This window comes from Caproicibacterium amylolyticum (assembly GCF_014467055.1).
Classification (GTDB): Bacteria; Bacillota; Clostridia; order Oscillospirales; family Acutalibacteraceae; genus Caproicibacterium; species Caproicibacterium amylolyticum.
Map to the genome: position 1 here is coordinate 1,144,820 of NZ_CP060696.1, position 115,343 is coordinate 1,260,162.

The 115,343-nt window shown below is 47.9% G+C and carries 100 protein-coding genes and 3 tRNA genes (2 of these 103 running past the window's edge); 75 read left to right on the forward strand and 28 right to left on the reverse strand.

What is annotated here, in order from left to right; genetic code table 11:
• The 23 genes from thrB to H6X83_RS05610 form a co-directional block, all read left to right on the forward strand.
• Positions 1-868 carry the 3' portion of a homoserine kinase gene (gene thrB, locus H6X83_RS05500; protein WP_212508139.1) on the forward strand. 29 nt of this gene lie to the left of the window's left edge, so 868 of the gene's 897 nt are visible here — the last part of the coding sequence; its start codon lies off the left edge, out of view; the stop codon is at positions 866-868.
• Between the two features lie 46 nt (positions 869-914).
• Positions 915-2,126: an aspartate kinase gene (locus H6X83_RS05505; RefSeq protein ID WP_212508140.1), complete on the forward strand. Its 1,212-nt coding sequence runs from the start codon at positions 915-917 to the stop codon at positions 2,124-2,126.
• Between the two features lie 180 nt (positions 2,127-2,306).
• The gene (gene miaB, locus H6X83_RS05510) at positions 2,307-3,719 is read left to right on the forward strand and encodes a tRNA (N6-isopentenyl adenosine(37)-C2)-methylthiotransferase MiaB (protein WP_246419520.1); all 1,413 of its coding nucleotides are present in this window, start codon (positions 2,307-2,309) and stop codon (positions 3,717-3,719) included.
• 57 nt (positions 3,720-3,776) lie between these two features.
• A complete protein-coding gene (locus H6X83_RS05515) occupies positions 3,777-4,178 on the forward strand; it encodes a YlbF/YmcA family competence regulator (protein ID WP_212508141.1) in 402 nt (133 codons plus the stop codon).
• A 38-nt stretch (positions 4,179-4,216) separates the two neighbouring features.
• Positions 4,217-6,832: a DNA mismatch repair protein MutS gene (gene mutS / locus H6X83_RS05520; protein WP_212508142.1), complete on the forward strand. Its 2,616-nt coding sequence runs from the start codon at positions 4,217-4,219 to the stop codon at positions 6,830-6,832.
• A 1-nt stretch (position 6,833) separates the two neighbouring features.
• Entirely contained in the window at positions 6,834-7,316 is a 483-nt protein-coding gene (locus H6X83_RS05525) for a GNAT family N-acetyltransferase (RefSeq protein WP_212508143.1), read from the forward strand.
• Positions 7,317-7,934, forward strand: a complete 618-nt coding sequence (locus H6X83_RS05530) for an HD domain-containing protein (protein ID WP_212508144.1) — start codon at positions 7,317-7,319, stop codon at positions 7,932-7,934.
• A gap of 20 nt (positions 7,935-7,954) precedes the next feature.
• Positions 7,955-9,931 (forward strand): DNA mismatch repair endonuclease MutL, encoded by a 1,977-nt coding sequence (gene mutL, locus H6X83_RS05535; RefSeq protein WP_212508145.1) that lies wholly within the window; start codon positions 7,955-7,957, stop codon positions 9,929-9,931.
• A gap of 178 nt (positions 9,932-10,109) precedes the next feature.
• Positions 10,110-11,057: a tRNA (adenosine(37)-N6)-dimethylallyltransferase MiaA gene (miaA, locus tag H6X83_RS05540; protein WP_212508146.1), complete on the forward strand. Its 948-nt coding sequence runs from the start codon at positions 10,110-10,112 to the stop codon at positions 11,055-11,057.
• Positions 11,054-12,340 (forward strand): biotin/lipoyl attachment domain-containing protein, encoded by a 1,287-nt coding sequence (locus tag H6X83_RS05545; RefSeq protein WP_212508147.1) that lies wholly within the window; start codon positions 11,054-11,056, stop codon positions 12,338-12,340. Before miaA ends, H6X83_RS05545 begins: the two co-directional genes overlap by 4 nt.
• A complete protein-coding gene (locus H6X83_RS05550; RefSeq protein WP_246419528.1) occupies positions 12,321-13,064 on the forward strand; it encodes a YggS family pyridoxal phosphate-dependent enzyme in 744 nt (247 codons plus the stop codon). The genes H6X83_RS05545 and H6X83_RS05550 overlap by 20 nt, the downstream gene beginning before the upstream one ends.
• Positions 13,065-13,094: 30 nt before the next feature.
• Positions 13,095-13,586: a cell division protein SepF gene (locus tag H6X83_RS05555; RefSeq protein WP_212508148.1), complete on the forward strand. Its 492-nt coding sequence runs from the start codon at positions 13,095-13,097 to the stop codon at positions 13,584-13,586.
• The gene (locus H6X83_RS05560; RefSeq protein WP_212508149.1) at positions 13,586-14,335 is read left to right on the forward strand and encodes a YlmH family RNA-binding protein; all 750 of its coding nucleotides are present in this window, start codon (positions 13,586-13,588) and stop codon (positions 14,333-14,335) included. Before H6X83_RS05555 ends, H6X83_RS05560 begins: the two co-directional genes overlap by 1 nt.
• An 18-nt stretch (positions 14,336-14,353) precedes the next feature.
• The gene (locus H6X83_RS05565) at positions 14,354-15,145 is read left to right on the forward strand and encodes a DivIVA domain-containing protein (RefSeq protein WP_212508150.1); all 792 of its coding nucleotides are present in this window, start codon (positions 14,354-14,356) and stop codon (positions 15,143-15,145) included.
• A gap of 55 nt (positions 15,146-15,200) precedes the next feature.
• Positions 15,201-17,993, forward strand: a complete 2,793-nt coding sequence (gene ileS / locus H6X83_RS05570; RefSeq protein ID WP_212508151.1) for an isoleucine--tRNA ligase — start codon at positions 15,201-15,203, stop codon at positions 17,991-17,993.
• 59 nt (positions 17,994-18,052) lie between these two features.
• A complete protein-coding gene (lspA, locus tag H6X83_RS05575) occupies positions 18,053-18,562 on the forward strand; it encodes a signal peptidase II (RefSeq protein WP_212508152.1) in 510 nt (169 codons plus the stop codon).
• Positions 18,555-19,475, forward strand: a complete 921-nt coding sequence (locus tag H6X83_RS05580) for an RluA family pseudouridine synthase (RefSeq protein WP_212508153.1) — start codon at positions 18,555-18,557, stop codon at positions 19,473-19,475. The genes lspA and H6X83_RS05580 overlap by 8 nt, the downstream gene beginning before the upstream one ends.
• 9 nt (positions 19,476-19,484) lie before the next feature.
• The gene (locus H6X83_RS05585) at positions 19,485-20,294 is read left to right on the forward strand and encodes an HAD family hydrolase (protein WP_212508154.1); all 810 of its coding nucleotides are present in this window, start codon (positions 19,485-19,487) and stop codon (positions 20,292-20,294) included.
• Positions 20,287-20,640 (forward strand): ComEA family DNA-binding protein, encoded by a 354-nt coding sequence (locus H6X83_RS05590; RefSeq protein ID WP_212508155.1) that lies wholly within the window; start codon positions 20,287-20,289, stop codon positions 20,638-20,640. The genes H6X83_RS05585 and H6X83_RS05590 overlap by 8 nt, the downstream gene beginning before the upstream one ends.
• 178 nt (positions 20,641-20,818) lie before the next feature.
• Positions 20,819-21,505 (forward strand): flavodoxin family protein, encoded by a 687-nt coding sequence (locus H6X83_RS05595; protein ID WP_212508156.1) that lies wholly within the window; start codon positions 20,819-20,821, stop codon positions 21,503-21,505.
• An 11-nt stretch (positions 21,506-21,516) separates the two neighbouring features.
• Complete coding sequence (locus H6X83_RS05600) at positions 21,517-21,978, forward strand: AraC family transcriptional regulator (protein WP_212508157.1); 462 nt, start codon at positions 21,517-21,519, stop codon at positions 21,976-21,978.
• 17 nt (positions 21,979-21,995) lie between these two features.
• Positions 21,996-22,343: a TIGR04076 family protein gene (locus H6X83_RS05605; protein WP_212508158.1), complete on the forward strand. Its 348-nt coding sequence runs from the start codon at positions 21,996-21,998 to the stop codon at positions 22,341-22,343.
• Between the two features lie 72 nt (positions 22,344-22,415).
• Entirely contained in the window at positions 22,416-23,027 is a 612-nt protein-coding gene (locus tag H6X83_RS05610) for a type 1 glutamine amidotransferase family protein (RefSeq protein WP_212508159.1), read from the forward strand.
• Between the two features lie 54 nt (positions 23,028-23,081).
• Here the strand turns inward: H6X83_RS05610 and H6X83_RS05615 are convergent, their stop codons facing one another.
• The 4 genes from H6X83_RS05615 to H6X83_RS05630 all read right to left on the reverse strand — a co-directional run bounded on the left by H6X83_RS05615 (position 23,082) and on the right by H6X83_RS05630 (position 28,237).
• A complete protein-coding gene (locus H6X83_RS05615) occupies positions 23,082-23,327 on the reverse strand; it encodes a hypothetical protein (protein ID WP_212508160.1) in 246 nt (81 codons plus the stop codon).
• 15 nt (positions 23,328-23,342) lie between these two features.
• Positions 23,343-24,419 (reverse strand): 6-phosphofructokinase, encoded by a 1,077-nt coding sequence (locus H6X83_RS05620; RefSeq protein WP_212508161.1) that lies wholly within the window; start codon positions 24,417-24,419, stop codon positions 23,343-23,345.
• A 100-nt stretch (positions 24,420-24,519) separates the two neighbouring features.
• Positions 24,520-26,655, reverse strand: coding sequence for an RNA degradosome polyphosphate kinase (locus H6X83_RS05625; RefSeq protein ID WP_212508162.1), 2,136 nt, complete (start codon positions 26,653-26,655; stop codon positions 24,520-24,522).
• 34 nt (positions 26,656-26,689) lie between these two features.
• A complete protein-coding gene (locus tag H6X83_RS05630; RefSeq protein WP_212508163.1) occupies positions 26,690-28,237 on the reverse strand; it encodes a Ppx/GppA phosphatase family protein in 1,548 nt (515 codons plus the stop codon).
• A 155-nt stretch (positions 28,238-28,392) separates the two neighbouring features.
• On the opposite strand from H6X83_RS05630, the gene H6X83_RS05635 reads away from it, so the two are divergent.
• The gene (locus H6X83_RS05635; RefSeq protein WP_343063137.1) at positions 28,393-29,214 is read left to right on the forward strand and encodes a carbon-nitrogen hydrolase family protein; all 822 of its coding nucleotides are present in this window, start codon (positions 28,393-28,395) and stop codon (positions 29,212-29,214) included.
• Between the two features lie 118 nt (positions 29,215-29,332).
• Here H6X83_RS05635 and H6X83_RS05640 read toward each other — a convergent pair.
• A tRNA-Ser gene (locus H6X83_RS05640) sits at positions 29,333-29,419 on the reverse strand.
• 262 nt (positions 29,420-29,681) lie between these two features.
• Here H6X83_RS05640 and asnS point away from each other — a divergent pair.
• The 5 genes from asnS to secF all read left to right on the forward strand — a co-directional run bounded on the left by asnS (position 29,682) and on the right by secF (position 36,809).
• Entirely contained in the window at positions 29,682-31,076 is a 1,395-nt protein-coding gene (gene asnS / locus H6X83_RS05645) for an asparagine--tRNA ligase (protein WP_212508164.1), read from the forward strand.
• 428 nt (positions 31,077-31,504) lie between these two features.
• On the forward strand, positions 31,505-32,785 hold the full coding sequence (locus H6X83_RS05650) for an aspartate aminotransferase type Ic (RefSeq protein ID WP_484484216.1): 1,281 nt from the start codon (positions 31,505-31,507) through the stop codon (positions 32,783-32,785).
• A 482-nt stretch (positions 32,786-33,267) separates the two neighbouring features.
• Positions 33,268-33,798: a BUD32 family EKC/KEOPS complex subunit gene (locus H6X83_RS05655; RefSeq protein ID WP_212508166.1), complete on the forward strand. Its 531-nt coding sequence runs from the start codon at positions 33,268-33,270 to the stop codon at positions 33,796-33,798.
• A 586-nt stretch (positions 33,799-34,384) separates the two neighbouring features.
• Positions 34,385-35,830 carry a preprotein translocase subunit SecD gene (locus H6X83_RS05660; RefSeq protein ID WP_212508167.1) on the forward strand — a complete coding sequence of 482 codons (1,446 nt, stop codon included), beginning with the start codon at positions 34,385-34,387 and terminating at the stop codon, positions 35,828-35,830.
• Positions 35,817-36,809: a protein translocase subunit SecF gene (gene secF, locus H6X83_RS05665; RefSeq protein WP_212508168.1), complete on the forward strand. Its 993-nt coding sequence runs from the start codon at positions 35,817-35,819 to the stop codon at positions 36,807-36,809. The genes H6X83_RS05660 and secF overlap by 14 nt, the downstream gene beginning before the upstream one ends.
• A gap of 120 nt (positions 36,810-36,929) precedes the next feature.
• Here secF and H6X83_RS05670 read toward each other — a convergent pair whose 3' ends face one another.
• Both H6X83_RS05670 and H6X83_RS05675 read right to left on the reverse strand, forming a co-directional pair.
• Positions 36,930-37,988 (reverse strand): aldose epimerase family protein, encoded by a 1,059-nt coding sequence (locus H6X83_RS05670; protein ID WP_212508169.1) that lies wholly within the window; start codon positions 37,986-37,988, stop codon positions 36,930-36,932.
• Positions 37,989-38,018: 30 nt separating this feature from the next.
• A complete protein-coding gene (locus H6X83_RS05675) occupies positions 38,019-38,975 on the reverse strand; it encodes an ROK family protein (RefSeq protein ID WP_212508170.1) in 957 nt (318 codons plus the stop codon).
• A 230-nt stretch (positions 38,976-39,205) separates the two neighbouring features.
• Between H6X83_RS05675 and H6X83_RS05680 the strand changes: the two genes are divergently transcribed.
• On the forward strand, positions 39,206-39,883 hold the full coding sequence (locus tag H6X83_RS05680; protein ID WP_425489204.1) for a sugar transferase: 678 nt from the start codon (positions 39,206-39,208) through the stop codon (positions 39,881-39,883).
• Positions 39,884-39,940: 57 nt separating this feature from the next.
• Entirely contained in the window at positions 39,941-40,744 is an 804-nt protein-coding gene (locus H6X83_RS05685) for a polysaccharide deacetylase family protein (protein WP_343063138.1), read from the forward strand.
• Positions 40,745-40,835: 91 nt separating this feature from the next.
• On the opposite strand, the gene H6X83_RS05690 is transcribed toward H6X83_RS05685, so the two are convergent.
• The 5 genes from H6X83_RS05690 to H6X83_RS05710 form a co-directional block, all read right to left on the reverse strand.
• Positions 40,836-42,515 (reverse strand): glycosyltransferase family protein, encoded by a 1,680-nt coding sequence (locus H6X83_RS05690; protein ID WP_212508172.1) that lies wholly within the window; start codon positions 42,513-42,515, stop codon positions 40,836-40,838.
• 202 nt (positions 42,516-42,717) lie between these two features.
• Positions 42,718-42,804, reverse strand: a tRNA-Leu gene (locus H6X83_RS05695).
• A gap of 190 nt (positions 42,805-42,994) precedes the next feature.
• Positions 42,995-44,470 carry a radical SAM protein gene (locus H6X83_RS05700; protein ID WP_212508173.1) on the reverse strand — a complete coding sequence of 492 codons (1,476 nt, stop codon included), beginning with the start codon at positions 44,468-44,470 and terminating at the stop codon, positions 42,995-42,997.
• A gap of 208 nt (positions 44,471-44,678) precedes the next feature.
• Positions 44,679-45,299: a DUF1836 domain-containing protein gene (locus H6X83_RS05705; RefSeq protein WP_212508174.1), complete on the reverse strand. Its 621-nt coding sequence runs from the start codon at positions 45,297-45,299 to the stop codon at positions 44,679-44,681.
• The gene (locus H6X83_RS05710) at positions 45,286-46,140 is read right to left on the reverse strand and encodes an AraC family transcriptional regulator (protein ID WP_212508175.1); all 855 of its coding nucleotides are present in this window, start codon (positions 46,138-46,140) and stop codon (positions 45,286-45,288) included. The genes H6X83_RS05705 and H6X83_RS05710 overlap by 14 nt, the downstream gene beginning before the upstream one ends.
• Before the next feature lie 238 nt (positions 46,141-46,378).
• Here H6X83_RS05710 and H6X83_RS05715 point away from each other — a divergent pair, with 238 nt between their 5' ends.
• The 3 genes from H6X83_RS05715 to H6X83_RS05725 all read left to right on the forward strand — a co-directional run bounded on the left by H6X83_RS05715 (position 46,379) and on the right by H6X83_RS05725 (position 50,418).
• Positions 46,379-46,759 (forward strand): OadG family protein, encoded by a 381-nt coding sequence (locus H6X83_RS05715; protein WP_212508176.1) that lies wholly within the window; start codon positions 46,379-46,381, stop codon positions 46,757-46,759.
• 44 nt (positions 46,760-46,803) lie between these two features.
• Positions 46,804-47,949: a sodium ion-translocating decarboxylase subunit beta gene (locus H6X83_RS05720; RefSeq protein WP_212508500.1), complete on the forward strand. Its 1,146-nt coding sequence runs from the start codon at positions 46,804-46,806 to the stop codon at positions 47,947-47,949.
• Between the two features lie 153 nt (positions 47,950-48,102).
• Positions 48,103-50,418 (forward strand): ATP-dependent helicase, encoded by a 2,316-nt coding sequence (locus H6X83_RS05725; RefSeq protein WP_212508501.1) that lies wholly within the window; start codon positions 48,103-48,105, stop codon positions 50,416-50,418.
• A 49-nt stretch (positions 50,419-50,467) separates the two neighbouring features.
• On the opposite strand, the gene H6X83_RS05730 is transcribed toward H6X83_RS05725, so the two are convergent.
• Positions 50,468-51,280, reverse strand: coding sequence for a hypothetical protein (locus tag H6X83_RS05730; protein ID WP_246419531.1), 813 nt, complete (start codon positions 51,278-51,280; stop codon positions 50,468-50,470).
• A 193-nt stretch (positions 51,281-51,473) separates the two neighbouring features.
• On the opposite strand from H6X83_RS05730, the gene thyX reads away from it, so the two are divergent.
• The 13 genes from thyX (at position 51,474) to H6X83_RS05795 (ending at position 66,438) form a co-directional block, all read left to right on the forward strand.
• Positions 51,474-52,250: an FAD-dependent thymidylate synthase gene (thyX, locus tag H6X83_RS05735; protein ID WP_212508177.1), complete on the forward strand. Its 777-nt coding sequence runs from the start codon at positions 51,474-51,476 to the stop codon at positions 52,248-52,250.
• A complete protein-coding gene (locus H6X83_RS05740; protein WP_343063140.1) occupies positions 52,250-52,942 on the forward strand; it encodes a dTMP kinase in 693 nt (230 codons plus the stop codon). Before thyX ends, H6X83_RS05740 begins: the two co-directional genes overlap by 1 nt.
• A gap of 14 nt (positions 52,943-52,956) precedes the next feature.
• On the forward strand, positions 52,957-53,499 hold the full coding sequence (locus tag H6X83_RS05745; RefSeq protein ID WP_212508178.1) for a DJ-1 family glyoxalase III: 543 nt from the start codon (positions 52,957-52,959) through the stop codon (positions 53,497-53,499).
• Positions 53,490-54,113 carry a 5-formyltetrahydrofolate cyclo-ligase gene (locus H6X83_RS05750; RefSeq protein WP_212508179.1) on the forward strand — a complete coding sequence of 208 codons (624 nt, stop codon included), beginning with the start codon at positions 53,490-53,492 and terminating at the stop codon, positions 54,111-54,113. Before H6X83_RS05745 ends, H6X83_RS05750 begins: the two co-directional genes overlap by 10 nt.
• Complete coding sequence (gene mltG / locus H6X83_RS05755; RefSeq protein ID WP_212508180.1) at positions 54,106-55,389, forward strand: endolytic transglycosylase MltG; 1,284 nt, start codon at positions 54,106-54,108, stop codon at positions 55,387-55,389. The genes H6X83_RS05750 and mltG overlap by 8 nt, the downstream gene beginning before the upstream one ends.
• Positions 55,386-56,618 (forward strand): peptidase U32 family protein, encoded by a 1,233-nt coding sequence (locus H6X83_RS05760; protein WP_212508181.1) that lies wholly within the window; start codon positions 55,386-55,388, stop codon positions 56,616-56,618. Before mltG ends, H6X83_RS05760 begins: the two co-directional genes overlap by 4 nt.
• 48 nt (positions 56,619-56,666) lie before the next feature.
• Positions 56,667-58,289: a peptidoglycan D,D-transpeptidase FtsI family protein gene (locus tag H6X83_RS05765; RefSeq protein ID WP_212508182.1), complete on the forward strand. Its 1,623-nt coding sequence runs from the start codon at positions 56,667-56,669 to the stop codon at positions 58,287-58,289.
• Positions 58,290-58,566: 277 nt separating this feature from the next.
• Positions 58,567-61,197 carry an alanine--tRNA ligase gene (gene alaS / locus H6X83_RS05770; protein WP_212508183.1) on the forward strand — a complete coding sequence of 877 codons (2,631 nt, stop codon included), beginning with the start codon at positions 58,567-58,569 and terminating at the stop codon, positions 61,195-61,197.
• 345 nt (positions 61,198-61,542) lie between these two features.
• Positions 61,543-61,881, forward strand: a complete 339-nt coding sequence (locus H6X83_RS05775; protein WP_212508184.1) for a histidine triad nucleotide-binding protein — start codon at positions 61,543-61,545, stop codon at positions 61,879-61,881.
• 126 nt (positions 61,882-62,007) lie between these two features.
• Entirely contained in the window at positions 62,008-62,532 is a 525-nt protein-coding gene (locus H6X83_RS05780; protein WP_246419618.1) for a phosphoribosyltransferase family protein, read from the forward strand.
• A gap of 23 nt (positions 62,533-62,555) precedes the next feature.
• Positions 62,556-64,784, forward strand: coding sequence for a ComEC/Rec2 family competence protein (locus H6X83_RS05785; RefSeq protein ID WP_212508186.1), 2,229 nt, complete (start codon positions 62,556-62,558; stop codon positions 64,782-64,784).
• Positions 64,784-65,836 carry a DNA polymerase III subunit delta gene (gene holA / locus H6X83_RS05790; protein ID WP_212508187.1) on the forward strand — a complete coding sequence of 351 codons (1,053 nt, stop codon included), beginning with the start codon at positions 64,784-64,786 and terminating at the stop codon, positions 65,834-65,836. The genes H6X83_RS05785 and holA overlap by 1 nt, the downstream gene beginning before the upstream one ends.
• Positions 65,833-66,438: a ribonuclease M5 gene (locus H6X83_RS05795; protein ID WP_212508188.1), complete on the forward strand. Its 606-nt coding sequence runs from the start codon at positions 65,833-65,835 to the stop codon at positions 66,436-66,438. The genes holA and H6X83_RS05795 overlap by 4 nt, the downstream gene beginning before the upstream one ends.
• A gap of 96 nt (positions 66,439-66,534) precedes the next feature.
• Here H6X83_RS05795 and H6X83_RS05800 read toward each other — a convergent pair.
• The 8 genes from H6X83_RS05800 to H6X83_RS14570 form a co-directional block, all read right to left on the reverse strand.
• Positions 66,535-66,619, reverse strand: a tRNA-Leu gene (locus H6X83_RS05800).
• 81 nt (positions 66,620-66,700) lie between these two features.
• A complete protein-coding gene (locus tag H6X83_RS05805) occupies positions 66,701-67,945 on the reverse strand; it encodes a type II secretion system F family protein (RefSeq protein ID WP_212508189.1) in 1,245 nt (414 codons plus the stop codon).
• A 14-nt stretch (positions 67,946-67,959) separates the two neighbouring features.
• Entirely contained in the window at positions 67,960-68,994 is a 1,035-nt protein-coding gene (locus tag H6X83_RS05810) for a type IV pilus twitching motility protein PilT (protein WP_212508190.1), read from the reverse strand.
• A 24-nt stretch (positions 68,995-69,018) separates the two neighbouring features.
• Positions 69,019-70,689, reverse strand: a complete 1,671-nt coding sequence (locus H6X83_RS05815) for a GspE/PulE family protein (RefSeq protein ID WP_212508191.1) — start codon at positions 70,687-70,689, stop codon at positions 69,019-69,021.
• Between the two features lie 13 nt (positions 70,690-70,702).
• Positions 70,703-71,437 (reverse strand): prepilin peptidase, encoded by a 735-nt coding sequence (locus H6X83_RS05820; protein ID WP_212508192.1) that lies wholly within the window; start codon positions 71,435-71,437, stop codon positions 70,703-70,705.
• The gene (locus H6X83_RS05825) at positions 71,434-72,030 is read right to left on the reverse strand and encodes a hypothetical protein (RefSeq protein WP_212508193.1); all 597 of its coding nucleotides are present in this window, start codon (positions 72,028-72,030) and stop codon (positions 71,434-71,436) included. Before H6X83_RS05825 ends, H6X83_RS05820 begins: the two co-directional genes overlap by 4 nt.
• On the reverse strand, positions 72,030-73,643 hold the full coding sequence (locus H6X83_RS05830; protein ID WP_212508194.1) for a hypothetical protein: 1,614 nt from the start codon (positions 73,641-73,643) through the stop codon (positions 72,030-72,032). The genes H6X83_RS05825 and H6X83_RS05830 overlap by 1 nt, the downstream gene beginning before the upstream one ends.
• 132 nt (positions 73,644-73,775) lie before the next feature.
• A complete protein-coding gene (locus tag H6X83_RS14570; protein ID WP_246419534.1) occupies positions 73,776-74,264 on the reverse strand; it encodes a prepilin-type N-terminal cleavage/methylation domain-containing protein in 489 nt (162 codons plus the stop codon).
• Between the two features lie 418 nt (positions 74,265-74,682).
• Between H6X83_RS14570 and H6X83_RS05840 the strand changes: the two genes are divergently transcribed.
• From H6X83_RS05840 to H6X83_RS05860, 5 genes are all read left to right on the forward strand, one after another.
• Positions 74,683-76,659 carry a hypothetical protein gene (locus H6X83_RS05840; RefSeq protein ID WP_212508195.1) on the forward strand — a complete coding sequence of 659 codons (1,977 nt, stop codon included), beginning with the start codon at positions 74,683-74,685 and terminating at the stop codon, positions 76,657-76,659.
• Positions 76,660-76,672: 13 nt separating this feature from the next.
• Entirely contained in the window at positions 76,673-77,176 is a 504-nt protein-coding gene (locus tag H6X83_RS05845) for a prepilin-type N-terminal cleavage/methylation domain-containing protein (RefSeq protein WP_212508196.1), read from the forward strand.
• A gap of 111 nt (positions 77,177-77,287) precedes the next feature.
• Complete coding sequence (locus H6X83_RS05850) at positions 77,288-77,851, forward strand: type II secretion system protein (protein WP_212508197.1); 564 nt, start codon at positions 77,288-77,290, stop codon at positions 77,849-77,851.
• Between the two features lie 72 nt (positions 77,852-77,923).
• Positions 77,924-78,682, forward strand: a complete 759-nt coding sequence (locus H6X83_RS05855; RefSeq protein ID WP_212508198.1) for an exodeoxyribonuclease III — start codon at positions 77,924-77,926, stop codon at positions 78,680-78,682.
• Between the two features lie 27 nt (positions 78,683-78,709).
• On the forward strand, positions 78,710-80,320 hold the full coding sequence (locus H6X83_RS05860) for an MBL fold metallo-hydrolase RNA specificity domain-containing protein (RefSeq protein ID WP_212508199.1): 1,611 nt from the start codon (positions 78,710-78,712) through the stop codon (positions 80,318-80,320).
• Positions 80,321-80,513: 193 nt separating this feature from the next.
• On the opposite strand, the gene H6X83_RS05865 is transcribed toward H6X83_RS05860, so the two are convergent.
• Positions 80,514-81,788 carry a 2-hydroxyacyl-CoA dehydratase gene (locus H6X83_RS05865; RefSeq protein ID WP_212508200.1) on the reverse strand — a complete coding sequence of 425 codons (1,275 nt, stop codon included), beginning with the start codon at positions 81,786-81,788 and terminating at the stop codon, positions 80,514-80,516.
• A gap of 12 nt (positions 81,789-81,800) precedes the next feature.
• The gene (locus H6X83_RS05870) at positions 81,801-84,716 is read right to left on the reverse strand and encodes an acyl-CoA dehydratase activase (RefSeq protein WP_212508201.1); all 2,916 of its coding nucleotides are present in this window, start codon (positions 84,714-84,716) and stop codon (positions 81,801-81,803) included.
• Positions 84,717-85,026: 310 nt separating this feature from the next.
• Here H6X83_RS05870 and H6X83_RS05875 point away from each other — a divergent pair, with 310 nt between their 5' ends.
• From H6X83_RS05875 to H6X83_RS05900, 6 genes are all read left to right on the forward strand, one after another.
• Positions 85,027-85,542 (forward strand): peptidylprolyl isomerase, encoded by a 516-nt coding sequence (locus tag H6X83_RS05875; protein WP_212508202.1) that lies wholly within the window; start codon positions 85,027-85,029, stop codon positions 85,540-85,542.
• A 109-nt stretch (positions 85,543-85,651) separates the two neighbouring features.
• Positions 85,652-86,395 carry a YebC/PmpR family DNA-binding transcriptional regulator gene (locus H6X83_RS05880; RefSeq protein WP_212508203.1) on the forward strand — a complete coding sequence of 248 codons (744 nt, stop codon included), beginning with the start codon at positions 85,652-85,654 and terminating at the stop codon, positions 86,393-86,395.
• Positions 86,396-86,523: 128 nt separating this feature from the next.
• Positions 86,524-87,441 carry a tyrosine-type recombinase/integrase gene (locus H6X83_RS05885; protein WP_246419537.1) on the forward strand — a complete coding sequence of 306 codons (918 nt, stop codon included), beginning with the start codon at positions 86,524-86,526 and terminating at the stop codon, positions 87,439-87,441.
• A gap of 983 nt (positions 87,442-88,424) precedes the next feature.
• The gene (locus tag H6X83_RS05890) at positions 88,425-89,417 is read left to right on the forward strand and encodes a hypothetical protein (protein ID WP_212508204.1); all 993 of its coding nucleotides are present in this window, start codon (positions 88,425-88,427) and stop codon (positions 89,415-89,417) included.
• Between the two features lie 287 nt (positions 89,418-89,704).
• Positions 89,705-90,055 carry a hypothetical protein gene (locus tag H6X83_RS05895; protein WP_246419540.1) on the forward strand — a complete coding sequence of 117 codons (351 nt, stop codon included), beginning with the start codon at positions 89,705-89,707 and terminating at the stop codon, positions 90,053-90,055.
• An 11-nt stretch (positions 90,056-90,066) separates the two neighbouring features.
• Positions 90,067-91,404: an Ig-like domain-containing protein gene (locus H6X83_RS05900; RefSeq protein ID WP_212508205.1), complete on the forward strand. Its 1,338-nt coding sequence runs from the start codon at positions 90,067-90,069 to the stop codon at positions 91,402-91,404.
• A gap of 55 nt (positions 91,405-91,459) precedes the next feature.
• On the opposite strand, the gene H6X83_RS05905 is transcribed toward H6X83_RS05900, so the two are convergent.
• A protein-coding gene (locus tag H6X83_RS05905; RefSeq protein ID WP_246419068.1) for an IS3 family transposase occupies positions 91,460-92,610 on the reverse strand; the annotation gives its coding sequence in 2 pieces (ribosomal slippage) (positions 91,460-92,352 and positions 92,352-92,610; 1,152 coding nt in all).
• A gap of 162 nt (positions 92,611-92,772) precedes the next feature.
• Here H6X83_RS05905 and H6X83_RS05910 point away from each other — a divergent pair.
• The 9 genes from H6X83_RS05910 (at position 92,773) to H6X83_RS05950 (ending at position 103,498) form a co-directional block, all read left to right on the forward strand.
• Entirely contained in the window at positions 92,773-94,065 is a 1,293-nt protein-coding gene (locus H6X83_RS05910; RefSeq protein WP_212508206.1) for a phage portal protein, read from the forward strand.
• Positions 94,066-94,500: 435 nt separating this feature from the next.
• Positions 94,501-94,797, forward strand: coding sequence for a hypothetical protein (locus H6X83_RS05915; protein WP_212508207.1), 297 nt, complete (start codon positions 94,501-94,503; stop codon positions 94,795-94,797).
• Positions 94,798-94,824: 27 nt separating this feature from the next.
• Positions 94,825-95,643 (forward strand): sugar nucleotide-binding protein, encoded by an 819-nt coding sequence (locus H6X83_RS05920; RefSeq protein WP_212508208.1) that lies wholly within the window; start codon positions 94,825-94,827, stop codon positions 95,641-95,643.
• 202 nt (positions 95,644-95,845) lie between these two features.
• Complete coding sequence (locus tag H6X83_RS05925; RefSeq protein ID WP_212508506.1) at positions 95,846-96,433, forward strand: LemA family protein; 588 nt, start codon at positions 95,846-95,848, stop codon at positions 96,431-96,433.
• A gap of 24 nt (positions 96,434-96,457) precedes the next feature.
• Positions 96,458-97,252, forward strand: a complete 795-nt coding sequence (locus tag H6X83_RS05930) for a TPM domain-containing protein (RefSeq protein ID WP_212508209.1) — start codon at positions 96,458-96,460, stop codon at positions 97,250-97,252.
• Between the two features lie 193 nt (positions 97,253-97,445).
• Positions 97,446-98,474 (forward strand): M42 family metallopeptidase, encoded by a 1,029-nt coding sequence (locus tag H6X83_RS05935; protein WP_343063141.1) that lies wholly within the window; start codon positions 97,446-97,448, stop codon positions 98,472-98,474.
• A gap of 549 nt (positions 98,475-99,023) precedes the next feature.
• On the forward strand, positions 99,024-100,712 hold the full coding sequence (locus H6X83_RS05940) for a methyl-accepting chemotaxis protein (RefSeq protein WP_212508211.1): 1,689 nt from the start codon (positions 99,024-99,026) through the stop codon (positions 100,710-100,712).
• Between the two features lie 161 nt (positions 100,713-100,873).
• Positions 100,874-102,670: an oligoendopeptidase F gene (gene pepF / locus H6X83_RS05945; RefSeq protein ID WP_212508212.1), complete on the forward strand. Its 1,797-nt coding sequence runs from the start codon at positions 100,874-100,876 to the stop codon at positions 102,668-102,670.
• Between the two features lie 213 nt (positions 102,671-102,883).
• Entirely contained in the window at positions 102,884-103,498 is a 615-nt protein-coding gene (locus H6X83_RS05950; RefSeq protein ID WP_212508213.1) for a thymidine kinase, read from the forward strand.
• Positions 103,499-103,538: 40 nt separating this feature from the next.
• On the opposite strand, the gene H6X83_RS05955 is transcribed toward H6X83_RS05950, so the two are convergent.
• Positions 103,539-104,498 (reverse strand): L-rhamnose/proton symporter RhaT, encoded by a 960-nt coding sequence (locus tag H6X83_RS05955; protein ID WP_212508214.1) that lies wholly within the window; start codon positions 104,496-104,498, stop codon positions 103,539-103,541.
• A gap of 163 nt (positions 104,499-104,661) precedes the next feature.
• On the opposite strand from H6X83_RS05955, the gene H6X83_RS05960 reads away from it, so the two are divergent.
• Positions 104,662-105,504, forward strand: coding sequence for a helix-turn-helix domain-containing protein (locus H6X83_RS05960; protein WP_212508215.1), 843 nt, complete (start codon positions 104,662-104,664; stop codon positions 105,502-105,504).
• A gap of 234 nt (positions 105,505-105,738) precedes the next feature.
• Here H6X83_RS05960 and H6X83_RS05965 read toward each other — a convergent pair whose 3' ends face one another.
• Positions 105,739-106,290: a DUF4854 domain-containing protein gene (locus H6X83_RS05965; RefSeq protein ID WP_212508216.1), complete on the reverse strand. Its 552-nt coding sequence runs from the start codon at positions 106,288-106,290 to the stop codon at positions 105,739-105,741.
• Positions 106,291-106,811: 521 nt separating this feature from the next.
• Between H6X83_RS05965 and H6X83_RS05970 the strand changes: the two genes are divergently transcribed.
• Together H6X83_RS05970 and H6X83_RS05975 are read left to right on the forward strand one after the other, a co-directional pair.
• Positions 106,812-107,582 carry a heparan-alpha-glucosaminide N-acetyltransferase gene (locus H6X83_RS05970; RefSeq protein ID WP_246419543.1) on the forward strand — a complete coding sequence of 257 codons (771 nt, stop codon included), beginning with the start codon at positions 106,812-106,814 and terminating at the stop codon, positions 107,580-107,582.
• 169 nt (positions 107,583-107,751) lie between these two features.
• Positions 107,752-107,937 (forward strand): hypothetical protein, encoded by a 186-nt coding sequence (locus tag H6X83_RS05975; protein WP_212508217.1) that lies wholly within the window; start codon positions 107,752-107,754, stop codon positions 107,935-107,937.
• Positions 107,938-108,024: 87 nt separating this feature from the next.
• Here the strand turns inward: H6X83_RS05975 and H6X83_RS05980 are convergent, their stop codons facing one another.
• A complete protein-coding gene (locus H6X83_RS05980; protein ID WP_212508218.1) occupies positions 108,025-108,885 on the reverse strand; it encodes an AraC family transcriptional regulator in 861 nt (286 codons plus the stop codon).
• A 169-nt stretch (positions 108,886-109,054) separates the two neighbouring features.
• Here H6X83_RS05980 and kduI point away from each other — a divergent pair, with 169 nt between their 5' ends.
• The 5 genes from kduI to H6X83_RS06005 all read left to right on the forward strand — a co-directional run bounded on the left by kduI (position 109,055) and on the right by H6X83_RS06005 (position 114,496).
• The gene (gene kduI, locus H6X83_RS05985) at positions 109,055-109,897 is read left to right on the forward strand and encodes a 5-dehydro-4-deoxy-D-glucuronate isomerase (RefSeq protein ID WP_212508219.1); all 843 of its coding nucleotides are present in this window, start codon (positions 109,055-109,057) and stop codon (positions 109,895-109,897) included.
• Positions 109,898-109,914: 17 nt separating this feature from the next.
• Complete coding sequence (locus tag H6X83_RS05990; protein ID WP_246419545.1) at positions 109,915-110,712, forward strand: carbohydrate-binding protein; 798 nt, start codon at positions 109,915-109,917, stop codon at positions 110,710-110,712.
• Positions 110,713-110,747: 35 nt separating this feature from the next.
• A complete protein-coding gene (locus tag H6X83_RS05995; RefSeq protein ID WP_212508220.1) occupies positions 110,748-112,478 on the forward strand; it encodes a DUF2264 domain-containing protein in 1,731 nt (576 codons plus the stop codon).
• A gap of 5 nt (positions 112,479-112,483) precedes the next feature.
• Positions 112,484-113,617: a glycoside hydrolase family 88 protein gene (locus tag H6X83_RS06000; protein ID WP_212508221.1), complete on the forward strand. Its 1,134-nt coding sequence runs from the start codon at positions 112,484-112,486 to the stop codon at positions 113,615-113,617.
• Positions 113,618-113,695: 78 nt separating this feature from the next.
• On the forward strand, positions 113,696-114,496 hold the full coding sequence (locus H6X83_RS06005; protein WP_212508509.1) for a gluconate 5-dehydrogenase: 801 nt from the start codon (positions 113,696-113,698) through the stop codon (positions 114,494-114,496).
• Positions 114,497-114,588: 92 nt separating this feature from the next.
• Here H6X83_RS06005 and H6X83_RS06010 read toward each other — a convergent pair whose 3' ends face one another.
• Positions 114,589-115,343: the 3' portion of an energy-coupling factor transporter transmembrane component T family protein gene (locus tag H6X83_RS06010; RefSeq protein WP_212508222.1), read on the reverse strand. The gene runs 79 nt beyond the window's last position; 755 of the gene's 834 nt are visible here — the last part of the coding sequence; the start codon falls outside the window, past its right edge; the stop codon is at positions 114,589-114,591.

The window sequence follows — 115,343 nt, forward strand, 5'->3', positions numbered from 1 at the left end:
CGCCAATCTGGGTTCCGGCTTTGATTCACTCGGCATTGCACTGAATCTGTACAATCAGGTTTGGATGGAAGAATCGGACTCGATTGATATTTCCTGTAAAGACGATGTACAGGTGCCGCTGGATGAACATAATCTGATTTACTGGGCTGCAAAACAGCTGTATGAGCAGTGCGGCCGCAAGCTGCCGGGCATGAAAATCGTACAGCTGAACAATATCCCGATGGCGCGCGGGTTAGGCAGCAGTTCCGCCTGCATCGTTGCGGGTATTCTGGGTGCGAACCGCCTGCTTGGCAGTCCACTGGATACGAAGGAACTGGTGACCCTCGCAACGAAAATCGAGGGCCATCCGGACAATGTTGCCCCGGCACTGGAAGGCGGCCTGGTTGCTTCCGCGATTGAAGGCGGCAAGGTTTACAGTGTAAGTGTGCCGGTTTCCGACAAAATCAGCTTTGTAGTCTTTATTCCGCCGTTTGAGCTAAAAACAGAAAAGGCGCGTTCTGTGCTGCCGGACAGCTACAGCCGCGCGGATGCAGTGTATAATCTTTCCCGCTCCGCGCTGATGACAGCTTCGCTCTTTTCCGGCAATCTGGAAAACCTGCGCGTGGCTGTGCAGGATAAGATTCATCAGCCGTACCGTTCCGGCCTGATTGAAAATTACGACGATGTCTGCCGGATGAGCTACGAGCTTGGTACACTGGGAACCTGCATCAGCGGCGCTGGCCCGACCATTATTTCCATGGTAAAGGCGGAGGAAGCACAGAACTTTGAAAGAACGGCGCGGGCACATTTGGAAGATAAGGGCATGGGGGATTGGCAGGTAAAGCTGCTGATGACGGAATCCTGCGGTGCAAAGATTTTTATTGAGTAATTCTTGTGCTGTTTGATTGATTATAAGAAGATGGAGGATGAACTGTATGAGTCTTATTGTACAGAAGTTTGGCGGCAGTTCTGTGGCAAATGCAGAGAGGGTCTTTCATGTAGCAGAAATTGTCACGAACACCTACAAGCAGGGAAACGACGTGGTGGTGGTCGTTTCCGCGCAGGGCGATACAACGGATGACCTGATTGCCAAGGCAAATGAGATCAATCCGCACGCCAGCAAGCGTGAAATGGATATGCTGCTGACCGCAGGCGAGCAGATGAGTGCTTCGCTGATGGCAATGGCGATTGAAAAGCTGGGTTTCCCGGTGGTTTCCCTGCTGGGCTGGCAGGCGGGATTTGTTACCAGTACCGCGTATGGCAGCGCCCGTATTCACCGCGTGGAGCCGGACCGTATCCGCAAGGAACTGGACAAAAAGAACATTGTGGTTGTCACCGGCTTCCAGGGTGTTAACCGCTACGATGACATGACCACGCTGGGCCGCGGCGGCAGTGACACCAGTGCAGTTGCCATTGCAGCAACCATGCATGCGGACTTGTGCCAAATCTTTACGGATGTAGAGGGTGTGTTTACCGCAGACCCACGTAAAGTTAAGAATGCCAAAAAGCTCAGCTGTATTTCTTATGACGAAATGCTGGAGCTTGCCACACTGGGTGCGCAGGTTCTGAACAACCGCTCTGTTGAGATGGCAAAAAAATACGGCATTGAGCTGGAAGTACTCTCCAGCATGACCAACAAACCGGGTACAATCGTAAGGGAGGCTAATAAAGTGGAAGAGATGCTTATCAGCGGTGTTGCGAAGGATAATGACGTGGCCCGCATTTCAATTATCGGTGTGCCGGACCGTCCGGGCCTTGCATTCAAGATTTTCACAAAGCTTGCGGCAAAAAATGTGAACGTCGATATTATTCTGCAGTCTGTTGGCCGCAACGGAACCAAGGACATCAGCTTTACGGTTGGCCGCGATAACCTGCAGGACACCATGGACCTGCTCGGACCTTATGTGGAAATGATTGGTGCCACCAGTGTCGTGTATGACGACCATGTGGCAAAGGTCAGCATCGTCGGCGCCGGTATGGAATCTCACCCGGGTGTTGCTTCCACTATGTTTGAATCCCTGTTTGATGCCAACATCAACATTCAGATGATTTCCACAAGTGAAATTAAGATTTCTGTTCTGATTGATCAGGACGATGCCGATAAGGCAGTTTCTGTCATTCACAGAAAGTTTTATGGTGACAAGTAAGCGAAAAATTCACTTTTGCAAAGCTGCCGCGGCAAAGCATCCGCGGCGGCTTTTTGTTTTTTCGCAGGCGGAAAGCCTCCTTTTCTTGCCCTTTTCGGCGGAATATGCTATACTAAATTGCCAACCGCAAAATAATAATTTTGCAAAAGATTTTTGATATAAAATGGGGAGGGCTTGTTTTTGGCAGAACAGCTTGATACACAGACTGCCGCAGGGCAGCACTATACAGAGCAGCTGCGGGAAATTATGCAGGTGCGAAAGCGCGGGGAAGTGCCGCTTGCTTTTGTGCATACCTACGGCTGCCAGCAAAACGTGGCAGACAGTGAAAAAATCAAGGGCATGCTGGAAAAGATGGGCTTTGCCTTTACGGATACGCCGGAAAATGCCGATTTTATTCTGTTTAACACCTGCGCCGTACGAGAGCACGCAGAAGATCGTGTTTTCGGCAACGTCGGTGCGCTCAAAAACATCAAACGGCGGTTTCCCGGCGTCATCATTGCCCTGTGCGGCTGCATGATGGAGCAGGAACACGTTGCTCAGCGGATTCATGACAGTTATCCGTTTGTCAACCTGCTGTTTGGCACACATCAGATATGCAATTTTCCGCAACTGCTGTTCACCTGTATTACGGACAGCACACGTGTTTTTGCGCGCGGCGGAGAAGAACAAGATAAAGAAATTGCAGAAAACTTGCCGATTCACCGCGACGGCAAAACAAAGGCGTGGCTGACGGTTATGTACGGCTGTGACAATTTCTGCTCTTACTGTGTAGTGCCGTATGTGCGCGGGCGCGAACGTTCCCGCACACCGAAAGCGGTGCAGGCGGAGTTTGAAGGACTGGTGCGGCAGGGTTACAAGGACATTACCCTGCTGGGGCAGAACGTCAATTCCTATGGCAAAAAGCCGGACTGCGGTGTGAACTTTGCGCAGCTTTTAAAGCGTCTGGACGCAGTACCGGGGGACTACCGCATCCGCTTCATGACCAGCCACCCGAAGGACTGTACTCATGAACTGCTGGACGTTATGGCGGCGGGCAAACACATTGCACACCACCTGCATCTGCCGTTTCAGTCCGGCAATGACCGCGTGCTGAAAGAAATGAACCGGCACTATGACCGTGCAAAGTATTTGGAACTGATTGCGTACGCCAGAAGTGTGATGCCGGATTTGAGTTTGACCAGCGATGTAATTGTCGGTTTCCCCGGCGAAACCTACGAAGAATTCAAGGACACGGTTTCGCTGATTGAAAAAGTTGGCTTTACCAGCCTGTTTACGTTTATTTTCTCGCCGCGTGAAGGGACTCGCGCTGAAAAAATGCCGGATCCGATTCCAGCGGAAGAAAAGTCCCGTTGGTTTCAGGAACTGTGCGCAGCGCAGGAACAGATTGCGGCAAAGCGCTGTGCGTCTGCGGTCGGCACAGTGCAGCGGGTACTGGTGGAAGAAAAGAACCCCAAAACCGGTTTGCTCACCGGGCGCACCGGCGGCAACGTGGTAGTTGATTTTCCGGGTGAAGAGTCGCTGTGCGGTACTTTCCAGATGGTGAAAATCACCGCCGCACGCAACTGGATTTTAACCGGCGAACTCTGCGGGTAATTTCATTTTGTTTATCCATACTATTACTATAAAAAATCATTTTTAAGGAGAACTCACATGGACGTTATTGAAGCAACCAGAGAACTTGGCAAGGCACTGCAGGCAGACCCCCGTTTCACAAGAATGCAGGAAGTTGGCGCACAGTGCGACAAAGATAAGGAACTGCAGGAAATGGTCGGCGAGTTTAACCTCAAGCGTATGAACCTGAACAACGAAATGCAGAAAAAGCCGCAGGACGAAGAAAAGGTAAACAAGCTCAATGCGGAACTGCAGGAAGTTTACAAAAAGGTTATGGCGAACCCGAACATGATTATCTACAACGCGGCGCAGCAGGAAATGGATACACTGCTCAAGCGTGTTTACGGCATTATCTCCAAATGTGCGGACGGCGAAGACCCGGCTACTGCAGATTATGACGCCTGCACCCATGACTGCACCAGCTGTGGTGGCTGCCACTAATTTATATCCTGAAAACTGTTTGAGGAGGAACCCGGCACATGGCAAATCTTTCGCCAATGATGAAGCAGTACTTTGACATTAAAAAGCAGTATCCGGACACGATCCTGTTCTTTCGTCTAGGCGATTTTTATGAAATGTTCTATGACGACGCAAAGCTGGCGTCCCGTGAGCTGGACCTCACTCTGACCGGGCGCGACTGCGGGCAGGAGGAACGCGCACCCATGTGCGGTGTACCGTTCCACAGCTATGAAACGTATCTTGCGAAGCTGGTGGCAAAGGGCTACAAAGTCGCTATTTGTGAGCAGATGGAGGACCCGGCACTTGCCAAAGGTCTGGTGAAGCGCGACATTATCCGCGTAGTAACCCCCGGTACCGTTTTGGAAAGCAGTATGCTCGACGAATCCCGAAACAACTATATTTGCTCTGTCTACGTCCGCGGGAATACCGCGGGCGTCTGTTTTGCGGACATTTCTACGGGCGAACTTTATGCAACGGTACTGACGGCGGAACTTGCAGAGCAGCTGAAAAATGAGCTTTCCCGCTACTCTCCAAGTGAAATTCTGGTCAACAGCGCGGTGCTGGACTTTACCCAACTGCCTGACTTTATCCGCAACCGGCTGTCAGCCAGTCTGGAACTGCTGGAAGACGGCGAGTATGAGCAGCAAAAGACTACAGAGGAAGTGCAGAAACAATTCGGAGGCAAAACGCTGGAGGATTTAGAGCTGGCGGACAAGCCGGAACTGACAGCAGCATTAGGTGCGCTGTTTTCCTATCTGCACCGCACCCAGCGTACGGGAATTGAGCGAATTGCTTCTGTGCAGCTGTACAGCGGTGCGCAGTACATGAAGCTGGACCTCAGCGCGCGGCGCAATCTGGAACTGATTGAAACCATGCGCAGCAAGGAAAAGCGCGGTTCTCTGCTTTGGGTGCTTGACAAGACCCATACGCCTATGGGCAAGCGTTTGATTCGCACATGGATGGAACAGCCGCTGTTAAGCCCTGCTGCCATTAGCCGCCGCCTGAACGCGGTGGAGGAATTGACCGGTGACGCGGTGCTGCGGGATGAGATTGCCGAGGAACTCTCCGGCATCCATGACTTGGAGCGCGTGATGTCCCGCGTGGTATATGGCAGCGCAAATGGACGGGAGCTGCGTTCCCTGGAAAGTACTGCACGCCGCCTGCCGCCGCTGCGCTCTGCCATCAAAGGGGTACAGTCCCAGCTGCTTTGTTCAATTCTGGAGAACATTGACCCGCTTTCTGACATTGCAGATTTGGTCGACCGCGCGATTGTGGAGGAGCCGCCGTTTTCCCTGCGTGAGGGCGGCATCATCAGATCCGGCTTCAGTGAGGAACTGGACCTGCTCAAGGGCGATATGAGCAGCGGACGCGGGATTTTGGCGGATATTGAAGCAAAAGAGCGCGAGCGCACCGGAATACCAAAGCTGAAAGTCGGCTACAACCGCGTGTTTGGGTACTACATAGAAGTATCGAATGCCTACAAAGAACAAGTGCCGCCGGAGTATATCCGCAAGCAGACTCTGACAAACTGTGAGCGCTTTATTACGCCGGAACTGAAAGATCTGGAGGGCCGTATTCTTGGCGCACACGATAAAAGCGTGCAGCTGGAGCATTCGCTTTTTGAGCAGGTGCGCAAGGAAATCGCGGGGCAGATGGAGCGTGTGCAGCATACGGCTGTTGCAATTGCGCAGCTGGACGTGCTGCTCTCCTTTGCGCAGGTCAGTGTGGATAATCAGTATACCCGTCCAATCGTAGATATGAGTGGAAAACTGGAACTGCGTGAAAGCCGCCATCCGGTCGTAGAAGCGCTGCTGAACGCGCCTTTTGTACCGAATGATGTAACACTGGACAAAGACGAAAACCGCGTTGCCATCATTACAGGGCCGAATATGGCGGGTAAATCCACCTACATGCGGCAGGTGGCGCTGATTACGATTATGGCGCAGATTGGCTGTTTTGTGCCGGCGGCCTCTGCGCGGGTCGGTATTGCGGACGCAATTTTTACCCGTGTGGGTGCATCGGATGACCTTGCGGCGGGGCAGTCTACTTTCATGGTGGAAATGGCAGAGGTCGCGGACATTTTGAAGAATGCAACCTCCAACAGTCTGGTGATTCTGGACGAAATCGGCCGCGGTACTTCCACTTACGATGGCATGAGCATTGCGCGTGCGGTGGTGGAGTTTGTTGCAAACAAGCGGACGCTGGGTGCAAAAACGCTTTTTGCGACCCATTACCACGAACTGACCGTTTTGGAGGATTTGCTGGATGGCGTAAAAAATTATAATATTGCCTGCAAAAAGCACGGCGACGACATTACATTTTTGCGGCGAATTGTGCGCGGCGGTGCGGACGAAAGCTACGGCATTGAAGTGGCGAAGCTTGCCGGTGTGCCGAATAAAGTGGTAAAGCGCGCTAAGCAGATTCTGGCGGAACTGACCAGCGCGGCACCGGCGGTTCCGCAGAGCCGGAAGCTCGCAAAGCAGGAGGAAGCGGTGCCTTTACAAATGACGCTGACACCGCCAGGTGAAGCGGAAGCGTTGGAGCGTCTGCGTCAGATAGATGTAAACACCCTGACACCGATTGAATGTATGAATGAACTGTTTGAACTTGCCAAGATGGTCAAAGGAGGAAGCTGAAATGTCTGTAACAGTACGGTTAATGACGGCAAAAGATTACGAGGCGGCGGCACCGATGCTTTGCGGAATTCAAAATGTGCACGCAAAGGCGCGGCCCGACCAGTTTGTAATATGTAACGAATTTTCCCGTGAAAAATTCGAAAAAACTTTGGCGGAATCCTATGCCTTTTTAGCGGAAGCGGACGGAAAACCGGCGGGCTACTGTATTATGACCGAAAAACACTTTGACGGCAAGGAAGGTATAACAGTACCGCACTCCCTTGCGTTTGTGGAAGATTTGTTTGTCAAATCAGAATTTCGCAGGCAGGGCATCGGCGAACTGCTGATGAAAACCATGCAGGATAAAGCAAAAGAACGCAAATTGGGACACTTTGAATTGAAGGTTTGGTGTTTTAATGAAGGTGCGATTCATTTGTACGAAAAGCTCGGTTTCCGGCCGAAATACCTCTGCATGGAATTGCCGGACGGTTTGGCGGAGGAATAAATGCAACTCGATAAAGAAAGACTGCAGGTAATTTTGCGAAACGAATTGGAAGGGCAGCAGGACAGTGCCGGCCGCGGTGTTTGGACGGTTGACCACTGCATTCGCTCAGCGGAACTGGCACTTCAGCTTCGGCAGGCTGCCGGACTGCCCGAAACTTTGGACGAGCTGGTTTACACAGCGGCACTGTTCCATGATGTTTCGCATGACAGTGCAGAGCACAATGGCCATGCCGCCGCAGGCGCAAAACGGATGCGGAAGCTTTTGACCGGTGTGGTGGGGGATATGCTGCTGGAGCAGGCGGTGCAGATTGTCCACATACACGACGACCGCAAACCGGAGGACGGCCGCAGCGACGCGGCACATTTGGTGCAGGACGCGGACATGATTGACCACTTTGGTACGCTCTGTATCTGGGCAACCTTTGGCTATTCTGCCCTGCACGGCAGAAATTTACAGGACTCGCTGGAACATTTGCAGCGTGACCGTGAGAAATGCATAGGTTACATAAAACTTATGCACTTTGAGGTTTCCAGAGCGGAGCTTTCGCGCCGTCTGAACGCACAGCAGGCCTTTTTTGAGCTTGCACAGAAAGAGTCCAGCGGAATGCTGACAAATTAACAGAAAGTGTGGTGTAAGAAATGCCAAAAATTAATGTATTGGATAAGCACGTTGCGGAGCTGATTGCAGCGGGCGAGGTTGTGGAGCGGCCTGCCTCTGTGATTAAGGAACTGACAGAAAATACGATTGATGCAGGTGCTACGGCGGTGACAGTGGAAATTAAACATGGCGGGATTACCTTTATGCGTGTAACGGACAACGGCTGCGGAATTGCCCGCGAAGACGTGCCGCTGGCATTTCTGCGCCACGCAACCAGCAAGGTGAGCAGTCAGGAGGATCTGTCACATATCGGTACGCTGGGCTTCCGCGGGGAAGCGCTGGCTTCGATTGCGGCGGTTGCGCATGTAGAACTGCTTACCCGCACAGAAGGGGAACTTGCCGGCACACGCTACTTGATTTCCGGTGGGGAAGAGGAAGCCTGTGAGGATGCCGGCTGTGCGCAGGGTACTACCTTTGTAATGCGAGACCTCTTTTACAATACACCCGCGCGCATGAAATTCCTGAAAAAAGATGTGACCGAGGGCAACGCTTCCGCGGCGGTAGTAGACCACGCGGCCCTGTCACACCCGGAGGTCGCTTTTCGCTTTCTGCGCGACGGCAAAGAAACCCTGCATACGCCCGGTGACGGTAAACTGAAAAATTCTGTTTTTGCAGTTTTCGGCAGGGAGTTTACGCAGGGGCTGATTCCGGTCAAATACGAGCTGAACGGCGTAAAAGTTTGGGGCTATATCAGCAAACCCGTTGCATCCCGCCCGAACCGCAGTATGCAGAATTTCTTTTTGAACGGCCGATATGTGAAGTCCAAAACCGCAATGGTCGCCATGGAGGAGGCCTTTAAGGGCAGTCTGATGGTTGGGCGTTTCCCCGCGTGCGTACTGCACCTGCAGGTGGACTTTTCCGCGGTGGATGTCAATGTACACCCAAGCAAAATAGAAATTCGCTTCATGAATGAAAAGCCTATCTTTGAAGCGGTATATCACGGTGTGAAAACCGCCCTACAGCAGGAGGACGCACCGAGCGTACTCAAGCTGAATCCGGCGCAGACACAGACCAAACCTGTACTGCTCAATGCGCCGGTTTCTCCGGTGCAGCAAGTGCCACTGATGCCTGTAAAGGGCGGTGTTCCTGCAGTACATGACAGTGCGACGTTTGAACGGCGTGAGGCACTGAAAACGCCTGAAAATACTGACGAATTTCCTGTGAAGCTAGAAACTTTACAGACTGAAAATTTGTTTGAAAAAGCACGCCAGTCGGATGAGCAGATTTTTGCCGAGAAAGGGAATCGCTTTACAGACAGAATTGAGTCAATGCCGCCACAGCTGCAGCCGGATGCGGTAACAGATTCCAAGCCACAGTTGGCGCAGAAATCTTTAAAAACGGATACGGAGGAAGCAGCAGACCCCGAACCATATTCCGCTCAGAATACAGACGAAGTACCGCTAAAGCTGGTGGGCGAAGCATTCAGCACGTACATCCTTGTTCAACAGGGGGACGATGAACTGCGCGTAATTGACAAGCACGCAGCGCACGAACGGATGCTTTATGAAAAACTAAAAGCAGAGGCGAGTGAGCCGGAGCAGCAGCTGCTGCTTGCGCCGGTAGCCGTTACCCTTTCCAAAGAAGAATATTCGGCGATATTGCAGAATCTGGAGGTGCTCGCAAAAGCTGGCTTTGAAGTTGAGGACTTTGGTTCCGGTACAGTGCTGGTTCGCAGCGTGCCGGTCATGCTGCAGGAGGATTTGCAGGCAGCGGTGGAGGAGATTGCCGGTTACCTTGCGGAGAGCCGCACCAGTATTTTAACGGAAAAGCTAGACTGGCTGTATCACAATATTGCCTGCCGCGCGGCTATCAAGGCGGGGGATGAGAGCACACCAATGGAACTTGCACAGTTGGTAACCCGTCTGGAAAAAGAGGATATTCGTTACTGCCCACACGGTCGTCCGGTGTCTATTGTGCTGAAGCGCAGGGACTTGGAGCATCAGTTCGGCAGAATCTAAAATCGCATTTTCCATAAAATTACCAATTTATTTCTAACAAATTTGTTATGAATTCATTTGATTTTTTGCCTGTATTCGTTTAAAATGTTATGTGAGTTTACATAATCATGAAACACGGCAGGCCGCGCTGCTTTGCAGAAAGGCAGAACAAAAACAGTTCAGAGGTGCATTTGCGAAAATGAAAAGAATCCCCGTGGCAGTTGTTGCCGGGCCAACCGCATCCGGAAAAACAAAGCTTGCCGTTTCCTTGTGCAAAGCGCTTGACGGTGAGGTCATTTCTGCGGATTCCATGCAGATTTATCAGGGCATGCAGATTGCCAGTGCAAAACCTACCCTGGAAGAAATGGATGGCGTGCCGCACCATCTGTTGGATTTTCAGCCGCTGGGGAAGCCGTTCAGCGTTGCGGATTATGTGGAACTTGCAGGCAAAACGGTGCAGAACATTCACGATGCCGGAAAGCTGCCGGTAATCGCGGGCGGAACGGGTCTTTATATTCGCAGTCTGCTGCAGGGAATTGACTTTGCGCCGCAGAACGCCGATCCGGCAGTTCGCGCGGAACTTGAGGCAGCGGAACAGCGTGAAGGGATAGAGCCGCTTTATGAAGAGTTGGGGCGTGTTGACCCGCAGGCGGCGCAGGCAATTCATCCGAACAATAAAAAACGGGTTATCCGCGCATTGGAAATGTACCGTACAACCGGCCGCACTATGGCAGAGAATGCAGCACTTTCCCGCCGAAAAGAAAGTCCCTATGAAGCCTGCTTCCTCTGCCTTGCCTTTCGGGACAGGCAGAAGCTGTATGACCGCATTAATCAGCGTGTGGACAGCATGCTGGAAGCCGGATTAGTGCAGGAAGCAAAGGAAGTGTTTGCTTCCTGCGGCCCGACCGCGGTGCAGGCAATCGGCTATAAGGAACTGCAGCCGTATTTTCGCGGAACATGTTCGCTGGAAGCCGCGGCGGAGTCCATCAAACGGGAAACCCGCCGCTACGCTAAGCGGCAGCTGACGTGGTTTCGCAGGGAAGAAACCGCCCAGTGGCTTTGGGTGGATGATTATCCGGATACAGCAGCACTTGCTGAAAGTGCACTGCAAAAAGTACAGCTCTTTTTGAAAGGATGCAGCCTATGAACATGAACAGTCTGTGGCTGAAAAGAATTGTGTCAGGAACCATTGCGGCTTTGATTCTGATTTTTGTAGGATATCAGGTTTATCACGCGAATTTTGTGCGGCAGAAAACCGAAACGGCGCTGTACAAAACCGCCGAAGAATCCATTACTGTGAATGGCTACGCGGTTCGGCAGGAACAGCTGGTGACCAATGACAACGGCGGTGTGCTGCAGTACGATATTGAGGACGGCGGCAAGGTGGACAAAGGCGGCACAGTTGCACACGCCTACAAAAGTGTGGAGGATGCGGGTGTTCTGCAGAAAAAAGAACGCTTGACACAGGAACTGACCAGTCTGCAGGAACTTGCCAGCCAGGGGTCTTACGCGGATGCCAATGCAGATAATATGGATTCTCTGCTGAATGACCAGCTGCTCAATGTCATACAGGATGCCAAAGACGGGGATGCCGATATTTCCGATTCCCGGCTGAAACTGCTTTCTCTGCTGAATCAAAAGCAGCTTGCCGGCGGACAGGTTAAGAATTTTTCCGCACGCATCAGTGCTTTGCAGCAGCAGATTTCTGCCCTGAACTCCAGCGGTAACGGGGAGGAACTGGGCAAAGTCAGTGCGTCGGCCTCCGGCTACTTTACGAGCAAGGCAGACGGCTATGAGTCCGTTTTCAGCTATACAAATGTCAAGGAGCTGTTCCCGGAAAATCTGGCCGACTCTGTCAAACCGACGGCGGTGCCGAAAAATGTGGTCGGCAAGGTCTGCTCACAGTTTAACTGGTACTACGCCTGCGTGGTAAATGCCGCGGATGCCGCAAAACTGAAGCCGGACACCAGTGTAAAAATCACATTTCCATTTGCAAGTTCCGCTTCGGCAAATGCCACTGTGGTGCGCATTAACCAAAAAACAAAGACCTCAAGCGCGGCAGTTATTCTTGAGTGCAACGTAATGGACAGTGCACTGGCTAATATTCGCCACGAAACGGCGAAAATTACAATTAATACTTATCAGGGAATTCAAATCAGCCAGAAAACGGTTCATTTTGAAAAGGTCAAACAGACCGTAAAGCAGGATGGAAAAGAAGTTGAGCAGGTAAAAACCGTCGAGGGTGTTTTTGTTATGTACGGCATAGAAATGAAGTTTAAGCAGATTGTGCCGCTTTACAGTGATGGTACTTACATCTATTGCGACCCGAATCCGGATTCCAGCCTGCTGGCTACCAGTGAAAGCGTTCAGCTTTATGATGAAGTCATTATAGAAGGAAAGGGACTTTCTGATGGAAAAATCATTGAGTGACGAAGAACTGCAGAAGCGTTTTCAGGATGTGGAAGAAAACCTGAAAATTGTAGAGGAGAACATTGCCGCTGCGGCAGAGTGTTCCGGCCGCAGGCGGGAGGACATTACCCTGCTGGCGGCAACGAAAACCGTGCCGGTGGAGGTCATCAACCACGGGATTGAGGCGGGCATCCGCTGTATTGGTGAAAACCGCGTGCAGGAGCTGACCGAAAAGTATGACGGCTACCGGAAAGACTTGGCGGATGTGCAGTTTATCGGCCACCTGCAGACTAACAAAGTGAAGTACCTGATTGGCCGCGTCAGTATGATTCAGAGCATTGACAGCGAAAAGCTGGCAAAGGAAGTTTCCCGGCTTTCCGTGCGTGACGGCCTTACCACCGATATTTTGCTGGAAGTGAATATCGGCAGGGAAGAAAACAAATCGGGCGTTTTGCCGGAAAATTTGGAAGAACTTCTCGGAATAGTTTCAAAGATGCCGAACGTCTGTGTGAAAGGGTTAATGGCAATTCCCCCCGCAGATGCACAGCCGAAAGAAACTTTTGCGTATTTCACTAAAATGCGTCAATATTTTGTTGACATAAGCACGAAAAAAATAGATAATGTTAATATGCAGCTTCTCTCAATGGGAATGTCCGCGGATTATCCAATGGCCATTGAGGCCGGCGCAAACATGGTTCGCGTGGGTTCCGCCCTGTTTGGAGCAAGAGATTATTCTAAAAAGTAAAAGCACATAATTTTAGGAGGGCTTATTAATATGGCAGGACTGATGCAGAAATTCAAGGATTTATGGAATCCTCCTGAGGAAGAATACGGCGACTACGACTATGAGGCGGAACAGCCGGAAGAAGAACCTGCACGTCCACGCGCAGAAGAGCGCCGGCAGCCTTCTTCTTACCGCCGTTCTGAGCAGTCGTCCGCCCGTTCAGATTCTGATGGCAAGGTTGTAAATCTGAATGCTTCTGCGGCACAGCTGCAGGTTGTGATTTTTAAGCCGGAGCACTTCGGCGAAGAAACCTGCGCTGTGGCAGATGAACTGCTGCACGGCAACACAGTTGTGCTGAATCTGGAGGATACACAGAAGGATATTTCCCGCCGCATTATTGACTTCTTGAGCGGTGTTGCCTATGCTAATGGCGGAAAAATCAAGCGTGTTGCTACCAATACATTCATCATAACGCCTTACAATGTGGATTTGATGGGCGAAGAGGCAATGGATGAAACTGAAAGCAGCGGTGCTTACTTCTGATGCAGACAGAGGATGAAATCCTGCGTGCAAAGCTGCGGGATGCGGTTCGTTTGGCACGCAGCGGCAGCGGGGCGCACTTTGTGGGCTTTCTGGATGAGCATGAAGCTGCTGTGGCGGAAGCATTTGTGCAGGCAGAGCACTTTGCAGACTACATGCTGTGGGGTGGCTTCCCGGAAGCGGAGCGCGTTTGCTTCGGTGCTTTTCCGGAGTGGATGGAGCCTGCCGGTGATGCATTTCCAATCGAAACCGTTACGGTAGCTTTTCGCAGCTGTGACAGCCTTTCACACCGGGATTTTCTCGGTGCGCTGATTGGTGCAGGCATTACCCGCGAAGTGCTGGGAGATATTCTGCCGGAAGACGGCAGGTGTGTCTTTTTTCTGCGCAGCGAGATGGCCGATTTTCTGCTTTCACAGATTACAAAAATCGGCAGGGTCGGTGTAAAACTGCAAAGAGGAGCCGCGCTGTCCCTGCCGCAGGCACACCATTACCAGCCATTTTCCACCGTAATTGCTTCCGCAAGGCTTGACTGCGTTGCGGCGGCCTGCACCGGTTTAAGCCGGGAAAAGGCGCGGGTGCTGCTGAGCAGCGGTGCCGTGCAGGTAGACCATGTTTCTGTATGCGATGCGGATTTCGCAGTGCGGGAAGGGTCGCTTCTGTCCGTTCGCGGAAAGGGCAGATTTCGGATTGATGCTTTGAGTCAGCCGACTAAGAAAGGTCGGTTGCGGCTGGAAGGTCGAAAGTTTATATAATTTTGGAGGTCAAGGCAGATGCTGTCATTGAATGATATCAAACACAAAAGATTTCAGAAAGCAAGCCTTCGCGGCGGGTATATGCGTGAAGAGGTAGACGATTTTCTGGATGAAGTTGAGTCTTCCTATGACGCGCTGATACAGAAAACAGCTGAACAGCACGATGAACTGGAGCGCAGGGATGCCCGTGCCCGTCAGCTGCAGGATAAAATCAAGGAACTGGAAAACCAAATTGAAAAGTACCGCAAAGAAGAGGACGAGATTAAAGAAGCCCTCGTCAGTGCGCAGAAAATGCGGGATGCTTCTGTGCGGGAAGCACGCCATCAGGCGGAAGCAATTTTGAATGACGCCAACTTGAAAGCGAAAGACATTGTTGCAAGTGCATCCAGGGAAATTGACGGGCAGAAGGAAAAGCTGCAGGAAATGAAGCAGGCAGTCACGGACTTCCGTTCCACTTTGCTGAACCTTTACAAGCAGCATATTACGCTGATCAATGACCTGCCGCATCAGGAGCCAAAACAGCCGGAAGTTAAAGAAGCGGAAGAAGAAACGGCTGAGCCGGAGACAGAGGAAGCGCCAGCAGCGGATGAACCACCCGTGGCAACGGGCAATTCCACACAGGAATCCGCTGAGGATGATAAACCGGAACCGGTAACTTTCGCTACTACAGAGGATGAGCCGGATTACCTGACGGCAAAGCCGTTTGAACCGGTTCATACTGAAAAAGAAACAAAATCTCCCGTTGCCTTTGGCGAGGAGTATGACTTAGACGATGATGACGCCTCTGAAATTTTCAGCAGAAGACGTTGATTTCATAAAAATTAGCTTGTGTGCAGCGTGAACGTTGAAGGAGAGAAGAACACCGATGGATTATAAAAGCACTCTGAATTTGCCAAAAACTGAATTCCCGATGCAGGCGCATTTGCCCAAACGGGAGCCGGATACTCTTGCGGCGTGGGAAACAGAAGACCTGTACGGTCAGGTCATGAAAAAAAATGAGGGCAAGCCGGTTTATGTCTTGCATGATGGCCCTCCGTATGCAAACGGCGATATCCATCTGGGAACCGCTCTCAACAAAGTTCTGAAAGATATGATTGTCCGTTCCAAGAACATGTCCGGTTTTCAGGCGCCGTATGTTCCCGGCTGGGATACGCATGGCCTGCCGACCGAGCTGAAAGCCCGCAAAAAGGCTGGTGTTACTAACAGTGAAACGATTTCTGATGTAGAACTGCGCAAAATTTGCCGTGAATTCGCGCTTTCCTACATTGACGGTCAGCGCAATGAATTTAAGCGTCTGGGTGGTCTTGGCGATTGGTCCCATCCATACGTTACCCTGACGCATGACTATGAAGCAAAGCAAATTGAAATTTTTTCTAATATGTGCGAAAAAGGTCTGATTTACAAGGGCCTTAAGCCAGTTTACTGGTGCCCGGACTGCAAAACCGCACTGGCAGAAGCTGAAATTGAGTACGCAGAGGATCCCTGCGATTCCATTTACGTAAAATTCCGTGTAACAGATGACAAGGGTTTCCTGACCGCAAAGGGTGCTGATCTTGCGCACACCTATTTTGTCATTTGGACAACTACCACCTGGACAATTCCCGCAAACGAAGCGATTTGCCTCGGCCCGGATTTTGAGTATTCTTTGATTCAGTGTGACGGTGAATATTACGTAATGGCTTCTGCACTGTATGAATCTGCTATGGCGGAAGCAGGCAAGACCGGTTATTCTGTTGTTGCAACCTTTAAGGGCAGCGAGTGCGAATACATGAAGGCAAAGCACCCGTTCCTGGATCGCGAATCTTTGGTTATTGTCGGTGACCATGTTACATTGGACAGCGGTACTGGCTGTGTTCATACAGCTCCCGGCCACGGCGTTGATGACTACAATGTCTGCCATGACCATTATCAGGAACTGCCGATTATTGTTCCGGTGGACGCAAACGGCCGCATGACCGAGGAAGCCGGCGAGCGCTTTGCGGGCCTGACAACCGGTGAAGCCAACAAAGCGATTGCGGATTATTTGATTGAAATCGGTGCAATGTTTGCGCGCAAAAAGATTATTCACCAGTATCCGCACTGCTGGCGCTGCAAAAAGCCGATTCTGTTCCGTGCAACCGAGCAGTGGTTCTGCTCTGTGGACGCGATTAAGGACAAGGCAGTTGAGGAAATCAACAAAGTACAGTGGATTCCGGCTTGGGGTCGTGACCGCATTACCTCTATGGTGCGTGAGCGCAACGACTGGTGTATTTCCCGTCAGCGCCGCTGGGGTGTGCCGATTCCGATTTTCTACTGTAAAGATTGCGGCGAGCCGCTCATAAGCAAAGAAGCTATGGCGAACGTTTCCAAGCTATTTGCAGAAAAGGGCAGTGACGCGTGGTATACAACAGAGGCCAAAGATATTGTGCCGCAGGGAACAAAGTGCAGCAAGTGCGGCTGCACAGAATTCACCAAAGAGCATGATATCATGGATGTTTGGTTCGACTCTGGCGTTTCTCACGCTGCGGTTGCCGATCAGCGCCCGCAGCTGCATTGGCCTGCTGATCTTTATCTGGAGGGTGCTGACCAGTACCGTGGCTGGTTCCAGTCCAGTTTGCTGACCAGTACTGCGTGGCGCGGTCAGGCTCCGTATAAGGCCGTGTGTACACACGGCTGGGTAGTTGACGGCGAGGGCCGCAAGATGAGTAAGTCCCTTGGCAACGGCATTGACCCGCAGGAGATTATCGACCAGTATGGTGCTGACATTCTGCGCTTGTGGGTTGCTTCATCTGATTACCATGCGGATATCCGTGTTTCCAAAGAAATCCTCAAGCAGCTTTCCGATGCATACCGAAAAATCCGCAATACCGCGCGTTATATGCTGGGCAACCTGCACGATTTTGACCCGGATAAGGATGCAGTACCGGAAGCCGACTTGCAGGAAATTGACCGTTGGGCGCTGTGTAAGTTTGATGAACTCATTGGCAAAGTCCGCGAGGGATACGATACCTTTGAGTTCCATAATGCATACCATGCGATTCACAATTTCTGTGTTGTGGACATGAGTAACTTCTATTTGGACGTTGCAAAAGACCGCCTTTACACGGAAAAAACGGACAGCAAGACTCGCCGTGCCGTACAGACGGTGATGTATACCATCCTTAGCGGTATGACGCGTCTGGTTGCGCCGATTCTGGCATATACCAGTGAGGAAATTTGGAAGTCTATGCAGCATGCTTCAGCTGAAGATGCAGGTTCTGTCATGCTCAACGAGTTCCCGAAAGCAAGCGGCGTGAAAGTGGATGACGAATTCCTGGCACACTGGGATCGTATCCACGCAGTACGTGATGACGTGAAAAAGGCTTTGGAGCAGGCACGCAAGCAGAAAGTGATTGGTGCTTCACTGGACGCAAAGGTTCAGCTGTTCTGCACAGGTGAATTGTACGACTTTGTGAAGAGTGTAGAGGCTGAACTGCTGCCAGTGCTCATTGTTTCCGCAGTTGAAGTGGTTAACGGCGGAACCGGTGAGTACACCGAAGTTGCACTGGAAAACTTCTCTGTTACCGTTTCCCACGCAGAGGGTGAAAAATGCGCACGCTGCTGGATGTACAGTGACACCGTTGGCAAGGATGCCGCACACCCGGATGTTTGTGAGCGCTGCGCGCACGTTCTTGCGTAAAAAATGAAAATCAGCGGGGCGGGAAACTGCTCCGCTTTTTGTATATCGGGAGGAAAACTATGACAAAGAAAACCTGTACGCCGCTGCTGGTCCTGGTGCTGGCGGTCTGCTCTGTGATTGTTGACCAGCTGTTGAAGCTAGCGGTCATTCAATTTTTAATGCCGGTTGGTTCCCATACATTGATTCCCAATTTTTTGTCACTGGACTATCTGGAAAACCGGGGTGCGGCATTTGGCATTTTTCAGAACCGCCAGTGGATGATTGCGGTGATTACCGGAATTATTTGTATTTTTGTGGTTGCTGCGCTGTTTCGCTATAAACATCATGATGTCCTTTCCTGGGCGGCCTGCACACTGATTTTGGGCGGCGGTGTTGGAAATATTATTGACCGCGTGCTGCGGGGGTATGTTGTGGATTTTATCCACTTCCATTTCTTTCCGTATATTTTTAATTTTGCTGATATCTGTGTTGTCATTGGTGTAGCACTGCTGATTCTGCACATCTTTTTCAACGAGCAGGAGGAAAGTAAACAAAAGCCGGCAGAGAAAGCAGAAGAAAAAGATGGCTGAAATTTATCATTTTACGGTCAGTGAAGAACAGGCAGGACTGCGTCTGGATAAATTTCTGAGTGAGCAGCAAATCGGCCTGACGCGCTCATTGGCTGAAAAATACATTACCGAAGGCTGCGTCAAGCTGGCCGGAAAGCCGCTTTCTAAAAGTTACCGGGTAGAGGCAGGGGATGTGCTGACGGCAGAAATTCCGGAGCCGAAGGCACTGGATGTGCTGCCGGAAGCAATTCCGCTTGATATTGTGTATGAGGACAGCGACCTATTGGTAGTCAATAAGCCCAAAGGTATGGTCGTGCATCCAGCACCGGGCAATTATACCGGAACGCTTGTGAATGCGCTGTTAGCTTACTGCGGCGATACGCTTTCCGGAATTAACGGTGTGATTCGCCCTGGCATTGTACACCGCATTGACAAAGACACCAGCGGGCTGCTGATTGTTGCAAAAAATGATTTTGCACACAAGCATTTGGCAGAGCAGATTAAGGTGCACAGTTTTACCCGCATTTATGAAGCAGTTGTATACGGCAATTTAAAAGAGGACAGCGGCACCGTGGATGAACCGATTGGCAGGCATCCGGTGGACAGAAAAAAGATGGCCGTAACCGAAAAGAACAGCCGAAATGCGGTTACACATTTTCAGGTGCTTTTGCGGTATCAGGGTTTTACGTATGTGCGGCTGAAGCTTGAAACTGGCCGTACACACCAGATTCGTGTGCATATGGCGTACCTTGGGCATCCGGTAGCAGGCGACCCGGTTTATGGGCCGAAAAAACCTGTACCGGGACTGCAAGGACAGTGCCTGCATGCCCGTGTAATTGGCTTTGTGCATCCACGTACGGGGCAATACATGGAATTCACCAGTGACCTGCCGGCGTATTTTACAGGGTTTCTGGGGAAGCTGAAGCAGCCGTAAGGAGAAAGTATGCAGTTAAAAGACATTTTGCTGGTTTCAGATTTGGACGGCACATTGATTGATAAATCCTATCAGATTCCACAGTGCAATATTGACGCACTGATGCGCTTTCGCGAACTTGGCGGTCATTTTGTAATGGCTACCGGGCGTACGCGGCAGTCTGCGGGACGTTACGTGCCGCTGATTCAGCCGGATTTACCGTGCATTTTGCTGAATGGTACAGTCCTATATGACTTCGGGATGCAAAGGCCTACAGATGTGCTGTCTGTTTCACCGGAGTCGCTGACTGTGTTGCTGCAGTCGGTTCTGCGAAAGTTTCCGGCTGCCGTCGGCGTCGAACTGTTTAATACAAATGAAGTTGCAATCCTCTGCCGCAACCGCTATATCAGCAATACGATGACACCGGAAGTGGATCTGCCGATTGAGCGGCTTGTGGATTTTCCACAGCCATGGTGTAAGGTGCTGCTTGGCTGTGAACCGCAGAAAATGTTTGCGCTAAAAACATTTCTGCAGGAACAGCCGCATGAAGGACTGCAATTTGTTTTTACCGGACCGGAGTTCTTGGAAATTATGCCGGCAGGAGTGAACAAGGGCGCGGCACTTCAAAAACTGATGAAGCAATACGGCTTTTGCAGGGAAGCAGTGTTTGCAGCGGGGGACTACGAAAATGATAAGGAGATGCTGCAGACAGCGGGGTTTGCAGCGGTTCCGGCAGATGGTCAGCCGCAAATGCAGCAGCTTGCGGACTTGGTAACTTGCCCATGTGCGGAGGGCGCTGTAGCTGATGTTGTGGACTATTTGGTAAAACACTATGGATGAGGAACGCATACATATTCGCATATTAATTGGCATTGCGGCTGTTTTGGCGGCGCTCTGCATTGGTTACACGCTGCTTTTCGTGCCGCCCATTACCACCCCGGCGGCGGTTGTAACGACGGATGCAGCATCCGTACCGCTGAGCCGGGCTTATAACGGCAAGGTACATTTAAATAGTGCACCCGCTTCCCAGTTGGAAAGCCTAAAAGGTATCGGCAGTGCGCTGGCGAAGCGAATTCTTGATTATCGCACAGAGCATGGCGGCTTTCAGTCGATTGACGAGCTAAAAAATGTGAAAGGCGTGGGGGAGAAGCTTTTTGCAGAGATTAAAGACCAGATTGATTTATAAAGTTGAGAGAACCTGACACCTGTTGTCAGGTTCTCTTTGTTATAATGACCTAAAGAAAATCTTCGTACAAAAAAACTCCCTGTTTCGAGTCGGAAAATGAGAGGAAGCGGTTTACAGAAGGGGATAGAATTTTATACAGAAGCAGCTTACACTTACATAAGAAAGAGAGAATTTTGAAATGAAAATACTCGTGATCAATGGTTCGCCGTACAAAGAAAACAGTACAACGCTGAAACTCACCAAAACTTTTCTTGAGGGCATGGGAGAAACAGCAGAAATTGTAAATACAGTTGACCTGCACGTGAATCCTTGCCGGGCCTGCTATGCCTGTTGGATAAAAACCGGGGGTAAATGTGTACAGCAGGATGATGCCACGGAAGTTTTGGAAAAGATTCGGCAGGCTGAGCTTGTCATCTGGTCGGTACCGCTCTATGCTTATTCCGCACCTGCACACTGTAAGGCACTGATGGATAGGACCTTGTGTTTCAATCAGCCGGAAATGTATGTCGGTACGGATGGCCGGGCACATCATTACGGCTATGAAGATGGTTCCAAGCGCACCGTATTGATTTCCAGCGGCGGTTTGCCGAATGTGAAAGGTAACTTTGACGGACTCGTGTTTCAGCTCGCGCATATGTTCGGTAAAAACACCGCGGTCATCTGCTGCGCAGAAGCAGCTCTGTTCTTAAATTCGGAAACACAGGCTCTGACACAGCATTATTTGGAAGCGGTCAAAAGTGCTGGAGCGGAATATAAAGCGGATGGCAAAATCAGTGCTTTCACACAGCAAGTGTTGGATACGCCAATGATTCCGCAGGATGTGTACATTCAGAATACGAATGCGGCATTTGCAAAAATGCACTAAGGAGCAAAGCAATGGCTTACAATTTGAGAGAAGTAACGATTCGCACAAACAATTCGGAACGAGGGATGCAGCAGATCGGCGCGCTCTGGCAGGACATTACCAGCGGCAAGCTGCCGCTGCTGTTTGACAGTACGCATCAATTTTTGCCGGGCGTTTCTCCCGTTTCTCGGTACAGCAATTATGCAAGTGATGAAAACGGTGATTATGACTTGACGGTCATGGCGGTACAGTCTGACTTCTTTGCCAATATGGAAGGAAAGGTGCAGCAGGGGCTGTACAAAAAATATGATGTTAAGGACGCAGACGGAAGTGTGGAAGCTTGCACACAGAAAGCATGGGCAGCGGTTTGGGCGCAGCAGAAAGCCGGCGAAATCCACCGTACGTTTACGGAAGATTACGAAAGCAGCGTACCCGCGCAGTACACTAAGGACGGATGTGCGCATTGTTATCTGTACATTGCAGCTGCAAAATGAATGTGAGGTAAATCATTATGAAAAAATGGTATGACGAAGAATACGAATGGGAAATTGAAGTTACAGGCTTTCTCCGCAGTGACCACACGGAACGGTACTGCCGGAACGGCGAAGAAATCGGTGACAAATATACCTGTACTTATGGCTGCCCTGTAAATGCAGATGGGCAGGGGATTTGCTCCAAAACCATGATGATGATGTTCCCCATCATGGAAGCTGTTAGGAGCGGCGGAGATTTGGAGAACATCGGCGGCAGCAGCAAATACTGCAAAGACATTGTCTGTCCGGACGGCTGCGTCATGTTCAGAATGACAGCAAAAAGACTTGGCAATGAGAACATTTTTAAGGGGAAGTTTTTTGATTAAAGCAATCCGAAGAAACAGCGGTATTTGCCAAGAAAATGCAATGCAGAATTTTTGAGTGAGGATGGTGTGGTTTTGAAACAGACGGTTTTGTTTGTCGTATTGGATTTGTATGCCGACTGGGAAGCGGCTTATCTTTCTTCTGCTGTCCTGAATCTGGGGCAGGGGAAGTATGCTGTCAAAACGATTTCGCTTACCAAAGAACCGATTCATTCGCTGGGCGGTTTTACGCTGCTGCCGGACTATGATTTGCAATCTGTACCGGAAGATTTTGCGGGATTGATTTTAATTGGCGGTGATTTTTGGCGGGATGCGGCCGCGCGGCAGACGGAGCCTTTGGTGAAACGTGCACTGGCGGAAAATAAAGTGCTTGGCGGCATTTGCGCCGCTTCTGCTTTTCTCGGTGCCATTGGCGCGCTGAATACCGTGCGGCACACCAGCAACGATTTAGATTACATGAAGCAGTGGGCGGGCAACAACTACACCGGCGAGCAGAACTATTTGCAGCAGCAGGCAGTGCGTGACGGCAACGTGGTTACAGCTAACGGCACAGCAGCGCTGGAATTTGCAAAAGAGGTACTGGAAGCTTTGCAGCTTGCACCGGAAAGTGAAATAGAGAGGTGGTACAATTTTTACAAGCTCGGTTTTTACAGGTTTGCGGAAGCGGACAGCTGCACGATAGCATAAAAAAGACTGTGTCGGCAGAAAAGATTCTGCCGACACAGTCTTTTTACATAAGTTTTATTCCAATTCGTCGTTTACGGAATTGCTTTGCTGTTCATTCAGGTATTTTTCAGCGGCTTTGCCCAGTACCGGCAGAGAAGCGTCCATTTCGTCCATGCAGCGTACTGTGCGTACACAGAAGAAAATTCCGGCGGCAAGAGAAACAACAGCGCTTATGGCAGAGATAATGCCAATGGTTTTCAGAGCATTGTGCAGATCCTTATGTGTCACATGAACTCCTTCAAAACAGTTGGGGCAAAACATTTGTAAAACCTCCTTTTAATCGCCAAAGCTTACGCCAATATCACGTGCGGTCTTTATGACCTCACAGTCCAACGGAACGGTCTTTAATTTACCAGCAACTTCACTCAGCGGCACCGGCACAATCTCGTTGTTGCGCATGGCAACCATAAAGCCGTATTTTTTCTGTTTAATCAGATGCGCGGCTGCAGCACCAAAGCGCGTGGAAAGCACGCGGTCATAAGGGCAGGGAGCACCGCCGCGCTGAATGTGGCCGGGTACGGTTACGCGGATTTCGTGGCCGGTTGCGTCCTCAAGTTCTTTTGCAAGGCGGTAGGAAATAGAGGGATAGTTTTCAGCAGCTCGCTTTGCTTTCAGTTCTTTTTTGCTCATCTGGGATTCTTCTTTAGAAATAGCGCCCTCGGCAACAGCAAGAATGGAGAAACGCTTGCCGGCTTTGCTGCGCTGTTCAATGACGTTGGCGATACTATCCACCGTATAGGGAATCTCCGGCAGCAGGATAGCATCTGCACTGCCGGCAATGCCTGCGTGCAGGGTCAGCCAGCCAACCTTGTGTCCCATGACTTCCACGATGAAAATGCGGCCGTGGGAAGTGGCGGTCGTGTGAATGCAGTCCAATACATTGGCGGCAACATCCACAGCACTCTGAAAGCCGAAAGTAATATCCGTACCCCAAATATCATTATCAATAGTTTTGGGCATGGTAACTACGTGCAGCCCTTCTTCGCTGAGCAGGTTGGCGGTTTTGTGTGTGCCGTTTCCACCGAGAATCACCAGGCAGTCAAGATCCATTTTTTTGTAGTTGTCCTTCATGTTCTGGACTTTGTCGCCGCTGTTTTCGTCAATGACACGCATTAGTTTAAAAGGCTGGCGGCTGGTGCCGAGAATCGTGCCGCCCAGAGTGATGATGCCGGAAAAATCGTGCGGTTTCATTTTGTGGTAATTGCCCTCAATTAGGCCCCGGTAGCCGTCCTCAATTCCGTAAATTTCAATGTCCTTGCCAAATTCACACAGAAGCGCTTTTCCCAGTCCGCGGATGGCTGCATTTAGCCCTTGACAGTCGCCGCCGCTGGTCAGTATCCCTATTTTTCGCATGATTCCCACGCCCTTTTCAGAAAAATGATGAATGTTTCCTGTTGTTCCTTTATATTATAGCACAAACTGGCAGATTGAAAAGAATGGTTCCGAAAAACGGTCAGTCAGAAGTTCTGGGGCTGTAAAGCGGATTAAAAGGTTTTTCTTCGTTTTGTGCGGAAAGCTTCTGCACAGCCTCCTGCGCAAGCCGGCTGAACTCCGTTTGGCAGTTGCAGGGTGTTTTGCCACGCCGGTCAATATGCTCATATTCTTTGCTGCTCTGCATGACGCGTGCATTGATGTTGTCGCTGAGCATCAGGTCCAGTGTGTCAAATGCGCGCTGTTTTAAATCAGGGTCTTCAATGGGAAAGACCAGCTCCACGCGGCGGTCAAGGTTGCGGGGCATCCAATCTGCACTGCCCATATAAATTTTCGGATTGCCCCCGTTTTCAAAGCGAAATATTCGGCTGTGTTCCAGCAACTGCCCGACAATGCTGATGACCTGAATGTTTTCACTTACACCAATTAAACCCGGAATCAGGCAGCAGATGCCGCGGACAATCAGCCGGACGGGAACACCGGCTTTGCTTGCTTCATACAGCAGGGAAATAATCGCGGGGTCAACCAGAGAGTTGACCTTTGCAGTAATGCCGCTGGGCAGTCCCTGCTGTGCATTTTGAATTTCCTGCTGTATCATATATTCAAAGAAGCGGCGCATGCCGTGCGGTGCAACAATCATTTTGTTGTACTCCGGCGGGCGGCTGTAGCCGGTCAGTACATTGAACAGGCTGCTTGCGTCAATGCCAAACGGTTCCTTGCAGGTGAAAAGACCGATATCCGTGTAAATTTTTGCGGTGGAATCGTTATAGTTGCCGGTGCCCATATGCAGGTAGCGGCGGATGCCGTCCTCTTCGCGGCGAACGACCAGCGCGATTTTGCAGTGTGTTTTCAACCCGGCAAGGCCGTAAATGACGTGGCAGCCCGCATTTTCCAGCTTCTTTGCCCAAAGAATGTTGTTTTCCTCGTCAAAGCGGGCTTTCAGTTCCACCAGAACCGTTACCTGCTTGCCGTTTTCCGCAGCGCGGATGAGCGCCGCAACAATCGGGGAGTGGCCGCTTACGCGGTACAGCGTCTGCTTAATGGCGAGCACATCTTCATCTTCGGCGGCGGCGCGGATAAAGTTCACAACAATATCAAAACTTTCATAGGGGTGGTGCACCATGCGGTCTTTTTCCCGAATCGCCTCGAAAATATCATCATAACCCCAGAAATCCACCGGCGGATACACCGGCTTAATTGGTTTGAAGCACATGGCTTCGCACCCGGGCAAATTTGCAAACTTGGAGAAGAACGTTAAATCCAGTGGACCGGCAAGTTCATAAATGCTGCTGTCTTCCACATCCAGCATTTCCAGAAGAAAGTCCTTGGTGGCGGGGTCACATTTCTGCAGGATTTCCAGCCGTACAGGTGCGCCGCGCTTGCGCTTTTTGATGGACTTCTGGATTTCAATCAGAAGATCCTCGGATTCCTCGTCGATGTCCAGATCACTGTTGCGGGTAATGCGGAACGGACAGGTGGAACGAATGCGCCGTTCCTCAAAAAGTTCCTCCATACAGTACATGATTACGTTTTCCAGCAGGACAAAACAGCGCCCCTTTTTGCTTGGCAACTCCAGGTAGCGTGAAAGGATGGACGGCACTTGTACAACAGCAAAGCAGTCTTCGTCGTCATCCTTGCCCTGCAGACGGACAGCAATGTTCAGGCTCTTATTGGCAAGGAAGGGGAAAGGCCGGCTGCGGTCAACTGCCAGCGGTGTCAGCACCGGAAAAAGAATGCGGTTAAAGTACGCGGAAAGGTAGCCGCGTTGTTCCTCGTCCATTTCCTCTGGTGACAGAAAAATAATTCCGCTTCGTTTCAGTGCGGGCAGAATAGAACGGTGCAGGCAGGAATACTGTTTTTCAGAAAACTCGTGGATTTTTTTTGCCAATGCCTGGTAAATTTCATCCGGCATCATACCGCTTGGGTCCGGCTTGCGGTATTTGCTGCGTACCTGTTCCATCACACCTGCAACACGTACCATGAAGAATTCATCCAGGTTGCTTGCGGTAATGGACAAAAAGCGGACACGCTCCATCACCGGATTTTCTTTTTCAAAGCATTCTTCCAGTACGCGCATATTAAAGTCCATCCAACTGAGTTCCCGATTGTAATAGGGAACTTGTGGGACGGTCGCTTTTGCTGCTATTTTTTCGCTCATGCTTGTTTCCTCCGTTTGCGGTGAACCTGTCCGGTCAAATCAGATTCTGCTTTACTTTCAGCACCGGATCTAAGCCGAAAACATCCTTAAAGAAAGTTGAGCACTGTTCAAATGCCCACTTTTCCAGGAAGAGATTTTCGTTGGACTCTACAGCGACAATCATCTGTTCATCCAGAAGTTTGACGGTAATGTTTTTGATTTTTTGCTTCTGCGATTTGTCCAGCGCATTTGCCAGCCGGAAAATGGCCACCAGTTTGGCGATATCCGTGCGGCCTTGTTCCGGCATAGTAATGTACTCCATATCCCGAAAGTCCGGCACGGTGTATTCATTGTACCGCGCAACATAGGCGGTCAGCAAAATGTTTTGGCTGGTAATGCCGTAAATGTCCGTGTGACGGATGATGTCAAAACTGGCTCTCAGGTGGTCTTTGACAGAAACATAGTGGCCGCTTTCGTGCAGAATGGCAGCAAGTTCCAGTGCAAGCCGCTGGTCGGCACCCATGCCGTGCAGCGGCTTGAGCCGGTCAAACATGGTGCAGGCAGTCTGCCGTACAACATCCGTGTGTACTTTGTTGCAGTGATAGTTTTCTGCAATGTGGTTTGCACAGGAAATTGCGTTGGTGTGTACATATTCAGTATATTCATTTTTTCGCTTGGGTATCAGCATTTGGCGCATTAAAGCGTCCCAAAGGTCTACCTGCGGAGAAAGCACCTTTTGTGCGGAAGTTTTTTGTATCAGCTGCATATAGATGCACAAAGCAGAGTACAGAAGCTCTGCAGATTTTTCAGAAATGTTGTACCGCTGGGCGATTTTGTCTGGCCGCAGAGAGCGGATGCGGCGGTACAGCTTGCCGATTTCTTTAACAGGAATGGAGTAAATGCTTTTTTTTAGGTCTGTGCCGCACAGCTGCGCGATCAGTTCCATTTCATTTCCGGTCAGAATAATGTTGTGAATGTCAAACTGAAACATATTCTGACAGCCCAGCGTTGTTTCCAGATATTCTTCAACAACCGTACCGAAATCTTCGGTCTGTTCCTGAATGCTGCCCAGCATATCGTGCAGCTTCAGTGCACCGATAGGAATATTTTGGGAATCAATCATGGCACTGCCGTCGTACACAGCAGCACCAATCGTACCGCTGCCGATAAAGGAAAGCAGCGTGCAGCCCGGCTCCAGCGCACCGGCGTTTTTCAGGGAAGTGAGTATTTCCGAGTAAATGAGCGTTTTTTCCTCGTCATCCTCCAGTACTTCCACGGTGAGGTTGTTCTGTACCTTCAGCTGGTCAAGTACATAGGCGCGGTTTTCCGCTTCCCGAAAAGCGGTCGTTGCAACGGCACGGTATTGGGTAATTCCGTATTCTTTCATAAGCGCGGTAAAGCCCGCAAGTGCCCGGCTCATCTCGCGAATGCATTCAAAGCTGATTTTCTTTTCCGTAAAAACTTCATGCCCAAGCGGCAGGGGATAAACCAGTTGGTCCAGGTCGCAGATTTCTCCTTTGCGCAGCTGTGCGATACGCAGTTTCAGTTCACTGGAACCGATATCAATAACGGCCGCGGCTTTTGGGTATTTCCGTCTGTTCATTTTGGCACCGCCTGTTCCAAATCAAATAATTTTAAGCTATAATTAAAGAATCATTAATTCCTAGTTAGATTATACCAATTTTCGCGGGATTGAGCAAGAACATTCTTGTTAATTTTAACTTAAATTTAACAAATATCGGAAGGAGACTGTTACTTATGAAACTGGCGCTGCTGCAAATGGCGGTTGGGGAACAAAAGCAGGAAAATCTGCATCACGCATGGAACATGGTGAAAGATGCGGCACAGCAGGGAGCACAGTTGGCGGTGCTGCCGGAAATGTTCCTTTGCCCCTACGAAAATGAAAGCTTTGTCCGTTCAGCGGAGGAAGCTGGTGGCACAGCCTGGCAGACGCTTTCGCGTACGGCGGCAGAAAACCACATTTGGCTTGTCGGCGGCAGCTTCCCAGAAAAAGGCGGGGAGCACCTTTACAACACCTGCTTTGTGTTTGACCCGCGGGGCAGGCAGGCGGCACGCCACCGGAAAATGCATTTGTTTGATATTGATGTGGAAGGCAGACAGTCATTTCGGGAATCTGACACGTTTTCTGCCGGAAATGATGTAACGGTATTTGATACGGAATTCGGCAGAATTGGTGTATGCATTTGTTTTGACCTGCGCTTTCCGGAACTTGCCGGGCTGATGACGCAGCGGGGAGCACAAATGCTAGTGGTGCCAGCAGCTTTTAATATGACAACCGGACCCGTGCACTGGGAGCTTTTGTTTCGCCAGCGTGCGGTGGACAATCAGCTTTTCACAGCGGGTGTGGCTCCGGCGCGGGATGAGGCGGCATCTTACGTTTCCTATGCAAATTCGATTTTGTGTTCACCATGGGGAACAGTTCTTGCACGTGCCGGTTCTGATGAAGCCTGCCTGCTTTATGATGTGGACTTTTCGCAGAATGATGCGGTTCGGCACCAACTGCCGCTACTTTCTGCCAAACGAACGGATATTTATGAACTGTGCGAAAAATGTAAATAAAAGCTGCTTCCGCCGCAGTGCAGCAGCGGAAGCAGCTTTTATGTTTTCATGCAAAGTGACTTTGCAAAATAAATATAGAAATAAAAAATCCACAAGCAAACTGCTTGTGGATTAATTGTGGCGGAGAGGATGCGACTCGAACGCACAATGCCTTGCGGCACACCACATTTCCAATGTGGCTCCTTACCAATTAGAATACCTCTCCAAATGGTAATACTTTATGTCGCTTTTTATCAGCGACTCAATTATTATAGCATGATTTTCAGAAAATGCAAGCTTTTTTCCGTAAAAAGATGATATTTTTTTCTTTTTACAGGATAGGATTGCACGCGGGCGTTTCTTGCGGTACAATAAATTTACCGAAAAAATAATATTATTTTAGCTGGATAAAGTGCAAAATTGCCAGAAATATGCGGTAAAGCTGCGTTGGGCATCCTTTATTCAGCCAAAAGCAGGAGGAAATACAGTTGGAACGGGTAAAAATTGCTGAACTCTATAAAAACAGCGAAGCGTTCGGCACAAAGACGATTACCGTCTGCGGCTGGGTACGCTCTGTGCGCGACAGCAAAACGCTTGGATTTATTGATTTGAATGACGGCAGCTGCTTTAAAGGGCTGCAAATTGTTTTTGAAGCGGAGAAAGTCGAAAATTTTGCAGAAGTCGCAAAATATAATGTAGGCGCGGCCATCTGTGTAAAAGGCGAACTGCTGCTGACCCCGCAGGCAAAGCAGCCGTTTGAGCTGCATGCCACGGAAATCACACTGGAGGGCGCTTCCACACCGGACTATCCGCTGCAGAAAAAGCGCCACAGTGTGGAGTATCTGCGCAGCATTGCACATCTGCGCCCGCGCACTAATTTGTTTTCTGCCGCGTTCCGCGTGCGTTCAGCAGCAGCATACGGCATTCACAAGTTCTTTCAGGAGCAGGGCTTTGTTTATGCGCATACTCCACTGATTACCGCCAGCGACTGCGAGGGCGCCGGTGAGATGTTCCGCGTGACAACGCTGGATCCTGCCAACCCGCCGCGCAAAGAAGACGGCACAGTGGACTTTAACGAGGACTTCTTCCAAAAGCCTGCGTCCCTGACAGTTTCCGGTCAGTTGGAAGCGGAGTGCATGGCAATGGCATTTGGCCAGGTTTACACCTTTGGCCCGACTTTCCGTGCAGAAAAATCCTACACACAGCGGCACGCAGCAGAATTTTGGATGATTGAGCCGGAAATCGCCTTTGCGGAGCTGGAAGACGTGATGGAACTTGCAGAAGCGATGATGAAGTATGTCATCCGTTACGTCATGGATACCTGCCCGCAGGATTTGGCTTTCTGCAATCAGTTTGTGGACAAGGGCCTGCTTGACCGCCTGCAGAATGTAGTGGACAATGACTTTGCACGTGTTACCTACACCGAAGCGGTGGAAATCCTGAAAAAACACAATGACAAGTTTGAATATAAAGTGGACTGGGGCACCGACCTGCAGACTGAACACGAAAAGTTCCTGACCGAGCAGATTTATAAGCGTCCAGTGTTTGTCACGAATTATCCGGCGGAAATCAAAGCTTTCTATATGCGTGCCAATGAGGACGATAAGACTGTTGCCGCAGTTGACCTGCTAGTGCCCGGTATCGGCGAAATCATCGGCGGCAGCCAGCGCGAGGAGCGTCTGGATGTACTGGAAACGAAAATGAAAAAGTTGGGCATGAACCCGGAGGACTACTGGTGGTATCTTGACCTGCGCCGCTACGGCAGCACACGTCACGGCGGTTACGGCCTTGGTTTTGAGCGCCTGATTATGTATTTGACCGGCATCCAGAATATCCGTGACGTGCTCCCATTCCCACGCACAACCGGCAGCGCAGAGTTTTAACGCCACACAAGCTCATGGTTACTTTCTGTCGCTTTCTTAGAAAGCGACTAGGGTCGTGGCAGCGAAGCTCGCCACGATCTTGTACTTAGTATATTAAGAAGCAGGTCTGGGCTGCAAGCCCAGGGCCTTAGCAATTATGTGGCTTGTTTCAATGGACCGTTTCATGCGGAAAACCCTCGCAGAGGGTTCCCTTACGTACCTGACTTGATCGTGACCGGAAAAGAAGTTCGCTGCAGGAGCGCAGCGGGCTTCTTTTTTATGCAATTCTGCGTGTCGCTTTCACCAAAAATGGCATAGTATAGACACATACAGTTTGTGTATTTGCAAGATTTTGATTTTGCTCTTGCATTTTCCTTCGCTAATAGGTACAATAGTAAAGGCTTATGACACGTTTTTGAGATATTGAGAAGTTGGGAGATGCATGTTTGTTGGAATTCCAGAAAATGTCCGAAAAAGAACTACAGAGTCTGAAAGCAGAACTTACAGAAAAATTTGAGGCGTGCAAAGCACAGGGCCTCAAGCTGAATATGGCGCGCGGTAAACCTGGCGCAGACCAGCTTGCCCTTTCTATGGGAATGCTTGATGCTCTGAATTCCAAGTCAGACATGAAAGCTTCTGACGGAATGGACTGCCGCAACTACGGTGAGCCGGACGGATTGCCGGAAATGCGGCAGCTGATGGGGCAGCTGATGGGTCTGCCGGCAGAGAATGTGATTGTTGGCGGTAATTCCAGCCTAAACATGATGTTTGACACCGTTTCCTGTGCGATGACCCATGGCTTGGCAGGTGAAAAGCCGTGGTGCCAGCAGGGAAAGCTCAAATTCCTCTGCCCGGCACCAGGCTATGACCGTCACTTTGCGGTAACAGAATATTTTGGTTTTGAGCTTATCACGGTTCCTATGCTGTCAACGGGGCCTGACATGGATGTAGTCGAGAAACTGACTGGCAGTGACGCTTCCATTAAGGGCATTTGGTGCGTACCGAAATATGCAAACCCGACCGGTATTACATTTTCGGATGAAACAGTGCGTCGGTTTGCGGCACTGAAGCCTGCAGCACCGGATTTTCGCATTTTCTGGGATAACGCCTACTGCGTGCATGAACTGACGGATACACCGGATGTGTTGCTGAATTTGTGGGAGGAATGCCGCAAAAACGGCAATGAGGATTTGCCGCTGTTCTTTGCTTCCACCAGCAAAATTACATTTCCGGGTGCCGGCATTGCAGCTATGGGCGCAAGTGAAAAAAACCTGAATACTCTGCGTGAACATTACAAATATCAGACGATTGGCCCGGATAAATTGAATCAGTTGCGGCATCTGTCATTCCTGAAAAACATGGACGGCATTCATGCACAGATGCAGAAGCATCGTACGCTGATTGCACCCAAGTTTGAAGCGGTGGAAAAGACTTTTCAGGAACAGCTGGCAGGGAAGGGCATTGCCGAATGGACGAAGCCAAACGGCGGCTATTTTATCAGTGTGGATGTGCTGAACGGCTGTGCAAAACGTACCGTTGCTCTGTGCAAAGAGGCTGGCGTTACCCTGACTGGCGCGGGTGCGACTTATCCTTATAAAAAAGACCCGAATGACAGCAACATTCGTGTGGCACCGACTTACCCGCCGCTGGCGGAGATAAAAGCGGCGGCGGAACTGTTTTGCCTTTGTGCACAGCTTGCCGCCTGCGAAAAACTGCTGGAGAAAGCATAAAATCTGCATATTTTGCATGAAAAAGGAGCTGCTCGCAAAAGGATGCTCCAATAAGGCAGTATAATCAAGTTTCAAGGAACGGCATGATTTCGGTCATGTCGTTTTTTCGCTTTTTACATCATTGAGCAGACATGCAGGAAGTATTTCCATACAGTCATAAACAACTTGCCTTCGATTTTCTCATACATCTTCTTGGCAGCACTTCACATTTTGCTCTGTACGGTATCCAGATACCAGCTCAAAAAATCATTCTGCTTCTGCGTAAATTCACCCTTTAGTTTCATTGCCCATTCCTGATAGTCGACAACGAATGGGTTTTTAATCCTGCTTCTGGATGATATAATAAGGCGGTTGTTTTTGTTATAAATATAGTAACAGTGAGTCAAACGCAAATGCCGTTTTTTATTTCCAGAAATATTTGATCAATTAAGCAATATGTAGATTAAGAAAGAGTATTTCTTCGAAGAAAGGAAAAAACGAGAATGAAATTGGCAGTGAATGAAAAAGAATTTTCAATAGAGCAATTATTAGGGAAAGGGAAAGGCGGCTATTCTTATCTGGTTTCTGATGGTGAGAAGGAATATGTACTTAAGCAAATTCATCACGAGCCATGTGATTATTATCAGTTTGGAAATAAAATAGAAGCTGAAGTGAATGATTATAAACGTTTGGACAGTATAGGGATTCCAATTCCCAAAATGATTGATGTGGATATAAAAAATGAACGTATATTAAAAGAATATATAGAGGGAGAAACAATATATCAACTGGTACTTAATGACAAAATGCAAGCAGAATATATAGAGCAGGCAAAAGCAATGTGCAAACTTCTTTATCCTGCCAACACAAATATTGATTATTTTCCAACAAACTTTGTAGTGCAGGATGGAATCATCTATTATATCGATTTCGAATGTAACAACTATACAGAAGAGTGGAATTTTGAAAATTGGGGAATTAAGTATTGGTCAAAAACGCCAGAGTTTATGGAGTACGTCCATAATTATAAATGAAAACTTTGATTTGTGAAGGGCTCAACAATTTTGAAGCGGTGAGAAGCGCTTGTATGGCATCAAGTAAAGTATATTTGGATTTTATACTATACGAAATATGAAAAAAACTCGCCGACAGGATTGGCAAGGTTGGCGCACCGAAAACCGAATTGAAATCCAGATTCCTTTTCAAAATGTTTTCCGGGATGTACGCCTCCGGTTGGGACAGCTCCCTGGTGGAGAAGCAATACTGAATCGAGCAGGGCTGAATCAGGAAATAATCGGCTTGACAAACAAGAATTCGTGGGAACGAGACGATGATTATACCGCAAATGAATGAAGGCATAAATTTATTTTTAAAAAATGGGAAGATGGCATTGCACAAATTCCTTTTCAGGCACCGAAGAATAGCGGATTGCTGATGAAAACAAAATTCTTGATTAAGGCTTTATTGTAACCTCTCCAAAGGGGCAGTCCCTTTTCTGATTTAACAGAAAAACAAACTGGAAACATTGACTTTCCTGTACAAAAAAACTATAATAGACTGTGTTACGTCTGCGAATATGCTTACTTTCGCGGAAAACAAAACACATTGGAGGACTTGCGCATGAAGCGAGCACGAAAACCGGTCTTTTTCATCGTTGCAATCCTCATCTTGGCCTTTACGTTCGTTTCCATTTCGGGCGTCTACTCTTACAAAGGCGATACCAAGACGACCTATGTAAAAGGTGTCGGGGATATCAGATGGGGCATTGACATTAAAGGCGGTGTAGAGGCAACTTTTTCCCCTGAGTCAAACGGAGCAAGTGTGACAAAGGAGCAGATGGATTCCGCTAAATCCGTTATTGAAACACGGTTGGTACAGAACAACATTACCGACTACGAACTTTACGCGGATTACAGTCAGCACAAAATCATTACACGTTTTCCGTGGCAGAGCGGCGAAACAAACTTTGACCCGGAATCCGCCATCAAAGAACTGGCGGCTACATCCGTTCTGACCTTCCGCGAGGGAAGTGAGTATACCAACACCACTACCGGAAGTGATGGACAACCTATTCACACTACGCCAAAAGGCACTACAGCCAGCAGCATATTCCTCAAAGGCAGCGATGTAAAGTCTGCTCGCTCGGGTGTAACACAGGATTCTTCCACTGGTGCCACCCAGTATGTTGTGGAATTGGAACTGACATCTGACGGCGGGAAAAAGTTTGCGGATGCGACGAAAAAGGTTGCAAATGCAGGAAGCACGCTGTCTATCTGGATGGATGACACCATGATTTCCTCCGCAACAGTTGATAAAACTAAATTCGGTGCCACCGGCATTACTGGCGGCAAGGCGGAAATCAGCGGCAACTTTACTTCTGAATCCGCCACAAAGTTGGCAAACCAGATTAACTCCGGTGCGTTACCCTTTAAATTAACTGTCAGCAGTTTCAGCAGCATCAGCCCGACACTGGGTGCTTCCTCACTGCAGGCAATGGCATTGGCAGGCATTGTCGGCTTTATTCTGGTCTGCGTGTTCATGATCTTTGTTTTCCGTTTGCCCGGTGTGGTGGCGGTCATCTCTTTGTGCGGTCAGATGGCACTCTGTTTTGCAGCAGTGTCCGGATTCTTCCCGTTCATGAAGAGCTTTACAATGACGCTGCCGGGCATTGCCGGTATCATTTTGTCAATCGGCATGGGCGTGGATGCAAACATTATTACAGCTACGCGTATCAAAGAAGAACTGTACGCCGGCAAGGCATTGGACTCCGCAATTAAGGCTGGCGACGACAACAGCTTCTGGGCTATCTTTGACGGCAACGTGACCACAATTCTGGTTTCCGTTATTTTGATGCTGGTCTTTGGTCCAACAAATATTCTCTCCATGATTTTCGGCGCAAGTACAACTGGATCTATCTACTCATTCGGTTATACGTTGCTGCTCGGCAATATCGGCAACTTCATTTTCGGTGTGTTTACGAGCCGCGTTATGACAAAGTCACTTTCCGGCTTCAAGCCCCTGCGCAAGAAGTGGCTGTACGGAGGTGCAATTCATGAAGCAGTTTAAGATTCATTTTAGTAAAAACAGCAGGATTTATTATGGCATCTCCATTGGCATCATGTTGATTGGCCTGATTTGCAACATTGCGTTTGGCTCTAAGCTGAGCATTGAGTTCCGCGGCGGCACGCAGGTCAAGTATTCTTATACAGATGCTTCCGGTGTGGTTAATCAGACGGATGTTGAAAAGGTTGTAAAAGACACCGTGAAGCGCGATGCTTCTGTTCTGCTGAACAAAGATGTTAAAAATTCAGCGGGTGCGGCTGCCAGCAACAAGATTACAGTTGAGCTTTCTGGTTCCGAAGCAATTTCTGTTGATACGCAGCAGCAGCTGGTTAAGAATCTGGCTGCAAAATTTGCCAACTGCAAATTTTCACTTGATGAGTCCAGCTCTATTAACCCGAGCATGGGTATGAACTTCTTTATCAAGTGCCTGGTTGCTGTAGCAATTACGATTGTGCTTTTGGTAATTTACGTTGCACTGCGTTTTCGCAAGATTGGTGGTATTGCAGCAGGCTTAATGGCAATCGTTGCTTTGATTCACGATTTGATTATGGTGTACTTTACGTTCATCATTTTCCGTCTGCCGATTGACGGTAATTTTATTGCGGTTGTACTGCTGATACTCGGCTATTCGCTGAATGATACGATTATCGTCTTTGACCGTGTGCGTGAAAACCGCCGTGAAATGCCTGCCAAGACGCCGGTTGGCGATTTGGTGGATCTCAGCATTAACCAGACCTTGACCCGCTCCATTTTCACAGCACTCTGCACAGTGATGGTTATTGCGTGCTTGTTCGTTGTTGCGGCATACTTCCAGCTTGAAAGTGTTACCACATTGGCACTGCCGATGATGATTGGTGTCATTTCCGGCTGTTACTCCTCCGTGTGTATCGCTGGTCCGCTGTATGTTGCATGGATTCAGCACACAGAAAAGAAGGACAAAGGGCAGAACAGCAAAAAGATTGCTGCCGCTGCGGAAGAATAAAGTTCATAAAGAAACATAAAAAAGCCGCCCCGGTGTTTGAACCGGAGCGGCTTTTTGCCCATATGAATTGCTCAATAGTTTCTTGTTTATCCTTCATTTTTTCAAATGAAACAGGCAATTTTAGTTGTTTACTTCAAACTTGTAAGTCGTGCTGGTGTGGAAGGTTTCACCTGGCTGCAGCAGCGTAGTGGGGAAATTTGCGTGGTGCGGAGTATCGGCAAAGTGCTGTGTTTCCAGGCAGAATGCTGTGTGTGGCTTCATAGGAGAGCCATCACGGTTTTTAGCATCGGGGCCAAAGCTGTTTGCAGTGTAAAGCTGCATACCGGGCTGATCCGTAAAGACTAGCAGACGGCGGCCGGTGGAAGCATCATAAGCTTCTGCGGCTTTCCTGCGGCCAGTTCCGTCCAAAACAAAGTTGTGGTCATAGCCGCCGCAGTCATGCAACGTGGTTTCCAAACGGTAAATGTCCTGGCCAATAGTTTTTCCAGCACGGAAATCTTCAGCAGTACCCTCTACAGGAAGCAGTTTACCAGTGGGCAGTAAAGCTTTGTCTACCTCGGTGATTGTGTTCGCATTGATTTTTAGTTCCGTAGAGAGCACATCACGGCGGCAGTCACCGGTCAGGTTGAAGAAACTGTGATTTGTCAGGTTAACGTGGGTAGGCTTGTCACTGACTGCTGTGTAATCAATCAAAACAGCATTGTCTGTGCTCAGACAGTAGGTAACGGTAACTGTGCAGTTGCCGGGAAAGCCCTCTTCGCCGTCAGCACTTTTATATTCAAAAGTAATGGAGGGGGCATCATCGTCGTTATCGCGGCACTTGCAGCGCCACGGACGTGCGGAAAAACCGGTTGGGCCGCCATGCAGCGTGTTTTCACCCTCGTTTTTCGTCAGTATACAAGTCTGACCATTTAGTTCAAACTGGCCGCCTGCAATACGGTTTGCATAACGGCCGACAACTGTACCCTGGTAGTCACCCACTTGTGCATATTCTTCCAGTGTGCTGTGACCGAGAACCATTTCTCCCAGATTTCCGGCACGGTCAGGCATTAAAATGGACTGAATGCGTGCACCGAAAGATAAAACAGTCAGGGAAGCACCGGCTTCATTTTTTAATGTATAGGAACGAATTTCAGTACCGTCCGGCAGAATACCAAATTTTTTTTCAGAAATGCTCATCGATTGTTATCCTCTTTTCTGTGAAATTTGTTAGGCCTGCCCCAGAAGTGCCGCACCGATAATACCGGCGTCATTGCCAAGCTCCGCAGTGCGCAGTTCGGTTTGTTTGCCGTTGGGTACCAAAAATACTTCTTTTTCAATATAGGCACGCAATGGCCGCATCAGAGTTTCGCCCTCATTGCAGATACCGCCGCCGATGCAGATAACGTCTGGCTGGAAAATGTTAATGCAGTTTGCAATACCAGTACCAAGGTCGGCAATGAATTTGTCTACGGCTTCCTGTCCCAGTGGGTCACCCGCACGCATAGCATCAAAGGCTGTTCGGCCGTCTACTTTCTTCACGTCACCGGCCGGAATGGTCCAGATGGGTGCGTTTTTGTCGGGATTTGCCTGCATAACTTCCTGCGTGGTTTTAATCAGCCCGGTAGCAGAAGCATAGGCTTCCCAGCAGCCGCGGCGTCCGCAGGTGCAGGGACGGCCGTTCACCGCAATAACCTGATGACCAAGTTCACCGGCAGCACCGTTGCAGCCGGAGTAAATCTTACCGTCAATAATCAAACCGCCGCCGATGCCGGTACCCAGCGTAACGGCAAGGCCGTCGTTGGCACCTTTCAGTGCGCCCGCCATAAACTCGCCGAAAGCTGCCGCGTTGGCATCATTTTCAACCAGTACCTTTTTTCCGTTTAAGCTGTTGCTGAGCTGGTCTGCAAGCGCGTAGCTGTGCAAGTCAAGGTTGCCGGCAAAGCCAACAACGCCTGCTTTGCTGTCAATACTGCCGGGTGAACCAACACCAATCCACGGTACATCGTCCAAAGTCAAGTTTGCTTTTTCAAGCGCCTGCAGCGCGGTCTGCGCAAGCTGCTCGGTCAGTTCCGCTTCCGGGCAGGGTACACGGGTGTGATTTTTTGCGCGGGCAACTATTTTGTAGTTTTCATCAACAATGCCTACTGCGATATTGGTTCCGCCCAAGTCAATTCCAAGGTACATGATGGGGCTCCTCCTTATTATATGATTCCATATTCAGGGCATACATGCTCTACAGACAAGTATACCGTTTTAGGGGCAGATTGTAAACAGAGCAGAGGACAAAAGAACATGAAAAAATTGAATCTCTTTGCTGGAATGTGCTATAATGCTTAATAAGCTGTGTCTGTTTGCAGCGGTACGACCCCGGCAGGTTCTAAGCCGGATAAATTCAAACGAAATGAGGCTTTCTCTTGCAATTTGAAGATTTGCCGCAAAGAATGCAGAACCCGGAAACAAAAATGTATTTTGAAAAACTTCAGCAGCACCATGCTTCACTGGCGGGCAAGCGTCTGTTTGACATTGTGGTTTCTGCGCTGATGCTGGTCATTCTTTCGCCAATTCTCCTGGTTACCGCGGCCGCGGTCAAGCTGGATTCCAAAGGACCGGTATTTTATCGGCAAGTGCGTGTAGGACGTTATGGAAAAGACTTTCGCATTTTCAAGTTCCGCACGATGGTGCAGGATGCGGATAAAAAAGGACTGGCAATTACCGTAGGGGAAGACCCACGTATTACCCGCGTTGGGCATATGATTCGCAAATGCCGGCTGGATGAAATTGCACAGCTGCTCAATGTGCTGGGAGGTACCATGAGCTTTGTGGGTCCGCGCCCGGAAGTACCAAAGTACGTGGATGTTTATGAGGACGCTTACATGGCGACGCTGCTGGTACGCCCGGGCGTAACCGCACCCAGCAGCATCCACTTCCGTAATGAAGATGAGATTTTGGCAGCTTCCCCTGATGACCCGGAGGTCACCTATGTAAAAAAAATCCTGCCTACGAAGATGGCACTGAATTTAGAGTATCTGGATTCTATTTCGGTGTGGAGGGATATTAAAATTATGTTCCAAACAGTAAAAGCAGTATTATAAAAACGTCATAAGTACCCTTTTCTCTGCATAGGAATGTTAAAAAGGGAGGGGTGCGCTTTGTATCTGATATTTAAGAAAAAGCATATTCTTACTGCAGTGGCGGCAGTTGCTGCGGCTGCAGTCGTCCTGCTGGCTGGACGCGGCTATCAGGCAAGCGTTTCGGCTGCTGCGAAAGCAGCAAATCCCAACTGGGGACTTAGTTTTCAGGAATCCGGCAAGCCGCCCGTCGGCAATGCAGCACCCGATTATTTGAAAAAATTCAACGCTTTCTTTCTTGGCAACACGGGCGTGAAAAAATTATATCTGACTTTTGACTGTGGCTATGAAGCCGGCTATACACCAACCATTCTGGATACACTGAAAAAGCATCATATTAAGGCAACTTTTTTTGTAGTCGGCAATTACTTGGAAACGAGTCCGGACTTGGTTAAACGCATGGTTGCGGAAGGGCACACCGTGGGCAATCATACATATCACCACTACGATATGTCCAAAATTTCTGACCAATCCTCCTTTGAAAAGGAACTGCGCACGGTTGCGGAAAAGTACAAGGAAATTACCGGGAAAGACATGACGCGTGTGTACCGTCCACCGCAGGGCAAGTACAGTGAAGCCAACTTGAAACAAGCGCAGGCATTGGGCTATAAGACGTTTTTCTGGAGTCTGGCATATGTTGACTGGCTAAAAGATAAACAGCCCAGCCACGACGAAGCATTTCAAAAGCTGCTTCCGCGTACACATTCCGGCGCAATCGTACTGCTGCACAACACCTCTAAAACCAACTCTGAAGTCCTGGATGAACTCCTTACCAAGTGGGAAAAGATGGGGTATACGTTTGGCCTTGCGTCCGATTTGAAATAGAAAGAACAGCACTTTGAAGTTGCCGCAGTATTTGTGGTTTCAAAGTGCTGTTCCTTTTTTTATGAGATTTAACTTATAACTGATTTACTAATTAATTGGACAAGCGATAAGCTGAAAATTCGTGGTAGCCGGAGAAAAGCTTTTCGGATTTTGTGCGGTTTGAGGCTTCCATAACACGCTTGAGCGTATTTGCATCTTTGGTTGCGATGTAGACGATTAACGGCTTGTCCTTCGGAACGTTTCCATTTAGTTCACTTGAGAGGTGGTCAAGATGTTCCGTGAAAGTCAGGTAGGTTTTGGGATAATACATTAGATCAGAATAAAGAAAGTAAGTATAGGCGTAGTATAATTTGTCATACACGACCAAACAGTCTGTGTTAGCGTGCTGCTGTGCAATTTGCTTTGTCTGCACAGTGTCAGGGTAAAGGTACTCCACATGGTTTTTGCCAAGTCCGACTGCACCGGTAATAAAGAAAAGAACAGCGAGTATTCCGCAGCGTACCCGCGTATTGTGCAGTAGGGCACCCAGCAGTATCCAGAATACAAAAGAAATGAGCAGCTCTATTTGCGGATAAACTGGGAAAACATAGCGGTCAACGTCATAAGGCGCAATTTTCGCAATGATGCAGATATAAACCGCACAGGCGATTCCCAACTGTACAAACACGAATAGCTTATTGTTATTTAAAAATTTACCGAGAACATTTTTTGCAGGTGATGTGATGCTTGTTTCGCTGCTGTTTGTGCGCCGCTTCCTCTGGTAATGCAGTACAAAACAGACAATCAGCAATATGACAAACGCAGCCAGAAAGAAGCGGAACGCTCCGCCCAACAGTTCGCTGTTTGAAATCGAGAGGTAATTGTGTAAGCGTGACAGCCAATGGCCGCTCTGCGAAATGCGCTCCCAGCTTTCCTTGCCGCGGTAACCGATGAAAATATGTTTCAGGCATTCCGGATAGTATAAAATACCGGCAGCACCACCGCCCACAACACCAATGAGGCACTTTAAAAGGTCTTTTTTCCGCCGCTTTAACAGTAAATATATAAGCAGCGGTACACCAAGTGTGAAAAGATAAATAATGAAATAATAGTGTGTTAAAAATCCGCAGAAAGCAGTTATGCTGAGTCCAACTGCCATACGCCAACCTATCTTTTTCTGTTCAATGATTTGAAAGTCCAGCAAAGTCAGCAGCAGCGTAAAGCAGGTTAACATTGCGTACATACGGAAGTACATAATTGAAGAAACAGCTGCGGCACTAAATCCCCAGCAAATATTCGGGAGCAGGGTCTGCCACCCTTTTTTGAAGAATTTTCGTGCTAACAGCCATAAGAGTACACTGCTCGCTACAAAGAAAATCAGATTGGTAATGATGCCTGTCCATTTCGTAAAAGTATTTGGCGTAAATGAACTTATGGTATGGAATATAAAGTAATAAAATGGGGGATGAACATCCAGACGTTGATTGTAGTAGGTGTGATCATATTGAAAAGCTTCTTCCGGCTGTGTGGTAAGATATTCACGGAAATAGCTGCTGCCGTGCCAATTCCCCTCGTAATTCGGCTCTTCAGCAAGGAATGGTTTTTTGTTGGTGTTTGCCAGGCCGTAGGTGTAAACTTCATCCGCGTGGTAGCCTGCTTTCTGCGTGCCAAACCCGACCATTACACCGCACTGGACAGCCACAAGAGCAGCTAATACCACTGCCCAAATTGAAATATGCCATCGAAAGTGTTTTTTGAAATTTTTTTTGTGCTTGCTTTTTGTGATTGCCATTTAGTTGCTCCACTATTTAGTAAAAATATTTCTTTGATTAAGCCCAAATAAATACATATTTAAAGTATATTATATCACTTGCGACAAATTATGTCTAGACTATTTACAACTAAAATCCAATTTAGACTTTAAATCCCTAACAAGTAGAGCCAAAATGGCATAAAAAATCCCGGAAAGCTAGTTGTTTCATAGCTTTCCGGGGTGGTGCCGCTGACCGGGGTTGAACCGGTACGATGTTTCCATCGAGGGATTTTAAGTCCCTTGCGTCTGCCAATTCCGCCACAGCGGCATGGTTAACAATTCAAGCATGTTTTACAGCTTAAAACGCACAAGACTGTCTATTTTTAACACAGTTAATATTAACACATTTTTTACTTAGTGTCAATTTGAAAACGCGGCCTTGGGGGAATTTTTATTGCAAAGCAGAAAAATGGCTGGAAACTGAATTATAAGTTTCCAGCCATTTTAAGTTAACAAAATTACTTTGTCTGCTGTTCTTTCTGACTCTGTTCAAATTCAACGACTTCATCAAAAGAAGCACGCTCTTCTTCCGGAATCAGATTTTCCGGAAGAACCGTATCGTCACAGCTTACGCAGTGACGGCCATTGATACCGCTTCCTTTCCAAAGGCGTTCGGCGACAGGTGCCCAGCGGAGTGCGGTTGCCTCACACTTTGCGCAAAGCTCATGCGGTGTTTCCTGGCCGACAAGATCAGTTCCGTGTGCATCTGTTTTGCTGACCATTTCTTCAAGCTTATAGGGGTTATCCAGCACAGGGCAGGGACGAAGCATATTTTTGTTGAAAGGCTGGTTCAAGTGATACTGCATGAACAGGGGAGAACGGTAGGCGTCCAGCAGTTTCTTTTCACGGATGTTGGAATCAGAATAATGAATGAATACGCAAGGCTCAATGTCGCCGTTTGCGTTGATGTGCAGGTAGGAACGTCCGCCTGCAATGCAGCCGTAAACATATTCTGCATCATTCCAGAAGTCCATGGTGAACAACGGCTTGCTGCTGCGGAAATCACGGATACGATGATACATCAGTTCACGCTGTTCAGCAGTTGCCATCAAATCGGTCGGAGCGTCTTTGCCGATTGGCATATAGGTAAAGAACCAGGTGAAGATAGCTCCCTTGTCGACCATCCAGTCAAAGAATTCTTCACTGCCAATGGAATCGATATTTTGGCTGGTGTAGCAGCAGGAAATGCCGTATGGAATCTTATGTGCATTCAGTACATCAATGGCTTTGCAGATTTTCTGGAAGGTACCCTGGCCACGGCGGCTGTCGGTTGCTTCCTCAAAGCCCTCAACGCTGATGGCAGGCACAAAGTTGCCGACACGGCGCAGATCTTCTGCAAATTTGTCATCAATCAAAGTGGAGTTGGTAAAGCACAAGAAGATACAATCAGAGTGCTTTTCACACAGCTTGATCAGGTCATCCTTGCGCACCAGCGGCTCACCGCCGGTGTAAATGTACATATATGTACCCATTTCAACGCCCTGATTGATGATGTCATCGATTTCATCAAAGGTCAGGTTCAGCTGGTTGCCGTAGTCAGCAGCCCAGCAGCCGGTGCAGTGCAGGTTGCAGGCGCTGGTTGGGTCCAGCAGAATCGCCCACGGTACGTTGCAACCGTATTTTTTGCGGTACTCCATCTGCTTTTTGCCGCCGATGAAGGTGGAATTCATGAAGAAGTTTGTAAAAAATGTTTCCAGCACATGCGGGTCAACACCCTTTACAACACGATAGATCAGATGATTCCACGGACTGTTCGGGTCGTCAATAGCCTGATGAAAGGAGTAACGCGCGGCAGCAAAGGTACCATCCTTATCTGCCTTGTCAATCATGTCCATAAGCTTGGGCAGGTTCTTTTCCGGATCCTTTCGAAGGTAGTTAATGGCTGTTTTTATACCAAACTTTTCAAGCTTTTCTTTTAAGGTGCTTTCTGCCATAGGTGATTCCTCCAATATTATATTCTCAGCATATACAGATGATAATCCATACTGCATATAAGAAAATTTTAGAAAGAAATTTTGATTTTGTCCTTAGACAAGAAATCATTTATGTAAAAAAACCTGACAAAATTGAAAAATTGTAACACAGTGAAGTCTGTTGCGGCCCGGGAAAACTCTGCATAAGGCAGGAACAGATTCCGACTGTTTAGTCAGTGTCAGATTCTTTATCCTTGCTTTTGCTTTTTTCTTTTTCCTTTGCCTGTTCCTTCATTTCTTCCTCAAGCTGCTGTTTCTGCTTCTGCAGGTCGCTTAAAATCTTTTCTGCGGCGGTGCGGCGCGCACCGGCCTCTACGGAAAGCTGCAGTGCCAACTGTACCAGTGCATCTTTACCGTCAGCAGCGGCGCAGTCAGTACGGCTGCAGACTTCCTGAAATGCTTTTTCCTGCGCGGTGCAGAAGCAGTCATACAGCGTATGCATATCACCGCGCCGTTCCAAGTCATTGAGCAGCAGGTGTATGTTGGGGATGGACAGCACCTGTTTGAGCAGGCAGAGAATTGTCAGTTGGACAAGGTGGCTTCTGCTGTATTTCTTTTTTTCCGGGCGCGGCAGAACACCGTCTTTTACATAGTTGTTCACCATGCTGGAGGTGAGCAGGGGACTGCCTTCCTGTTCAAACAGGTGCAGCTGTGTTTCCATGAAAGTGAGGACCTGATCCATGTACAGGTAAATTTCCGGAAAACGGTCCCACGGGGTCAGCTCTCCGTCTGCCACCTGATGTGTCCACTGGGAAAGTTCTTCAAGCGGAGCAAATTCATTCTTTTCCATGCAGTAATCCTTCTTTGGCGGTGCTGCCGCTGAACTTGCTGGGCGGCATACCCATGTATTTTTTGAACACGCGCGAAAAATAAAGCTGATCCGCAAATCCGGCAGAGTAGGCGGCTTCGCCCACTGTCAGGCCGCCGTCTTTTAAAAAAGCGGCGGCCTTGTTGATGCGGTACCGCGTAAGATATTCATTAGGCGGCATATTAATATATGCCATGAACAGGCGGTAAAGATGACTGCGCGAAACGCCGGCGCTCTGCGCAATTTTTTCAATATCAATACTGCCGGCGTAATTGCGGTCGATAAATTGGATTGCCTTTTGTACGTAGCTGTAGCTGTTGTCACTGCTGGGCACATGGGTGCCAAAGGTATCCATCAGTTCCGCCAGAAAGCGGAGCAGCCCGCTTTCCATGCGTGCTTCTGCACTGCAGGAACTGCCGGAAACAGCAATAATATCCGCCAGAAGCATATGGAAGCGGTTTTCCGGCGGGCAGTGAAAAACAGGTTCCATGTCCAGAAGCCCAGTCTGCCGCAGCAGGTGTTTTGCGTCGCTGCCGTTGAAACCGACCCAGTCGTATTCCCATGGGTAGGTAAGGTCAGCCTCATAGCTGACAATGGTGCTTGGCTGGATTAAAAAAGCATCCCCGGCCTGAAGTTCCCATTTTTTCCCGCCTGAAGTAAAGCGGCCTTTTCCACGCACAATATAATGAATCAGGTAGTGGTCGCGTACAGCCGGCCCCCAGGAGTGAGAGGGGCGGCAGCGCTGCAGGCCGCAGCTGTAAACTGCAAGTCCCAGATTGTAGCTTTCTCCTTTGTAAGAACGTCGGAAACCATCTTCTGTCATTTTCATCACCACTTGCCCTAGTATCGTATAGCCTATTATACTGCTTTTTAAACAGCGTTGCAATGGAGAAAAAGTATGACAAAATAACAATATCTGAAAATCAAATAAAAATAGTTTGAAATCAGGCGAAAAATCAGCTATAATAAAAGTACTGCCTGCATCAGCATTATAACTGCAGGTGCGGGCGGCCCTGCCGGGCAGGCTGCCCGGTGAACTTTGCTGTCAGGAGGAAGTCTTTATGGAAGGACTCAGTAACAGCCAGATTGCTGGAATTGTTATGGCCACAGGTCTGGTAATTGTATTTGTAGTGCTTATTTGTTTGATATTCATTATCAAACTCTATGGCGCTGTTATTCAATCGGTGCAGAAAAAGAAACAAATACCAAAGGCGGCAGCTGCGAATGTGCCGGTCCCCAGTGCTCCGGCGGCTGTGCAAAAGCCTGTTGCTCCGGCAGTGGAAGAAGGCATTCCAACAGAGGTGGTTGCGGCAATCAGCGCGGCTGTTTACACACTGTACGGAAAAGAAACATCTGTTTTGTCTGTGCGCCGCCGTGTGCGCACAGGTGGCCACTGCGCATGGGGGCAGGCGGGTATTTTAAACAACACGCGCCCGTTCTGAGCACGCTCATTCAGCAAAAGGTTTATTTTTACTAGAGAGGCGGTATCAACGTGTTTCAGGAATTTCTCAATGCGATTACCGGCATTCTGAAAAGTTCCGGCTTTGCCAGCAGCACTTGGCAAAACTATGTAATGATCGGGATTGCCTGTGTCCTTCTGTATCTTGCAATTAAAAAACAGTTTGAACCACTGCTCCTGCTGCCAATTGCTTTCGGTATGCTGCTGGTAAATGTCTTTCCGGGCATTATGGCAGAGCCAACGGCAACGGCAAACGGCGGTCTGTTTTATTACCTGTACCGCGGTGTAAAGCTGGGTATTTACCCACCGCTGATTTTCCTTGGCGTTGGTGCTATGACAGATTTTGGCCCGCTGATTGCGCGCCCCTCCAGCCTGCTGCTGGGTGCGGCGGCGCAGCTCGGCATTTTCATCACCTTTATCGGTGCGCTTGCAATTGGTTTTGACCCGAAAGCTGCAGCCTCTATCGGTATTATCGGCGGCGCGGACGGCCCGACTGCAATTTATGTGACCAGCAAGCTGAAACCGGAACTGTTGGGGCCAATCGCGGTTGCGGCGTACTCGTACATGGCACTGGTGCCTGTTATTCAGCCTCCGATTATGAAAGCACTGACCTCCAAGGAAGAGCGTTCTATTGTAATGGAGCAGCTGCGCCCGGTTTCCAAACTTGAAAAGATCCTGTTCCCAATCATCATTACGGTGCTGATTTCTCTGCTGCTGCCGGATGCAGCTCCGCTGGTCGGTATGCTGATGCTGGGCAACCTGATGCGTGAAAGCGGTGTGGTTTCCCGTATTTCCAACACCGCACAAAATGAATTGATGAATATTATCACGATTTTCCTTGGCGTAACGGTTGGCGCAACGGCAACCGGCAGTGTGTTCCTCAGCGTGCAGACAATCAAGATCATTGTCATGGGTCTGGTTGCGTTCTGCATCGGCACGGCCGGTGGCGTGCTGTTTGGCAAGCTGATGTGCAAGGCTACGCACGGTAAGGTGAATCCGCTGATTGGTTCCGCAGGTGTTTCTGCGGTGCCGATGGCGGCACGTGTTTCGCAGAAGGTCGGGCAGGAAGCAAACCCCGGCAATTTCCTGTTGATGCACGCTATGGGGCCGAATGTGGCTGGTGTAATCGGCTCTGCGGTTGCGGCTGGTGTCCTTTTGAGCATACTTGGATAAAGAGTTCAATTTATGATACTGCAAACGCCCGCACAGGCTGTGTGCGGGCGTTTGCAGTAAATTTGTTCTAAAATATTATGTTAGCTGGTGAGATTATTGAGTGAATCCGCACTGCAATTAAGACAGCGGGTCTTGGAAAAGGAATTTTCCCGCATGAACGAGCGGCAGCGGGAAGCTGTATTTTCTGTGAATGGCCCTCTGCTGGTACTGGCAGGTGCAGGCAGTGGCAAAACGACCGTTTTGGTGAACCGTATTGCAAATATTATTCGGTACGGCAGTGCCTATGCGGACGGTACGGCAGAACTGAACAATACAGATACCGAAGCTGTAAATGCTTTTTTGGCAGATGGCACACCGCTGCCAGACAGCACCCGGCAGCATTTGGCGGTCAATCCCAGTGCACCGTGGCAGATCTTGGCAATTACATTTACAAACAAAGCGGCAGGCGAGCTGAAGCAACGTCTGGTTGATATGCTGGGTGATGCAGGCAATGATGTTTGGGCAAGCACGTTTCATTCCTCCTGCGCACGTATGCTGCGCCAATATGGCGACCGCCTTGGTTACAGCACCCACTTTACCATTTACGATACGGATGATTCCAAGCGCCTGATGAAAAACTGCCTGAAAGAAATGAACGTGGACGAAAAAGTGCTGGCCTGCAAAACGGTGCTCAGCGAAATTTCCCACGCAAAGGACTCGCTGATTGGCCCGAAGGAATACGCGCAGTCCGCAGGTAACGACAATCGTTTGACAACGATTGCACAGGCATATCAGATGTATCAGCAGCGCCTGATGGAAGCAGACGCAATGGACTTTGATGACCTGATTATCAACACGGTAAAGCTGCTGGAGCAGAACAGTGACGTGCTGGCGTATTATCAGCGTAAGTTTCATTACATCATGGTGGATGAATATCAGGATACAAACCATGCACAGTATGTGATGATTAAGCTGCTTGCACAGAAAAGCGGAAATCTCTGTGTTGTCGGTGATGATGACCAGAGCATTTACAAGTTCCGCGGTGCCACGATTGAAAACATCATGAGTTTCGAAAGCACATTCCCCAACGCCAAGGTTATCCGTTTGGAGCAGAATTACCGCTCCACTAAGACAATTTTGGATGCGGCAAACGCGGTTATTTCCAACAATACCGAGCGCAAGGGGAAAACGCTGTGGACGGAAAATCCGCAGGGTGAGAAAATCCAGACGCATACTGCGCTGAATGAGCAGGACGAAGCCGATTACATTGGCAAGCAGATTCTGGACGGTGTGGAAAAGGGAAGAAAGTTCAGCGATTACGCGATTTTATACCGTATGAACACCCAGTCGAGCGCACTTGAAAAGAATTTTGTAAAGTCAGGCATTCCGTACCGCATTATCGGCGGCTTGCGCTTTTATGAGCGCAAGGAAATTCGCGACATGATTGCGTATTTGAGCGTTATCAACAATCCAAGCGATGAAATTCGCTTGCGCCGCATTATCAATCAGCCAAAGCGCAGCATTGGCGATAAAACACTTTCTGTTGCATCCGAAATTGCCGGTCAGATTCATGACAGCGTCTTTTACGTGATTGCCCACGCGGATGAATTTGAGCCGCTGAAGCGTACCGCACCAAAGCTGCTGCAGTTTGCCGAAATTATGCAGGGCTTTATGGCAATGAATGAAGATGAAAACAGCAGCTTGAGAGAGCTGTATGACGAAATCCTTTCCAAGACCGGTTACATTGCAAGTCTTGGCAGCCCGCAGAATGATGAAGTGAAAGACCGCGTAGCCAACCTGACGCAGTTGAGTTCCAACATTCAGCAGTACGAGGAAGAAAACGGCGATGAGGCTAGCTTGGATGGCTTCCTGGAGGAAGTCGCACTGATGACGGATATCGATAATTACGACAATGAATCGGACACCGTAGTCATGATGACCATGCATTCTGCAAAGGGGTTAGAGTTTCCGGCCGTATTCCTGCCGGGCTTTGAAGACGGTATTTTTCCGGGTGTGCAGGCGATTTATGACCCGGTACAGATTGAGGAAGAGCGCAGACTTGCATATGTGGCAATTACCCGTGCACGTGAGGAACTATTTATCCTGAATGCGCAGAGTCGTATGATTTTTGGTTCTACCAATCGGAATCGTCCCAGCCGTTTTCTGAACGAGATTCCGGAGGAATTGACGGAACATACCGCCGCCCGCAGCTGGAAGCAGCCGCAGCCCGGCGTGGTACTGCCGGTTTCCGCAAAGGAAGTGCGTGCAGCCGCAATGGAATCTGCGCTGCATTTTGGCGCGCCGGAGTCTGCTCACGCTCAGAAAGCACCTGTGTTTAAACCCGGCGATACCGTGGTACATAGGGCTTTCGGCAAGGGAATGATCCTTTCCACAACACCAATGGGAAATGACACCCTGCTGGAAATTGCTTTTGATACTAAGGGTACCAAAAAAATCATGGCAAACTTTGCCCATTTGAAACGGGCTTAACGAAATGTAAAAAATGGCAGATGCTTTTCACGGCATCTGCCATTTTTATTTAATCAGAACCTTCCTGTGACTGTCCGCAGCCACAGCCGCACCCGCCTGTGTCACTCACTCTGGGCGGGAAGAAAGAATCGGTGGGGAAGTCGATGCGCTTAAACATCTCGCAGGGATTGTCACTGACCGGCGTGCACTCTTTGGTGGGAACACAGAAATCATACGCAGGAATCAGCATCTGCACATTGCGCACAATTTGAACAATGGAGAACAGGCCGATTGTCACATAGACACTGCGGCCGCACTCAAAGTCAAAGTCACCGCCGAAACGTTCGCAGATATCGTCCGGAATTTTGAAGCCGGGGCAGCAGCCGGGGCGGGTGTCACAAATTCTGGCAGAAAGGCCGACCGGTTCTGCTACTTGGCAGACCGCTTTTGGCAGTGCTTGGCTGCCGTTGCTGTTTTCTGTGGGGTCGCAGCTGCCGTCGCTGGTAAATACCTTTACGTTGCCGTCGCTGCCGTACAGAATCGCTTTCTTGGTAAACAGCGCAATGCCGTCTACCACAATGGGGCAGGAGGCAGGAGCTGTGTAAACATCCAGAGATACATCAAAGACAAAGGTCATGTCGATAGAATAGAAGCCTTTATTAAATGGAACCGGCTCCATGTTCAGGTAAACGGTGAGTACCTCTACATTGCGCAGCCTTACACTAACTGCACGCTCGATAATGGGACGCTTTGCTTGGGTAAAGCACACCTGCAGATCCTCTAAGCAGTCTTTGGCACTGCAGGAGTCATAAACCCTCTGCGCGTCAATGCACACTGCTTCTTTAAAGTGTGCAGAGCGCAGAGCTTCGTTCATTTCATCCATATCGTAATCCTCCAATCAGGCAAAATGATTCTTGCTTAGTACCATCTTATGGCGAAGAAAGAAAAACGTTACGGCACAGCGTGTTTTTTCCCGTGCCGAAATCAAGGTTGAAGTCGGACAGAAATTTTGCTATAATAACATCCATAAAGACAAAAACCGCCCTGCGCGGTACTTTTTGGAGGCTTTTAATCTTATGGCGCATGTTGAACTGCTGACGTACACGCAGATGCCGGAAAAAACGGTGGCTTCTGCCGCAAGACTATGTTATTCTCCTTCCGATATTTCTGCGATTCAGCAGGGGATGACGGAAGAACGTGTTTCACATTTTATGGATATGCTGACAGCAAACGGACACGAAACGCCGGTTGAGCACGCATCCTTTACCTTTGGCATTGAAGGTGTATCCCGTTCTCTGCTGGCGCAGATTACCCGGCACCGCATTGCCAGCTTCAGTGTGCAGAGCCAGCGGTATGTTGCTGAAAATCAGTTTACCTATGTTGTGCCGCCGGAGATTGCAGAAATTCCGGAAGCAAAGGAAGAATATCTGCGGGCAATGGAGGAGGATCAGCGCCACTACGAAAGCTTAACGGCAGTGCTGAAAGCAAAACACAAAAAAGCATTTCTGGCAGAGGGACTTTCTGAAAAATCCGCAGAACGGCAGGCGGAGAAAAAAGCCATTGAGGATGCGCGCTTTGTGCTGCCGAATGCCTGCACAACAAAAATGATCTGCACCATGGATGCACGCAGCCTGCTGCATTTCTTCTCCCTGCGGTGCTGCAACCGTGCACAGTGGGAAATTCGCGAGGTGGCGGAACAGATGCTGTGGCTGGTCAAGAACGTGGCACCGCATCTGTTTGCGAAGGCTGGGCCTGATTGCCTGTACGGTGCCTGCCCGGAAGGAAAAATGTGCTGCGGCAAAGCAGAAGAAGTCCGTGCACACTATTTTCAAAAGAGGAACGGTGAAGCATAATGGGAAAACTGCTGGTGTTGGAAGGGCTGGACGGCAGCGGAAAGCAAACACAAACTTCGTATCTGTGCACTGCTTTTCAGACTGCTCAAGCGCAGTACCGCCATGTTTCTTTTCCGGACTACGCGCAGCCGTCCTCTGCACTGGTAAAGATGTACCTGCAGGGTGAGTTCGGTGCTTCTCCGCAGGATGTGAATCCCTATGCTGCTTCTTCTTTTTATGCGGTTGATCGTTTTGCATCTTACCGAAAATTCTGGAAAAAAGATTATGACAACGGTATGGTGATTCTTGCGGACCGCTACACCACTTCCAATCTTGTTTATCAGCTGCCAAAGCTGCCGCGCGGAGAATGGAATGCTTTTACAGAGTGGCTGCTGGACTATGAATATCACCGTTTTGAACTGCCAATACCAGATTTAACGATTTTTCTGGATATGCCGCCAGCCGTTTCTGAGTCTTTGCTTGCAAAGCGGTATCACGGTGATGAGCAGAAAAAGGATATCCATGAAAAGAGCATGACTTTTCAGCAGGACTGTCGGCAAGCTGCGCTTTACGCAGCACAGAAACTCCATTGGAAAGTTGTGTCCTGCGCTGCAGGCGGTAGCCTGCGCACACCACAGGAGATTCATGCGGAAGTTTTGCAGATTGTTCGTGAAAACGGTTTGCTGAATCAGGCAGAGACCGCGAAAGTCTGAAAGGAGCTTTGAAAATGATTTACGTTTTTTTAGCAAATGGTTTTGAGGAAACTGAGGCACTTGCACCGGTGGATATGCTGCGCCGCGCCGGTTTAAAAGTATGCATGGTCGGTGTGAATGACGATGAAATCACAGGTGCGCACGGCATTTGTGTGAAGCCGGATATTGCCGACTGGGATTTTAATCCCGAAATGGAACCGGTTGATATGGTCGTTTTGCCCGGCGGTATGCCCGGCACCAAAAATCTGGAAGCTGCCCAGTCTGTTCGGGAAGCAGTTGATTGGGCTGTGGAGCATGACAGCTACATTGCTGCCATTTGCGCGGCACCATCTGTACTGGGCCACTGGGGTGTGCTGAAAGGCCATGAAGCAATCTGCTACCCCGGCTATGAGCCGGAGCTGGGCTGCAAAATCAGCAGTAAGCCTGTCGTACAGAGCGAAAAAATCATCACCGCCCGCGGTGCCGGTGTTGCTGTGGAGTTTGGCCTTGCATTGGTTAAAACATTGTGCGGAGAACAGAAATCCGAGGAGATCAGGAAATCGATTCAATGTATGTAAAGAAAAACATCAGGGAAATCAAGCAGGATCTGCGCAGGCGCTACCGCACGTATCGGGAAGCGCTTGAGCCTGCCCAAAAAGTGGAAATGGACGCGGCAGTACGGCGGCGTCTGTTTCGTCTGCCAATTTACCGGAATAACCGAGTCATTTTCATCTATGTCAGTAAGCCAATCGAGGTAGACACAATCGGAATTATTCAGCATGCGCTGGCGCACGGCAAGCGTGTGGCAGTACCGCGCTGTATCCCCGGAACTTATCAGATGCAGTTTTACTTTATTCGCTCGCTTGCGGATCTGGAGCCGGGAATGTTCGGTGTACTGGAGCCTTCTGCGGAACACTGTCAGCCGGTTGCTGATCTGCGGCACGGCTTGTGCGTAGTGCCCGGCCTTAGTTTTGACGCGCAGGGTTATCGGCTGGGTTACGGAAAAGGTTATTATGACCGCTTTTTGTCTTCATTTGGCGGGCAGACGGCCGGTATCTGCTACCGTGCCTGTGTACCGTGGAATTTACCGCATGGGTATTATGACCGGCCTGTAGACATATTGATTACAGAAACTTATATCAGAAAGACGGGCAGCCGTCCTGCCAGCCGTCAGGAGGAACGCCATGACTGAAAATGAACATCCGCAGCAGTCGCTCAACAGCTTCAGCGGGAATGAGGCAATCAAAGCGGAAGCTGCACGGGAAGCTGCCGACGAAAAGCGTGCCAGGCGCAACCACAAAAGGCGGAACAAGGCAAAGCGCAAAAAGAACAGGCGCTTTTTCCGGCTGGTATGGTGGAGCATGGTGATTTTGGCGGCAGCGCTGCTGGGGCAGTTCCTGATTACCGGACTGAATGATGTGCTTGCCGTTAACCGCGAAAGTGTCAACGTTACCGTTGAGATTCCTTCCTCCATTACGGAGAGTTCGATGAAGCCCTCGGCGCTGAAAAAGCTGAGTGGCAGCAAACTGCGTGAAGCACAGGCAAACAATCAAAAAATTTCCCGTCAGGTCGCCAATATTCTGAAACAGGCCGGTGCCATTGAGAATCCGGACTTTTTCTGTCTGTATACCCGTCTGCGCAAAGCGGACGGCTGTTTCCACAACGGCACTTGGCAGATTGACACAAAAACAGATTATGAGCAGCTGGTAAATACTTTTGAATCTAATGAGGGCCGCAAGGATGTTGTGAAGGTTACAATACCGGAAGGTCAGAATGCACTTGAAATCGCACAGCTGCTTCAAAAAAACGGTGTGGTTTCCTCGGCGCAGAAGTTCTTGGACGTGCTGAACACAGACGCGTTTGACGATACTTACACCATGGCCACCAATATCAAGAGCCTGACGGGCCGTTATTATAAGTACGAGGGTTATCTGTTCCCGGATACGTACGAATTCTATCAGGATGAGGACCCGCAGAATGTCCTGCAGAAAATGCTGGATGACACCAACGACCACCTGACAAAGCAGATTCGGGACAAGGCCCAGGAACAGAATATGACGCTTGATCAGCTGCTGACCATGGCTTCTATCATTCAGGCGGAGTCCGCAGATACTTCGGACATGCTTAATGTTTCGTCTGTACTGTACAATCGTCTGAAATATGGGGACAAGTATCAGATCCATACACTGGACTGTGACTCGACCTCGTACTATCCGTATCGTTCCAAGAGTACGGTGCCGGCGGATAAAGGCAAAAATTACAAGAGCAAGTACGATACCTACACCATAAAAGGCTTGCCGGCAGGCGCCATCTGCAATCCGGGTATGGCGGCAATCAATGCGGCGCTGAATCCGAATGAGACAAGCTATCTGTATTTCTGCCACAATCCAAAGACCAAACAGGCATATTACGCCTCCAGCGCGGAGGAGCATGCCGATAATTTAGCAGAGGCGGGACTGACTTCATGAAAGCAATAAGACCAGCCCCCCATTTGCCGGAGCTCCTTTCTCCGGCGGGGGATATGGAACGTTTGAAAGCGGCTATCCAGTTCGGTGCGGATGCCGTTTACCTGGCCGGAACGAATTTTGGCATGCGCAGTGCGCCGTCCAATTTTTCACCGGAGCAGCTTGCCGAGGCGGTGGAATTTGCACACAGCCGAGGCGTACGTATTTATTTGACAACCAATATTATTCCCCGTAACAGCGATGTGGAGGGCCTTGAGCCGTTTCTCCGCATGGCACGGGACGCCGGTGTGGATGCGTTCATTGTAACGGACCTAGGCGTTATGGCAGCAGCAAAGCGGGTCGCACCGGGGGTGGAAATCCACATTTCCACGCAGACCGGTGTGGCAAATTATGCCGCGGCGCGCCAGATTTACGATATGGGTGCGAAGCGTGTGGTGCTTGCACGTGAGCTTTCACTGGAGGAAGTGGCAACGCTGCGCGCAAAGACACCAAAGCAGTTGGAAATTGAATGCTTTGTGCATGGCGCTATGTGTGTATCTTTTTCTGGGCGGTGCCTGCTCTCCAATTACTTTACCGGTCGCGACGGCAATCATGGTGACTGTGCGCAGCCTTGCCGCTGGAAATATGCACTCTGTGAAGAAACGCGTCCCGGTCAATATCTGCCGATTATGGAGGACGGGGACGGAACGTACATTTTGAATGCCAAAGATATGAATATGTCAGAACATATTCCAGAACTGCTGCGTGCCGGAGTGGACAGCCTGAAAATTGAGGGCCGTGCAAAGTCTGCCTACTACACCGCAGCTGCAACGAACGCCTACCGTCGTGCGCTGGATGATGCCCTTGCAGGAAACCCACTGACACCGTGGGTAACGGAGGAACTCGACAAAATCAGTCACCGGCAGTACAGCACCGGATTTTACTTTGGCCGTCCCAACCAAAACGTTGATCTTGGCAGCTATGTGCGCGACTACGAAGTAGTTGCGGTATGCGAGTCTTACCAGAACGGCGTAGCAGTGCTTTCACAGCGCAACCGCTTTTTCCGCGGCGACACGGCTGACATTCTTGAGCCGGGCAAAGCACCGTATCAAGTAAGGATGGATCATATTCAGAACGGCGACGGCGAAGAAATCGAAGCGGCAAACCATGCGGTCATGCGTGTGCTGCTGTATACCGATACGCCGATTGCGCCGGGTGCACTGCTGCGCGTAAAAAAAGATTTGGATTCGTGAATAAAATCACCTCTTTTTGGGAAAACTTTCTCAAGGGAGGTGCTTTTTATGCCAAAGTCCGCAAAACGAATTTTAATCTTATTTACAACGATGCTGCTGCTTTTTACATTCTGTGCGCTGCGCGTAATGGGTTTGTCTATCTGGGATGAGTCGCTGGCAAAAACTGCGGTCACACAGCAGACACTGACGCTAACTTTTACAGCAGGGCGCGGAACGGTCTATGACCGAAATCTGCAGCCGTTGACCGGTGGAAAAACCTCCTTCATTGCTGCCGTCGTGCCCAGCAAAGAAACTGCTGCCGCACTCAGCAAGGTACTTTCTGCGCAGCAGATGAGCAATGTTTATGAACAGATGAAAGGCGGCGCTCCTTTCCTGACAAAATTGGACGCACCGGCGCAGACAGACGGAATTTTGTGTTTCCCACAAACAGAACGTTATCCTGAACGTGCATTGGCAGCACATATGGTGGGATATTTAGACAGCAGCGGGTGCGGTGTAAACGGTGTGGAAAAATCCTTTAACAGCCTGCTTACCTGCGGCAGCAAAACCACGAAAATCACCTACTCTGTTGATGCTCTGCGCCACCTGCTGCCAGGGGAAACAGCCAAGGTGGTTACAACAGCAACGGGGGTTGCAAGCGGCGTAGTGCTTACGCTGGATAAAAATCTGCAAAAGATTGCGGAGGACAGCGCCGCTGACCTGAAAAAGGGCGCGGTTGTCATTTTAGAGGCCGGTACAGGCAATATTCTGGCATCTGCCAGTGTGCCAAATTTTTCACCGGAGGATGTTTCGGCTGCGCTGCAAAGTACGGATGGCGCTTTGGTGAATCGCGCACTGCAGCCGTACAGCGTTGGTTCGGTGTTTAAACTGACTGCTGCCGCTGCCGCATTGGAACATGGTGCAGACCCCAATGCCAAATATACCTGTACCGGCAGCGAAACTGTAGACGGCCTGCAGTTTCACTGCTACGACGGAAAGGCACATGGCGTGGAAACAATGCGGGAAGCGATTGCAAAGTCCTGCAATTCCTATTTTGTAAAGCTGATGCAGAACGTGCCGCAGGCGCAGTTCTTAACCATGGCACGTTCACTTGGATTTGGGCAGAGTATGGAGATTGCACCTGGGCTTTGCAGCAGTGCAGGAACTCTTCCAACACTGGAGGAACTTGCAAACAGACGCGCACTTGCGAATTTTTCTTTTGGGCAGGGAACCCTGACGGCAACGCCGCTGCAGATTGCCGCAATGGTGAACGCGGTGGCTTCGGGCGGTATTTACACGCAGCCAACGCTTTACGCGGGGCAGGCCGATGCTTCCGGCCACCTTTCCGTACCGGCCGACCACACGAAGGGAGTGCCGGTTATTTCCCGCAAAAACGCGGAACTGCTGTGTTCCTTTATGCAGGACAGCGTGGCATACGGTACCGGACACTCCGGACAGCCGGTACATGTGAAAGCGGCGGCCAAAACCGCTACTGCACAAACTGGACATTTTACGGACGGCAAAGAGGATGTTATTTGTTGGTACGCGGGTTTTTTCCCAGTGGATACACCGAAATATATTGTGACAGTTATGGCAGAGGGCGGGGACGGCGGTGGTGCGACCTGCGGGCCGGTCTTTCAGAAAATTGCGGATGCATTGTATCCGAATGAGATTGACAACCCGGTTGATTGAGTTTATAATAATTTTAATAAATATTTGAAAAACAATGAAGGGTAAATGCTTTCGCGAAACTGCACAGAGAGCCGGTAAAATGGTGCAAGCCGGTCTTTTTCGCAAAAGCTGAGCCGGCCCGGAGTTCCCCGCGATGAGCGGCGGCGTTTCCCGCGTTAAGGGTAAGAGAGGCGCTTTGCAGCGCAATTTGGGTGGTACCACGGGTGTTCCCGTCCCATTGCGGACGGGGGCGCTTTATTTTTTTGCAAGAATTTAGAAAAGGACGGAGAGCAGTAAAATGCAGTGGATGGGTTTAAATGAAATTCGCGAAAAATATTTGGAATTCTTTGAGGGGAAGGGGCATCTGCGCCTGCCCAGTTTTCCGCTGATTCCGAAAGACGACAATTCCCTGCTGCTGATCAACAGCGGCATGGCACCTATGAAAAAGTATTTTACAGGTGAAGTCACCCCACCGCGCAAGCGCGTGACAACCTGCCAGAAGTGCATCCGTACCGGCGATATTGAAAACGTCGGTATTACCGACCGCCACGGTACTTTCTTTGAGATGCTGGGTAACTTTTCCTTTGGCGATTACTTTAAGCATGAAGCAACCGCGTGGGCGTGGGAATTTTGCACCAAGGTCATGGAAATGCCGGTAGATAAGCTTTGGGTCACCATTTATCAGGATGACGATGAAGCGTTTGACATCTGGACAAAAGAAGTCGGCGTTGCCGCTGACCACATTGTCCGTCTGGGCAAAGAGGACAACTTCTGGGAACATGGCCCCGGCCCCTGCGGTCCCTGCTCGGAAATTTACTTTGACCGCGGTCCGGAACACGGCTGCGGCAAGCCTACCTGCGGCGTTGGCTGCGACTGTGACCGCTATGTTGAATTCTGGAATGTTGTGTTCTCCCAGTTTGACTGCGACGGACACGGCGGCTACCCGCCGATGGAACACCCAAACATCGATACCGGCATGGGTCTGGAGCGCCTTGCCTGTGTGATGCAGAATGTGGACAATTTGTTCTTAGTCGATACCGTACAGAATATTATTAAAAAGGTCTGCGAAATTGCAGGCACTGAGTACGGCAAAAACAAGAAAAATGACGTTTCCATTCGTGTAATCACCGACCACGTGCGTTCTGTAACCTTTATGATTGCAGACGGCATTATGCCCTCCAACAACGGCCGCGGCTATGTTCTGCGCCGCCTGCTGCGCCGTGCCGCCCGCCACGGGCGTTTGCTCGGTATTGAACGCTCTTTCCTGACAGAAGTTGCCGAAACCGTGATTCACGAAAGCTGCGGTGCTTACCCGGAACTTTCTGAAAAGAAAGAAATGATTATGAAAGTCATTTCTGTTGAGGAGGAGAGCTTTTCCAAGACGATTGATCAGGGCACCGCGTTACTGAATGATATTATTAAGAATAATAAGGGCACCGTTATTTCCGGCGAAGATGCCTTTAAATTGAGCGATACCTACGGCTTCCCAATCGACCTGACCAAAGAAATTGCCGGCGAAAACGGCATGACAGTCGATGAAGAAAGCTGCCGCAAACTCATGCAGGAGCAGCGCCAGACCGCACGTGCTGCACGCAAAAACGCGGGTGCGGAGTCCTGGGCAGGCGAGAGCGACCTGCTGAAAGGTGTGCCGGAAACAGAGTTCCTCGGCTACAAGGAAAAGACCGCGCAGGCAAAGGTACTTGCTATCGTTGCCGGCGGTAGCCGTGTGGAATCCGCTGACGCGGGCGACGAAATCGGCCTTGTGCTGGACTGCACCACATTCTATGGTGAAAGCGGCGGTCAGGTAGGTGATACAGGCGTTATCAATGCGGACGACGCGGTTCTGGATGTCAACGACACCACCAAGAACCACGCGAAAAACTATATTCATCACTGCACCGTGCAGGCGGGTACCATTCGTGTTGGTGACAGCGTAAGTGTGCAGCCAAACTGGGAACGCCGCGAAGCTATCATGCGCAACCACACAGCGGCACATCTGCTGCAGGCGGCTCTGCGCAAGGTGCTGGGCACCCATGTGGAACAGGCAGGCCAGTTGGTCAGCGAACAGCATGTCCGCTTCGACTTTACCCATTTTGCCGCGCTGGCTGCGGAAGAACTGCAGAAAGTCGAAAAAATGGTGAATGACATCATTCTTTCCGCCGTGCCAGTTGAAATGCGTGAAATGCCGATTGAAGAAGCAAAAAAGCTGGGCGCAATGGCACTGTTCGGCGAAAAATACGGCAAGGTTGTGCGTGTGGTATCCGCGGGCGATTTCAGTAAGGAATTCTGCGGCGGTACCCATGTGGACAACACTGCAAAGCTGGGTCTGTTTAAGATTCTTTCTGAAACAAGCGCAGCTGCCGGTGTGCGCCGCATTGAGGCGGTTACCGGATATGGCGTTTACAATCTGCTGAACGACAGCCTGAACACCATTGACCAGACTGCCGCAGTGCTCAAGCTGAACAACACAGCGGATTTAACCGCACACGCGGAACAACTGATGGCGCAGCTCAAGCAGGCGGAAAGTGAATTGGAAAAGGTGAATGCCAAGATGGCAGGCCAGCAGGTCGAACAGCTGATGGCTTCCGCAAAGCAGGCAGGCAGTGTGCGTGTCTGCACCGCGAAACTGAACGGCGCGGATGCCGCGGCTCTGCGTACCATGTGCGACAAAGTGCGTGACAGTGCACCTGATATGGTTGCAGTATTTGCCGGTGTCAATGGTGCAAAGGCAAACATTGCAGTCGCTGTTGGCAAAGACGCGCTGACAAACGGTGCACATGCTGGCAAAATTGCAAAAGCGGTTGCGCAGTTTGCAGGCGGCAACGGCGGTGGCAAACCCGACTTCGCGATGGCAGGCGCTAAAGACCTGACAAAGCTGGATTCCGCGCTGAATGCCGCGTGCGGGGTTGTGGAAGAACTTGTAAAATAAATTACTGAAGCTTGCATATCTTTGCGGGAAAGCTTATAATATTTCAGTTGATGTACGTTACAGTAAAGTTTTCGTCAGCCTCGTGTGCCCCGAATGGGGTGTGTTCACAAGGCTGCAGGTGTGGGCAGCGCCCACGGTACAATTTTTGAGAGTGCTGACTGAAAAGTCAAAACCCTGGGCTTGCAGTTCAGACTGTTTCTTATGCTACTAAGGTCAAGGAACAAGGTCGTGGCGGGCTTTACCCCACACCCCTGGTCGCTTTTTAAGAAATCGACGGAAAGTATAGTAAAGACAGTTGAATTTGACTTTTGTTTCAATAAAAAAGAAGTGAAAGGAGGAAAAAGCATGGACTGCATATTTTGCAAGATTGCTTCCGGCGAAATTCCAAGCACACGCGTTTATGAAGACGACCTCTGCGTCGCTTTTAAGGATTTGGAGCCGCAGGCACCAGTGCATATTCTGATTATTCCGCGCGAACACATTGTTTCCGCGGCAGAAATTACACCGGGAAACAGCTCCATTGTTGCACACATTTTTGAAGTCGCCGCGAAGCTTGCCAAAGACAACAGGCTGAAAAACGGCTGGCGTATTGTCAGCAATGTGGGTGAGGATGGCGGTCAGTCCGTTAAGCATATGCACTTCCACCTTTTGGGCGGGCGTGCTATGGCGTGGCCTCCCGGCTGATGCGTACAGACAGAAAAAGAAGGAATGCGCGGCGCAAAGCTGGCTTCCTTAAAACATAATTATTGCAGAAAGGCCGGTTTTTTCGTGAATCAGATTAAAACAATAGACGGCAGACAGTATTATCATATGACAATCGCAGGCTGTGAGCGTGACCTGCCGCTGTGCCCAATCAGTGACACCATGAACATTGCCGGATTTGTAATGCTGGGTGATGTTGAAATTACCAAGGCCAGCGCGGCGGAACTGCTCAAACGCTGCCCGGAACATGATGTTGTGGTAACTGCGGAAACCAAGGGTATTCCGCTTTGCTACGAAATGGCGCGGCAGGGCTGCGGCCGCTACATTGTTGCCCGCAAGAGCCTGAAATCCTATATGCGCAACCCGATTCATGTGCAGGTCAAGTCCATTACAACAGACCATGTGCAGGAACTCTACCTTGCCGAGGATGATTATAAGGGCTTAAAGGGCAAGCGTGTGCTGATTGTTGATGATGTTATCAGTACCGGCGAGTCACTGGAAGCGATGGAAAAGCTGGTTGAACAGTTTGAGGGCAACATTGTTGGCCGTGCGGCTGTACTGGCTGAGGGCGATGCACAGGACCGCAAGGACATTATCTTCCTTGAGCCGCTGCCGCTGTTCAGCAAAGAATAATTTGGCAGTTTGGTGATTTAAGTATGAAAAGGCCGCTTGCGTTGGTAGGTTTTACATATCTGCTGACACAGGCGGTTTCTGTTTTTCTGGGAGCCGCTGGCGCGCTGCTTTTGGGAGCGGGCTGCCTGCTTCTGGGATTGCTTTTTTTGCTGCTGCACCGAGGGAAAAGGACCCAATGCATGGTGCTGCCGGTGGCGGCATTCACGGCGGCAGCGGCGTGTATGCTTTTCTTTTTCAGCAGTACGCCCTTTTCTCAGGCGGCAGAAGAATATGCAGGAAAAACGATACAGCTGACTGGTGTTGTAACGGATGCACCGGACTATTCCAGCGGAAAGCCACACTATACGCTGCAGGTGGAAACCTGCGGAGGCAGGGCAGATACACCACTTGTCGGCAGAAAAGTGCTGCTTACCTCCGGTGAAACTTTTTCGGCGGAGCAGTTTGACCGTGTAACAGGAGATGTACGCCTGAGCGCGCCGCTTTCTGACGGATATTTTTCCCGAAAAAACAGTCTGCTGGCGGATGGCGTCGTTTTGCAGGGGCACCTGTACGAATTTCAGCCATATACGGTGGAAGCGGCTCAAATTCCATTTTGGCAGGCACTGCCATACCGTATCCGTCAGGGACTGCTTGACAGTTTCCTGCAGGACCTGCCGTCACTGGAGGCTTCACTTGTCAGCGGTGTGCTGGTAGGGGAGAAGCAGGCAATTCCGGCCGCGGTTTCCAACGCGTTCCGCAGTTCCGGCGTTTCGCATCTGCTTTCAGTTTCCGGCCTGCATATGGCAACCGTTGCACAGATGCTGCTGCTTTTGCTGGGACTTTTTCCACTGCCGCGCAGAGCAAAATATGTGTTGGCAGGGGTAGGTGTGGTGTTCTTTATGGGCATCACCTGCTTTGTACCGTCTGTTATGCGCAGTGGAGTTATGTATTTGGTGCTGTTGTGCGGCGGGTGCTTTTACCGAAAGGCGGACAGCCTGAATTCACTGGGCTTTGCCTTACTGCTGCTGTGCCTTGCGAGTCCCTTTGCGGCGGCGGATATCAGTTTGCTGCTGAGTGCCTCAGCAACGCTGGGAATGATTCTTTGTATGCGGCCGGTGCAGCGGTTTCTTACTGCGCGTGCGCCGAAGGGACGGTTTCGCCGCAGGCTGCTGAATGCTGTTATTGGTACGGTGATGACTTCACTTTCGGCAGTACTGTTTACACTGCCGATTTCTCTGTTAGTGTTTGACGAAATGTCGCTGGTTTCGCCGTTGGCGAATTTGTTGGTGCTGACACCCTCCGGTTGGATGATTTATGCCGGTTTTGCGGCGGCATTTCTTAGCCTGATACCGCCGCTGAATGCGATTTCTGCATTGGTCTGGAAACTGACGGATGCACTTGCAAAGTATCTGATTGCCTGTACCGAATGGTGTAAATCACTGCCGTTTTCCAGTGTACCGACGGACTATCGCTTTGTAAAGTTGTGGCTTGCGTGCATGCTGCTTCTGTTGGGTGTGTGCTGCATTTTGTGTCGATGCCATAAAAAACTGCCGCTTCGGCTGACGGCACTGCTCAGTATTGTGGTGCTGCTGCTCAATTTATTGGTGTATCAGCCGGACGCAAATGCTCTGAAAGTGACCATTGCTGCAAGCGGAGAGGGTGTCAGCGCTGTTGTTAGCTATGCGGGGCATGGGGCAGTGATCGGCTTTGGTGCAGACAGCTGGCAGACAGAACGCATTCTGCGAAGATGCGGCGTTATAAAATTAGATACGGCGGTTGTACTCAGCCTTTCCAATCGGGAGTGTCAGCAGGCCGCTGTGGTGCTGACGGACTTTCACCCTGGCAACGTGGTACTTCCTGCGGGTACGGAATTGGACGGTGCCTTGGAACAGGTGGTTACAGCTAGCGCGGGCAGCTGCACAGTTGCGGGCGAACAGGCACAGGCATCTCTCTGGCACAGAAAGGTGCTGATGACTGTTGCAAACGGCGCGGCGAATCTGCAGACAGCGGGACTTTCCATGTTGTTCTGTGGGGACAGTGCAAATTTGGAGAACGCGCCGGCGGGGCTGTTGAACGCACAGGTACTGGTGTGCAGTAGTTTGCCAAAAAGCGAAAACTTGCTGCACACATCGATGACGGTATTGTGCAGCTACCAAAATGCGATAAAATCGTATGTGCAGCAGCGCCGCGGCCTGCCCAGTATCCTTGGTGGTGGGCAGGATTTGGTGCTGCAGCCGAAAAACGGCGCGGTGCGCATAAGGAGGAACGACTGATGGCGGAATGCCGAGAAGGGGACCTGAAAAAACAAATAGAGGCCAATACGCTTGCCGGTGTGTACTTTCTGTATGGTGAAGAAAAATATATGGTGTCGGTTTGGGCGCAGCGGCTGATCAAAAAATCAGCGGGCAAGGACTTTTTGGACTTTAATTTACAGCGTTTTACCGGAGATGTACCGGCAGATACTTTGGACGATGCTGTGCAGGCGCTGCCGTTTATGGCACAGCGAAAATGTGTGGCAGTGGCCGACCTTGCGCTTGAAGGACGCACGCCTTCTGAAGTGAAAAAGCTGCTGGAATTGCTGGACGATGTGCCGGATACCACAGTGCTGGTGTTGTACTTTGCCGCAAGCGACCCGGCACTGAAAAAGGATAAAAAGTGGAAGGATATTTTTGCTGTCTGTAAAGAAAAAGGCACTTGCATTGCCTGTATGCGCCGTACACAACAGGACTTGGAGCGGTTGTTGATTTCGGCGGCGGGGAAGCGCGGCTGTACCCTTTCCAGAACGAATGCACAGCGAATGTTTCGATATGTCGGCAGTGATTTGACTGCATTGCTGAATGAACTTGAAAAAGTCTGTGCGTTTACCGGCGGCGGGGAAATCAGCAGTGAAACGATTGATAAACTGGTAACGCGCAATCTGGAAACACGCGTATATGACCTCAGCAAGGCGCTGCTGGCCGGGCGGTATGCGCAGGCTTATCAGACACTGGGGCAGCTTTTGGACCAGAATGAGGAACCTGTGCGAATTTTAGCGGTGCTTTCCGGTGCATACATCGATTTGTACCGTGTGCGTACCGCACTGCAGAGCGGTGAAACCGCGCTGGAGCCTGCAAATCATTTTGAGGAATATAAGCGTCGGGAGTTCCGTCTGACAAATGCGGAGCGCGATACGCATAACCTTTCCACACAGATGCTGCGAGCCAGTCTGGATGTACTTTTGCAGGCGGATTTGGACCTAAAGGGTTCCCGCACAGACAGCCGCCTGATTCTGGAGCACACACTTGCGCGGCTGCTGGTGATAGCCGGAGGGGAGGAGAACGCTTGACAAAACTAAAAATTAAAGAAGCAGTTGTGGTGGAAGGCAAGTATGATAAAATCAAGCTTTCTGCGTTGATTGACGGTCTGATTATTGAAACGCATGGGTTCGCCATTTTTCGGGACAAAGAGCAGCTGGAATTGCTGCGCCGTCTGGCAGATAAGCGCGGCCTGCTCATTCTGACAGACAGTGATTCTGCTGGCTTTTTAATCCGCAATTTTCTCAAAGGCGCAATTGACCCGGAGAAAATCAAAAATGCCTATATTCCCGACATTTTCGGCAAGGAAAAGCGGAAGGCAGCACCTGGAAAAGAGGGGAAACTGGGGGTAGAGGGCATTCCGCTGAATATTTTGCGTGAGTGCTTGAAAAAAGCAGGCATAGAAAGCGACTACAAGGCTCCACAGGGGCGGCAGATTACGAAAACAGATTTGTACCTGCTGGGTCTTTCCGGTGGCAGTGAGAGCGCCCAGCGGCGTCGGTTGGTGCAGAAAGCGCTGGATTTGCCGGAACATCTGTCTGCCAATGCGTTGGTGGAGGTTCTTAACACGCTGACAGATTATGAAGCACTCTGCGAGCTTTGTTCCACACTGTTTGCGGAAGATTCCATATAAAAAGCTCTGCGGAAATCCAATCCGCAGAGCTTTCATTACCTATTAAAGAAGTATGATAATAAAAAACCGGCAGATAAAAATCTGCCGGTTCCACTTTGGTGCGCGAGACGGGACTTGAACCCGTACGTCATACAACACACGCCCCTCAAACGTGCCTGTCTGCCAATTCCAGCACTCGCGCATTTCAGCGACGTGTATTATTATAGCACTGTCACTGGTAAAATGTCAACGGTATTTCGGCAAAATATGAATTTTTTTTGCCTTAGTTTCCGCCGGCCACAACTGAGTACATGCCGAACATCGGCATGACAATGGAAACAATGACGGTTCCAACAATGACCGCAATGATAATGGTCATTGCTGGTTCCAACATGGTAGTCAGTCGTTTGGCGCTGTCATCTGTCTGGTTTTCGTATAGGTCGGCCATTTTCTCCATGGTTTCAAACAGCATGCCGGATTCTTCGCCTACCTGTACCATAGAAACGAGAAGAGGATCGAAGATGCGATACTTCGCCATAGAAGTGCTGATGGCAGAACCAATGCGCACATCATCCGTCACTTCTTTTAGCTGGCTTCGCATGAATTTATTGGGGATTACTTTCGAGGAAATTTCAATGGCGCGTACGATTTCAACACCGGATTCCACCAGTGAAGACATCGTTCGGCAAAAACGTGCAATGTACGACTGCCGCAGCAGCGTGCCGATAACCGGAATTTTCAGCATCATGCGGTCAACCGCAGTGGAAAAGGCTTCTACACGTTTTTTCAGCAGGTAGAAGGTGATGATAAACGCGGCAATGCCCAGTACAACAAGATACCACCATGTGGTTAAAAAATTTGAAATTGCCATGATGTTCTTTGTAAGTGCAGGCAGGTCAGAACCGAATTGCTCAAAAACAAGTGCAAAGTTTGGCAGCACCATTGCATTCATAATAATCATTAAAAGGATTGTGAGTGCAAGCAGAAAAGTGGGGTATCCCATTGCATTGCGGATTTTTGAAGTAATCAACAGCTCTTTTTGCAGAATATCTGCACAGCGCTCAAAAGCGGTGTCCAAGCGGCCGTTGGTTTCGCCGCTCTGCAAAATGTTGACCACAATTTCCGGAAATGCGCGAAACTTTGCCATGGAAACAGAAAGTGCCGTGCCGGTAAAGAGATCGTCATTGATTTCCAGCAGAACTTTCTTTATGCGCTTATCCCGTTCGCCGTCTATCAGCACACTCATTGCTGTGGATAGAGAAACGCCGGACTTCATCATGATCCCCATCTGGTGCAACATGGTCATTAGCTGTTTTTTGGGAATTTTTATGTTGTGAATGTCGGAGGAGCCGAGCTGTTTGGACCAAATAGAATCAGCTTCTGCATCACTGCCGCCTGCTGCGGTCAGTTCCAGTGCAATCAGCCCTTGTTCCTGCAGCAGAGAAATTGCCTCTGCTTTATCATTTGCGGTAATCTGTCCGCGTGTTTTTCGATTCTTTGTGTTAACGGCGAGATATTGATATTGCAATGCGGACACCTCCTTTACCGTTTGTAGTCTTCGATATATTCGGCGGCGGTGGCGGCAGTGATTTTTCCGCCGCGCTGCAATTCGCTGATGCTTTTGTCCATGGTAATCATTCCCTGTGCCACACCGGTCTGCATGGCCTGCAGAATATTTGCCGTGCGTCCTTCCCGAATCAGGTTGCTGATGGCGGGGGTGACAAACATCATTTCAAACGCGCCGATGCGGCTTTTGCGGTCGGCTGTTGGCAGCAGCCTCTGTGAAACAACACTTTTCAGCACCATGGAAAGCTGTGTGCGGATTTGCTGCTGTTGTTCCGGTGGAAAAACGTCGATTAGGCGGTCAATCGTTTTGGCGGCACCAATGGTGTGCAGGGTGGAGAGTACCAAATGTCCGGTTTCGGCGGCGGTTACGGCAATCGCGATAGATTCCAGATCCCGCATTTCACCCACCAGAATAATGTCTGGGTCTTCCCGCAGTGCGGCCTTCAGCGCCCGCGCATAGGAAACGCTGTCCGCACCGATTTCCCGCTGGTTAATCAGGCAGTGTACGGGCTGGTGCAGGTATTCAATGGGGTCTTCAATCGTAATGATGTGACTACTGCGAGTTTTGTTAAACTCATGAATAATGGCGGCAAGCGTGGTGGATTTGCCGCTGCCGGTGGGACCGGTCACCAGTACCAGTCCATCCCGCAGGGAAAGGATGCGGTCAATCGACTGGGGCAGATGCAGGTCCGCAATATCAGGTGTTTGGGCGTTGATAATGCGCAGCACCAGTGTGACCCCACGTGTCTGCCGCATGGCGTTTACGCGGAAGCGTCCGCAGCCGGCCAGCTCTGCTGAGGCATCCACATCGCCGCTCGTGCAGAATTCTTCGTATTTTTCCGGGTTCAGGCAGTGCTGAATCATGACACTGACCGCTTCCGCAGTCAGCACAGGTTGTTCAAGAAAGTGCATTTCTCCGTTAATTCGGTAAGCAGGACGATTACCGGAGGCTAGGTGAATGTCAGAAGCGCCCGCTTCTACACCGCCTTTTATCAATTCCAGAAACTCCATATGTTCCAGCTCCTTTTTGGCAGATTAAAACTGCATGCTGCTGACTTCCAGCATTTCCTCAATGGAAGTGATGCCGTCCCGCACAATCTGCTGCAGGTTTTCGTTGAGGGTCGTCATACCTTCCGTACAGGCAACCTTGCGTACTTCCTCCTGACTGCTGCCGTTTATGATGCAGGCTTTAATGGCGGGGGAAAGGGGCATGACTTCGTGAATAGCGGTGCGGCCAAGGTAGCCGCGGCCGCTGCAGTAGCTGCAGCCTTTGGCGTGGTAGAGCGTTTGCTTTGCATCTTTCGGCAGGCCAAGCAGGGCAAGCTCCTGTGCATTTGCAGGGTAGGCCTCTCTGCAATGTGGGCAGAGCCGGCGCACCAGGCGCTGCGCAATGACGCCTAACATCGCGGCAGAAACCATGAATGGCTCAATACCCATGTCCATCAGGCGGATAATTGAGCTGGGAGCGTCGTAAGTGTGCAGGGTGGAAAGTACCAAATGACCTGTAATTGCGGCGCTGCAGGCAATCTGGGCCGTTTCTGCGTCGCGGATTTCACCGACCATCACCACATCCGGGTCCTGCCGCAGAATGGAGCGCAACACAGCGGCAAAGGTCAGTCCTGTGCGGGAGTTTACTTCCACCTGCGTAATGTTCGGCAGAATCATTTCTACCGGGTTTTCGGCGGTGATGATGTTGATGTCGTCCCGCATGATTTCTTTGAGCGCGGTGTACAGGGTAGTGGATTTGCCGCTGCCGGTCGGGCCGGTCAGCAGGATAATGCCGTGGTTGTTGTGCAGCATTTTATTGAACTTTACAAGGTTTTCCGGCAGAAAGCCGATGTCCTCTTTCACCAGTGAGAAGCCAAGCGCGGTTGTAATTCGAATAACCACTTTTTCGCCGAAAATGCAGGGCAATACGGAAATACGCATATCAATTTCTTTTTCATTGATTTTGTAGTTAATGCGTCCGTCCTGTGGAACGCGCTTTTCCGCAATATTCATGCCGCCGATAAATTTAATACGGGAAACAACAGATGGTGCAAGTTCCGAGCGGGTTTCCATGTACAAAATTAAGTGGCCGTCCACGCGGAAGCGGATGCGCATGGTCTTTTCCTGCGGCTCAATGTGAATATCGCTGGCTTTCATCAGCACGGCCTGCTCAATCATGTTGTTGACAAACCGGATAATTGGCTGGTCGCTGCCGGAGGTGATTGCCTCCGCCTGTGCGTCCTCCTGCTTGGTGGAAAGTTCTTTTGCGGCCGCAAAAGCTTTTTGAGTGGTGTACAATTCGCGGATTTTCGTTTCGATTTTTTCCCGTTCAGCGATAACCGGGTTAATTTTTAGTTTGGTGTAAATGGCAATGTTGTTAATGCCATTGTAGTCCAGCGGGTCTTCCACGGCAAGGGTCAGCACACTGCTTTCCCGCTTGACGGGTGCCGCGTGGGTGGAGCGCGCCAGTTCCTCCGGCAAAAGTGCAGAAAGTGTAGGGTCAATGGTAATCGAAGTCAGGTCGAGGTAGGGAATGGAAAGCTGCTGCTCCAGTGAGCGGATAATCTGCATTTCTGTTAAATATTCATTTGAAATCAGGATTTCACCCAGACGCATTTTAGAGCTTTTCTGCTGTTCCAGTGCCTGCTGCAGCTTTTCTTTGGTCAGTACACCGGAGTTTACAAGAATTTGTCCAAGCTTTAAATTTGTAATTTTCATGAGAATCCTTCCTTTATACGGTCAGCAGTGCGGTGTACCAGCTGAGGAATGCAGAGATTTCGCTGGAAAAGGCTGTGACTGCCGCTGCCGCAAAACAGATAGAGGGGCCAAACGGCAGGTACAGTACTTTCCCTTTCAGCCTGCCGCGCGTGGTCAGGTACAAAATGTGAATGAGCGCAAAAATCAGCGAAAAAAGAAACAGCGGCAGAATTCCGGAAAGCCCGCTAAGTGTGCCTACCGCCGCAAAAAGTTTCAAATCGCCGCCGCCCATTGCTTCCTGATGAAACAGTACGTGACCGAGCAGTCCCATCAGCAGAATGATGCTTGCTCCGGCGGCGGTTCCCAGCAGGGCATTTAGCAAATGTGCGCCTACCGTACCGGAGGGAGCTGCCAACTGATAGAACAGTGCCAGAACAAATAAATTTCCGGAAAACTGGTCGGGAATGATGCGATAGCGCAGGTCTGTAAATGTAATCCATAAAAGCGGCAGTACAGTACCTGCAGCCGCAAAAAGCTGCAGACAAACACCATACTGGAAAAAGTACAGCAGGAACACACTTGCTGCCACAGCGGAAAAAACAGTGCCGTGCGGAAAAAAATATACGCGCTTTTCCAAAAGGGAAGCATCCGGCTGCTCATCATAGTCGCACAGCCACCAGGCCGGAATTCGGTTTAAAAGCAGAACACTTGCGCCGCCTGCTGCCAGCCCAGCTGCCAGACACAGCAGGATGGCTGCGGCGGCATTCACTTAGAAGCAGACGAGGAGGACGAGGCAGTCTGCTGTGCCGCACCGAAGTAATAAAGAGACAGGGACAGGTTTACGGAAACGGTGGAAGCATCCTTTCCGGAGGGTGTGAACTGTACCTGATTGACATAATACGCACCTGCGGATTGCTTTTCAAAGTAATCCAGCAGTTTTTGCAGCTGCGGTACCGTACACATGGTTCCGATTGATACATCAACACTGTAAAGCTGCTCTTTTTCGGAAGAAATTTTTCCGGCTACAGCGGCGGGATTTTGCAATTCTACCTTGGAAGGTGTGATTCCGGCAGTTTTGCAGGCTGTGTCAACATCGTCGGCAGCCTTGCTGCTGGTGATTGAGTTTTTCTGTTCACTGCTTTTTAGCTTTTCCTGCAGAACTGTAATATCTTTCCGCATAGCGTTGCCCTGTGTTATCATATTTTCAAAGTACTGAATCTGCTGCGTGTTTTGCAGGTGTGTTTGTTCCATCTGCGTATTTTTTTCAGAAATCGGTACGTACACAAAATTGAAATAAATCAGTAAAGCAACAACAAGCAGCAGCAGGTAAATCAGGAAGCCGGATATTCTTTTGTTTTTCATCAGTTGCTCCCTCCGGTGCTGCTGGTTTTCCAGCTTGTGAATTTTGCAGGGGTCAGCGTAAAACTGCAAATGCAGCTGCTGTTTGCCTGTATGCTGACGCTGAACGGAATGGAAACGGTAAAGTAGCCGTTTTGTTCAATGCTGTGGCGCAGTTCCAAGTATTTTTCGTAGTTAGAAGTGGTGAAGGTCAGCGCGATTTGCCCGGTTGTGTTGTCAATAGAACAGGAACTTACGGAGGTAACTTCTTTAAAAATCTGCGAATCCAGCTGATTGAAAATTTCTTCGGCTGTACTTTTGCCAAAGGGGAGAAGCGCGCGGTCGGCTTCCAATGCTTTCAACTGCTTTTGCAGGGAAACTTCCTTATCGTGAAGTGCCTGCACCTGTGAAAAGGCCGGATTCGCAAGTAGCTGTTGGTCAAGTGCCAGCTGATTCTTTTGACTGATATATTTGATTGGTTCAACTGCCATCAATATTGCAGCCGCCGCACTGATACCGATAATCAGAACCATTTTGATGAATCCGGCATCCGATTTTTTTTGCACCAGTGCGATGAAGTCAAGGTTGTCCTTTTTACCTGCCTGCAGGATACCGTTGAAAGTAAAAAACGCATCAGCGGGGTAGCCTGCCTGCAGCGTTTCAGAGGTCGGCAGGGGAAGTACTTTGGTAGCTTCCGGGAGTTCACTAATGCTTTTTAGCGGAACGTCCAGCCCCTGTGCGTCCCAGTAGGCGCGGTAATTTGAAAGAGACGCAAGTGCGCCGCACAAAATGATTCCGGTAAGTTCCATACGCTCGCTGGAAAGCACCATGCGCAGATTGCGCACGGCTTCCTCGATGCTGGCATTCAGCAATGTGGTGATGCGGCGCATGGATTCACCAGTGATGGAGAGTGAACCGGTTTCGCCAAGAGAAAGCGAACGTGCAATTTTTACGGCTTCTTCATAGCTGCAGGCGCGGTCCTCCTGTACAATGTCCACAATGTCATCAAACACGCCCTCAAAGGAATGCGAAAAAACCGGTAAACCATTGTGCAGAATCAGCAGGCGCGTTCTTTGAAAATCCAAGTCCAAAATGGCCGCCTCCATTTTGTGGTTTGCAGCAACTACTTTGGCAGCATAGATCAGCCCGGCGATTGGCGGAACAGCGCGGTAAATCTGCAGCCCCTCTGCTAGAAAAGCCTTGCGCAGCGCGGCAATAATCGTTCCGCGCACAGCAAATAAGGTACTGGTGAATTTGCCGGTCAATTCATTCAAAAATCCATATTCGCAGTTTTGTACGATGTAACCGTCGGTGCCCTCGGAAAGCACCGTTTCGGCTTCCAGCTTTGCAAACATGGGCAGATTTTGCGGCTTGCAGGGCAGATGTTGGTATTCTGCACAGACAATATGGTCATTTTCCAGACAAAACACAATTTCTCCGCTCAAGCCGTCGTTTTGGATGCACTGCTTCACAAACCGTGCCAGCAGTGCAGGGCTGTCCAGAGCCTGTCCGTCTTTCAATTCCGGGCGCAGTTCATACTGCTGCGGAATGCCGAAGAGTCTGCGACCGCCTGAATTTGCGGTAACCGGAGTCAGCAGCAGGCTTCGGTTGGAAATTTGAAGAATCAGCAGCTTCAAAACAGATGCCACCACACTTTCTGAAAAATTCGGCGAGTGAGCCGTTTGACTGCCGGTCCACACAAGGGAAAGTAAGAAAACAAGCCCCGGTTTTCGCGGGGCTTGTTTTCTTTGGGGAAAAAATTATGTAAGTCAGGTTGATGATGTTGCAGAGGATGCACTGGATGCATTGGTGTCGGGAAGTACGGATATTACAGTAGTACCTTTTTCTATAGCCTTCGCATTCGCTGGTTTCTTGTCATTATCAGATGTGTAAATTTCATTTCCATCTGAATAATAGGTTTGGTTTGCGCCTCCTTTAATTCGGCCAGTCATATTGTCCAGACCAACTAAACCCTCATGTTTCAGGGCTTCATCAACAGTTAATGTTGAAGCATCAACATTCCATGTGCCAGACTTGGCTTCGGCATAAGCAGACTTCAGCGCCATCTGTACAGTCTGCGCGTTGGAAGCGTTTGTGTTCTTGTTTGCCGTGTTAATAACGTTTGTGATAGTTGGAATTGCAATCAGCGCCAAAATTGCGAGAATTGCAATAACTACGACTAGCTCAACCAGGGTAAAGCCTTTTTTGTTTTTCTTTTTTGCCAGAGTGGACTGCATTTTCGTCTGAATTCGGTTCATTTCGACTATCTCCTTTTAGAAAAATAATATGTTGATGAATCACAATTTAGGAATCAAAAAGCAAATATGAAGTAGGACTAACCGACATATTTCGTTTGAATATGTAAATCAATCCTAAATCTCTAGTTGCATTTTAAAACAGACACGTAAAAAAGTCAGTAGATTTATTGGATTTTAGAACCAAAAATTTAACCGATATATTCTGCATAATGTACAAATTAATCAAAATCATGTGCTATAAATTGATTTATTTTCAAAATGCACTTGAAAAAACGAAACAGTAATTTTATAATTGGAATTATTCATATAGTTATCTGCAAAGCAAAAAAGTATTTGTCAAAATCACAATATAGATACATAGCAATAAAAAATAACAAAGTCGAAAACGATCGCTTGCACATTTGAAAAGGTGGTTTGCATGAAGAAAAAATCTCGGCAGGGTGCGGCGCTGGTTTATGTAATAACCGTGACAGCAGTTTTAATGATTTTGGTAACTGGGCTAGTCTTTTTGGCGGGTATTAACCTGCACTCTTCACAAACGTCGCTCGCCGCGCGGCAAGCCTATCTGGATGCAAAGTCGGCAGTCGAATATGGCCGCGCTTATGTTTCTCTTTACGCACAGCAGGAGAAACAGCAAGCAGAGAATGGTATGACTTTAAAGTGGATTGCGTCCGCCGGCGGAGCAGATGTTTACAACATTAACCAAAAGGCGGCAGTCACCGCCGCACAAACGGGAAATTTACCGGCACAGTTTGGAATTTACATAGGGAACAGTCAGGCGGCATCTTTCAGCAGAGATGCCACAAAAGATCCTGCTATGCTTAGCAGCGGTCCAGCAGTTAGTGACTGCGACATTGGCAGCCTGCAGGCCAGCGTTCCTTATCATTACAAGGGAATTACACAATCCGATGGTGCCGCGGCTAACCGTGTATATAAAATGAATTTCCGTTTTCAGCAGCCGTTTTTTACACAGGTGGTACACCAAAAGCCGAAACCGGAAACCACAGCGGCTAAAATAAACGGTTTTTTGCTGCCCGGCTCCAATTATGGTGCTCATACGGTCATTCCAAATATTAACTCAAACAGTCCCTACATTACACCCAATGCATATTCTGTGTATCCGGTTGTTGTGTGGAACATGATGCAGGGACCCAATAATTTGGACGAGCAGACCCGGCAGCAGTGCAGCCTGACAGCACCGGAGGTTTACCTGATGTGCAAGCCAAAATCTCTGGCTTACTATGATACTTCTTACGGCAGGCTGGTTACCGACTTCGTCTGTTTTAACGGCAATGTTTCCGGACAGGACTACCGTGCAAATCCCACGTCTAATGCTCATGAAAGCAAGTTCCTGCTGCAGAGCCGCACAGTGGGGCAGCGCGGTGTCATTTGTTTTGCCAATGACTGTACAGTAACGGTGGATGGCAATCAGCTGAAGCGGACATTTACCATTCCCAAAGGGTATTATTATTTTAAGGATGGCATGAATCTTTATGATTTGCACAGTGACCTGCGCGACTTTAACGGCAATCAACTGTTGGAACCTGTAGCGGAGGAGAAATTGCCTGCCTCTGTCAGCAGTACGCGGGTAGAAACGATTCAAGACTGCTATGATTCGAAAGACAACAACTATCCACGCGGCTTGATTCAGGGCAATGCGGAAATGCAAAATTCCACATGGAATCTTTGCGCCTACTGGGCTGACAGCTACGGCAATCTTTCCGGTGGATTGCCCAGCAGCAATTATAACGGACACAAAGGGGAGCTTTCCAATGTTTCAGCTTTCCTTTATGTTGCTTCTTCGCGTAGTTGGGGAAATGCTTTTTCAGATACCATGGTGGATGATGCGAATTGGAAGGATTTTCATTTTACGTTGAAGGACTTTGGACTGTCTACAGGTTGGTCCAACGCAGAACAAGAGGCACGCAAAAAATTCGGAGTCTACCGGGCAAAGGATATTTTCATGGAATATGTCAACAGCACGGAAGGGCTTATCGTACCAGCGGGCAGTACAATCGTGCTGCAGGCAAACTCCATGTGGTTCAACAGCACCCGCACAGACGGCACGCTTGGCGGCGGACTGCCGCTTACTGCAGGGGACGCAGGCAGCAAGCTGTATTTGACTTCCCTGAATTTTCAGGATGCTGTTTCACTTACGGTTCCGGCAGACCTGCAGGTGAACTATGCCGGAACAACCTATACCATTCGGGCGGGTACGTATTCCGTGGCAAACAAACTGAATCTTTTCAGCGACGAAGCCAAAGCTTTCTTTGCACAGCATCAAGAGGAAAACAAGTCTTCATCCAGTGAAAGCGGCGGCGGTACGGAATCCGGAAGTACATCATCGGCAGAAAAGGTCAATACGGAAGGCAGTGGTTACTATACGCAGGGATAGGAAAAAATGCGGCGTGCGTTTTCTGTGCGGCAAGCGCGGCGCTACACTGGTTGAATTAATTGCGGCGGTGCTGATCCTTGCGGTGGTTGTTCTGGCTGTTTTCACCGGCATTACTGCTGCACAGAATTCGATTTATGCCAACAGCGCACAGAGTAAGGCTGCCGCACAGGCACAGAGCATGGCGGATACTCTGATGAATCTTGTGAAAAAAGATGGTGTGGCAGCGCAGCTTTCGGGTACTGCCTATCCGGCAGGTGACACCAAAAAAACGACCGATGCGTCAGTGACTTTTCCACAGACAAACGGCAAAAAATATCAGTACCGCATTACCCGGGCCAGCACAGATGAATATTTGTATCATTTTGAGGGAAAAAATCCAAGCGACCCGAAAAAAACAATTTCAGCGGAAGCTTCGGCAAATTTAGAACTTTATAAAATAGAAGTGGCTGTCACTTATCCAGGGACTACCGCAACCAGCTGCGTGCAGCTGACGGCCTATGCAGCTAAGACTGCCTGAAAAATGATTTGCAGATGGAAAGGAAATAGCTTATAATTGACACAACACCCAACTTATTGAGTTGTAGGGGCAAGCCTGCCGCAGCCGTTGTGCGAAAGGGAGTGACAGCGAATGAAACTGCGCAGCAAAAAAGGCCTTACGCTGGTTGAACTGATTGTTACAGTTGCGTTTACAGCAGTAGTCATGGCAGCTGCCTGTACTGCATTGTATGCAGCAGCAGACAGCAGCCGCAAAGCTTCCGCAAATGCAACCGGTCAGCAGAGTGCTAGCTTAGCGGAAAGTTATCTGCGTCGCTACGCTGCAGTTACGACCAGCGTTTCACCTAACAGCGGAGATGTAAAAGGGAAACCGGCCATTCGTCTGTCCTTGACCGCAAACGGTGAAGAACCCGCACTGCTGATTGAGCAGAAAGTATCGTCCACAGAAACTTGGCAGCGAACAGCTTTGGTGGACAACATTGCACAGCTGCAGCTGACGGTGCAGGAGGATGGCTCCCTTGGTTATGCAATTTCCTCGCAGGATACCGCATATACTTATACTGCGTCGCGCAATTCTGCATTTACGCAAAGCGGTGGCATTGTGCTGAACAACTGCTCCGGGCTTGGCGCGTATCGGTACCGGCTTACAGAAGGTGCGGTTTATATGGTACTGCCTGCGGACTCTGCCGCTGGCTGAACAGCTTTGTTTTATTTACAAATGATTAAGAAAGGAAAGAGTACCGATTCTGTGTATTCAAAATAGAACCGTATGAAGTTGATTTCATGGAACGTCAACGGCCTGCGTGCCTGCCTGAAAAAAGGTTTTCTGGATTTTTTTGCGGCAGAGCAGGCGGATGTTTTCTGCATACAGGAAACAAAAATGCAGCCGGAGCAGGCAGAAATAGAACTGTCCGGTTACCGTCAGTACTGGAACTCTGCAGAGAAAAAGGGCTACTCCGGCACAGCTGTGTTTACACGCAGGGAGCCGCTTTCGGTTGCTTATGATATTGGTGACCCGGCGCATGTGGGGGAGGGGCGCAGCATTACGCTGGAGTTTCCGGAATTTTATTTAGTGACGTTTTATACGCCAAATGCACAGCAGGAGCTGGCACGAATCGATTACCGCATGCAGTGGGAGGATGCCGCACGCGCTTATCTGCTTTCTTTGGACGCGAAAAAGCCGGTCGTCCTCTGTGGTGACTTGAACGTCGCACATGAAGAAATTGACCTGAAAAATCCGGCGCCGAACCGCGGAAACGCCGGATTTTCCGACCAAGAGCGTGAAAAATTCACCGAGTTGCTGCAGGCGGGCTTTACGGATACCTTTCGGAAGCTGCATCCGCAGCTGGCCGGTGCCTACAGTTGGTGGAGTTACCGCTTTCACGCACGGGAAAAGAATGCGGGCTGGCGTATTGACTATTTTCTAACTTCGAACCGGCTGTTTCCACAAGTCAGAAGCAGTGAAATCCTTTCGGAAGTTTACGGCAGTGACCACTGCCCGGTGCTTTTGGAGCTTGACGCTGACTAATTTTTTTGCAGGCAGGTGTTTTACAGAATGGAACTTACGTTTTATGGTGCTGATAAAGAAGTTACGGGCAGCTGTCACTGCCTGACCGTGAACGGAAAGCATATTTTAATCGACTGCGGACTCCAGCAGGGTGCAGATGAAACGGACAACAGCAAACTGCCGTTTTACGCTAATTTGGTTGATTATGTTTTGGTTACACACGCACATATCGACCACACTGGCAGGCTTCCGCTTTTGGTGAAACAGGGTTTTCAGGGCGAGATCCTTGCAACGCAGAAAACGGCTTATTTAATGGACATTATGCTGCGCGACAGCGCCCATATACAGGAGATGGATGCCCAGCAGGCTATGCGCAAGGGTCGCCGTGCGGGCAAAAAACCGAAGGCACCATTGTACACAGTGGATGATGCGTTAGCAGCCATCAAGTTGATACAAGGCTGTGAATACGGCGAAACAGTGGAGCTCTGTGAGGGTGTGCGTGTTCGCTTCAACGATGCCGGCCATCTGCTTGGCAGCGCTTCTGTGGAAGTTTGGGCAACAGAAGACGATGTGACCAAAAAGCTGGTTTTTTCCGGCGATATCGGCAACAAAGGCCAGCCGATTATCTGTGACCCGCAGTATATGCATGAGGCAGACTATGTAGTGATGGAGTCTACATACGGTGACCGAGAACATGAAAAGACAGAGGATTACGCGAAAGTATTTGCGGATATTATTGACCAGACGCTGACAAAAGGCGGTAATGTTGTCATTCCGTCCTTTGCAGTGGGACGTACTCAGGAATTGCTGTACTTCTTCAGAGAAATCAAGGAACGCCATTTAACACCAGGCAACCCTAATTTTCCGGTCTATGTGGATTCTCCGCTAGCAGCAGAAGCAACTGCTATTTACAGCAGCGACCTGCACGGTTATGTGGATCAAGAAACGGCTAATTTAATTGACAGCGGGTTTAAACCGCTGCAGTTTTCTAATCTTCACATCACGGAAAGTGTGGAGGAATCAAAGTCACTGAATGAGGACGGCGTTCCCAAGGTAATCATCTCTTCCAGCGGCATGTGTGAAGCGGGACGCATCCGTCACCACTTGAAGCACAACCTTTGGCGGCCGGAGTGCGCGGTGGTATTTGTCGGCTATCAGGCAGGCGGTACCTTGGGCCGCATGCTGCTGGATGGTGTGGACAGTGTGAAACTGTTTGGCGAGCAAATTGCTGTAAAAGCGCATATTTACAATTTTCGTGCGATGTCTGGTCACGCTGATCACACCGGTCTGCTGGAATGGATTGGTTCTTTCCCAACCAGTGTACAAAAAGTATTTGTTGTGCATGGTGAGCGTCAGTGCTGTGAAAGTTTCACAGCGGAACTGTGTACCAAGGGTTATGATGCTTATGCACCCAATTTTGAAACAGCATATGATCTGCTTGCCGATCGCGTGACTGAGGAGGGTATTTCCCCGGAAAGGCTGCATCCGGCACGTCCGGCAGATTACAAGAGCAAGTATTATTCGCCGGTATATGCGCGTTTGGTGCAGGCGCAGAAGCGTTTGGAGGAAGTTGTGCAGCATAACGAGGGTGGTACCAACAAAGACCTTGCCAAGTTTGCAGACCAGATTTTGGCGCTGTGTGAAAAGTGGGACAGATAAATACGCAAAAAGAAGCGACACTTTCAAAGGAAGTGTCGCTTCTTTTTAACTTTTTGTTTTTTTCAGTGAAGTTTTCACCAGTCTTGTGAACAAGGCTGCGAAGTGTGGGGCGCTGCCCCACAATCTTATTCCACAAGCAGCTTTACGGTCGAGAGATAAGACCCGCAGGCGAAACTTTTATTGAAAGGGTCCTTTACGATTCTGCATTCATGTTCTCACGCGCAACTGCAAGCATTAGTTTGATGCGGTTTTCCTGGTTTACTTTGGTAGCGCCTGGGTCGTAGTCTATCGGGACAATGTTTGCCATTGGATTGACTTCCTTGATTTTACGAATCATGCCCTTACCGACAATGTGGTTCGGCAGGCAGCCGAACGGCTGGGCACAGATAATGTTTTCGAAGCCACATTCGGCAAGTTCCAGCATTTCCGCCGTCAAAAGCCAGCCTTCGCCCATTTTTGCACCATAGCCGATAACACCCTTTACCAACTCGTGCACATGCGTAAACTCGGTGGGGGCAAGAAATTGGGGATAGGGTTTGAATACTTCTGTAATAGAATTCTGCATTTTCGTGACATACTTGAAGAGCATCTCAGAAATAGCAGAGGGGATGGGGTTGCCGCCGTAAAGCATGACATCATCCGGACGGTGCTCCAGCATGAACAGCAGGAAGTTCATCAGGCCAGGCACATTTACTTCACAGTCCTGTTCCGCAAGGAAATCCTCCAGATTATTGTTTGCAAACGCAGCGTATTTTACATAAATTTCGCCGACGATGCCAACGCGCACTTTCGGTATTTTCTTTACGGGAACCGCGGCAAAGTCCTTCATAATCAGCTTGAGGTTTTTGCACTGTTCACTCATGCCGATGCCCTTGCCATGTGTAAACTGATCGTTCAGCTTTTTGGTCCAGCTGTCCAACAGCACCTCACTTTGGCCCTTGGTGACTTCGTAAGGCTTAATCTGATTATTTAAGCACATCATGGTGTCGCCGTAAACCACACCTGCCAGCAGGCGGCGGATGATGCCGAGGTCAATGGAGAAACCAGGGTTCTTTTCCAACCCGACAAGGTTCAGGCTGATAATCGGAATTTTATCGAAATTTGCCTTGTGCATGGCTTTGCGCAGCAAATGAATGTAGTTGCTTGCGCGGCAGCCGCCGCCGGTTTGTGTCAGCAGCAGTGCTGTGTGGTCAAGGTCATATTTGCCGGAGTGCAGTGCATCCAGAAACTGCCCGATTACCAGCAGAGCGGGGTAGCAGGCGTCGTTGTGTACATACTTTAGGCCCTCCTGCACAACTGCGGGGCCGCTGTTTTCCAACAGCTCAATTTTGTAGCCCGCATTGCGCAGCACGCCAACGAACAGCTTAAAGTGTACCGGCAGCATCATGGGGATGAGAATGGTGTATTCCTCTTTCATCGCTTTAGTAAAGAGGAGCCGCCCGTTATTGTCGTATACTAATTCTGCCATATTTCAGTAACCTCACTGTTCCAACGCAGCAAAAAGACTGCGCAGCCGAATCTTTACGGCACCCAGATTTGTGATTTCGTCAATTTTAATTTGCGTATAAATTTTATCGTGCGCTTCCAGAATACTGCGCACTTCGTCTGTGGTAACAGCATCCAGACCACAGCCGAAGGAAACCATCTGCACCAGATTCATGTCGTCCTGTGTGGAAACATACTCTGCAGCGGAGTAAAGCCTTGCGTGGTAGGTCCACTGGTTCAGCACATTGACAGGTTCTTTATCCATGCGCTCTGCCACCACATCTTCACTGACAACGGCAGCACCCAGGCTGGTGACTAGCTTGTGAATGCCGTGGTTTACCTCAGGGTCAAGGTGGTACGGCCGCCCTGCAAGCACGATAATCTGTTTATGTTCCAGACGTGCGCGGTCGATGATTTCGTCGCCCTTTTTACGGATGTCTTTCATGTAGTCATCATAGGCTTTGTAGGCGGCGTCTGCGGCAAATTTCACTTCTTTGAGTTCAAACTTGCTGTCAAAGTGTGAATTCAAAATTTCCGTCATCTTTTTCGGGAAATCGTGTGGGCGGTGAATACCAACATAATCATTAATGAAGTTGACGCTCTTAAGCTGCGGCATGTTTGCGGCAAGCACTTCCGGATAGTAGGCAACTACCGGGCAGTTGTAGTGGTTGTCACTGCGGTGTTCATCAAAGTTGTAGCTCATGCAGGGGTAAAAAATGTTTTTGATGCCCTCATCCAGCAGCTTCATGATATGACCGTGTGCCAGCTTTGCGGGGAAGCAGACCGTGTCGCTTGGAATGGTGCTTTGCCCTTCAATGTACAGTTCCCGGTTGGAAAGGGGAGAAGTTACTACTTCAAAACCGAGCATAGAGAAAAATGTGTGCCAGAACGGCAGCAGTTCATATAGATTCAGTGCCATGGGAATGCCGATTTTGCCGCGCTTTCCGGCAGGCACCGGCACATAGGACTGCAGCTTGTTCAGCTTGTATTCAAACAGGTCGATATCCGCACCGGCACTGCTGCGCTTGGTGACCGGACGTTCACAGCGGTTGCCGCCGATAAAGCGCCGTCCGCCGTCAAAAATGTTGATGGTCAGGCGGCAGTTGTTGTTGCACAGGCCGCAGTTGGTCACCTTGACTTCGTGCTTAAAGTTTTCCAGTTCTTCCATGGAAATCAGAGAAGAAGAATTTTCATCGCGGCGCAGTGACTTCTGCATTGCGTAAACCGCCGCGCCGTAGGCACCCATCAGGCCGGAAATATCCGGGCGCACCACATTGACGTTCATTTCTTTTTCAAACACACGCAAAACCGCGTCATTTAGGAAAGTACCGCCTTGCACAACGATATTGCGGCCAAGTTCCTCCGCAGAGGAAACGCGGATTACTTTGTACAGTGCATTTTTTACAACACTGACGGAAAGTCCCGCGGAAATGTCCTCTGTGGTGGCACCGTCTTTTTGTGCCTGCTTTACCTGACTGTTCATAAAGACGGTACAGCGGCTGCCGAGGTCTACTGGATGCTTTGCAAACAGACCCATTTTTGCAAAGTCTTCAATTTTATATCCCAGTGTGCTGGCAAAGGTCTGCAGGAATGAGCCGCAGCCGGAGGAGCACGCTTCGTTCAGGAAAATGTTGTCGATTGCGCCGTTGCGGATTTTAAAGCACTTCATGTCCTGGCCGCCGATGTCAATGACAAAGTCGACGTTTGGCATAAAACGTTTGGCGGCAGTAAAGTGCGCAATGGTTTCTACAATGCCAAAATCCAAGTTAAAGGCGTGCTTCAGCAGTTCTTCACCGTAACCGGTGACTGCAGCAGCCGTGAATTTCAGATCGGGACGCGCTTTGTACAGGTCAAGCAAATATTCACGCACGATTGGCACCGGGTTGCCGGCATTGCTGCGGTAAATGCTGTCCAGAATCTGTCCGTCACTGCCCATAACAACTGCTTTAATGGTGGTGGAACCGGAGTCAATACCAAGATATGCAGGACCTTTATAGGCAGCAAGATCTCCGCGCGGTGCTTTGCACTGACTGTGGCGTTCAATGAAAGCATCATATTCTGCCTGATTCTTAAACAGCGGTTCAATGCTGCGGAAGTTGCCAGTTCTGCCGTAGGAGGCAATGTTTTTCAGTGCGGTATCTAAATCAATTTCAATTTCGCTGCTGAAAGCCGCGCCCATTGCAACGAAGTAAAGACTGTTCTCCGGGCAGGTGCCGGTTGTTTTCAGAGCTGTGTCAAATGCGCGCCGCAGACCGCTGAGGAATGTCAGCGGTCCGCCAAGGTACAGAATGTTGCCGGTAATCGGGCGCCCCTGTGCAAGGCCAGCAATGGTCTGATTTGCCACAGCGGCAAAAATGCTGGCGGAAAGGTCACTTTTGCGTGCTCCCTGATTCAACAATGGCTGGATGTCACTTTTTGCAAAAACACCGCAGCGGGAAGCAATGGTGTAAATTTTTTCGTATTGAGCGGAAAGCGTGTCCATGTCCTGCAGGGAAATGTTCAGTAAAGTTGCCATCTGGTCGATAAAAGCGCCTGTCCCGCCGGCGCAGCTGCCATTCATACGGACTTCTGTGCCGCCGGTCAGGAACAAAATTTTTGCGTCTTCACCGCCCAGCTCAATAATACAGTCGGTTTGCGGCAGCAGGCGGCCGGTAGCAATGCGGGTGGCGTAAACTTCCTGTACAAAGGGCAGGCTGCAGGTTTCACTGATGCCCATACCGGCTGAGCCGGAAATTGTCAGCTGTGCTTCTTTGCCGCAGATGACTTCATTACGGATTCTGGTAAGCAGTTCGGTCATTTTTTCAGTAATTTGCGAGTAGTGACGCTCATAGGATTTGAAAATAATTTTATCTTTGTCGTCCAGCACAACACTTTTGATTGTGGTGGAGCCAACGTCGAGTCCAATCTTCATGTGGAACCCCTTTCTCCCGCACAGGCGGAAATGGATGAAGCTGCAGCTGTCCTTTTGACAGTACAATTATTAATAAAATTTAAATTTGATGATAAAAACAGCCATACTATATATAGAAAAGGTCAGCACAGCCGCAAAAATACGAACAATCATTATATTTTATCGTTTTGGGAGGTATCTGTCAAGCCAGCGCGTTCACGGAAAGAGCCTTGTTTTGCCATCAAATTTTGTTAGTACTTGCCCGCTTTTGAATTTTGGGTTATACTATACTATACATTTAAAAAAGAAATATTTGGAGGTACTCTCAGTTATGCAGAATCCTGTTGTTACATTTGAAACCTCAGCGGGCGCCATTAAGGCAGAGCTTTACCCCGAAGTGGCACCGAATACTGTCAATAATTTTATCAGCTTAATCAAATCCGGCTTTTATGACGGTACCATTTTTCACCGTGTCATTCCTGGCTTTATGATTCAAGGCGGCGACCCGGAGGGTACTGGCATGGGCGGCCCGGATTACAGCATTCGCGGAGAATTCAGCGACAATGGTTTCCAGAATGACCTGAAACATTCCCGCGGTGTTTTGAGCATGGCTCGCACCATGATGCCGAACTCTGCAGGTAGTCAGTTCTTCTTGATGGTAGCGGATGCACCGCATCTCGATGGTCAGTATGCGGCATTTGGAAAGGTGACCGAGGGAATGGATGCAGCTGATAAAATCGTTTCTGCCCGCCGTGACCGCAGCGACCGCCCAAAGGAAGATCAGACGATGATTAAAGTAACTGTCGAAACCTTCGGAAAAGATTACCCGACACCGGAAAAAATGTAAGCTTCAGCCGCCACAAGGCGGCTTTTTTCTGCAGCGAAAGCTTTTTCTTGCCATAGATAGCGGTTTGTGCTATACTATTGAGAGTTATTTTGTCAGGAGGAAATGCAATATGTCTGGCCATTCGAAATGGAACAATATTAAACGGAAAAAAGAAAAGACAGACGGCGCTAAAGCAAAAGTCTTTACCAAAATCGGCCGCGAACTCGCGGTCGCAGTAAAAGAGGGCGGCGGCCCCGACCCGGCCAGCAACTCCAAACTGAAGGACTGCATTGCCAAGGCAAAGGCGGCCAATGTACCAAATGATAACATTGAGCGTATCATTAAAAAAGCCGCAGGTGACGGCGACGACACCAAGTATGAAAACATTGTGTACGAAGGTTACGGCCCTAACGGTGTAGCGGTTATTGTCGAAGCACTGTCTGACAACCGCAACCGCACGGCAGCGGATGTTCGCCATTCGTTTGACAAATTTGGCGGCAATCTCGGCACAACCGGCTGCGTATCTTTCATGTTTGAGCAGAAAGGCGTGCTGGTGATCGAGCGCGAAGACCATGATGAAGATAAAGTCATGGAAGACGCTCTTGAGGCGGGAGCAGCTGATTTTCAGGCAGATGAGGATGTCCTTGAAATCTACACGGAGCCGGATGATTTCTCTGGTGTGCTCAGTGATCTGACTGATAAGGGCTATGAGTTTGAAACCGCTGAAGTGCAGATGGTGCCCAGTACTTATGTTAAGCTGCCGGAAGACAAAGAAGCCAGCATGCAGAAGCTGCTGGATGCACTTGAGGACAATGATGATGTCCAGAATGTCTGGCACAACTGGGAAGCCCCTGAAACAGACGACGAAGAATAATATTCAAGCGGGTTTCGGGACTTTTTAAGAATCGTTATTGATTTGAATTGTGGAATCTGTTTTTGGACTCTGCTATATGTTCTACTTTCATGATTTGACATGATGTATATCATACGGAGGTATGCATTATGCAAGATGGTATGAAAGTTAAGGAATGTATAGCAGAGTTTCTTTATGAGTGTCAAATTAGACAGTTCACAAAGAAAACCGTAAAAGGTTATAGAAACGCTTTGAATGTTCTGCAACAGTTTCTTGACAGCAAAGGAGTAGAGCAGATAGAGGATGTAAATGTTATTGTGCTCAAATCCTTTTTTGCAGAAATGATTAAAACAAATCATAAGGAAACCTATATTAATGGATTATTAAAAGTATGTAGAGCATTATGGAAGTATCTTTGCGAGCAGGAATATATTACAGTAAATCCTACTTTAAAAGTAAGATGGGCAAAAGAGCCAAAAACAATCATTAAAACTTTTACAGATGATGAAGTTAAACGGATGCTTAAAGTGTACAGCAAAGGTAAGGACTATTTAAGTATCAGAAATCAGACGGTTATGGAAATGCTGTTTGATACCGGTGTACGTTGCTTTGAACTTTGCGAGTTATCTAATAAAGCCATTGAGGATAGTTATATTAGAATTTATGGCAAAGGAAAGAAAGAACGTCAAGTAGGATTATCTCCATACATGATAAAGCAAATGATGAAGTATGAAAGAACTTTTAAGGAATTCTTTTGCTATAGAATACCAAAGTATGATAATTATTTTTTGAGCCGTACAGGTAGACCATTGACAGTTGTTGCAGTTGAAAATATCGTAAAGCGTTGTGGAATACAAGCAAACGTAAGGGATGAAATAAGGTGTTCACCTCATACGTGCAGGCATTGGTTTGCACAGGCGCAGTTAAAGAATGGTATTGATGTGTATTCGTTGAGCAGATTAATGGGGCATGAAAATATCAAGATAACACAACGATATTTACAGGGATTACAGGATGCGGATGTTGTGAGTAAGTCAATTAAAACGAGTCCGTTAATGAATTTGTAATCGTCTGTGGGCTTGTTAGAGCGTGTTTTACTGATATTTCAGTATTAGTTTTAGCATTTGAAATTATATCGGCTTGTGAGGGCATACAGGCAATGATTTATGCCTTGTGAAACAATTCGTGTGAAACATTAATAAAAATAAGTTGGGATATTGACTGAATAGAATATTATCTGTATGATATGAGAGTGACATTATGCAGGTAGTATTCTTTTTTTATGTGATATGTAAAGGTATAATACTTTACAGTTAGATGCAAGATGATGTTATGTAAACTAAGTATTACAGTTTTGTAACTATTTGAGTTATAAACTTTCCAATGTTCTTGATTATAAATAGTCATATAGCAGTATATATCAGTATGAATAATTGTATCCGATTTCGGCAACGATTTATCAATTACTAATTACTATCAATATATCCAATAAATATCCAATTTATAATATACATAATATACGCATAATTATAATATCATTCATATCTCATCTATTCGGCTCTAGTATTCTGCCTATTTATGTGTTAGCAAGTAGTAATTATACAAAATACTTATTTTGCCTAATTAGATTTGTATTTATTGCATAATAAATAGAGTAAATAGCAGTTAATTATTTGTGATAAATGACTAATCATAATGACATATACAATATATTGTGTTTATCACAGCGGATAAAGTATAGGAATACAGCCATTCTCTTAATAATTTAGGCAATATCACACCATAAAATAAAAGTTTTATATGATGGCTATGGATTCAGCGTAAGAAATTGATGGATGATTTATACATATAATATACGTTGATATACAAGGGGAGTAACGAAACGTAACACCCCCTTATTTATAGAGAGTGCTATAGCAAACACACTTTTTTTCTGCCAATAAAATTTTACCTCTTCTATACTTACAAAATATTTCACAAATATCATAATTGAACTTGAATCTACCCAATATTTGGTTTACAATTAACGAATAAAGGAGAGAGAAAAAATATGAAAATCAAAAGTGTTTTATCATGTGTTCTATTAGTAAGTATTATGATGTTCTGTACTGGATGTTCCTCAAATCATACAGTATCTTCGAGTACTACATCAAAAAGTAAATCAACTAGTTCTACCACAAGTAAAAACGTAAGTTCAGATCAAACTTCAAGTACTGATTCAGAAATTATACCAGATATTCCTTCTAATATTCAGAATTTCTACAATAATATGGTCAAAATCCATGATAAATATAAATTGGATTTTTATTATTCCGCTAGTAATCCAGATAATATTTCCGATAATGATAGCATCAGTATTAATATGAAAAAGTCCATGAGTGACGATGATAACTCAGAATATAAACTTACTTATTATAAAAACGATAGTGGAAATTATGAATCAAGTGCAGAAATGTCTATTGATGCTAGCGAGATAATTGAAAATCATACAATTAAACAAATAATAATAAATCTATTTTTAACAGTAGATAATAAATTGTCATTACCAGAAGCAAGCAAAAGAACAGATATTTTAATTAATTCATATACAAAGGATTCTGTCAATTCTCCAATATATTTATCAAATTACATTATATATCTGTCACCTATGGACAGTGAATCGAAAACTGTAACACTGTATTTGAAATCTCGTAATGAAATATGGGACAATATTTCAGCGTCTAGTTATCAAAATATTACTAAGCAAGATTATGGAGCCGTGAATACAAATAAAGACAAAAAGTACAAAATAATTGGTACTATTAAAGATACTCATTTAAGCAGTGGCGAAGATTCAATTTCAAAAGATATTCAAACCAAAACGGTATATGTTACCGAGTCCCTTAAAATAGTAGATAAGGATAATAATGAATATATGGTTGCATATTCATATTTAGACAGACCAGTATTATTTGAAAAAGGGAAAAAATGTATAGTTTATGGTACATTAAGTGGTGAAGATAATCCATACCTTAATGCCGATAAAATTGAAATTACAAATTAATTGCTGATTCAATTAATAAAAAATAAACTATTGCGTAAATCCATCTACCCCTGCTTGAAATTCTAAGTAGGGGTATTTTTATGCCTTAATTTAGGGTGTCACATTTCGCGACACCCTTTTAAAAGGGAAAACGGAATTTCGTGCACCTTTAACTTATCTCAATTTTATTTATTTAATTACATAAATCTCACATTAAACTTTTCAGGGTATAATTACTCCACCTTACCATATAAATTTGAATTCATTTGTTTATTAACATTAAACTAACATTAGAAAGGACTGATAGCATGGCAAATACAATTACGGTATTGAATCGCCTGAAAACAGAACTCAATAACAAAGACTATTATTCAGATGATACTTATTCCATGTATCTGGATGAGAATGGACTTGATTCAGTCACAAATTACGATTGTAATGTTATGAAGAAAGCACTATATCAAACCGTGTATGATATACTGGATTCTCTTGCAAATAACATTGATTTGTTCCGCTCTGTGACAACAGAATTTGCTACCACAAGTGAAGCATACAAATACTTACAGGAACGTCTTAACGATATTAATGCAAAGATTATCAGTATTCCAGATGATACGGCAGAAGAAGAATCCAATATACATTTCCTTTTCCATGATTGAGGGGTGATATAATGTATAATACGGCTTATTCTGCCTTTACTGACGCTCTAAAGCGTGAGGGCAAGGTAATTACTGCCTATTCTGATAATGCGTCCTATAACGTTATATTCAGGCGTAATAACGACTTGAATCAATTAAAGAACCGATTGACAATATTTTATTCTGCCGATTGTGGTATTCACGCGGGACAAATGTTGACCTATGGTAAGAAACATTTTCTTGCCTTGAATCAGGAAACTCCTGAGAATGATGTATATTATAAATCTAATCTGATTGAAACCAATACAACCATTAATATGATAACCAATGCTGGCGAGGTAAATATTCCTGTCTATGCTTATGATATTGCCGATGGATTAGGACAAATTAATAATGTAATGTCAGTGATTAGCGGTAATATGCACATTATTGCAGAGCCAAATTCAATCACAAAATTATTGGAAATTAACAATCAATTTGACTCTTGTGGACGGCATTGGAAGATAAATAATATAATTGACAAGGATAATATTATCAATTTGTATTGTGAAGTTATTGCAACCACACCACATACATATACAGTTACTATTACTGCTAATGATTCCTACCATCATGGAGAATCCGCACAACTGACCGCAGTAGCAAAGCAGGATGATACAGTTATCAATAATATTCCATTTGTATGGACATCCTCTGATACATCTTTGGCAACAGTAGATAATACTGGACTTGTCAATTTCCTTGCAGATGGCAGCGTGACTATAACGGCAACATGGACAAGTCAAAACGTAAGTGGCACAAAAACAATAGCGATAACTGAACCTGATACTTATTCTCTGTCAATTACTGCCGATGATTCTTATACTACAGCAGACACCCCAACATTAATAGCCAATGCACAAAAGAATGGTACAACAGATTCTACAGCCACTATTACATGGACTTCCTCTGATACATCTATTGCAACGATTGACAGCACAGGCAAAGTAACATTCCTTGCGGCAGGTAGTGTCACCTTTACTGCTACATGGGTTGAACAAAATCTTACTGCCACAGTCACCGTTTCAGTGACACAGCCAGTTTCAGCAGGTATTTGTATTATGACACATAATAATGGCACTCATTATTTAAGCACGAATATACTTTCCCTTAAAGAGGGTGGTACTGCTATGCCAATTAATGCTTTATTCCAAGATGGCAGCGGTAACACTCTGACTGGTTTAACTCCTGTATGGACTCTTTCAGATTTAACAGGAATTACAGCGAGTGATATTACTCTAGTAGCACCTGTGAGCGGTTATCCATTGAGATGTACTGTGCAGATTGCAAGGAATACTGCATTAATTAATGCAACGTTTAAATTGCATTGAACTATAGTCAAGTAAGTAGACACAATAATTAGGGAAAACATACTGGAAACAGGAATTAAGCCTGATTCCAGAACAGTTCTTCTTTCTCGTTAGGTGTTAGCATTCGAAGAGAGCCATGAGGCCTTCTTGAGTTATAGTATCCTTCAATATATTGGAATATGGACAACTGTAATTCCTGTAGGGAGTGATAAGCTTTCCTGTTGGTTTCTTCTTTTTTTAGATATTTGAAGAAACTTTCACAGCAAGCATTATCAAAAGGATAGCCCTTTTTGGAAAATGATTGCACAACATTAAGAGAATCTAGAAGCTGTCGAAATGAAAAAGCAGTATACTGAGATCCTCGATCAGAATGAAACATAAGTCCAGAAGGGCAGTTTCTTCTATCATAAGCTTTTTTGAACGCAGTCATGACGAGGTCGACATCTGGCTTGCCTGATATGTTCCAGGAGATGACTTTGCGAGAAAATAAATCCATTACAATACAAAGATAATACCATTTGCCGGCAACTTTGATGTATGTGAAATCACTTGCCCAGACAATGTTTGGAGTTTGCTGATTGAACTCCTGGTGAAGGTGGTTGGTACACTCGCCGTTGTCCCGATGCTTATAATTTTTATAAGGTTTTTCGGTGGACATCCGTGGAAGTTTTAGAGTCCTCATCAGTCGGTACACTCGTCCGACACTGATGTTAATGCCATAATCACGCTGGAGAACATAGGTAATCTTGTAAGCTCCAAGACGTTTGTTATAATCTGCATAGATTTTAAGAATAAGCTTTGCAATCGTTTGATTGTCTTTTGTACGATCAGCCGGTTCGGTGTTGTAATGCTTATAGTAAGTACTTCGATTAACGCCAAGAACCTTACAAAGGAGCTTGATATTGTGTTGGAAACGGAGCTTATGAATAGCTTCTAATCGTTGTTTGAGTGTGGCGTGAAGATGGCAATCGCTTTTTTTAGTATAAGGAGTTCCTCCTCAAGCTGAGCATTACGCTTTTGGAGGTCTTTGACCTGCTTAGCAGTTAGTATTTCGCCATCATCCGTTTCGACGATTGAGTATTGTTTAATCCAACGGCCAAGTGCGGTGATAGAAACGCCATACTCTTTACAGAGTGCTGCTTGTGATTTGCCGCCAGATTGATAAAGGTTGACGAGAGTTCGTTTGAAATCTTCGTCATATCGGGTTCCGGTTTTACCAGTGGACATGAGTAAGTGCCTCCTTTTGGGTGTCTACTTAATTATAATTGATAGTTACTTCAGGTGTCCACTTATTTAATATAGATCCACACGATGATTTATGTATGGCGGCAGGAATGGGCTTACAGGGAATCAAATGCGGAATTAATTATCATTAAGGAGTGTGATAGAATGGTAGATATGACAAAACCATTTTGGTTTGAAGATGTTCCTTTTGAGCGTGAACACCAACAGCGTATTAGCAACGTGTTAGACATAAAGCAGTATTTTCTGAGAATGCATAAGGTGCTGAAACGTCCTGATTTTAAATTTAAAGGTGAAACCTATACAACTGCAAAGATTGTATTGCAAACATTAAAGATTATCGAAAATTTCCATGCTTCCTACATATTGGGCAATCCTATTTCAATCACAGGCGAGCAGAATATTGTAAAGGAATTCAATAGGATTTATAAAAAGGGGCGTTACAATACAGCAGATTATCAAATTGCACAGGATTTGGCAAAGTATGGTAATGCCTTTGAGTATGATTATATGGATAATAATGTAGTGAAACCTCACATCATTCCTAACGAGAGTGCTTATCCAGTTTATGATGATGCAGAAAATTATATTGCTTTTGTAGAATATTGGAAAGATGCCGATACAGGCACAGCACATTATTATGTATATTATCCTGATAAAGTGCAAATTTGGAAAGATAATGTAATGGTTTCTGAAAAACCAAACCTTACAGGATTGCCAATCCATTATGCGTCATTGGATAAGACAGCATATAATTTCTTTGGTGATAGTCCGATGAATGACTTAATTCCTATTATGGATAAAATTGAAAATCTGCTATCAAAGTTGGATGATGCTATTACTACATTATCAATGAATCCTCTTGGTGTTTGTGCTGGACGTGCTACAGATGCAAGTGTAAGTAAAGATATGTGCGGCGAAATGCTTGTATTTGAAGCAGGTGGCGGCTTTAAGTATGCTAGTGCTACACTGGATTATAATAGTATAAAACTGGAATTGGACAATCTTATCCAACAGTTGTATACAATCGCTTGTGTGCCGAGTGCAGTAGTAGGACAAAGCAATATTGCTAATGTAAGTGAAATTTCATTGAAATTGTTATTTAGTCAGAGCGACAACAGAGCGAAGCAAATGACTAAGGTGCTGAAAGATGGATTTTACCTGCGCTTTGAATATTTTAGGAAATTACTGGCATTACAAGGCAAGACATTTACAGATGATGATTTTGATGAAGTAGATGTCACATTCAATTACAATCGTCCAGTTGATACACAAAGCATGATTAACGAACTAAAGACACAATATGATATGGGTGCTATTTCTAAGCAAACAGTTATTGACCTTAGTCCATATACGACTAATACAGCGTTGGAGATGCAACGACTACAGGATAAAGATGAAGTCCCAATTCAGGACAACAAGAATGATGTAAAAATTTAGTGACGTATAGCACAGTTCCCATATTGCAATGCTATCCCCATAATGCTATAATATTCAACATGAGTTGTTACAAAAAATCATTATAAACAATGATATACGTCATGCCGAAAATGAAGCAAATTAGTATAATGAAACTTAAAAAGTCCAGTGTTTATGCGGGTTTCAAGGTTATTTGGCTTGTTAAATCCACATGATGTCCAGAATGTCTGGCACAACTGGGAAGCCCCTGAAACAGACGACGAAGAATAATATTCAGTTGCGTAAAGATGTGGTCCCCTGTTTGCATTGCAGACAGGGGACTTTGTTAGTCTAATAAACAGCGTGGCAAATGAATCACATAAATTCTATGATTCTATAATGAGTCTCAAAATCAAATCTCATGTTGAAACGTCTGCCAATATGTGATATAATTCGAGCATCTTAACAAAAGGGAAGATGAAAAAGATGAAAATAAAGTTGTATGTTAAACTTCAATTCAAAAATTCACTCCAATTCCGCTTCTTGAGGAAAGAATATGAAAGCAACTGCATTCCACATACAGGGGACTATATTGAGGATCCATATTTTGCAGAGCCGGATGGATTCGAGATTGCACGAACAATAATAAATTATCGAGATGATTACTGTAATGTCTATGTGAAGCCATTTGTAATTAATGACGATAACGAAGCCCAGATGGAACAGCAGATTGAGTTGGCAATGGCACAAAACTGGAAAATTGACTTAATTTAAAGTGGATACTTACAAAGCAAGTAAAAAGTGAAAATTTTAATTTTAGGAGCAAGCGGGTTGGTTGGCAGAGCGCTTCGGCAAAAACTCTTTGCCGAAGATGTTTGCGGTACATATTGCCGCCAGATTGATGCATATCATGCAGATGATAAGATGTTTCGGCTGGATGCAACAGATGGAAACAGATTTACAGAACTTCTGCAGGCCGTAAAACCGCAGGTCATCATTTCCTGTATGCGTGGTGACTTTGCGGCGCAGCTTTGCCTGCATAGGCGACTGACTAAATTTTTGAAAGGAAAAGAAGACAGCCGTCTGATTTACTTTTCCACTGCCAATGTGTTTGACAATTCCCTAACAGCACCACATTATGAAAATGATACGCTGGATGCCAAAAGCGAGTATGGCGTTTTTAAAATGCAGTGTGAAGCACTTTTGCGTGAAGCGCTTGGAAGTCGCTGTGTGATTTTGCGAATCCCGGAAGTTTGGGGAAAAGACTGCCCGCGGCTTTCTGCAATGAAAGCTATGGCGAAAAATGGGCAGGCAATTCATGTTTACGAAAATGATTTTCTTAACTATACGCTGGATTCGCAGATAGCTGACTGCGTACAGGAAATTTTACAGAAAGATTTGCGCGGCGTTTTTCATGTTGGTACCAGTGATATGTGCTCACATGCAGAATTTCGGCGAAAAATTGCCAAGCAGTTGCATCTTGCACCGCTGTTTGAAGCAGAACGTTCGGAGGAGAATGCTTTTCAAGCGGTGCTGACAGCCCGCAGTGATTTGCCGGCAGCGCAGTATTTTACCATAGATATGCTGTTGGACAGACTGTTTCAATCGGAATCAGTTTAAATCAATTTGGGCATAATAAATTTTCGATGGCAGGTATTGTCTGGCAGAAAACTTTATGCTATGATAGCCTATGAGAAGAATATTTTTGCTGGGGAGTAGGTACTCTACTCCTGTTTTTGTATCTGGAGGATTTATGATGAACGAAAATTTCAGTAATGGTCAAAATGGTGCGCCAATGTATCAGACACAGCCCCGCCGCAAAATGAGCACCGGCGGCATAATTGGTATCGGCATTCTGGTGGTCATTGTTATTTTGGTGATTGCATCCATCAGCACTTACAATGGTCTTGTAACCAAACGGCAGAATGTAAAAACACAGCTTTCACAGATTGACACGGAGCTGCAGCGCCGCAATGACCTGATTCCGAACCTTGTGAACACGGTGAAAGGTGCGGCAAATGTAGAAAAAAGCATCTATGACGACATTGCCAATGCACGCACAAAGCTGGCTGGTGCCAGTTCCGTAAAGGAAAAAGATGCAGCCAACACAGAACTGGACGGTGCAGTCAGCCGTTTGCTGGTCGTTGCGGAACAGTATCCAACGGTGCAGTCCAACAGTCAGTTCCGTGACCTGACCGTGGAACTGGAAGGAACGGAAAACCGTATCCGCCAGACACGCGGCAAGTACAATACCGCAGCAGGAGAGTACAATGCGGATATTCAAAAATTCCCGACAAGCCTGATTGCAAATATGACCGGTTTTCGGGAGGCGGATCTTTTCAAGGCAGATGACTCGGCTACCAAAGTACCAACCGTGGACTTTTCCAGCAGTACTGCGTCCACAAAATAAGAGGGCAGTTAGGGTGGAAAAATCATGAAACAAGGAATCAAACGGTTGGCATGCGCTTTTTTGTGTGTTCTGGTGTTTGCTGCTTCTGGCATTGCGGCTTTTGCTGACGGTATTCAGGTACCAGAGCCTACCACAAACTTTGCAAATGACTTTGCCGGAGTTCTTTCCCAAAGTACCAAAGACCAAATCAATGCGGAAAGCAAAAAACTGGAAAAAGAAAAGGGAATCCAGTTCGTCGTAGTAACCGTGGAGAATCTAAACAATGAGTCTGTTGAAGACTATGCGAATGCACTTTTCAGCAAGTGGGGCATTGGCAGCAAAGAAACAGATAAAGGGCTGCTTTTGCTGCTTTCAACAGGTGACAGAAAGGATAAGATTGAAGTCGGCAACGGCCTGCAGGGCGACTTGACAGATGTAGAAGCAAAGGATTTATTGGATACTGGAAAATCTTATCTGAAGAAAAATGACTTTGATGCCGGTATCCGTGAGATTTATGTAAAGACGCTTGGGAAATTGGGCATAGAAGCATCAGAGATTTCAGCTCCGGAAAATAAAGAGGAGAATAATATTCCAAAGTCATTTGTAAAAGTAGGTACTGTAGTTTTTATTCTCATTATTGTACTTCTCAGCCTTTTTGGTGGTCGGCATCATCACCATCATTATTTTGGCGGCGGTTTCGGTGGCTTCGGTGGTTTTGGTGGCTTTAATGGCAACGACGATACATTTTTCGGCGGTTCCTCCGGTGGGGGCGGTGGCTTCGGCGGCTTTTCCGGTGGGGGCGGTTCCTCAGACGGCGGCGGCGCGTCAGGCAGCTTTTAAAATGTTAATATTTACAAAAGACCGGATAACAAAGACAGTGAAAATTGTCTTTATTATCCGCCCTTTTTTATAGCAGGGCTCCAGAAGCGGGAATGAATCAACATGAAATCATTTGGACAGCAGCGGAGCAACAAAGCAGCCATTTTCAAAATAAGCTTTCTGTGATATGATAAAAGCAGAAAGAAGGATGAAAATGGATTATACAGACTACATACTGGACCAGTTGAAACATTTAACAGCGATTGACAGCCCCAGCGGCTTTACGGCCGCTGTAACGGATTATACCGTCGACCAACTGAAAAGACTCGGCTTTGCGCCGCACAAGACCAACAAAGGCTGCGTGGTGTGCGAGCTTGGCGGTGAGGAACACCCGGTTATCCTTTCCGCACATATTGACACACTCGGCGGGATTGTTGCGCAGGTGAAGGCAAACGGACGTCTGCGCATTACAAATATTGGCGGGCTGAACGCCAATAACTGCGAAACAGAAAACTGCAAAATTTATACTCGTTCCGGCAAGGTTTACGATGGTACACTCCAGATGAACGATCCCTCTATTCATGTAAACGGTGATTACTCCAAACAGGAGCGTACTTTTAAAGGTATGGAAGTCGTCCTTGATGAGGATGTCGCAAAGAAAGAAGATACAGAGGCTCTGGGTATCTGCAATGGTGACTTTGTCTGCTTTGACCCGCGCACAACGGTGACGAAGAGTGGTTACATTAAGAGCCGATTCCTGGATGATAAGCTTTCGGTTGCTATTTTGCTGGGTTTTGCGAAAAAGATTCGTGACGAACAGCTCCAGCTTAAACGCAAGGTCTATGTTTTTATTACGGTTTACGAAGAAGTCGGTCATGGTGCCTGCGGGGCACTGCCTGCGGATGCAGAAGAAATTCTCAGCGTGGACATGGGATGTGTTGGCGAAGGATTGGAGTGCACTGAGCGGAAAGTCAGCATTTGTGCGGAGGATTCCGGTGGTCCGTATGATTACAGCGTAACAACGGAACTGGTAAACTGCGCAAAGCAAGGTGGGCTGGATTATGCGGTGGATATTTATCCGCACTACGGTTCTGACGCAGAGGCAGCGCTTTTTGCTGGCTATGATCTGAAGCATGGCTTGATCGGTGCGGGTGTATATGCTTCCCACGGCTATGAACGCTCCCATGTAAATGGTGTAAAAAACACGTTTGAACTGCTGAATCTGTACTTGAAGCAAAGCTGAAAAACAAAGCGAACCTGTCCCGGCGCAAATGCACTGAGGCAGGTTCGCTTTTTATACGTTTTTTCATGTGCGAATAGTAATCGAACAGCTGCTTCTGTCAAACACACTGTATTTTTGTCAGAGGAAATGCTGAAAAATTTGCCAACAGCATTTAATAAATCCATGAATGAAATTGCACTGCAAGGCGGGCGGAGAAGCACAAACTTTCTGACTGCTTTTGTGGTGGTGCAGTGTATAAAAAGCGTAGATAGAGATAACTAACTATCGTAAAATTGATAAAACGATATATCTTTTACACTATTAAATAGTAAAAATGAACGAAATCAAGAAAACTATGTGTAATTTTATTATATTATATTATATTTTTTCAAACCCATTGACTTGCTCATCAGGGTAGGATATAATTATAGTAAATTTACAAGTCAATTATTCAATACGTGTGAAATGAATGAATTTTGAGTCGATTTATTTTTACTAGCAAAAACATTTTTGAATAATTATGACTCAGCTGTGAACTGTTCGAAATAATTTGATGAGAGGAAACTCAAAATGAAGAAACTGAAAGAACTGAAAATCAAGCAAAAATTAGCCGGCAGTTTTATAACAATGATCATTCTGATTTTGATACTGTCATTTATCAGTGTTTTTGCGATGAACCGCCTTGTGAATACGGAAGCAGAAATGCAGGGACGCATGGATTCGCTGCCTGTCCTTACAGAAGTCATGCAGGATTCGCTGTCGATTCAATCTGTAGGTAATGCGGCAGTTTTGAATGGAAATAATGCAAGTGAGTATCAGGAACTTACCAAACGGCTGGATACCTACACTGCAGATTATAAAACAAAGCATGCAGCGTTGATGCAGACTGTGAAAACTGCAGAGTGGCAGGAAAAGCTGAATGCTGCGGAAAAGTTGTATGAAAACAGTTACGAGCCTAAATTAAAGCAGGCCATTGAGGCCGCACAGGGAGCAGGCAGTACTTCCAGTGCATCCAGCCTGCTGAAAGAGGCCAGCACTGTTGGTGACCAGATTCTAAACACATATCAGCAGTTTATGAGTGTCCGCCAACAGAATTCTAAGACAAGTTACGATGAAAATACTGCAGAAACAAGAATAATCTTTATTGTGATATTGATTATCGCTGCGTTCAGCCTTGTCGTTGCGGTTACTTTGGAGGTACGAATCACCAAATCAATCAGCAAACCGCTGAATGAACTTTCTGATTCTGCTGTTCAGCTTTCGTATGGCAACTTGAAAGCTCGGTCTAATTATATATCCGAGGATGAGATTGGTGTTGCATCAGCTGCATTAAATGATTCGTTTGCTTCTTTGCAGGATGTTGTCAGTGAAGTTTCTCAAATCTTAGAGGATATTTCAAAAGGTAAGTGCGACCACACCGAAGTGCGTACCTACAAAGGCGACTTTGCTCCGATTTCCAAGGCACTGAACATTATTCTCAATAACCTGAATGAGATATTCACCTCTATCAATGAATCCGCAGCACAGGTCGAAAGCGGCTCCAGCGAAGTTGCAAACGGTGCGCAGGCACTGGCGCAGGGTGCAACTGAGCAGGCCAGTTCTGTGGAGGAGCTTTCCTCCCAGATTGAGGAAGTCTCCAAGAAAGTACAGGAGAATTCAACAGGTATTACGGCCATTGCATCGGAAATGAATTCTGCTGCATCCCAAGCTGAAACCGGCAACGAGCAGATGAATGAGATGCTTACGGCTATGAACAACATTGCAACTTCTTCTGAAGAAATCGGCAAGATTATTAAAGTGATTGACAACATTGCGTTCCAGACCAACATTTTGGCACTGAACGCATCTGTTGAAGCGGCTCGCGCGGGGGCAGCAGGAAAAGGTTTTGCTGTTGTTGCAGAAGAAGTCCGCAACTTGGCCAGCCGTTCTGCTGATGCTGCAAAGCAGACTTCTGTGCTGATTGCAAGCTCAACTGGTAAAGTACAGGATGGCCTGACGCTGGCTGATAATACAGCGAAAGCGCTGTCAGAAATTGCAGAAAGCATTCAGACAATTAATACGAAGATTAATGACATTGAGAATGCATCTACTGCACAGGCAACCGCGATTTCGCAGATTAATCTGGGCGTGGAGCAGGTTTCCGCGGTTATCCAGACCAATTCTGCGACAGCACAGCAGAGCGCCGCAGCGAGCGAGGAACTTTCCAAACAGGCAGAGAACCTCAAAGGGGAAATCAACTGGATTCAGCTGCGCAAATAAAAAATTACATATGCAGGCCGCTGCAGAGTATGTCTTTGCAGCGGCCTGTTTTTTATTGCAGCAGACTTGAAAAAATACAGCAGGGGGAGTATGCTGTTAATGATATTAGAGATTAATACAGAATTACAGATTTATATAAGAATCATTTGGAGGTGCTTTTATTGAGTGACCAGAGGGTAAAAACCAGAGCAGAAATTGCCGCCAGTGATAAATGGGCGATTGAAAAAATTTATCCTGACACAAAAGCGTGGAGGGCAGATTTTGAACAGCTGAAAGCAGAGGCAGAAAAATTGCCGCAGTTCAGCGGAAAACTGAACAAAGCTGACCAGTTGCTGGCGTTCTTCAAGCTGGATGAAAAGGTTTCCAGAACAGCCGGTAAACTTGCGGAATATGCCAACCGGCGTGCCGACGAAGATACTGCTAACGCAGAATTCATTGCGCTGCGTGCAGAAATCAACGCGTATTTGTCGGAATTGGCGGCAAAAGAAGCATACTTTGAGCCGGAAATTCTTTCTTATCCGGAGAGAACCGTCGAGCAGGAACTAAAAGAACAGCCGGCACTGGGACTTTACCGTTTTGCGCTGGAGCAGATTTTAAAGAAAAAGCCGCATACACTGGACAGCCGCAGTGAAACACTGTTGGCAGCAGTTTCTGACTGTCTGGAGGGACCCTCCAATGCTTATGATTTCCTGACGGATGCGGATATGACATTCCCTGAAATCCACAATGAGGATGGCCAGTTGGTTGAGCTGACAGAGAGCACTTATCACCGCTTCATCACTTCCAAAGACCGGCAGGTGCGCAAGGAGGCATTTCAGGCGCTGTTCAATACCTATGGAAAGTACCAGAATACTTTTGCTTCCTTGCTGACCTCTTCCGTAAAAAACTTTGTTTTTATGGCAAAGCAGCATCATTATACCTCTGCTTTGCAGTGCTCGCTTGCCCCAAACAATATTCCAACGGAAGTTTACCATACAGCGCTGAAAACCATTAACGCCCATTTGAATTCACTCCATCGTTATGTGAGCTTGAAAAAAAAGCTGCTGAAGCTTTCTGATATGCACATGTATGACCTGTATGTGCCGGTCATCGATGTACCAGAAAGGCATTACGAATTTGATGAGGCGGTGCAGACGGTAAAGGAGGGTCTGGCACCGCTCGGCAAAGAATACCTTGATTTGTTCAGCAAAGGCATTGAAAGTGGCTGGGTTGACCGCTATCCGAACAAAGGCAAGTGTTCCGGTGCATATTCCTCTGGCTGCTATGATGTGCAGCCTTATGTTCTGCTGAATTTCAACTATGACCTTAACAGTGTTTCTACGCTGGCACATGAAATGGGTCACTCGCTGCACACTTATTACTCCACGAAAAATCAGCCGTATATTTACTCGGATTATTCTCTTTTCTGTGCAGAAACAGCCTCTACTACCAATGAAGCACTGCTGATTCACCACCTGATTGACAAGGAAACCGACCAAAACCGGAAGCTGTATCTGATTAATTCCCAGCTTGAGCAGATTCGCACTACGGTGTTCCGTCAGCTGCTGTTTGCAGAGTTTGAACTTTTCACGCACGAAAAAGCGGAAGCAGGTGTGCAGCTGACAGCGAAGGAACTGCGTGCTTTCTGGCATGATGTCAACGTGAAATACTATGGCCCCGAAATGACGGTCGATTCCGAAAATGATATGGAGTGGGCAAGGATTCCGCATTTTTACCGCGACTTCTATGTGTATCAGTATGCAACCGGTTATGCTGCTGCCAATTCCTTCAGCCGCATGATTCTGAGCGGGGGAGAAGATGCTGTCGAGAAGTACAAAGGCTTCCTTAAGAGTGGCAGCAGTGATTACCCAATCAATGTGCTGCGCAAAGCCGGTGTGGACATGGCAACCGCCAAGCCGATGGAAGACGTGATCCACACCTTTGACGAACTGTTGGATATGCTGGAACGTGCTCTGTAAACGCTTCAGAGCAGAAGAATGTGTTTTGAATACTGTCGCACTGGGGTGCAAAATTGCAGCTGCGGGAACCTGCTTCACAAAAATGAAACAGTATCCGTAAAGTCTTTCTACGGAATAAAATACGAATAAAGACAGGGCAGCTACTGGAATTGGTGGCTGCCCTGTCTTGTGCCCTGCTAATTGAGAATATGAAATTTTATGGGGGTTTTGCTGATGTCAAATTTGCCGAAGGAATTGCGCTTTTATTATGGAGTTGTAGGTTCCTCAAAAACCGCAAATGCGCTTATGACACGTTATAATTACCAGGAGAAAGGTTACAGCGTTCTGCTGATGAAGCCAAGCGTAGATACGCGGGATGGGTACAATATCGTAAAGTCCCGCATCGGATTGGAAGCAGAAGCGGTCATTGTTGAGCCGGGGCAGTCGCTGACTGCGTACTTTGAGCATCATTCGCTGCCGGACGTTATTATTGCCGATGAGGCACAGTTCTTTACAGCACAGCAGGTGGAAGAATTCAAAGACATCAGTGCGCGCATTCCAGTGTACTGTTACGGTTTAAAGGTGGATTTTCGGACACAACTTTTTGAGGGAAGCAGGCGGCTGTTGGAGCTTGCGGATACCTGTATTGAAATTGAAGCACTGTGCAGATGCGGCAATAAAGCAACTGTCAATGCCCGCTTTGACAGTGCCGGAAATATCATTCGGGAGGGCAGCCAGATCCTTTTGGGCGGTAATGATACCTACCTTGCCATGTGCTATCATTGCTGGAAACGTGTGAATAATGTTCACGAAAAAGAAGAATCGCAAATTGTACATGCAGTGAAATAATCAGGAATAAGAGTGCCGCTATATATGTAAAAGTGCAGGTTTAAATCTGCACTGTCAACAGCCAGGAAGCAACAATGATAATGTTGCCAAGAAGCAGAACCTTTTTTGCTTTTTGTGCGCCTTTCCATTCGCCGGTCTTTAGCCCCCACAGATTGCTGACCACCAGCGCCAGAGCGTTGAAAATCAGCCAGCAGATGCTGCTGCCAGCATCGCCTATCTTTTTTGCAGCGATTCCATACAGTGCCAGTGCAGCCAACCATACCAGAGATGTAAGGAAAAGGATTCCGCTTCTGCCCACTGCGCCTTTGCAGGCAAAAGTATGCCATGTTTTCTTTTTAAATAGCAGCACGGTGCAGCAGAGGATGGAAGCTGCCATACCGCCAGTCAGCACAGGCAGCCACTGCACAGCGGCTGCGGCAGTGGAATCAGCTGCGGCTTTTCCCAGCGGAGCAGCTTTGTCAAAACCAACGTTCATGATCCCGGAGCACAGCCCAGAAATAACGGCGAGCCGGATGCCAAGCTTTGTATTGCCGCTTTTTTGTGCCTGCTCTTTCATCAATCCGGCTTTTGTAATCACAGCAATACCAAGCAGCGTCAGCAGCAGTCCACCGGCTAAAAAGCCAACGGATGATGCAGACGGCTGCTTTCCGGAAAGGCAGAATGGAAGCACTGAACCGATTGCCGCGGAGGTTCCCATATTGATGCCAAAGCAAAGTGAAATTCCAATCAGCAGTACTGATTTTGAAAACGCAATAGTGGAAACACCCCAAACCACACCGCACAAAAATGGCAGCCACAGTTTGCCAAATCCGGCCTGTACCAAAAGTGGGAACAATTCCGGCTGAGCAGCAGCGGCCCAACCAATCGAAACCAGAAGGCAGAACAGTGAGTAAATCCACCAGAAAGCTTCCCAAGAAAGCGGAGCATATTTTTTGTAGCCGAGCCCGAAACTTCCTTGACAGATTCCGGAGAGCAGAAGCAGCAGGTAAGCAGTGATCATGTTGGCATCTCTTTTCAAAAATTATGTTGCAGTCTGCTCTTTATTATAACAGAGCGTAAGCGTATGTAAATACGCCGGAACGACCTGTTTCTTTGAAAAGTGTCGCATTCTTCGCAGCTTTGTGTTATAATCGCCTTTAAAGCTGGAAATGGAGGAGAGCAGCATGCAGACAACCTTGCAGCTTGCAGATATGGAATTGGACTTTCCATTCGAGTGTCTTAAAATACGGGTTTGTAAATTTACGAAGGAAACTTTTGAATGCTCTTTTCCCCGACATCATCATGGCAAGTATTACTATGAACTGCACCTGGTGTACAGCGGCCGCGGAACACTGCGGACTGACAACGAAACTTACCCTCTGTATGCAGGTTGTATCTATATGACTGGCCCAAATTTCTACCATGAACAGCAGACCGATGTATCGGACTGCATGAAAGAATATTGTTTTGGATTCAGCGCAATGAAGCAAAAAAATAAATCGGATTCATGCGAAAGCCATGCTCTGCAGGATACTGCTTTCTGGATTTCAACAGATTCCGGCTGCTTTTTGCGGTCATTCGACAGAATTGCGGCAGAATGTGAAAACCATCGCTTTGGATTTGCGGAAGTTATTCGTAATGAACTGGAGGTGGTTCTTATCCAACTGGTACGGTGCTATTTTGGAAACCAGCAGCCGGCGGAGCACATGATTACGGTGTCTGCAGACAGACGTGTCAATTTAATTGATGAGATGTTTTTGCAGCATTGCACTGACATAACAGAAGAACAACTTAGCCGGCTGCTGCATATCAGTGTGCGGCAGCTGCAGCGCTTTTTAGTGAACCAGTATGGGAAAACATTTTCCCAGATGAAAAAAGAGGCAAGGCTTGACCGTGCACAGGCGCTGCTGCGGAAGGGCTGCACCTTGAGCGAAGCGGCAGACAGCACAGGGTACACCGATATTCGGTATTTTGCACAGCTTTTAAAGCATTTTCAAAAGAAGAGTATACATGAAAAGCAGCAGTGACCAGATATCACTGCTGCTTTTCATAGGGTTCAATTTTTATTATATGTGAAGTGTTTTTGGCAGCTAACAGGAACCGGTGAGTTGTTCCTTCCAATACACCGGTTTTGGTTAGAATCTGATGCGTTTTGCATGGCTGTAGAAAGCAGTGTTCTACTCAGAAATATTGGAATTCCAAGCAGCTAAAAAACGCCTGCTCCGGTTTGCCGGGGCAGGCGCAGCAAGAACAATTTGGTTTTAGGCAGCTTTAAACTCACGGCTGACCAGTTCAGAACCATCTGCATTTAGATAGCGTACCACTACGACCGGGTTTTCAACATTGGCGGCCAGCTTCAGGGAAGAGGCAATATTTTCAAAGGTGGAGGATTGTTTTTCCAGAGCAGCGCTAAGTGCCTTAGCATCAACCTTCTGTGCCTTAGTAAAGGTGTAGGTGTAAATAAGCTTATTTCCTTCTCCAGTTACTTTGATGTCAAGACCCTGTTTTGCCATGGAAGCGGTCAGCGTGGAAAGCTGTGACTGCATTTCAGGTGAGTTTACATACTCTTCCAGAGATGCAAACTTGCTGCTTGTATCTGCGGCAGAAGTATCTTCGGAATTTTCCTGATCCTCACTGCTGTCAGCTGCGGAGGAACTTTCAGCTTGACTGCTTTCTGCAGATGATACAGACGCTGTGCTGCTGGAAGATACCGCGGCAGAGGCAGAGGGTGCAGTACCACCACAGGCAGTCATAGACAGAACCATAGCAGCAGCGACTGCTGCCAAGGCGATGTTTTTCAGTAATTTTTTCATAAATTTTCTCCATTTCTTAACAAATTGTTTATATTATACTAAAATCAAGACGGCAAAGTCAAGAAATAACTGCCAGTCATTATGTATCCGTGGGAAAAAACGAAACGGCCAATGACCAGAAAAAACTCAATTACAGGAGTTACTCCAGAAATATATGGCAATCAGCTTATAAATGCAGGAAAATATTTTACTTTATTGGATAAAATTACTGCACAAAAAGTTGAGTTCTAAATTTCTTCTTGTTTGAATGAATTTTTTATTTAATAAATAGAAATTTTTAAAACAATGGTATTTGGGGACAAACTGTCGTTTAATTCTTTTGAAATTCCGTTTTGCAGTGTAAAAACAAGGTGAATGCAGGTCTTGCTTTTATGACAATAATGCCCTTAAAATCCAGGTTCATCACTAGACGTTCATGATAAAATTTTATTAAACGCGGTTGCTGCTTGCTGACGTGATATGGGCAGTGTTAGTGCTTTTATTCAAATGAGAGGGCAGGGATTATGATGGAGGCTGCAGGTTTGCAGAATAGTACAATGCAGGCGGCAAAACCAGTGCGGTATGAGTTCTTAGACGCTCTACGAGGAATCATTCTGCTGAGCATGATTGTGTACCATACTGTGTGGGACCTTGTCAATTTGTTTCAGATTTCACTGCCTTGGTATCAAGGTCAGGGTGGGTTCCTTTGGCAGCAGAGCATTTGCTGGGGATTCATTCTGCTTTCCGGCTTTTGCTGGCCATTTGGTCACAAACCGCTTAAACGTGGTCTCACAGTATTTGCCGCCGGACTGTTGGTTACTGCTGTAACCGTTTTACTTATGCCAAATGACCGTATCGTTTTTGGCGTTTTGACCTTCTTAGGTTCTGCAATGCTGCTGATGATTCCCTGTGAAAAGATTTTGCGAAAAGTTCCACCCGTGGCAGGGTTGATTTGCAGTATGGTTTTGTTTTTGCTGTTGCTGAATTTGAAAACTGGCAGTATCGGTATCGGCGGATGGAAGCTGGCGACAGTGCCACAGCAGCTATATCATGGTTATTTTTCGACTTATCTTGGATTTTTGGATGCTGGTTTTTATTCAGCAGATTATTTTCCGCTGCTGCCTTGGATCCTTTTGTTTTTTGTCGGTTATTTTTTGCATCGGGCAGTGGGGAAAAGGGGAATGGAGCACCAGCTGCTTCATGTGCAAATTTATCCGCTGAACGTTTTGGGAAAACATACCTTGATCCTTTATATGCTGCATCAGCCGGTCATTTATCTGCTTTTGGCAGCTGCGTTTAAAAAAATGCCGTAACCTTACTTTCCTGCTGAAACATCTCCTGCTTTGTAGTGGAAGGACTGTTTGCAATTTTTGCCGAAATGTGCTATAAAGACAATAAGAGATTAGAAGCTTGAGTGCATGAAGGTGCTTACAGGTGTGCTTTCAGCAAGAAATTTATGAATGAAGAAAGCGGGATAAAGGTATGAGTGAGAAATTTACGAAGCTGACTTTGATAAAAGAAGTTGCGATTTTCTGCGGCGCTTCAGTAGTAAAGTGCCTATCAGGTGTTGCCTGCGATATGCTGAATATCCTGCAGGGAATTGCGGAGTCCAATGGAGAAGCGGCAGATGAACTTGCTGCATGGACCGGGGAAGCTGTACTCAATTAACAAACGGCTGCGGTGTATAGAAAGCAGCGCACAAGAATAAAAAAATTCCACTGCTTATTGCGGCAGTGGAATTTTTTATTCTGTCACTTAGCGTGAAGCGCAGCCAAGTGCGTACTGCTTTGGGGAAATGCCAACCAGTTTGGTGAAACTCTTTACAAAGTTAGCATAGTCATTAAAACCGCAGTCTTCACAGGCGGCAGTCACACTGCTGCCTTGGGCAAGTAGAGATTTTGCAATACTGATGCGGCGGGCAGTGAGATACTTTACAATCGTGGTGCCGGTTTCCAGTTTAAATATGCGGCAAAGGTAGGACTTACTGATGAAGAAGGCGGCAGCCAGCCGGTCCAGTGCTAAGGACTGGGTAATATGCTGGTTTAGGTATTCTATAATTTTTGTTACCAGTTCATTATATTGAAATGGCTGTTCGGCTGTGATACTCTGGTTTTCCAGAAATTTTTGGTTGACCAGAACCATTAACTCCACAAGTGCCGCCTCGGAAAGCAGGTCTTCACCAAAGCCGCGAGTGCTGGTAATTTTATGAACATAGTAAATGAACCGCTTTTGCGCATCCTTTTCAAGGCGCAGCCTGTTTTCGCCGGCTCGATTTTGCCGGCGAAAACAGGCTGTTAAATCAGTTTGTGCAGAAGAAAGCTGCTGCAGATATGCAGGATAAATCGACAGTACAATACGCTCATGCGCCATGGCATCCACCTGCTGCAGGTAATGGCTTTCATATTGGTTAATGACAAACAAGTCCCCAGGCTCGATGCCATAACATTGGCCGCCAATTAAAAATTTTTTGCCGCCGGCGATTGAAAAGTACAGCTCATAACAATCGTGCACATGCAGATTCATGGTCTTTTCTTCGCTGAATAAATAAGCGACCGAAAAGGTCTTTTGCGTGATGCAGTGCTGTACAGCTTCTTTACAGTTGCTGAATGCGGTCATTTAAGGCGCCCCCTGTGTGCAGTAAATTACAGTATCAGTTTAGCACCGGGGTTCAACAAATGCAATATTTTATAGAATTATCGCAAAGAATTTGCAAATATAAAATGTTATACTACTCTTAAAGCGGCAGGGCCGTACAAAAAACAGCATAAAAAGGGAAGTAATCAACATGGATATTCGCTATTCTGTGAATCCGAAAGATGTGCAGCGCTATAATACAGAGGAACTGCGGCGGGAATTTCTGATACAGAATCTTTATAGGCCGGATGAAGTGACTGCTGTTTACAGCCATGTGGACCGGATGGTCACACTTGGCTGTATGCCGGTGCACGGCCAGGTTTTCATTGACAAAGGTATGAACGTATGGAAAAACTTTGGCACTGCGTATTTTTTGGAGCGGCGCGAAATCGGTATCTTTAATATCGGCGGCAGCGGGCGCATTACAGCAGACGGCGTGGTTTATCCGCTGGCCTACAAAGACTGCCTTTACATAACACAGGGTACCAAAGAGGTCCTTTTTGAGAGCGACGACAGTGCTTTCCCTGCCAAGTTTTATATGGTTTCCGCACCGGCACACTGCGCGTATAAAACACGCTTAATTACCATTCAGGAGGCGGCAAAACGTCCGCTGGGCGATACAGCCACCAGCAATAAGCGCGTGATTAACCAGTTTATTCACCCGGATGTGCTGCAGACTTGCCAGCTCTCGATGGGCATGACGGTATTGGAACCGGGTAGTGTCTGGAATACCATGCCTGCACATACACATGAGCGCCGCATGGAAATTTACACATACTTTGAGGTACCGGAAAATCAGGCAGTTTTTCACATGATGGGGCAGGGGCAGGAAACACGCCATATCCTTGTGCACAACGAAGAAGCGGTTATCAGTCCATCCTGGAGCATCCACGCAGGCGCCGGTACCAGCAACTACACTTTTATTTGGGCTATGGGCGGCGAAAATCAGGCCTTTGATGATATGGACAATATTGCGATTGCAGATCTTCGATAACTGCGGAAAGGAAAATCATGCCGTCAATCAAGTTAAAGGTACTCAACCGGCAGGGAAATACACTGGCGGCCAGCAGCATGGGCGAGAGGGCCAGCCTGCGGCACACGGCCCCCTACTGTGAGGGTGATAAAATCGCACTGGAAACTGATACCGCGGGACTTTTTTGTGTTGTACAGTTTGAGGACAGTATGGCGCCGGCACTCATTTTTGTAAAGGGAATCAGCGCTGAATTTTGTATTCCACCGGAGGATAACCGTAAAAATTATTCTCCTAAGAGTTTCACCGGAAGCTGCCACCTGATTCGCGCACGTGTGGCAGCAAAAGAAAATTTGCAGATGCGGCACTGTTTGTCTTATAATCCTTATGATGAACATGGAGAGCATGGTTTCTTTCCGCACGCTGCTGCGAATGTGGAAACACGCGGTGAGGCGGTTTTTGCGGCACGGAATGCGATTGATGGTATTTTTGAAAATACCGCGCACGGTGCATATCCATACCAAAGCTGGGGAATCAACCGTGACCCGAATGCGCAGCTGACCATCGATTTTGGCAGGAAGGTTACAGCGGACGAAGTGCGGCTGACATTGCGTGCAGACTTTCCGCACGACAATTATTGGGAAACAGCGGTGTTGGCTTTTGATGACGGAAGTGAAGAAATGCTTTCTCTGCGAAAGACCGGTGAAACACAGGTTTTTACTTTGCAGCCCAGAACGATTTGTAAGGTTACTCTGCGGAAATTAAGGATGGCAGAGGGGGAGTCGCCTTTTCCGGCTTTGACACAGATAGAATTGTACGGTACAGAAGCGGAGCAATAGAATTTTTGCAGAATTGCAGGAGGAATTGAAAAGCAATGTGGAAGCAATATCACTTTACCGAACAGGATTTTTCAGCGAAAGCGTTTGCGCAGACATCTTTGCTGAAACTTTTGGAGCCATTGAAATCGTTTTACAGTGAGAGCGGCGCACGACTTTCACTTGGCGTGACCAGTACCTTGTATGAAAATGATACCATTCCCATGGAAGCTTTTGCACGGCCGCTTTGGGGTTTGGTGCCGTTTTGGGCGGGCGGCGGCAAAAACGAGGTGTTTGAGTCAATTTATCGGCGCGGCCTTGCTGCCGGTTCCAATCCAAAAAACCCGGACTACTGGCATGAATGTCACGATTACGATCAAAAATTTTGTGAAATGGCTGTGATCGCTTACGGCATGCTGTTTGCACGGGAGCAGGTTTGGAATCCGCTTTCTGAACAGGAAAAGGCGAATCTTACAGAATGGCTGTGGGAAATCAACCGCCACGAGTGCTGCGCCTGCAACTGGCAGTGGTTTGCAATCCTTACGAACCTTGCACTGTATAAATGCGGTCAGCCTTACAGCAAAGAACGCATGGAGTCCGGACTCGCCATGCTGGAAAGCTATTATGATCAAGGCGGTTGGTACAACGATGGAAACGGCGGCGAAAAAGACTATTACAATCCTTTCGTTATGGTGAGCTATGGCCTTTTCTATTCCATATTTATGGGAAAAGAGGAGCCAGAGCGGTGTGCACGTTTTTGCCAGCGTGCAAAAGAGTTTGCTAAGGATTATATTTATTGGTTTTCAGCAGAGGGGCCGTCTATCGCCTATGGGCGCTCGATGACTTACCGCTTTGCGCAGGCGGAGTTTTTCTCTATCAGCTTGCTGGCGGGGGTAGAGGTGCTTCCGCTGCCGGTTGTGAAAGGAATTTTGGTGCGGCACCTGACATGGTGGCTGAACCAGCCGATTTTTGACAATGCGGGTGTACTGACTATTGGTTATGCCTATCCCAATTTGCAGATGTCAGAAAGTTACAATGGCCCCGGTTCACCGTATTGGGCTTTGAAAGCATTTGCATTCCTTGCTTTGCCGGATGATCATCCATTCTGGAACGCGGAGGCTGCACCGCTGCCGCAGTTGGAAAAGCAAAAATTTCTGCCGAATGCCGACATGATTTTACAGCATGGAAATGGTGATGCTGTGGCACTTGTGCCGGGGCGCACACAAACAGACGGACACAGCCATTCCATTGAAAAATACTCCAAATTTGCCTATTCCGCAAAGTATGCATTCAGTATTGCACGGTCACAAATGACTTTGGCGGAACTTGCGCCGGACAGCATGCTGGCCTTTCAGGTTTATGGCTGCTGTTTTGTGAAAAACGCGGCGGAAAGCACAAAGATAAGTGCTGATGGAGTTGTTTGCTCCTGGTCGCCGATTGAAGGGATTCAGGTTACAACACACATTGTTCCGAATGCACGCGGACACCTGCGTATTCATGAAGTAACCAGTAATGTAGACTGTACTGCATGCGACTGTGGATTTGCAATTCCGACAGATGACCGCTGTGAGTTTAGCTGTAAAGAGCAAGCGGCGTTTGCCGAGGTGCGCAGTGCAGGGGGATACTGCAAAGCCGAAGCGGGTTCAGCAAATGGCTGCGGCAAAGTGCTTGTGCCGGATCCAAACACCAATTTGAATGCACCGAAAACAGCGATTCCCATGGTCGTCTATCAAATTCACAAAGGCACGCAGGAACTGCGTACCCAGATCACGTATTTTGAGCAGGAGTGAACCATATGCAGGACTTTTTGACACAGGAAGAAAGAAAGTGGGCAGAAGACTCCTTTTCAAAACTTTCCCAAAAGCTGGAGGCGGAGTGCGGCCGACTGAAAAATAAAATTCCGTACATTGCCGAGGACGGACATTATCAAATTGACTGGGCGGAAAAAGACATCGCGTGGTGGACAAACGGTTTTTGGGGCGGTATTCTGTGGCAGATGTACCACGCAACTGGGAAGGCATGCTACCGGAACAGCGCGGTGCATCTGGAGGAACAGCTTGACCGTGCGCTGCAGGACTTTACGGCGCTGAACCATGACGTTGGCTTTATGTGGATGCACACAGCGGTTGCAGATTACCGGCTGACCGGAAACCACCAGTCACTTGTTCGTGGTGAACACGCGGCAAGCCTGCTGCTGGGGCGGTTTAATCCACTTGGCAATTACATCTGCGCATGGAACGAAAATCGACCGGGCTGGATGATTATTGACTGCCTGATGAATCTTTCACTGCTGTACTGGGCAGGGGAGCGGGAAAAGGACCCGCGTTTTGCCGCGGCAGCCTGCCGCCATGCGGATACGGCACTGGAAAAGCTGATGCGGCCGGATGGTTCCTGCAGCCACATTGCTATTCTTGACCCGCAGACCGGTGAACTGCTGGAAACGCCGGGCGGGCAGGGCTATGCCGCCGGTTCCTCCTGGTCACGCGGGCAGGCATGGGCGGTTTACGGCTTTGCAATTAGTTATGTACATACCGAAGAAATACGTTATTTAGATGCCGCAAAGCGTGCAGCGCACTATTTCCTGACAAATGCGGCGGCAACAGAGTATCTGCCGCTTTGTGATTTCCGCGCACCGGAAAAGCCAATCTATTATGACGCAACCGCCGGTGCCTGTGCAGCATGCGGCTTGTTGGAAATTGCGAAACATGTTTCAGAAACAGAAAAGCGGCTCTATCAGACTGGCGCACTGCGCTTGCTGTGTGCTTTAGATGAACGCTGCTGTGACTGGAATCCCGCACATGACGGCATTGTAGGAAATGGCAAGGTCGATTACCACGGCGGCACAGAGCAGCAAAGCCTGATTTACGGTGATTACTTTTATTTGGAGGGGATTCTGCGGCTGCTTCAAAAGGATTTCTTTATCTGGTAAACGCAGCGGCGAACAGAATCGGCGGGCAGATTAATTTTGCTTACGGCCATTAACAGGAAAACAGAAAGTGTGAAAAAAATGGACTGCAGTCAGATGTTTTCTTTAAAAGGGCGGGTTGCGCTGATTACCGGCGCAGCCTACGGAATTGGCTTTGCGATTGCGGAGGCTTATGCGGCGGCGGGGGCAAAAATTGCATTTAACTGCCGCAGTCAGGCGCATTTAGATACAGCACTGCAAGCCTATCATGAAAAAGGTATTGATGCCAAAGGCTATTTGTGTGACGTTACCGATGAAGCACAGGTACAGAAGCTGGTGCAGAATATTGAACAGCAGCTTGGTGCAGTCGATATTCTGGTGAACAATGCCGGCATTATCAAGCGGATTCCGATGACCGAGATGAAGGCAGAGGAATTTCGGCAGGTAATTGACATTGATTTGAATGCACCATTTATTGTTTCAAAGGCGGCGCTGCCGGGTATGATGCAGAGAAAGCACGGCAAAATCATTAATATTTGTTCTATGATGAGCGAACTGGGCCGTGAAACCGTTTCTGCCTATGCCGCAGCCAAAGGCGGGCTGAAAATGCTGACAAAAAATATTGCGTCGGAATACGGCATTTACAATATTCAGTGCAATGGAATTGGGCCGGGGTACATTGCAACTGTGCAGACAGCTCCGCTGCGGGAGCGTCAGCCGGACGGCAGCCGCCATCCCTTTGACCAGTTTATTGTGTCCAAAACACCGCAGGCACGTTGGGGTACGCCGGAGGATTTAATGGGGCCGGCTGTTTTCCTTGCATCAGATGCGTCTGACTTTGTGAATGGACATATTCTGTATGTAGACGGCGGAATTCTTGCTTATATTGGCAAACAGCCTTAAATAATCAATTTATCTTTTTAAATTTGGCAAAAAAATCGTATTGGTAAGCTGCGCATTAAGCTTACCAATACGATTTTTTCATGTATGCAGTTTTAGTGCACAAACGGATTATAAAATCTGGAGCCGTTAGAAAATGTAAGAATCAATGCTACTGTGCAAAATACAACTGTAAAAATCAGCGTCAGATAGTCATTGCGCAGCAACGGCCGTCCCATGTACCAGCTGCGCTTTTTATGTTTTCCAAAACCACGCAGTTCCATGGCATTGGAAACAACATCAATTCTGTCCATGCTGGAAAGGATAAGAGGAAACAGGATGGCGGAGGTGTTGCGGATGCGGCTGCCAAGTTTTGCTTTGCCACTCATTTCAATTCCCCGTGCTTCCTGAGCGTTTTTAATTTTCGCATAATCATCCTGTATGTCAGGGATGTAGCGGAGCGCAATCGCGATGGCGTAGCTTGCTTTATAGCTGATGCCAACGCGATTCATGGAAGCGGCAAATTCACTTGGATTTGTCGTTACAAGGAAGAGAAATACCGTTGGTACGACCGTTAAGTATTTAAGCAGAATATTCAATTCGTAAAATAACTGCTCCGAAGTAATATCGTGTCCCGGCAGAAATTTGCAGAGCAATGTTTGCGTGCCGTAAATACTGGTTCCTTGATAAGGTGAGAAAATAAAAATTGCAATCAGATTAATGCACAGGAACAGCAGAATGAATTTGAAAACTGTGCTGACCTGCCGCCATTCCGTTTTTGATATGCGAAAGAAAAGAAGACTCAGTGCCAACATGACTGTCAGTACGCGTGTATCATAAGTAAGCATGCTGGTAATGGACCACAGCAGGA

Excerpts from the sequence above, each read along its gene's own strand:
- H6X83_RS05505 (WP_212508140.1), top strand. The coding sequence starts at position 915 with ATGAGTCTTATTGTACAGAAGTTTGGCGGCAGTTCTGTGGCAAATGCA.
- H6X83_RS05515 (WP_212508141.1), top strand. The coding sequence starts at position 3,777 with ATGGACGTTATTGAAGCAACCAGAGAACTTGGCAAGGCACTGCAGGCA.
- mutS (WP_212508142.1), top strand. The coding sequence starts at position 4,217 with ATGGCAAATCTTTCGCCAATGATGAAGCAGTACTTTGACATTAAAAAG.
- H6X83_RS05525 (WP_212508143.1), top strand. The coding sequence starts at position 6,834 with ATGTCTGTAACAGTACGGTTAATGACGGCAAAAGATTACGAGGCGGCG.
- H6X83_RS05530 (WP_212508144.1), top strand. The coding sequence starts at position 7,317 with ATGCAACTCGATAAAGAAAGACTGCAGGTAATTTTGCGAAACGAATTG.
- mutL (WP_212508145.1), top strand. The coding sequence starts at position 7,955 with ATGCCAAAAATTAATGTATTGGATAAGCACGTTGCGGAGCTGATTGCA.
- miaA (WP_212508146.1), top strand. The coding sequence starts at position 10,110 with ATGAAAAGAATCCCCGTGGCAGTTGTTGCCGGGCCAACCGCATCCGGA.
- H6X83_RS05545 (WP_212508147.1), top strand. The coding sequence starts at position 11,054 with ATGAACATGAACAGTCTGTGGCTGAAAAGAATTGTGTCAGGAACCATT.
- H6X83_RS05550 (WP_246419528.1), top strand. The coding sequence starts at position 12,321 with ATGGAAAAATCATTGAGTGACGAAGAACTGCAGAAGCGTTTTCAGGAT.
- H6X83_RS05555 (WP_212508148.1), top strand. The coding sequence starts at position 13,095 with ATGGCAGGACTGATGCAGAAATTCAAGGATTTATGGAATCCTCCTGAG.
- H6X83_RS05560 (WP_212508149.1), top strand. The coding sequence starts at position 13,586 with ATGCAGACAGAGGATGAAATCCTGCGTGCAAAGCTGCGGGATGCGGTT.
- H6X83_RS05565 (WP_212508150.1), top strand. The coding sequence starts at position 14,354 with ATGCTGTCATTGAATGATATCAAACACAAAAGATTTCAGAAAGCAAGC.
- ileS (WP_212508151.1), top strand. The coding sequence starts at position 15,201 with ATGGATTATAAAAGCACTCTGAATTTGCCAAAAACTGAATTCCCGATG.
- lspA (WP_212508152.1), top strand. The coding sequence starts at position 18,053 with ATGACAAAGAAAACCTGTACGCCGCTGCTGGTCCTGGTGCTGGCGGTC.
- H6X83_RS05580 (WP_212508153.1), top strand. The coding sequence starts at position 18,555 with ATGGCTGAAATTTATCATTTTACGGTCAGTGAAGAACAGGCAGGACTG.
- H6X83_RS05585 (WP_212508154.1), top strand. The coding sequence starts at position 19,485 with ATGCAGTTAAAAGACATTTTGCTGGTTTCAGATTTGGACGGCACATTG.
- H6X83_RS05590 (WP_212508155.1), top strand. The coding sequence starts at position 20,287 with ATGGATGAGGAACGCATACATATTCGCATATTAATTGGCATTGCGGCT.
- H6X83_RS05595 (WP_212508156.1), top strand. The coding sequence starts at position 20,819 with ATGAAAATACTCGTGATCAATGGTTCGCCGTACAAAGAAAACAGTACA.
- H6X83_RS05600 (WP_212508157.1), top strand. The coding sequence starts at position 21,517 with ATGGCTTACAATTTGAGAGAAGTAACGATTCGCACAAACAATTCGGAA.
- H6X83_RS05605 (WP_212508158.1), top strand. The coding sequence starts at position 21,996 with ATGAAAAAATGGTATGACGAAGAATACGAATGGGAAATTGAAGTTACA.
- H6X83_RS05615 (WP_212508160.1), bottom strand. The coding sequence starts at position 23,327 with ATGTTTTGCCCCAACTGTTTTGAAGGAGTTCATGTGACACATAAGGAT.
- H6X83_RS05620 (WP_212508161.1), bottom strand. The coding sequence starts at position 24,419 with ATGCGAAAAATAGGGATACTGACCAGCGGCGGCGACTGTCAAGGGCTA.
- H6X83_RS05625 (WP_212508162.1), bottom strand. The coding sequence starts at position 26,655 with ATGAGCGAAAAAATAGCAGCAAAAGCGACCGTCCCACAAGTTCCCTAT.
- H6X83_RS05630 (WP_212508163.1), bottom strand. The coding sequence starts at position 28,237 with ATGAACAGACGGAAATACCCAAAAGCCGCGGCCGTTATTGATATCGGT.
- H6X83_RS05635 (WP_343063137.1), top strand. The coding sequence starts at position 28,393 with ATGAAACTGGCGCTGCTGCAAATGGCGGTTGGGGAACAAAAGCAGGAA.
- H6X83_RS05655 (WP_212508166.1), top strand. The coding sequence starts at position 33,268 with ATGAAATTGGCAGTGAATGAAAAAGAATTTTCAATAGAGCAATTATTA.
- H6X83_RS05660 (WP_212508167.1), top strand. The coding sequence starts at position 34,385 with ATGAAGCGAGCACGAAAACCGGTCTTTTTCATCGTTGCAATCCTCATC.
- secF (WP_212508168.1), top strand. The coding sequence starts at position 35,817 with ATGAAGCAGTTTAAGATTCATTTTAGTAAAAACAGCAGGATTTATTAT.
- H6X83_RS05670 (WP_212508169.1), bottom strand. The coding sequence starts at position 37,988 with ATGAGCATTTCTGAAAAAAAATTTGGTATTCTGCCGGACGGTACTGAA.
- H6X83_RS05675 (WP_212508170.1), bottom strand. The coding sequence starts at position 38,975 with ATGTACCTTGGAATTGACTTGGGCGGAACCAATATCGCAGTAGGCATT.
- H6X83_RS05690 (WP_212508172.1), bottom strand. The coding sequence starts at position 42,515 with ATGGCAATCACAAAAAGCAAGCACAAAAAAAATTTCAAAAAACACTTT.
- H6X83_RS05700 (WP_212508173.1), bottom strand. The coding sequence starts at position 44,470 with ATGGCAGAAAGCACCTTAAAAGAAAAGCTTGAAAAGTTTGGTATAAAA.
- H6X83_RS05705 (WP_212508174.1), bottom strand. The coding sequence starts at position 45,299 with ATGGAAAAGAATGAATTTGCTCCGCTTGAAGAACTTTCCCAGTGGACA.
- H6X83_RS05710 (WP_212508175.1), bottom strand. The coding sequence starts at position 46,140 with ATGACAGAAGATGGTTTCCGACGTTCTTACAAAGGAGAAAGCTACAAT.
- H6X83_RS05715 (WP_212508176.1), top strand. The coding sequence starts at position 46,379 with ATGGAAGGACTCAGTAACAGCCAGATTGCTGGAATTGTTATGGCCACA.
- H6X83_RS05725 (WP_212508501.1), top strand. The coding sequence starts at position 48,103 with ATGAACGAGCGGCAGCGGGAAGCTGTATTTTCTGTGAATGGCCCTCTG.
- H6X83_RS05730 (WP_246419531.1), bottom strand. The coding sequence starts at position 51,280 with ATGGATGAAATGAACGAAGCTCTGCGCTCTGCACACTTTAAAGAAGCA.
- thyX (WP_212508177.1), top strand. The coding sequence starts at position 51,474 with ATGGCGCATGTTGAACTGCTGACGTACACGCAGATGCCGGAAAAAACG.
- H6X83_RS05740 (WP_343063140.1), top strand. The coding sequence starts at position 52,250 with ATGGGAAAACTGCTGGTGTTGGAAGGGCTGGACGGCAGCGGAAAGCAA.
- H6X83_RS05745 (WP_212508178.1), top strand. The coding sequence starts at position 52,957 with ATGATTTACGTTTTTTTAGCAAATGGTTTTGAGGAAACTGAGGCACTT.
- H6X83_RS05750 (WP_212508179.1), top strand. The coding sequence starts at position 53,490 with ATGTATGTAAAGAAAAACATCAGGGAAATCAAGCAGGATCTGCGCAGG.
- mltG (WP_212508180.1), top strand. The coding sequence starts at position 54,106 with ATGACTGAAAATGAACATCCGCAGCAGTCGCTCAACAGCTTCAGCGGG.
- H6X83_RS05760 (WP_212508181.1), top strand. The coding sequence starts at position 55,386 with ATGAAAGCAATAAGACCAGCCCCCCATTTGCCGGAGCTCCTTTCTCCG.
- H6X83_RS05765 (WP_212508182.1), top strand. The coding sequence starts at position 56,667 with ATGCCAAAGTCCGCAAAACGAATTTTAATCTTATTTACAACGATGCTG.
- alaS (WP_212508183.1), top strand. The coding sequence starts at position 58,567 with ATGCAGTGGATGGGTTTAAATGAAATTCGCGAAAAATATTTGGAATTC.
- H6X83_RS05775 (WP_212508184.1), top strand. The coding sequence starts at position 61,543 with ATGGACTGCATATTTTGCAAGATTGCTTCCGGCGAAATTCCAAGCACA.
- H6X83_RS05780 (WP_246419618.1), top strand. The coding sequence starts at position 62,008 with ATGACAATCGCAGGCTGTGAGCGTGACCTGCCGCTGTGCCCAATCAGT.
- H6X83_RS05785 (WP_212508186.1), top strand. The coding sequence starts at position 62,556 with ATGAAAAGGCCGCTTGCGTTGGTAGGTTTTACATATCTGCTGACACAG.
- holA (WP_212508187.1), top strand. The coding sequence starts at position 64,784 with ATGGCGGAATGCCGAGAAGGGGACCTGAAAAAACAAATAGAGGCCAAT.
- H6X83_RS05810 (WP_212508190.1), bottom strand. The coding sequence starts at position 68,994 with ATGGAGTTTCTGGAATTGATAAAAGGCGGTGTAGAAGCGGGCGCTTCT.
- H6X83_RS05815 (WP_212508191.1), bottom strand. The coding sequence starts at position 70,689 with ATGAAAATTACAAATTTAAAGCTTGGACAAATTCTTGTAAACTCCGGT.
- H6X83_RS05825 (WP_212508193.1), bottom strand. The coding sequence starts at position 72,030 with ATGAAAAACAAAAGAATATCCGGCTTCCTGATTTACCTGCTGCTGCTT.
- H6X83_RS14570 (WP_246419534.1), bottom strand. The coding sequence starts at position 74,264 with ATGAACCGAATTCAGACGAAAATGCAGTCCACTCTGGCAAAAAAGAAA.
- H6X83_RS05840 (WP_212508195.1), top strand. The coding sequence starts at position 74,683 with ATGAAGAAAAAATCTCGGCAGGGTGCGGCGCTGGTTTATGTAATAACC.
- H6X83_RS05850 (WP_212508197.1), top strand. The coding sequence starts at position 77,288 with ATGAAACTGCGCAGCAAAAAAGGCCTTACGCTGGTTGAACTGATTGTT.
- H6X83_RS05855 (WP_212508198.1), top strand. The coding sequence starts at position 77,924 with ATGAAGTTGATTTCATGGAACGTCAACGGCCTGCGTGCCTGCCTGAAA.
- H6X83_RS05860 (WP_212508199.1), top strand. The coding sequence starts at position 78,710 with ATGGAACTTACGTTTTATGGTGCTGATAAAGAAGTTACGGGCAGCTGT.
- H6X83_RS05865 (WP_212508200.1), bottom strand. The coding sequence starts at position 81,788 with ATGGCAGAATTAGTATACGACAATAACGGGCGGCTCCTCTTTACTAAA.
- H6X83_RS05870 (WP_212508201.1), bottom strand. The coding sequence starts at position 84,716 with ATGAAGATTGGACTCGACGTTGGCTCCACCACAATCAAAAGTGTTGTG.
- H6X83_RS05875 (WP_212508202.1), top strand. The coding sequence starts at position 85,027 with ATGCAGAATCCTGTTGTTACATTTGAAACCTCAGCGGGCGCCATTAAG.
- H6X83_RS05880 (WP_212508203.1), top strand. The coding sequence starts at position 85,652 with ATGTCTGGCCATTCGAAATGGAACAATATTAAACGGAAAAAAGAAAAG.
- H6X83_RS05885 (WP_246419537.1), top strand. The coding sequence starts at position 86,524 with ATGCAAGATGGTATGAAAGTTAAGGAATGTATAGCAGAGTTTCTTTAT.
- H6X83_RS05890 (WP_212508204.1), top strand. The coding sequence starts at position 88,425 with ATGAAAATCAAAAGTGTTTTATCATGTGTTCTATTAGTAAGTATTATG.
- H6X83_RS05895 (WP_246419540.1), top strand. The coding sequence starts at position 89,705 with ATGGCAAATACAATTACGGTATTGAATCGCCTGAAAACAGAACTCAAT.
- H6X83_RS05900 (WP_212508205.1), top strand. The coding sequence starts at position 90,067 with ATGTATAATACGGCTTATTCTGCCTTTACTGACGCTCTAAAGCGTGAG.
- H6X83_RS05910 (WP_212508206.1), top strand. The coding sequence starts at position 92,773 with ATGGTAGATATGACAAAACCATTTTGGTTTGAAGATGTTCCTTTTGAG.
- H6X83_RS05915 (WP_212508207.1), top strand. The coding sequence starts at position 94,501 with ATGAAAAAGATGAAAATAAAGTTGTATGTTAAACTTCAATTCAAAAAT.
- H6X83_RS05925 (WP_212508506.1), top strand. The coding sequence starts at position 95,846 with ATGAGCACCGGCGGCATAATTGGTATCGGCATTCTGGTGGTCATTGTT.
- H6X83_RS05930 (WP_212508209.1), top strand. The coding sequence starts at position 96,458 with ATGAAACAAGGAATCAAACGGTTGGCATGCGCTTTTTTGTGTGTTCTG.
- H6X83_RS05935 (WP_343063141.1), top strand. The coding sequence starts at position 97,446 with ATGGATTATACAGACTACATACTGGACCAGTTGAAACATTTAACAGCG.
- H6X83_RS05940 (WP_212508211.1), top strand. The coding sequence starts at position 99,024 with ATGAAGAAACTGAAAGAACTGAAAATCAAGCAAAAATTAGCCGGCAGT.
- H6X83_RS05950 (WP_212508213.1), top strand. The coding sequence starts at position 102,884 with ATGTCAAATTTGCCGAAGGAATTGCGCTTTTATTATGGAGTTGTAGGT.
- H6X83_RS05955 (WP_212508214.1), bottom strand. The coding sequence starts at position 104,498 with ATGATCACTGCTTACCTGCTGCTTCTGCTCTCCGGAATCTGTCAAGGA.
- H6X83_RS05960 (WP_212508215.1), top strand. The coding sequence starts at position 104,662 with ATGCAGACAACCTTGCAGCTTGCAGATATGGAATTGGACTTTCCATTC.
- H6X83_RS05965 (WP_212508216.1), bottom strand. The coding sequence starts at position 106,290 with ATGAAAAAATTACTGAAAAACATCGCCTTGGCAGCAGTCGCTGCTGCT.
- H6X83_RS05975 (WP_212508217.1), top strand. The coding sequence starts at position 107,752 with ATGAGTGAGAAATTTACGAAGCTGACTTTGATAAAAGAAGTTGCGATT.
- H6X83_RS05980 (WP_212508218.1), bottom strand. The coding sequence starts at position 108,885 with ATGACCGCATTCAGCAACTGTAAAGAAGCTGTACAGCACTGCATCACG.
- kduI (WP_212508219.1), top strand. The coding sequence starts at position 109,055 with ATGGATATTCGCTATTCTGTGAATCCGAAAGATGTGCAGCGCTATAAT.
- H6X83_RS05990 (WP_246419545.1), top strand. The coding sequence starts at position 109,915 with ATGCCGTCAATCAAGTTAAAGGTACTCAACCGGCAGGGAAATACACTG.
- H6X83_RS05995 (WP_212508220.1), top strand. The coding sequence starts at position 110,748 with ATGTGGAAGCAATATCACTTTACCGAACAGGATTTTTCAGCGAAAGCG.
- H6X83_RS06000 (WP_212508221.1), top strand. The coding sequence starts at position 112,484 with ATGCAGGACTTTTTGACACAGGAAGAAAGAAAGTGGGCAGAAGACTCC.
- H6X83_RS06005 (WP_212508509.1), top strand. The coding sequence starts at position 113,696 with ATGGACTGCAGTCAGATGTTTTCTTTAAAAGGGCGGGTTGCGCTGATT.